Below are 113688 nucleotides of genomic sequence, written 5' to 3'. Positions count from 1 at the left end.
GAAGAGCCGGGGGCCACCTGCTGGGGTCAGATCCAGGTGACTTGGAGGACGTAGCCGCACTCAAACCTGGGGACGATCAGGAAGACGAACATGCCTCCGGGGACATCCACGGTTTCGCTCTTCGGCCCCATGCCTTCGTACCTCGTGCCGTCGAGGTATAGAGCTTCAGCGGCGCGGATCAGCTCGTCGGCTTTCTTCTCGACCTCGGCGATGAAGGTCGGCGGAGCTCCGCCGGCCACGTACTCCTCGCTAGGGTCGTACTCCCATCTCCAGGTCACTCGGACACCGCCTTGTACGCGGCGCGGATGATGTCGCCGGAGATCCGTACGTAACGGCGGCTTTCTTCAAGAGTCTCGGCTGCGTTGGCCATGTACTCGGCACGGCGCAGCTCACGCGCCGCCTCGGGAAACCGCTCGATTTCGATGTTGGCCGCCCACGCGATCATGAAGAGCTGGAGGGGCTTGATGCTGCTCTGCTCGATGGCGGCGGCGACGGCCTTGCGCTGATCGGCGTCCATTTCGGGCAGCCGCTCCGGCGCGATGGCGGCAAGGGCAGCCCGGAGGGCCTCGGGGGTCCGCGCGGGGCGAGGGATCAGCTCTGTGCCGTGGTCGGGCCGTGTGCTCACGATGTCCTCCAAGGGATGCCCCGGCCAGCATATCCAGCCGGGGCACACGCATCAGATGCCGTCGTCCAGCCCCCTCGCGGCGGATCATCCGCCAGGCCGCCGTAGGGGACGAGAGCGGCGCGGTGGAGCGGGCGACGGCGGGGGAGAGCAGAAGGCACCACCGGCCCTGCGGCCGACTTGCCCCTACACCGTCACTCCTTGTCGGCCGCCATGATGCCGACGCATTCTTCGAGCGCGGCGTGCAACGGCGTTACGAAGGCGGCTAGTTCGGCGTCCGAGGCCTTCCCCGCCTCCAGTACGGCGCCGACGACCATCACCAGGACAGCGGCGGCCTTCAGGGCGTGCGCGTCGGCCAGCTCCTCAAGACGGCCGCCGGGATCCGTGACCGCCAGGGCCTCCTTGCCGGTGGCCGGGTCGAGGCCGAGACTGCGCAGACGCGGAGTACTCGTGCTCATGCGGCGACCTCCCACGGAACCGGAACGTAGTCCTGCCCGAGCGTCGCCAGGACCGCCGCCCGGCGCCGCTCGCGCTGAAGGCGGCGCCTGTCATGTTCGTCCCGCTCGCGTTCCCATTCGACGATGTACGGGCGGACCAGGGGCATGCCGTCGGCGGTGATGACGTCCGCCGGGTGCGGACACGTGATCACGGGCGGGGGTTCCGGAGCGGGCGGACAGGAGAGCGGGGGCAGTGGCGGCGGCGCTGCGGCGCGATGGGCACCCCGGGCGGGCAGGAACAGGGCCAGAATCGCGGCCAGTAGGCTGCGCATAGGTCGACTCCTTGTCAGTCGGCTCAGCCCCGGCGTGGAAGCTCTGACCCTTCCTGCCGGGGCGTTTCTTTGGGTCATTGTATCGCCTTGTATCGATTCGTAGCGAGACGTATCTCAAAGAGCGTGCATCAGTCGGCTTGCCTAGCGTCAAGTCCATGAACCCTGATGCTGAGATCGACCATGGCGCCCCGCTGACCCCGTACCGGCAACTGGCCGAGATCCTGCGTGGGCAGATTCAGCGCGGTGACTGGCAGCCCGGGCGGATGCTGCCGAGTGAGGCTCAGCTTGTGCAGCGTTACGGGATCGCGCGTACGACCGTGCGGCGGGGGCTCGGCCTGCTGGCCGAAGAAGGCTGGGTGTACGCCGTACCCCAGCGGGGTTGGTTCGTCGCCGAGCCCCTGCCGCCCTCGCCCGAAACTCCCGCCCCCTCCGCATAGCCAAGCCCGGTCGGGCCTGATGCGGCGCCGCTACTTCACATCTTTGGCCAGGACGGCGACGGCAACCCTGCCCACCACCCTCGTCAGTACGTAGTTGGTCGAGCTACTGAAAGCGACGCCCACGCCGGCCGGAATCGCCTTGGCCATCGCCTTCTGGGTGAAGGTGATGGACACCCTCTTGAACAACTGCTTGATCGTGACCAGGGCGGGCCCTGTGAGGTACTGGTAGACCAGCTTCTGGGCGATCTTCTGCACCGCCGCCTTGCCGCCCTTCGACGCCATCTGTTCCACCGAGCCCGCCAGGGCGAGGGTGAAGGCGAGGTGCTTCTTGTCCTCGGTGCTCAGCTCGGTCTCGAACACCTCGACCAGGCACATGCACATGTCGACCTGGAGCTTGAGCGCCAAGGCGACGTCGGTGGCGCCACCGCCCAGGATCGCGACCGCGGTCCCGACCCCCGGAATCACGCTAGGGGCGGCGGTGACGGCTCCCGCGGCTGCCGACATCTTGGAGTAACGGCCTATGATCTTGGCCGCGATCCGCCGCTTGTCCTCCAGGCTCTCGGGCTTCCGCTCGTTCTTGTCCTCGAAGGTCGCACGGTAACCGTCCACGACCTTGGCGGCCGCTGCCGGTGTCATGACCATCGTCTCGACGGCCTTCTGGAGCCGAGATCCCTCGGGCTCGTCCACCGCGTTGTTCATTTACCCCTCCCCATTTGTTGCACCTCATGGCGAGGGCAACCCGTACTTCCGGCAGTGCTGGTGACCGTTCTCGAAGGACGCCCCGGCCGCCCCCTTGGCCGGGGCGTACGCGTCAGGCGTCGTCGTCCAAACCCTCCTCGCGGCGGATCATCCTCCAGGCCGCCTTGCGGGCGCTGCGGTCCAGGCTGGACTTGAAGCCCTTGTCGGGGCCGAAGTACTGGCGGCCCATGCCCGCGATGGTGTCGATGTGGTCGGCCATCTTGTCCGCGAAGACGTTGTCGAAGACGAGGCCGAAGTTCTCCTCGTCGTTGACGACGGCCGCGGCCCGCACCTTCGGGTCGGCCTTGGCCTCCTCGAACGGGCGGATGACGTCCTGCTCGGTGAACTCGGTGCCGAAGCGTTCGTTGAACTTCTCGATCAACTGCGACAGCAGCGACTTCTCCGCTTCCTTCGGGCCGCCCGAGCCGTCGCCGAAGCCCTTCATCGTCGTCGGTCCCTCGGCGGTGAGAGAGACGTCGTACTCGCCGGTCTTCTCCACTCGCATGTGGCTGAGGTCGACTTCGCCTATGTCCACGCCCCCGTCCGCGCGGCGCGGCAGCCGGTTGAGGAGGTAGCGGCCGTAGAGGTGCAGCCGCTCCAGCTCGGCGTCCCGGTAGGGGACGATCTGCGCGAGGAAGCCGTACTTCCTGACGTAGTCGTTGAGGTCGGCGCGGAAGCCCTCCGCCGTCTCCTGGTCGTCCTCGTCCTCGCTCTCCAGCAGAGGCGTGAAGCGCGCGACGGCCGGGGCGAGTAGCCGGTACAACTCGGCGTGCAGCTTCTCCCACTTGGACTGTGAGCCTGCCGCCTTCTCCTTGGCGGCGAAGTACGCGGCGGCGAACTCGTCCATCTCCTGCCCGGACAGGATGCCCGCCTGCATGACCCGGCTCTGCGCGGTGTAGAGGAGGTTGGGGTCGGAGGGGAGGGTATTCGCCTCCTCGAAGTACGGGCGGAAGGAGTCCTGTATGTCGTTGGCGTCGTTGACGAAGTCCAGGACCGCCAGGTCCGCCTGGGACTTGCGCTCGGCGGTCCGGTTCAGCCGGGACAGCGTCTGGACGGCCGAGATGCCGGTCAGTGGCTTGTTGACGTACATCGTCGTCAGGAGCGGCTGGTCGAACCCGGTCTGGTACTTCTCCGCGACGACCAGGATCTTGTACTCCCGCTGGCCCGTACCCCCCGCTCGGGCGGCTTTGTCGTCGGCGCGCGTGTACGCGAACGCCTTCGGCAGCGCGCTCTCCGACAGCCCGCCGTTCTCCTTCGGCTCGGTGGTCTCCTCACCGTCGACGGTGAGCGAGCCGGAGAAGGCGACGAGGACACCCAGGTCGGGGTACTTGGTGTCGTAGTCCCGGTCCTTGATGTAGCTCTTGATCGCGCGCGCCATGTGTACGGCGGACTCCCGGGAGCGGGTCACCACCATCGACTTGGCCCGCCCACCGAGACGGCCCCGGCTGTGCGCCACGAAATGCTCCACGATCACCTGGGCGTGCTGGGCGACCGTCGAGTCATGAGTGAGCGCGTACCGGGCGAGCAGCGAGTTCGCCTTCGACGGGTCGACCTCCCGCTCGTCGGGGTTCTGGTTCACCAGCTTCCAGTACGTGTTGTACGTGACGTAGTTGCGCAGCGGATCGAGGATGAAGCCCTCCTCGATCGCCTGCCGCATGGAGTACGTGTGGAAGGGCCGGTAGGTCGCCTTGCCGTCGATGTCCTGGAGCGTGCCGAAGAGTTCGAGGGTCTTGGCCTTCGGGGTGGCGGTGAACGCGAAGTAGGAGAGGTTCGCGGCGCGAGAACGCTGCTCGGCCCGCTTCTTGAGCTGCTCGTCGAGGGTGGCGGCCTCGGCCTTGACCGTGGTCGCGCCCGCGTCGTCCGAGTCGGAGTCCAGGCCGAGGTCGCGCAGAGCTGCCCGTACGTCCTTGGCGGCGTCACCGGACTGCGAGGAGTGCGCCTCGTCCACGATGATCGCGAAGTGGCTGCCTCGGATCTCGGTGGGGTTGCGCTCGATGTACGAGATCAGCGCCGGGAACGAGTGCAGGGTGACGGTGACGATCTTCCCGGTGTCGCGGGAGAGGGCCTTGGCGAGCTGCTCGCCCTTCGCCCCGTGCTTCTCGTCGATCTTCACTACGAGGCCCGCGGTCTGCTCGAAGTTGCCGACGGTTTCCCGGAGTTGGGCGTCCAGGTTGCGTCGGTCGGTGATGACGATGACCTTGTCGAAGACCGGCACGCCCGGCTTGAGGCCCTTGGCGACGGCCTCGGGATCGAGTTCGCGCGGGTCGGTGGGGGTGTGCAGGTCACTGAGGCGGTGCGCGAGCCAGCCGATGGTGTTCGACTTGCCCGAGCCGGCCGAGGCCATGACCAGGTAGTCGTGTCCCGCGCCGTGGGTGGCGGCGTGCGCGGTGAGCTTCTTGACCGCGTCCCACTGCTGGAACCGGGGGAAGACCATCGTCTTCGTCGCGCCGCCACCGGGCGTCTTGCTCTTGTGCAGGTGCACGAACCGCTGGAGCAGGTCCAGCCAGTTGTCCGGCTGCCAGACCTGCTCCCAGAGGTAGGAGGTCGCGTACGTGCCGAAGATGCTGGGGGCGGGGTTGCCGGCGCCACCCGGCTGACCGGGCCCGTTGGAGCCGGTGTTGAACGGGAGGAAGCGGGTGTTCTTGCCCTTGAGCTGGGTGGCGACGAAGACCAGGTCCGGGTCGACGGCGAAGTTCGCGACGACACGACGCGTGAAGATCAGCTCGGTGGGGTCGCGGTCGGTGCGGTACTGCTCCTTGGCCTGCTCCACCCCTTGCTTGGTCAGCGGGTTCTTCAACTCGGCCGTGGCGACCGGGATTCCGTTGAGGAACAGGGCGAGGTCCAGCCGGTTACCCCAGTCGGCCTGCTTCGTCGCGTACGGGAGTTCGCGGACCACGGTGAGGCGGTTGGCCCGGTAGCCGTCCAGCACGGAGTCGTGGGCGACGAGGTTCGGCTTGAAGTACGCGACGCGGAGGAGAACGCCCCGGTCCTTGACACCATTACGGAGGACATCGAGGAGCCCGTTGGTGGCGATGGCCTGGTCGAGACGGCCGGCGAACCCACGCTGCGCCTCGTTCGGGTCGCCACCGTAGACGGTGAGCAGCTCGCTCCACTCGTCGGGCTGGGTCGCCCCGATGAAGGTGAACAACTCATTGGTTTCCAGGCCGAGATCGGCCCGGTAGTCCTGCGGGCGCGCCTCGCGCCAGCCGCGCTCGACCATGGCGGCGACGATGGCGTCACCGAAGGCGGACTCGGTGTGGATCGGGCTCATGGTTACGCGTCCACTCCGTCCGTTACGTTGCGTCCGCTGGCGGTGGAGACGTCGAACTGGCCGGTTACGGCGGCGGTGATGAGGGCTTGGCTGCGTTCACTCGCCAACTGGCGAGCCTTCTCCACCTTTGACACCAACGACGAATTCACGTCAGAGAGACGTTCAACTGATTCGGAAATCCTTCGTTGAATTTCGATGGGCGGGATAGGTACCGGCGCGTTGGCCAGCAGTGGCACACTAATGTTCTTCTGTGCGCTACCCCAGCTAACGGTGTCAAAGTACTGACGGCAAACCCGGGAGTTGAGAAATTGACAGAAGTACTCTGCGGAGTTCCCGTCTTTGAGCGTCGTAATGAGCTGAGTGAACGTTTGCGATCGATTGAGATCCTGGGGGATTATCGCGCTAACTCCAGCGTTCCCGGTACGCACAGTCAGGATGTCTCCAGCGAACACGTACTTCGACCGGTTGCGTTCCGCGAACCACGGGGCAATGTAGAGCATATCGCGGGTTTTTAGAGAATTCGCCCTGATGTTCGTGGAGCGAATCAATGGGACCCCATCGCTGACGTATGCATGTGTCGCTGCTTCAGCAATCCCTACGTCCACGCGGGCCGCCACATTCTTGAGGCGGCCAATCGGAAACCTCGATGGGAACGGCGCCGAGTCGGGGTGGCTGGCCTCCGACGGTTGGACATGACCGTGGAGCAGCAAGGATTCGATGGCCGCAGAGCTCTTCTCCTGGAGAACAGAGATTAGTCGCTCATGCAAGTTCACGTAAGAGTCGATCGTGGTGGTCTCGGCGTCGAGGAAGTCGGCGATGCGGCGCTGCTCCTCCAGCGGAGGGTTCGGAATCGACAAGTTGCCGACCTGTTCCGCATTGAGATTGGCTTGTGTATTGCTGCGCGCGATCTCGGAGAGAGTAGGCTTGATGGCATCTAGTGCGTATTTGAGAAAACGCGGGTCATATGAAGGTGAAGCGTAGATACCGAGAATTGCCTGGTTCCAACTGGCTCTCACCGCAAGGAATGCCGTGTGGCCGAGGCTGGCGTACATGCTCAGGATCAGCGTTCCAGGCTCGCCGATCGGTAGCCGTGCCTCGGCGATACCCTCAGCCGTCACTCTTCGATTGGTGGAAGTCACAGAAGAAGAGCCAGACATGTCACTGATCGAAACCCATGCGGTGCCGTCTTCGCCGTCGGCCCAGTTCGAAGGATCGGCTACCGAGGGAGTTCCCCCCGCGATGGTGGTGGCTGCCCACTTCAGTTTTGTTGTCGGCCAGATCACTGCGTCACCTCGCCCAGCAGCGCCTGAATCTCCGCCTCCAGCGACTTCAACTCCGCGTCGATCTCCGCCAGCGGCCTCGGCGGCTTGTACACATAGAAGTGCCGCGTAAACGGGATCTCGTACCCGATCTTCGTCTTCGTGTGGTCGATCCACGCGTCCGGCACGTGCGGCAGCACCTCCCGCTTGAGGTAGTCCTCGACGTCCTCGCCCAGCGGAACGTTCTCGTAGTCCCGCAGGTCCGCGTCCGGCTCCGGCGCGCCCTTGATCTTCTGGACCTCACCCTCCGGGTCCCGGACCCCGATCGTCTCCCGTACCGCCTTCGCGAACGGCGCGCCCGACGGCCAGGTCAGCCCGGCCGCGACCACCGCGTCCTTGAGCGCGATGAAGGCGTCGGACTTGGTCGTCCAGGACGAGCCGAGCAACGTCCGCACCGCCGCGACGAACTCCTCGCTCCGCTCCAGCTTCGCCACCGGCTTGGCCTCCGCGAGCGCCGCCAACGTCTCCTCAGTCACCTCGAAGCGCAGCTTCAACGGCCGCTCCACCGTGATGCGCTGATAGCCGAAGTCCTCGTTGGCGAAGACCTTGACCTTGCCGTGCAGCGGGTGTTCAGCATCGCCCGCGACCTGGACGGCCTCCGCGTACAGCCGGGTGATGTCCCCGATGTGGTCGGGTCGGCCGTTCGTCCCGTCGCCGAGTTCCTTGCGCTTGTCGCCGAGGGACTTGCGCATCTTCTGCCACTGGTCGCGCGCGTCCAGCAGGACGACCTTGCCCTTGTGGTCCTTGTCCTTGCGGTTCGTCAGGATCCAGAAGTACGTAGAGATGCCGGTGTTGTAGAAGAGCTGGTCCGGGAGGGCGACGATCGCCTCCAGCCAGTCGTTCTCCAGGATCCAGCGGCGGATGTTGGACTCGCCCGACTCGGCCGCGCCAGTGAACAGCGGGGAGCCGTTGAAGACGATGGCGATGCGGGAGCCGCCCCCGCCGTTGACGTCCACCGGCTTCATCTTCGAGATCATGTGCTGGAGGAAGAGCAGCGAGCCGTCGTTGATGCGCGGCAGGCCCGCACCGAAGCGACCCGCGTCGCCGAGCGACTTGTGCTCGTACTCGACCTCCTCCTTGACCTTCTTCCACTCCACGCCGAACGGCGGGTTGGCGAGGATGTAGTCGAACGAGCGGCGGGCGTGGCCGTCGTCGGAGAAGGAGTTGCCGAAGCGGATGTTCTCCGGGTCCTGGCCCTTGATCATGAGGTCGGACCGGCAGATCGCCCAGGACTCGGGGTTGAGCTCCTGCCCGAACACCTCGACCGTCGCGTCCGGGTTGAGGGCCTTGATGCGGTCGTCGGCGGCGCTGAGCATGCCGCCCGTGCCGCAGGCCGGGTCCATGACCGTACGGACGACACCGGGCAGGCTGAGAGCATCCGCGTCGGGCGCCACCAGCAGGTTGACCATCAGCTTGATGACCTCGCGCGGGGTGAAGTGCTCACCCGCGGTCTCGTTCGACTGCTCGGCGAAGCGGCGGATCAACTCCTCGAAGATGTAACCCATGTTGTGGTTGGGCACGACGTCGGGGTGCAGGTCGAGGTCGGTGAACCTGCCGATGACCTGGTAGAGGAGGTTCGCGCCGTCGAGCTTCCTGACCTGCTGGTTGAACTCGTACTTGTCGAGGACCTCGCGGGCGTTCTCGGAGAAGGCGCCGACGTAGATCTGCAGGTTCTTCGCCGCGTTCTGCGGGTCGGCCGCGATCTTCCGCAGCGTGAGGTCGCTCTTGTTGTAGAAGGAGTGGCCGGAGGCGCGGCGCAGGAAGTGGCCAGGGTCCATCTCCTGGCCCGCGAACTTGGCGACGGTCTCGACGACCTTCTCGCGCGTCGGTTCCAGGACGCACTCCAGGCGGCGCAGCACGGTGAACGGCAGGATGACCTTGCCGTAGTCGGACTGCTTGTAGTCGCCGCGCAGGAGGTCGGCGACGGACCATGCGTGGTTCGCCAGCTCCGTGTGCTTACTGCTGTTCAAGAGGTCCCGGCTTCCTTCCGAAAAGCACCGTCCAGGCGGAGGACGGCAGGTATCCAGTGTGATCGTGCGCGGTGGGACGTGTTGGGCGTTTCAGGCGGAAAAGCTGTCCGGAGTGTCCGGTGGCAGGAGTGCGCCGGCGGTGAGGCCGATGGTCAGGGCGGCCGCGGTGTCGGCGGCGAGGTCGGCGGTTCGGCGGACGGCCGCGCGCAGCTCGTACACGCGGCGGAAGGCCTCCCCGTAGCGCCGCTGTTCCTCCAGGGGCAGCAGCGGTACGCGCAGCCGGCCCGGTGTGACGTGCACGAGGCTGCTGCCGGTGGAGGCGGAGGCGATGTTGTCCTCGGCGCCGAGGAACCCGGCCAGGAACCACGGGTCGAGGCGGGCCGGGTCGGGGCGCAGGAGGTGGATGTGCTGACCGAGCAGGGCTCCGGCGTCCTGGTCGTCCACGACCCGGGTCATGGCGGACCCGTCGCCGCCGCCCGCGAGGGCGCGCACGAGCACGTCCCCGGTGTGGACGGGTTGCACCGCGTCGGCATGGAGGTCGGCAGCCCCGCCGGACGGGGGGTTTCCAGCAGAGATGTCCTGGGCGGTGACGACCGGCCGGTCCACGGTGGGTGCGGCAGGGCCCTTTGAGCCTCGGGTACCGGGTGTCGCCGCCCGCAGCACGGTCAGGGCCCCGCCGCGCGCCAGGTCGGAGACGGTCGCCGTACGCCAGTCGCGGGCCGAGGCCCCGGACGGCTGCCACCCGCCGAACGCGGAGGCGGCTGCCAAGGCGGCGACCTGCTCTGCCAGTTGCTCGTGCAGTTCATGGACGCGCCGGGTCAGGGCGGCCGGGTCGATGTCGGCCGCGGTCGCCCGGACATGGCGGGCCGGGGTGACGTCGACGACATCGTCCAGCAGGTCGACGAGCGGCACCGCGCGGGCGACGCCGGGCTCGTCGACGTAGGTGTCGGGGGCGGTGGTGAACGCGGCCCACTGGGCGAGGACCCGGTCGGTCAGCCCCGCCCACTCGAAGGAGGAGGCAGCGGCGGAAGAGGTGGAGGCAGAAGTCGAGGAGCCGGCTCGGCGGGGGCGTGAGCCGCCGCGGGTTCCGGCGCCGGCCGTGTCGGTGGCGGACGACGTGCCCGTGGCGCCGTCCCGCTGCTCGCCCTCCCCGTCGACGAACAGCACCGTCGTACGGTCCGTGCCGCCCGGCTCGGGGCGTTGGAGCACCCAGATCTGCAGGCCGATGTGGAGCGGATACGCGGCACGCGCCGGAAGTGAGACGACGGCGCGCAGGGCGCCGCTGCGGATGAGTTCCGCGCGGACGCGGCGGCCGGAGGAGCGGAAAGCCAGCGCGGGCGGCAGCAGCATGACCGCGTGGCCGCCGGGCTCCAGGTGCGCGAGGGCGTGCTGTACCCAGGCCAGTTCGGACTCGAAGCGCGGCGGGAGTCCGTACGCCCACCTCGGGTCGTAGGCCAGTTCGTCATGGCCCCAATCGCGGTCCGCGAAGGGCGGGTTGCACAGGACGGCGTCCACGGTGACGTCGGGGAAGGCGTCGGCGCGCAGGCTGTCTCCGACGCGAATCGCCGTCTCGGCCTCGGGTGCGGCGATCAGCAGCCGGACCGCGGTGCGTTGCCCCTGGACGGGCAGCGAGTCCTGTCCGAACAGCACCTGTGCGCCCTGCCGGGCGGCGGCGGCCAGCAGCGTGCCGCTGCCGCAGGCAGGGTCGAGGACGCGGGACGCGTCGCCGGGCATGAGCCGTGCCATGAGCAGGGCCAGGCCCTCGGGGGTCTGGTAGACGCCGCTGGCGGCACCCTCGTCCAGTTCGCGTTCGGCGAGGACGTCGACAGCGGCCTGTGCTCCCACCTCACGGACGCAGCCCAGCAGCGCGCGGACCGCGCCCGCGTCGTCCGGGCCGTAGCGGACCGGCTCGGCCTCGGGCACGGTGGCCGGGAGCTCGCCCGCGGCCTTCTCCGCTCGGGCGAGCAGCTGGTCGTCGGGTACGGCGGCGAGTTCGGCCAGCTCCTCCGGTGTGCGGCGGGACGCGGCAGCCACCAGCTGGAACAGTCGCGCCGCCACTCCCGAGCCGGGCCCCAGCAGCCGTAGCGCCGTACGAAGTTCCTCGGTCGGCGAGGCGGTGGAGGTGTGCCCGCGTCCTCGCAGCCATGCCTGGACGGCCGGCAGGTCGTAGAGCGGGCTGGATTCCGTGCCTGCGCTGGGTGCCGGGAAGTCGTCGTGGCGGCGGCGCCAGTTGCTGACGGTGGCGCGCGTGACCCCTGCGATGCGGGAGATCTCGGCGGCTGTCACGTGCGCGGAGGGCGCCAGTCGGGCTGGCGGCTGCTGGGGCATGGCGTGGAGTTCCGCACCTCTCGGGCCGGTCAGGTAGGGACGGTTAACACATTACGACGTCCGTCAAATCCGTCAAGCCGTTTGACGATGCTTTCAGCGCTCTACTTATCTGGTCACGCTTCCAAGTGGAAGCATGAGGGCAACTCCGCAAACGTCATCGCGGAGCGCGCTGTCGCCGTAGCGCGCCACGCATCCGATCTCTCCCGCCCCCTTTTCGTCGCACCGCGATACCTCGGGGCCGCCCACCCCGCATCCATTCCGCACCGCAGTCGCCACCCACGCACACACGGGAGGAACCCACATGACCGTGACGGAACAGCCCCGGCAGAACGCACACCGCCCCACCGACCCCGCCCGTCCGGGCCCGGCCGACCAGCCCGTGCCCGTGGCCGGTCCGGTGGGAGCCCGCCTGGCGGAGGCGGCGCTCACAGGTTCGCGCCTGGCGGACGGAAGTCGGCGAGCTGGTCGAGGCGTTGACCACCTGACTGCGGCCCAACGGCCACCTGCACACCGCGCGACTCTGGACCATGTGCTGCGGGAATCGAAGGCGGGCCGGGAGGGTATGCGCTGCCGGCAGCCGGCCGTGGCCCTGCAGATTCTTCACCACAGCAAGATCGCAGTGCCGATGGAGGGCTGTACGGACGTCCCGTCCGAGGCGACCCGGCGCACTGCGCAAGCTCGGCAAGCACCTTGGGAAGCAAGATCGGAAGCAGTTGCTGTACTTCGGTGCTGTACGGCATGCCAAAGCCCCTACCGGGAATCCCCGGCAGGGGCTTTGAGCTGCGTGGACCTGAGGGGATTCGAACCCCTGGCCCCCTCGATGCGAACGAGGTGCGCTACCGGACTGCGCCACAGGCCCTTGCAACGAGTGAAACTCTAGCATCCCGGTCCGAGTGCTTGGAAATCCGTTCCGGGCTGGTCAGGGACGGGCTCTCGCGAGGGTGGATCCCGTCCTGTGCGTCACTCGTTGGCCGCGCGCGGCCGGTCGCCTTCCTCGTACTGGTCGAAGAGCGGGGTACGGCCGCGTTCGCGTGCCCGGCGGGCGGAGGCGGCGCGGCGGGCGTCGGTGCGTCCGTCCGCCGTGGGCTTGTCCTCCGCGTCGGCGGACGGGTCCTCCGATCCCCCGTCCTCCGCGACGGGCTCCTGGCCGGACTGCTCGGGGGCCACGGCGCTGGACCGGGCCGAACTCCACGCGTCCGGCGCGCCGAGGTCCACGTCCGAGGTGGCCCGCGGGGCGACCGGCGCGGTCACGTACGTCGGCAGCGGCACCGGGACCGGGTCCCAGCTGTCCCCGTGTCCCGGTCGGCGCTGCCGTTCGCGCTGCTGGTCGACCCACTCGGCGTGGTCGGTCTGCTCGACGAGGGCGCGTCGGTCGGCGGCGAGCGCGGAGAGCCCGGGATCGGTCTCCGCTCCTCGTCCCTCGTCCGGTTCGTCGGCGTCCGCGCCGGTGCTCACGGACGCGCGCCGGCGCGGCTGGCGGGCCCGCTCGCGCAGGTGCTGGGCGGCGGCCTCGGCCCGGCGCCGGTCCATCTGGTAGGTGAAGCGGCGGCGTTCCTGGGAGCGCAGGTACGCGATGTACGCGCTGAGCATCACCGCGGGGACGCCCGGTGCCCACAGGAAGGCGAGTCCTCCGACGGCGGCGACGATCGCGCCGAGCGTGAAGGCGAGGAAGAGCATCACCGTGGTACGCCGTCGGCGCGCGAGTACCTTCGTGCGCCGGGCGCGCGCCGCGGCCGCTTCCGCTACGGCCGTGCGCCGGGCGGCGGACGCGGGTGTCTGCTTCCGCGTCGGAGCGCCGCCGTGTTCGGGCGCCGGTGCGTTCGTTTTCTCGCGCGCGGGGTCGCCGTGCCCTGCTTCCCGCTCGGCTTCCCGCGCGCGCTCGCGCGTCGCCTCCCGGCGTTCCGAAGCCGGAGGCTGGACCGTCGCCTGGGTCTGCGGACGGGTCGGAGGCATGGCGAAGGCCCGGACGTCCACCGACTCGGTGACGACATCCGGTTCGTCGGCGCCGTGCTCCCCCTCGTCGGTGGAGCGCGCGCGCAGGTCCTTGGCGTACCGACGCTCCATGCCCGCCCTTCCGGAGAGCAACCGGATGGCGGTACTGAAGCGTTCCGTCGGACGGGCCTCGTTCAGCTCGTCCTGCCTACGGAGCCACATCGGCACCAAGTAGGCGGCCCAGGCCCCGACAATGACTGCGTAGATGAGGCCGCTGCTGCTCACGCCTCACACGGTAGAGGGGTTTGCGTGAGGCCATCTGCCAATTGCGCCGGTGTGTCGCACGATCTGGCTGATATTTCGAGCTTTTTTTGTGACCGATCCGATCAGCAGGCCGCCTCAGTCGCGAATTCAATGCCCTGAGACGGTCATGCACCGATCATTTTCGAACACTTATTCAATTTCTGTGTTTCCTGGGGTCTCCGGACCGCTATGCGGGATTGTCGTGCGGCGTACTGCGGGAGCGTGCCCGCTGCCAGCGCCTGAGCAACCCTTCGGGCACCTCTTCCGCGGTGAGCGCGAACACGAGATGGTCCCGCCAGGCCCCGTCGATGTGGAGATAGCGCGGCCGCAGCCCCTCCTCGCGGAATCCGAGTTTCTCCACGACCCGTCGGCTGGGGACGTTCTCGGGGCGAATGCAGACCTCGATGCGGTGCAGACCAACGGTGCGGAAACAGTGGTCCACGACAAGCGCCACGGCGGTCGGCATCACCCCGCGCCCGGCCACCGACTGGTCCACCCAGTAACCGACGTGCCCCGAGCACATCGACCCCCAGGTGATCCCGGCGACCGTCAACTGCCCGACCAGCTGGCCCCGGTACTCGATGACGAACGGCAGCATCCGCCCCGCGTTCGCCTCGGACCTCAGGTGCCGGACCATCTGGCGGTAGGTCGGCCGGTGCGCGATCGGGCCGCTCGGGGTGGGCGGCGGAATGGTCGCCTCCCAGGGGCGCAGCCAGTCCCGGTTGCGCCGGTTCACCTCGCGCCAGACCCTCTGGTCGCGCATCTTTATCGGCCTCAGGACGACATCGCCGTCCGCCAGTACGGCGGGCCAGGACGGGCTGTTCAGCTCGCACCCCCACTGCCGGCGCCGGGTCTTTGGTGGTCGCCGCCGCGGATCTGGTCGACGGCGTGGACCAACAGGGGCTCCAGGACGGCCAGTCCGTCCTTCACCCCGCCACTGGAACCCGGCAGGTTGACGATCAGCGTGTGTCCCGCCACCCCGGCCAGGCCCCGGGAGAGCGCGGCGGTCGGCACCTTCTCCCGTCCGAACGCCCGGATGGCCTCCGCGATGCCCGGCACCTCGTACTCGATCACCTCACGGGTCGCCTCGGGGGTGCGGTCGGTGGGCGAGATGCCGGTGCCGCCGGTGGTGACGACGAGGTCGTAGCCGGCGGCGACGCCCGCACGCAGGGCGTCGCGGACCGGGTCGCCGTCCGGGACGACCTGCGGTCCCTCGACGGTGAAGCCGAAACCGCCCAGCCCCTCGGCGATCAGCGGGCCACCCTTGTCCTCGTAGACCCCGGCGGCGGCCCGGTTGGAGGCGGTGATCACAAGAGCGCGATATGTCATGCCCGGCTCCAGTCGCCCGACTTGCCGCCCGTCTTCTCCTCGACCCGTACGTCCGTGATGACCGCTCCCTTGTCGACCGCCTTGACCATGTCGATCACCGTGAGCGCGGCGACGGAGACCGCGGTGAGGGCTTCCATCTCGACGCCCGTGCGGTCCGTCGTCCTCACGGTGGCCAGGATCTCCACGGCGTCGTCCGCGACCGACAGATCCAGTGTCACACCGGACACCGACAACGGGTGGCACAGCGGAATCAGGTCGGGGGTGCGCTTGGCGCCCATGATGCCCGCGATCCGCGCGGTGGCCAGGGCGTCCCCCTTGGGGACGCCCTCCCCGCGCAGCAGCTCGATCACCCGGGGCGAGACGAGGACGCGTCCACTCGCGCGCGCGGTGCGTGCTGTGACGTCCTTGCCGGAGACATCGACCATGCGGGCGGCCCCCGCTTCGTCGATGTGCGTCAGTCGGTCCTGCGTACTCATGGTTGTGCGGCGCTCCCGGTCCGGCCTGTTGTGCGCGACACGGTACCGCCAACCAGGGGTGCTCAGCCGAGCAGGACCACTTCGACCTCGGTACCGGGCTCGACGGACTCCACGTCCTCCGGTACGACGATCAGCGCGTCCGCCTGCGCGAGGGCGGCCACCAGGTGGGAGCCGGCGCCGCCGACCGGGCTGACCGAGCCGTCGGTGTACGTACCGCGCAGGAACTGCCGGCGGCCCTTGGGCGAGGTCAGCGCCTTCTTCGCGGTCAGGGTGGCCCTGGTCCGCGGCCGGTGGACGTCGTCGAGGCCCATGAGGGTGCGGATCGCGGGGCGGACGAACAGTTCGAAGGAGACGTACGACGACACCGGGGTTGCCGGGCAGAGCAAGGAGCGGGGTGTGGTCGGGGCCGATGGAGCCGAAGCCCTGGGGCTTGCCGGGCTGCATGGCGAGCTTGCGGAAGTCGACGCCGCTGCCGGGCTCGTCCTCGTCGCCGACGGAGGACAGGGCCTCCTTGACGACGTCGTACGCCCCGACGCTCACGCCGCCCGTGGTGACCATGAGGTCGGCGCGGACGAGCTGGTCCTCGATGGTGGAGCGCAGGGTCTCGGCGTCGTCGGCGACGGCGCCCACCCGGTAGGCGATGGCGCCGGCGTCACGGGCGGCCGCGGTGAGGGCGAAGCTGTTGGAGTCGTAGATCTGGCCGGTGCCGAGGCTCTCGTCGGGCTGGACGAGTTCGCTGCCGGTGGACATGACGACCACGCGCGGGCGCGGACGTACGCGTACGGTGCCGCGGCCGATGGCGGCGAGCAGGGCGATCTGCGGCGGGCCGAGGACAGTGCCGGCGTCCAGGGCGCGGTCGCCGGCCCGGACGTCGCTGCCCTGGGCGCGCACGTGCGCGCGTGCCTCGGCGGACCGGTACACGTGCACGTGTCCTTCGGCGCCCTCGGGGGCGAGGCTGCGGGCGCGCATTCCGCTGACCGGGCCCTCGCCGAGGCCTCCGTCGGTCCATTCGACGGGGACGACGGTCTCGGCGCCGGGCGGCAGCGGGGCGCCGGTCATGATGCGGGCGGCCTGCCCGGGGCCGACGTGCAGCAGCTCGGCCTGGCCCGCCGCCACGTCCCCGACGACGTCGAGGACGGCCGGGAACTCCTCGCTCGCGCCCGCCACGTCCGCGACCCGTACCGCGTACCCGTCCATGGAGCTGTTGTCGAACGGGGGCAGGGACACCGGGACCGTGATGTCCTCGACCAGGACGCAGCCCTGGGCGTCGAGCAGTTGCAGCTCGATGGGTTCGAGGGGACGGACGGTCGCGAGGATGTCCTCCAGGTGTTCGTCCACCGACCAGAGGTGGTCCTGGTCGGCGGGGCGGGGCGCGGCGCTGCTCAAGTGCCTACATCTCCTCGGCTACGTAACTGCGAAGCCAGGTCCGGAAGTCCGGGCCCAGGTCTTCACGTTCGCACGCGAGTCTGACAATGGCACGCAGGTAGTCGCCGCGGTCGCCGGTGTCATAGCGGCGGCCCTTGAAGACGACGCCGTGCACCGGGCCGCCGACCTTCTCGTCCTGTGCGAGCTGCTGGAGGGCGTCGGTGAGCTGGATCTCGTTGCCCCGGCCCGGCTCGGTCTTGCGGAGTACGTCGAAGATGCGCGGGTCGAGGACGTAGCGGCCGATGACCGCGTAGTTCGACGGGGCGTCGGCGGCGTCCGGCTTCTCGACGAGGCCGCTGACCCTGACGACGTCGCTGTCCTCGGTCTCCTCGACGACGGCACAGCCGTAGAGGTGGATCTGCTCGGGCGCGACCTCCATGAGCGCGATGACGCTGCCGCCGTGCTGCTCCTGGACCTCGATCATCCGCTTGAGCAGGGGATCGCGGGCGTCGATCAGGTCGTCGCCGAGGAGGACGGCGAAGGGCTCGTGGCCCACGTGGGGGGCCGCGCACAGGACCGCGTGGCCGAGGCCGCGGGGGTCGCCCTGGCGCACGTAGTGCATGGTGGCGAGGTCGCTGGACTCCTGGACCTTGGCGAGCCGACTCGCGTCGCCCTTCTTCTGGAGGGCGGACTCGAGCTCGTAGTTGCGGTCGAAGTGGTCCTCCAGGGGACGCTTGTTGCGTCCCGTGATCATGAGGACGTCGTCGAGGCCCGCCGAGACGGCCTCCTCGACCACGTACTGGATCGCCGGCTTGTCGACCACCGGCAGCATCTCCTTGGGAGTGGCCTTGGTGGCCGGCAGGAAGCGGGTGCCGAGCCCTGCTGCCGGAATGACAGCCTTGCTGATCCGAGGGTGCGACTGAGTCATGTCCGCACCTTATCCGGTGCCTTTGCGGGGAATCTGAGGCTCCGGTTAATAAGCTCTTATATGAGCGTATTGAAAGGGTACGGGTGCAGACTTTGAGTCATGTCGGACGTCCCGCCGAGCCTGACAAGCGAACGTTGCGTCGAGCGTACCTGGCGGTGAGGAACAGGTTGACGGCCGATGACGTGCGGGAAGCCGCTTCCGCGCTGGCCGGCCGGGCCCTTGGGCTGCCCGAGCTGGCGCGTGCGCGCACGGTGGCGGCGTACGTCTCCGTCGGGAGCGAGCCCGGCACGCTCGCGCTCCTGGACGCGCTGCGCGAGCGGGGCGTGCGGGTCCTGCTCCCGGCGCTGTTGCCGGACAACGACCTGGACTGGGGCGCCTACACCGGCGAGGGCTCTCTCGCGCGCGTCCAACACGGCGGAAAGATGTCCCTCTTCGAGCCCTCCGGCGAGCGTCTGGGCCCGGACGCCGTGACCGGCGCCGACGTGGTGCTGCTGCCCGGCCTCGCGGTGGACGGGCGCGGGATGCGCCTGGGGCGCGGCGGAGGGTCGTACGACCGGGTGCTCGCGCGCCTGGAGCGCGCGGGCGCACGACCGGCGCTGGTGGTGCTCCTGTACGACTCCGAGGTCGTCGCGCATGTCCCGGAGGAGGCGCACGACCGCCCGGTGCACGCGGTGGTGACGCCGGCGGGCGTGCGCCGCTTCCAGGACCCGGAATGAGGAAGGGCCCCTCCACGCGCGCGTGGAGGGGCCCTTCCTCGGCCTTACGGCTTCAGCACCAGGCTGTCGGTCGTGCTCTTGTCGACGGCGTCGTCCGAGAAGGACCAGTCCAGCAGCTCGCCCTTGACCCACTTGCCGGTCTGGTCGGTGTAGTGCGCGCTGTAGGCGTGCCCGGAGGCGCCGGTGAGGTTGATCCACTTCGACTTGTCGAGGTCGCCGAGGTTGACCACCATGCGCATCGACGGGACCCAGACGACGCCGTAGCCGCCTGCGGCGTTCCAGCCGGTCGCGTTGACCGTCGCCTCGCCGCCGCTGAGCTTCCAGGGGCCGCGGTTGAGCATGTACTGGAGGAAGCCGGGGCCCTCGATGCCCAGCGTCTGGTTCTTCAGGAACAGGCGGTGCAGCCGGCCCCAGCTCCAGGTGTCGATGTCCTTGCCGAGCTTGGCGGTCAGCTCCCAGCGGGCGTCGATCATGGCGCGCTCGAAGAGCTCGTCGCGGTTGGTGGCCGCGGGGCGGTCACCGACGCCCTTGGGGGTCTTCCACCAGTCGCTGTTCTCGTCGTCCATGAGCTTGCGCACGACCTCGAACCAGCGGTCGCCGCCGTCGGGCTGCGCCTGGTCGGCGTCGCGCTGACCGCACTCGCGGACCTTGTCCGCCTCGTCGGCGGGCCCGACGGTGTTGACCGGGTCCACCCACAGGCACTGGCCCTTGACCCGCAGCTCCTTGGGCAGTTTGTTGCCGAAGGCGAGCTTGAGGATGTTGCGCCACACGGCGTTGAAGTAGGCGGCCGCGGCCGAGTCGGCGTCCTGGGTGTAGTCCCAGCCCTCCAGGAGCTCCTGCGCCTGACGCACGTCCTTGTCCTCGACGTCGATCTTCAGCAGCTTGGGCACCAGCAGCTTGGCGATCTCGCTGCTGTTGTCGAGCTGCATCTGGCGCATGTCGTCGGTGGAGATCTTGCCGCCGCCCTTGATCTTCTGCTCGATCAGGTCGGTGATGCGCTGGCTGCGGGTGCCGTAGCCCCAGTCCGTGGTGAGCGTGTAGGGATACTTGTCCTTGTCGACCACGGCCTGGTTGGCGGTGACGATGTAGCCGCGCTCCGGGTTGTACTCGTAGGGCAGCTCGTCCTGCTCGATGTACTTGCCGGTCCAGGCGTACTTGGGGTCCCAGCCCGGGGCCGGGATGGCGCCGGTGTCGCCCTTGGCGCGGATCGGGATGCGGCCGGGCAGCGTGTAGCCGATGTTCTCGGAGTCGGCGTAGACGAGATTCTGCGAGGGCACGTCGAACAGGGCCGCCGCCTCGCGGAACTCGCTCCAGTTCGACGCCTTGTCCATCGCGAACACGGCGTCCATGGAGGTGCCGGGGTCGAGCGCGGTCCAGCGCAGGGCGACGCCGTAGCCGTCGCCGCGGTCGGGGGCCGCGTTGTCGACGGTGGCCTTCTTGCCGACCTTCACCAGTTCGTTGTAGCGGTCGGAGAGCAGCGGGCCGTTGTTCGTCTCACGGACGACGATCTTCTTGGACGTGCCGCCGGCGACCTTGATGGTCTCCTCGCGCGCGGTGAAGGGCTTGGTCGTGCCGTCGTAGAGGTAGCCGTCGCCGGAGAGCTTCTCCAGGTAGAGGTCGGTGACGTCGACCCCGGAGTTCGTCATGCCCCAGGCGATCTTCGCGTTGTGGCCGATGACCACGCCGGGCATGCCCGCGAAGGTGTAGCCGGAGACGTCGTACCGGCACTTGCTGGAGACGGTCCGGCAGTGCAGGCCCATCTGGTACCAGACGGACGGCAGCGAGGCGGACAGGTGCGGGTCGTTGGCGAGCAGGGGCTTGCCGGTGATGGTGTGCGAGCCCGCGACGACCCAGGAGTTGGAGCCGATGCCCTGGCCGTTGACGCCGACGGCGGTGGGCACGTCGTCCAGGACGTTGTAGAGGCCCGAGAGCTGGCTCTGCAGGGCCGAGGCGGTCGAGGACGAGGTCGAGGCCGACGTGCCCGTCGCGGTGCCGCTCGTGGAGGTGCCGGTGCCGCTCGTGGAGGTGCCGGTGCCGCCGGAGGAGGTTCCGGTGCCGGTGCCGGTGCCGGACAGGCCGTTCTCCTGCGAGCTTCCGTTCTGCTCGAAGGTCCGGGTCAGTTCGTTGTACTGGCCCTCCTGCACTATCGCCTGGTTGCGGCTGTACGGGTACTCCGGGTACAGGTCGGCGATCTGCTTCGGGCCGAGGCGGCTGGTCATCAGGGCGCGGTCGATCTCGTCCTGCATGTTGCCGCGCAGGTCCCAGGCCATCGCCTTCAGCCACGCCACCGAGTCGACCGGGGTCCACTTCTCGGGCTTGTAGTCGTTCTCGAAGCCGAGCGCCGCGTACTCCAGGGAGATGTCCTTGCCGCTCTTGCCCTGGAGGTAGGCGTTGACTCCCTTGGCGTAGGCCTGGAGGTACTTCTTGGTGGAGGCCGACAGCTTGGTGTCGTACTCCTTCTTCGCCACCCGGTCCCAGCCCAGCGTGCGCAGGAACTCGTCGTCGTCCACCTGGCCCTTGCCGAACATCTCCGACAGGCGCCCGGAGGTCATGTGCCGGCGTACGTCCATCTCGTAGAACCGGTCCTGCGCCTGGACGTAGCCCTGTGCCATGAACAGGTCCGCGTCGGAGGAGGCGTAGATCTGCGGGATGCCGTAACTGTCGCGCTTGACGTCCACGGGGCCCGACAGGCCCGCGAGTTCGATCGAGCCCTTGGTCTGCGGGAAGGCGGCGCGGACGGTGCTCACCGACCAGTATCCGCCGTAGGCGACAGCGCCGACGAGGGCCAGGACGAGCACGAGAACGATCAGGCGGGCTCTGCGCCCCTTCTTCCTGCCGGACTTGCCGGGCTGCTGACCCGATGAGGCGGTGGTGGTGGGGGGCATCGCTGTCCTTGCTGTCCTAACGCGAGCGGCAGGGCGGGCTGTGCTTTTGACGGGGAGCCTGTGACGCAGGCTCTGCGCGCTGGAGCAACCATAGGCGCAGGGCTCAGGCGGACTTGACGCGGAGTAGGGAACGAACGCGGACGAGCGTTCGATCTCGCCTCGCGGAGCGTCAAGAAATCGTCAAGAGTTAGGTAAGGTAACGAAGTACTTGGATGTGGAGCCTCACCGCTTCGTGTCCTATGTACGTGACTCACGCGCGCGTGATGCGGGTGAGCCAGGGAAGGGAACGGCCGCTGACTGTCCACCATCTCAACCAGCTCCTGCTCGTCTGCTCGCTCGTCCTGCTCGTCGCCGTGGCCGCGGTCCGGATCTCCTCGCGCAGCGGGCTCCCCAGCCTGCTCGTGTACCTGGGGATCGGCATCGCCATGGGCCAGGACGGCATCGGCGACATCCACTTCGACAACGCCGAGCTGACCCAGGTCATCGGGTACGCGGCCCTGGTCGTGATCCTGGCCGAGGGCGGGCTCGGCACGAAGTGGAAGGAGATCAAGCCGGCCCTGCCGGCCGCCACCGTGCTGGCGCTGGTCGGGGTCGCGGTGAGCGTCGGGGTCACGGCGACGGCCGCGCACTACCTGATCGGGCTGGAATGGCGCCAGGCGCTCATCATCGGCGCGGTCGTCTCCTCGACGGACGCGGCGGCGGTCTTCTCGGTGCTGCGCAAGATCCCCCTGCCCGCGCGCGTGACGGGCACACTGGAGGCCGAGTCGGGCTTCAACGACGCCCCGGTGGTCATCCTGGTGGTCGCCTTCTCCCAGACCGGTCCGGTCGAGCACTGGTACACGCTGATCGCCGAGATAACCCTTGAACTGGCCATCGGCGCCGCCCTGGGCATCGCGGTGGGCTGGCTGGGCTCCTGGGGCCTCAGGCACGTCGCCCTGCCCGCCTCCGGCCTCTATCCCATCGCGGTCATGGCGATCGCCGTCACCGCGTACGCGGCGGGCGCGCTGGCGCACGGCAGTGGGTTCCTCGCCGTCTATCTCGCATCCATGGTGATGGGCAACGCCAAACTGCCGCACTGGCCCGCCACCCGCGGCTTCGCCGACGGGCTCGGCTGGATCGCCCAGATCGGCATGTTCGTCCTGCTCGGCCTGCTGGTCACCCCGCACGAGCTGGGCGACGACGTCCTGCCCGGGCTCGTCATAGGGCTGGTGCTGACCATGGTGGCGCGGCCGCTGAGCGTCTTCCTGTGCCTGACGCCGTTCCGGGTGCCATGGCAGGAGCAGGCGCTTATGTCCTGGGCCGGACTGCGGGGCGCCGTGCCCATCATCCTGGCGACGATCCCCATGGTGAGCGGCGTCGAGGGCAGCCGTCGCGTCTTCAACATCGTCTTCGTCCTGGTCGTCGTCTACACCCTGGTGCAGGGTCCGACGCTGCCCTGGCTGGCGCGCAAGCTGCGCCTGGGCGGGGAGTCCGAGGCCGCCGACCTCGGCATCGAGTCGGCGCCCCTGGAGCGGCTGCGCGGGCACCTGCTGTCCGTCGCGATTCCCGAGGGGTCCCGGATGCACGGCGTCGAGGTCAACGAGCTGCGGCTGCCGGCCGGGGCCGCGGTCACCCTCGTCGTCCGCGATGGAAAATCGTTCGTTCCGCTGCCCACGACCGTGCTGCGGCGCGGGGACGAACTGCTCGTCGTCACCACCGACCCGGTCCGTGACGCCGCCGAGCGGCGGCTGCGCGCGGTGGGCCACGGCGGCAAGCTGGCCGACTGGCTGGGCACGGGCGGCGCCGACGGCGCACGTTAAGGGTGTGTTACGCGCCCCCTGTACGATGGGGGCTGACCCCTGATCGAACCAACTCTGCCTGACGCAGAGCTGGCGCGACCGTATGGCGGCCGAGACATCCCTGAGAGTGGTCTTCGGCATCTACCGCAGTCCGCGCAAGAGGACAGCTCTCGGCGCCCCCGCACAGGCGCGCTACCAGGCGGCAGAAAGGCACGGGCCGTGGCATCCACGGTCACCTCCTCCCGCCCGGGATACGGACAGCTGCTGCGCACCCGCGGCGCCTGGACGTTCCTGCTCCCCGGCTTCGCGGCACGCCAGCCGTTCGCGATGCTCACCCTCTCCCTCGTGCTGCTCGTGCAGCACACCACCGGCTCCTACGGCGCGGCGGGCGCCGTCGCGGCCGTCACCGGTGTCTCCATGGCGGTGTTCGCGCCCTACAGCGGCCGTCTCGCGGACCGCTACGGGCAGCGCGCCGTGCTGATCCCCGGGGTCCTCGCGCACACCCTGGCGGGCCTGTCCCTGACGGCCCTCGCCCTCACGCACGCGCCCCTGTGGGCGCTGTTCGTCGCGGCCGTGCCCACCGGCGCCTCGGTGCCGCAGATCGGGCCCATGGTGCGCGCCCGCTGGGGCGTCAAGCTCCAGGGCTCCCCCCTGCTGACGACGGCGGCCGCCTTCGAGTCCGTCACGGACGAGCTGACCTTCGTCTTCGGCCCGCTGCTGGCCACCGCCCTGTGCACCGCCGTCCACCCCGCCGCGGGACTGCTGACGGAGGCGTCGCTGACGCTGCTGGGCGGTCTGCTGTTCGCCGCGCAGAAGAGCACCCAGCCGACGGTCGCCGCGGCCGACGGGCACGCACGCGTGGAGCACACCTCGGCGCTGCGCGTCCCCGGAGTGCGCGTCCTGATCGTGACCTTCCTGGGCATCGGTTCCGTCTTCGGCGGCATGCAGGTCTCCCTGGCCGCGTTCAGCGAGTCGATCGGCGAGCCCGGCCTGAACGGTGTCCTGTACGGCGTCTTCGCCGCGGGCAACATGCTCTCCGGCCTGGTCTGCGGTGCCATCGCCTGGAAGGTGGCCCCCCAGCGACGCCTGGTCGTCGGCTACGGCGCCCTCGCGCTGACGGCCTCCGGCCTGTGGGCCGCGCACTCGGTGCTCGTCCTGGCCGGCCTCGGCCTGCTGGTCGGCATGTGCATCGCGCCCACCCTGATCACCGGCTACACCCTGGTCGAGAACCTGGTCCCGGCCGGCGCCCGCACCGAGGCCTTCACCTGGCTGACCGGAGCGGTGGCGCTCGGCCAGGCGGCCGCCGTCACGATCGCCGGGCAGCTGGAGGACCGCTTCTGGGGCGGTGCCGGGTTCCTGGTGCCGATGGGCGGCACCCTGCTCGCCCTGGCGACCCTCGTGGCGCTGCGTTCCCGCCTCGCGACGCGGCCTCGCGGCCGGACCGTCGCGCGTGGCGTCGGTCACCGAGTGCCGGTGACAGTGGACTGATTCCCAGGAATACGTCACTATGGACCATCGTTAGCACTCATTGAGTGAGAGTGCCAGGAGGAAGACAGTGCCCACCTATCAGTACCAGTGCACCGAGTGCGGCGAGGGCCTCGAGGCGGTGCAGAAGTTCACCGACGACGCTCTGACCGAGTGCCCCAACTGCCAGGGTCGCCTCAAGAAGGTGTTCTCCGCGGTCGGCATCGTCTTCAAGGGCTCCGGCTTCTACCGGAACGACAGCCGCGGCTCCTCGTCGAGCAGCTCGCCGGCTCCGTCGTCCTCTAAGCCGTCGACGTCCACCTCGTCGTCCGAGTCGAAGTCGTCCACCTCGTCGTCCTCCTCGGACACGAAGTCGTCGAGTTCGGGCACCTCGTCCTCGTCCAGCAGCAGCTCCGCCGCGTAGGCCTCACTTCCGGAACCCTGTCGTCGTAGGACGGCGGGGTTCTCGGTGTTTCCCGGGCCGATCGCGGCGGGTTTTCGGGGCCGGATACTGTGCTGGTCATGGCGAACGCAGAGATCGGCGTAATCGGCGGTTCGGGCCTCTACTCGTTCCTCGAGGACGTGACCGAGGTCCAGGTGGACACCCCCTACGGCCCGCCCAGCGACTCCCTCTTCCTCGGCGAGGTCGCCGGCCGACGGGTCGCGTTCCTGCCCCGGCACGGACGCGGCCACCATCTGCCACCCCACCGGATCAACTACCGGGCCAATCTGTGGGCGCTCCGGTCGGTGGGGGCACGGCAGGTCCTCGGGCCGTGTGCCGTGGGCGGTCTGCGCCCCGAGTACGGCCCGGGCACGCTGCTCGTGCCGGACCAACTGGTCGACCGCACGAAGTCCCGGTCGGGGACCTACTTCGACGGGCTGCCGCTGCCGGACGGCGCCATGCCGAACGTGGTGCACGTGTCCCTGGCCGACCCGTACTGCCCCGTCGGGCGGGCGGCCGCGCTGAAGGCGGCTCGCGGGCAGGACTGGGAGGCGGTGGACGGCGGCACGCTGGTGGTGATCGAGGGGCCGCGCTTCTCGACCCGCGCCGAGTCGGTGTGGCACCAGGCACAGGGCTGGTCGGTGGTGGGCATGACCGGCCACCCCGAGGCGGCCCTCGCCCGTGAACTGGAGCTCTGCTACACGTCGTTGACCCTGGTCACCGACCTCGACGCGGGTGCCGAGACCGGTGAGGGCGTCTCTCACGACGAGGTGCTGCGGGTGTTCGCGGCGAACGTGGACCGGCTGCGGGGTGTCCTGTTCGACGCGGTGGCGGCGCTGCCTTCGGACGGGGAGCGGGACTGTCTGTGCGTGAACGCGCTGGGCGGGATGAATCCGGGGTTCGAACTGCCGTAGCTGGGACGGAAGTTATCGGCGGGTTCTCGGCGGGTTCTCGACGGGTTCTCGACGGAAGCTCTCGTTCGGGTGAGGGAGTTTTCCACAACCGGGCGGTAGTCCACCGGCCTCGGCGGGATGCGGCGCGAAGCCTCATCGTTGGCAGCGCAAGCCGATGTCTCGTCGCCGGTGGTGGTCCTCATGTCCTTCGCTCCGTCCCCCTCTCCCCTCGTTCCGTGCCCGCCCGGCACCGACGCTCCCCCGACCTGCGAGGTCCCGCACTTCGCCCCGGTGCGGGTGCGCGGCGGGCATCAGCTGCGGCGGTTCGTACGGCACCGGAGGCGTGCCGTGGCCCTCGGGCTCGCCGTCACCGCGGCCGCGCTGGTGGCGGCGGGCCCGGGGTGGCGACGACGGAGCGCGGGGGCATCCGGCGACGGAGTCCGTGCGCGAGCACCGGGCCGTGCGGACGGTGTCGGCGCCGGTACGGATCGCCGACGCCGCGACGGTCCGGCTGCTGCGGCCCGGGGACCGGGTCGACGTCATCGCCGCCGAGGAGTCGGCGCTGGGCGGGGACGCCCGGGTGGTCGCGCGCGGGGCGCGGGTGACGAAGGTGCCGGAGCCCCTGGACGGGGCGACCGAGGGCGGGGCGGCAGAGGGCGGGGCGCTGGTCGTGCTCTCGGTGCCGCGGTCGACGGCGGCACGCCTCGCGGGCGCGAGCGCGACGGCCAGGCTGGCGGTGACGCTGTGTTGAGCGGTGCGACCCCTGTGTTGCGGAGGTTTGCGTCAAGTCGCCCTTTCGAGCTACCCAATGGGACAGGGTCACCTCGCGTTGACGTAGGTTGCGGAGCTGTTTGTTCCACAACCTGTGCGTGCGAGAAGAGGCCTCTAGGTGAGCGAGAAGAAGCCGAGCGTCCTGGAGGGCTTCAAGGCCTTCCTGATGCGCGGGAACGTCGTCGATCTGGCAGTCGCGGTGGTCATCGGCGCCGCCTTCACCAACATCGTCAACTCGGTGGTGAAGGGGATCATCAACCCGCTGGTGGGGGCGATCGGCACCAAGAACCTGGACAGCTACAGCTCGTGTCTGAAGCACCCCTGCACCGGAACCGGCGACAGTGCGACGGGGATCCGGATTCTGTGGGGCTCGGTCCTCGGCGCCACGCTCACTTTCGTGATCACCGCGGCCGTCGTCTACTTCCTGATGGTCCTGCCGATGTCGAAGTACCTGGCCCGGATGGAGGCCCGCCGGAAGGCGAAGGAGGGCGCGCACGAGATCATCGAGGTGACCGAGCTGGAGGTCCTCAAGGAGATCCGCGACGCCCTGGTCGCCCAGCGGGGCTCGGGGCACCGCGAACCGTAGCGGCGGCTCAGAGGTGGTGGGGCGGCTTCTCGTCGAGGAAGCGCTTCAGGTCGGCCGCGCTGTCGGTGCGCGGCCGGTCGCCCCAGCCACGGTCGGTGTCGTCCGAGGACTGCTGGTCCAGCGGATCGTCGAAGACCAGCGCGGGCTTCGGCTCGCGGGGCTCGGGGCGGGGGGCGCTACTCATGCACCCAGGGTACGGCCCTGTCGGGTACGCACGGTGGGAGCGGCCACCCACCCCGGTCCCGGTCCGGCCTTCCGGTCCGCCGTCGCCGGTGACCGGTCCGCAAGCGTTTCCGAGCGGTTTCTGCTGTGCTTGGCCCCATGACGTCCAGTCCGACGCGCAGTCCACTGCGCAGACTCACAGCCCGCGGCAGGGACGAGGCCCACAGGGTCGCCTCGCCGTTGGAACTCCTCTTCGACCTGTGCTTCGTCGTGGCCATCGCCCAGGCGGGCGTGGGCCTGGTGCACGCGGTCGCCGAGGGACACGCCGGCGAGGGGATCCTCAACTACGCGATGCTCTTCTTCGCCATCTGGTGGGCGTGGATGAACTTCACGTGGTTCGCCTCGGCGTACGACAACGACGACGCGCTCTACCGGCTCGTCACCCTGATCCAGATCGCCGGTGTCCTGGTGCTGGCGGCCGGGGTGTCCCGGGCGTTCGAGGACCACGAGTACCTGGCCGTGTGGCTGGGCTACGTGATCATGCGGCTGGCGCTGATCGCGCAGTGGCTGCGGGTGGCGCGCTCGACGGAGGGCGCGGAGCGGACGATGGCCCTGCGGTACGTGTTCGGCGTGCTGCTGTGCCAGGTCGGCTGGCTGGGGCTGCTGGTGCTGCCCGAGGGCGGGCGGGCCTGGGTCTTCCTGGTGATGGCGGTGCTGGAGATGTGCGTGCCGCCCTTCGCCGAGAGGGACCATCCGACCTCGTGGCATCCACACCACATCGCGGAGCGGTACGGGCTGTTCACGATCATCGTGCTCGGCGAGACCATCGCCGCCGCGACGGTCGCCGTGAAGACCGGCATCGACGAGCACGACGCGCTGGGCGAGCTGCTGCCGATCGCCGCGGGCGGACTGCTCATCATCTTCGCCGCCTGGTGGATCTACTTCGTGGTCCCCATCCACGGCCATCTGCGCTCCAACAAGCAGGCGTTCCTGTGGGGTTACGGCCACTATCTGGTGTTCGCCCCGGCCGCCGCGATCGGCGCGGGCCTGGAGGTGGCCGTGGAGCAGGCCGTCGGCAAGGCGCACATCTCGACCCTGGCCGCGTCGGCCGCGGTGACCCTGCCGACCGCGCTCTACCTGCTCACGGTCTGGCTCCTGCACTCGCGGTACTTCAAGGTGGGCATCGCCCAGCAACTGGTGCTGCCGGTCACGGCGTTGCTGGTGATCTGCTGCACCTTCCTGGGCGACTGGGCGGTGCTCGCGGCGGGCATCGTGGCGGCGCTGGCCGTGGTGACGGGGACGACGCTGACCTCGCGGACGGTGGCGCGGGAGCGTGGGGGGTCGCTTCGGGCGGGGTGATCGATCGCGTCATCGCATGCCGGGTGACCGTGTGACTTCGGTGGGTCCAGGTGGTGCCTGGACGAAACTGGTCCCATGACAGTTGACGCTCTGACGGATGTCGCCGGGGTGCGCGTGGGACATGCGACGCGCACCGGCGGCGGTTGGCTCACCGGCACCACCGTCGTGCTCGCCCCGGAGGGCGGGGCCGTCGCCGCGGTGGACGTGCGCGGCGGAGGTCCCGGCACCAAGGAGACCGACGCGCTCGACCCGCGCAACCTGGTGCAGAAGGTCGAGGCGATCGTGCTGACCGGGGGCAGCGCGTACGGGCTGGACGCGGCCTCCGGGGTGATGGCCTGGCTGGAGGAGCAGGGGCGGGGGGTGCGGGTCGGGCCGGATCCCTCGCATGTCGTGCCGGTCGTGCCCGCCGCCTGTGTCTTCGATCTCGGTCGGGGCGGCGACTTCCGGGCCCGGCCGGACGCGGCGACGGGGCGGGCCGCCGTCGAGGCCGCCGCGGCGAGTGCGGTGGGTTCGGCGGTGCCGGAAGGGTGTGTGGGGGCCGGGACAGGGGCCGTGGTCGGGGCGATGAAGGGTGGTGTGGGGACGGCGAGTGCCGTGCTGCCTTCGGGGATCACCGTGGCGGCGTTGGTGGTGGCCAACGCGGCGGGGGCGGTGACTGATCCGGAGACGGGGGTTCTGTACGGGGAGTTGTTCCAGGGGCGGGTGCGGTATCCGGAGGAGCGGGTGCATGAGGCCGCGTGCCGGCGGCTCGCCGAGACCGCGGCGATGAACTCTGCGCCTCCGCTGAACACCACGCTCGCGGTGGTGGCCACCGATGCGGAACTGTCGAAGGCCCAGGCCCAGAAGGTCGCGGGGACCGCGCACGACGGCATCGCGCGTGCCGTGCGGCCGGTGCATCTGCTGCACGACGGCGACACGGTGTTCGCTCTGGCCACGGGGGCGCGGGCGCTCGACGCGGGGGATCCGCTGGCGCTCAACTCCCTGCTTGCGGCGGGGGCGGATGTGGTGACTCGGGCGATTGTGCGGGCGGTGTGGGCGGCGGAGTCGGTGGAGGGGGTGGGTGGGGGGTGGCCGGCTTATCGGGAGTTGTACGGGGTGTGATGGGTGCGGGTGCGGGTGCGGGTGCGGGTGCGGGTGCGTGGGGGCGGGCGTTTTGCGCAGTTCCCCGCGCCCCTGGATGCCTGCGGCGGCCTGCGCGGCCTCGGTGGGGGCTTGTGTAGCGCGTGCGGTGTGGTGTGGGGTCGGGGCCGGGGTGGGGGGTGTCCGTCCTCGGTCCGGCGGCTCGGCTGCTTCAGCTGTGCTCGGTAACGGACGCCGGCCGCTGCGGGCGGACACCCCCCACCCCGTCCCCTGCCCGCCGTACGCGGCCAACGGCCCGTGCAGGCACAGGCGACTGCACTCACCCAGGGGCGCGGGGAACTGCGCGACCAGTCCCCACCGGCCCGCACTCGCCAAACAACCGAACCCGGCACCCTCATAGGCACCCCGCCCAAGCCCAGCGCAGCTGCCCGCGGGGAACTGCGCGACCAGCCCCCACCCGCCCGACAACCCGACCCGTCACCCCCCCTAGGCGCCCCGCCCCAACCCCAAACGCATTCGTCTCGCTGTCAGGGAACCCGGGTGGGGACCGGGTCCCTCCTTCTTCACTGAGTGGAGCGGATCGCATATATCGCATGAATATGGAGCAGACAGTGACAACGCCGGACATAGCAGCGCGGCGCGCACTGGGGGCCTGTGCCGTCCTGATGGTCGGTGCTCTCACCCTCACCGCGTGCGGAGGCGACTCCGACAAGGGTGAAGGCAAGGGCGGCAAGGACCCCGCGAAGACGTCCGCGGCGGAGATCGTCTTCTCCGCCAGGAACGGTTCGACGGGCGCGTCGATCAACAGGACCGGCGTGAAGGTCAGCGACGGCACGCTGACCGGCGTGAAGATGACGGTGGCGGGCACGGGGCAGGAAGTGCCGGGGGCGTTGGCCGCGGGCGGCGGGAGCTGGAGGCCCGAGGAGCAGTTGGAGCGGGGGACGAAGTACGAGATAGCGGCGACGGCCAAGGACTCGGACGGCAAGGCCGTGACCGCGAAGTCGGTGTTCACGACCGTCTCGAAGGCGAACAGCTTCATCGGGACGTACACGCCGGACAACGGGACGACGGTCGGTGTGGGGATGCCGGTGTCCTTCACCTTCGACAAGGCCATCAGCGACAAGAAGGCCGTGCAGTCGCACGTCACCGTCAGCTCCAGCAGCGGGCAGCAGGTGGTCGGGCACTGGTTCGGGGCGCAGCGGCTCGACTTCCGGCCCGAGGAGTACTGGAAGGCCGGCTCCAAGGTCACGATGAAGATCGACCTGGACGGCGTCAAGGGCGCCAACGGTGTCACCGGTGTGCAGGAGAGGACCGCCGGCTTCACGGTCGGGCGTTCGCAGGTGTCCACCGTGGACTCCGACACCCAGACCATGAAGGTCGTGCGGGACGGGCAGACCGTGAAGTCGGTGCCGATCTCGACGGGCAGCCCCGAGTTCACCACCCTACAACGGGCAGATGGTGATCTCCGAGAAGTACAAGAAGATCCGCATGGACAGCCGGACGGTCGCGCTGGACAACGCGTACGACATTCCTGATGTCCCGGACGCGATGCGGCTGACGCAGTCGGGGACCTTCATCCACGGCAACTACTGGTACAACCAGGGGAATCCGCCCTTCGGGCGCACCGGCACCAGTCACGGCTGTGTCGGACTGCGGGACGTCAAGGGCGGGAAGGCGGACACCCCGGCCAAGTGGTTCTACGACAACTCGCTGGTCGGGGACGTGGTCGTCGTGAAGAACTCCCCCGACAAGACGGTGGCGCCCGACAACGGGCTGAACGGCTGGAACATGGCGTGGGGCGAGTGGGCCGCGGGGAGCGCCGTAGGTACCTCCTGATCGCTCCAAGCAGCCTCTGACCGGGGGGTTTTGACGTTTCGTCGGGGCGCGCGGGAACATCCTGCGCGGCCCGGGCGTTTTCCGGGCGTACGTTTTCTCGGTTCCCGGACATGATGTCCGACCGAGGGGCTACGGTATGCACCCACAAGGTGACATGCAGCAACGCCGGGAGAAACCTTGAGCGTTCCGTACGAGACGGCAGCGTACGAACCACCCGAGTCGCCCGAGTCTCCGGAGGAGCACCTCGCGCGGCTCCTCGGCCGTGCCCTGAACTCCTTCGAGCTGCCCGACGAGACGATCCGGAGACTGGACTGCGCGCTGGCGTACGACAGTTCGCTGCACTCCGCGCACCACAGCGCGGGGCTGCACCGGGAGACGTACCGGCACACATGGCTGCTCGCCGACGGCTCGGCGCTGACTCTGTGGGAGCTCGTCCACAACACCGCGCGGGACAGCCTTCCGCAGCACGAGGTGTACGTCGACGAGGAGGAGCTGCGTGCGGCGACCGCGCGGCTGCCGTTGCCGCCGGACGCGCCGGACTTCGAGCTGCCGGTGACGGTGCAGCTCTCGCCCGTGCACCTGCCGCGGCACGCCTACGTCCCGGACGACTCGGCGGACCACGCGCGCCGGCTGCTGCGTCGCGCGGAGAACGCGGACCGGCCCGGCCCGAAGACGGCCGCGCTGCTGGCGGAGGCGTTCGCGCACCAGATCACGCAGGCGTTCGGGCGCCCGTGCCGGGCGGGACGCGCCGGGCTGGGCTTCTCGCTCTACGAGCACGCGTTCCTGCTGCGCGACGGGGCGGAGATCTCCCTGTGGGAGGTCGAGCACACGGCGACGCCCGACGGGCGGCACATGTGCGAGGTGTACGTCACCGAGGACGCGGCCCGCGACGCCATGGAGCGGCGCGCGGCCCGGGTTTCCTGAGCGGACCGCCGGTTCCGCTCAGCGCCCGCCGCCGAGCTGTCGTACGAGACCCGCGAACGCGTCCTTCTCCGCCGGGCTCAGTTCGACGGACTCGTGGCCGGGAGCGGCCCGGCGCTGGCGGGGGAAGGCGGGCAGGCCGTGGTCGACGCGCCACGTGACGGCCTCGTGGCGGCCGTGCCGCAGCAGGTAGGCCAATCCAGCCGTCCAGGCGAAGGCCACCAGGACGAGAAGAGTGACACCAAGCAACTGGTAGACGGAGACGTGCTCAGGCATGCGTTCCAGTAGACACCACGGTCCGGGACTTTGGTCCCGGACCGTGACGTATCTCGCAGTTGCCGTGAACAGCTCACCGCCGCCCCAAAGGGGCAGGGTCACGCGGCTATCGGCTGCTTGTGCTCGGCCGCCGGGGCGGTGGTGTCCGGGACTGCGGCGGCCGTCGTTCCCGGTGCCGGCTTGCGCATGCTCTTCAGGACGATCACCAGTGCGGTCGTGACGCACACGCCCGCCGCGATGGCGATCAGGTAGAGGAACGGGCTGCCGATCAACGGGACCACGAAGATGCCGCCGTGCGGGGCGCGCAGGGTGGCGCCGAAGACCATCGACAGGGCGCCGGTGACCGCGCCGCCCGCCATCGAGGCCGGGATGACCCGCAGCGGGTCGGCCGCCGCGAACGGGATCGCGCCCTCGGAGATGAAGGAGGCGCCCAGGACCCAGGCGGCCTTGCCGTTCTCGCGCTCGGTCTGCGTGAAGAGCTTCTTGCGGACGGTGGTGGCCAGAGCCATGCCCAGCGGCGGGACCATGCCCGCGGCCATCACGGCGGCCATGACCTTCATCGCGGAGTCGCTGGGGTCCTGCACGGCGATCCCGGCGGTGGCGAAGGCGTACGCGACCTTGTTGACCGGGCCGCCGAGGTCGAAGCACATCATCAGGCCGAGGAGGACGCCGAGCAGGATCGCGTTGGTGCCGGAGAGGCCGTTGAGCCAGTCCGTCATGCCCTTCTGGGCCTCGGCGATGGGTTTGCCGACCACGACGAACATCAGGAAGCCGACGATCAGCGAGGAGATCAGCGGGATCACGACCACCGGCATGATGCCCCGCAGCACCGGCGGGATCTTGATCCGCTGGATCGAGAGGACCACGGCACCCGCGAGCAGACCGGCGACCAGACCGCCGAGGAAGCCCGCGGCGATGTTGGAGGCGATCATTCCGCCGACGAAGCCGGGGACGAGACCGGGGCGGTCCGCCATGCCGTACGCGATGTATCCGGCCAGGACCGGGATGAGGAAGCCGAAGGCGACCTGGCCGATCTGGAACAGCAGGGCGCCCCAGCTGTCGATCTCGGTCCAGGAGAAGTGCTTCATGACCGAGGGCGCGCTCGCGATCTGCCAGCCGCCGATCGCGAACCCGAGGGCGAGCAGCAGGCCGCCCGCGGCGACGAACGGGACCATGTAGCTCACGCCGGTCATCAGCCACTTGCGGAGCTTGGTGCCGTAGCTGTCGCCGGACTCGCCGGCCCGCTCGACCGGTGTCCCCGCGCCCGCGCCGGCGCCCGCCGTCACCTCGCCGCGCTCGGCCTTGCCGCGGACCTCGGTGATGAGTTCGGCGGCGCGGTTGATGCCCGCCTTCACGCCGACGTCGACGGTGGGCTTGCCCGCGAAGCGGTCCTTGTCGCGTACGGGGACGTCGTGGGCGAAGATCACGCCGTCCGCCGCCGCGATGGCCGCCGGGTCGAGCCGGGTGAAGCCGGCGGAGCCCTGGGTCTCGACGACGAGTTCGACGCCCGCCTCGCGGCCGGCGTTCTCCAGCGACTCGGCCGCCATGTAGGTGTGGGCGATACCGGTCGGGCAGGAGGTGACGGCGACGATCCTGAAGGGGGCCTCGGCAACGTCGGGAGCGGCGTTGGCCGTTGCGGCATCGGCGGAGGCCGCCACCGATGCCGCAACGGAGTCTTCGGTGGCACCCTCGGCCGGCGCCTCGTCGCCGCGGATCAGCGCCGCCGCGCTCTGTGCGCTCCCCGAGGACCGCAGCGCGTCCGTGAACTCGGTGTTCATCAGCTGGCGCGCGAGGGAGGACAGGATCGTCAGGTGGGCGTCGTCCGCGCCGGCCGGCGCGGCGATCAGGAAGATCAGGTCGGCGGGTCCGTCCGGCGCGCCGAAGTCGATCCCGGCGGAGCTGCGTCCGAAGGCGAGCGTCGGCTCGGTGACGTGCTCGCTGCGGCAGTGCGGGATGCCGATGCCGCCGTCGAGGCCGGTCGGCATCTGGGCCTCGCGGGCGGCCACGTCGGCGAGGAAGCCGTCCAGGTCGGTCACCCGGCCCAGGGCGACCATGCGCTCGGCGAGGGCACGGGCCGCCGCTTCCTTGGTGTCGGCGGACAGGTCGAGATCGACCAGGTCCGCGGTGATCATGTCGCTCATCGCGGGCTCCTTCGCACGCGTATCGCCCGGGGAGTGGAGTGGGCGTAAGGGGAGGGGACGGGGGTGCAGCGGTGGGGGGTCGGGGGGAGGCGGGTGGGGTCGGGGAGTAACTGCGCCGGGGCGGCCGTACCGGCGACGGACGGGGAGAGCGCCGGGACCGGGCCGCTCATGACACCGGCTCCGTCAGCACCCGGTCCACCGGCACCTCGGCCGTGACCGTCACCGCGGCCGGGTCCAGGTCGTCCGGCGTCGGCATGACACTGCCGGGCAGCTGGACGGCCGCCGCTCCGTGCGCGACCGCGGAGGCGAGGGCCCCTGGGCCGCTGCCGCCGGCGATCAGGAAGCCGGCCAGCGAGGAGTCGCCGGCGCCGACATTGCTGCGTACGGCCTCCACGCGCGCGCTGGCGAACCAGGTGCCCGAGCCGTCCACGAGCAGCTGCCCGTCGGCACCCAGGCTCGCGAGGACCGCCCGCGCCCCCATCTCCCGCAGTTCCTCGGCCGCCTTCACCGCGTCGCCCACCGTGGACAGGGGGCGCCCGACGGCCTCCGCGAGCTCCTCGGCGTTGGGCTTCACCACGTCGGGCCGTTCGCGCAGCGCCGCCAGGAGCGCGGGCCCCGAGGTGTCCAGCGCGATCCGCGCACCACCGGCGTGCGCCCGCGCGACGACCTCGGCGTACCAGGAGGGCGCGAGCCCCCGGGGCAGGCTGCCGCAGCACGCGATCCACGCGGCGTCACGCGACTGCACGCGGACCGTCTCCAGCAGCAACTCCTGCTCGGCGGCCGACAGTTCGGGACCCGGCGCGTTGATCTTCGTGAGCACCCCGTCCGACTCGGCGAGCGCGATGTTCGACCGGGTGGCCCCGGCGACCGGGACCGGTGCGACCTCGATGCCCTGCGCGTCGAGCAGGTCGGCGACGAGCGCCCCCGGCGCCCCGCCCAGCGGCAGGACCGCGACCGTGCGCTGTCCGGCGGCCGTGACGGCCCGCGAGACGTTGACGCCCTTGCCGCCGGGGTCCATGCGTTCGCCGGTGGCGCGGATGACCTCGCCGCGCTCCAGGGACGGGACCTCGTACGTACGGTCCAGGGACGGGTTCGGGGTGACGGTGAGGATCATGCGCGCACTACTTCCGTGCCGCCACTCTCGATGGCGACGGTGTCTTCGGGGCTCAGCCCGCTGTCGGTGATCAGCAGGTCCACATCGCTCAGGTCACCGAAGCGGGCGAAGTGCTCCTGGCCGTGCTTGGCGGAGTCGGCGAGCAGCACCACGCGGCGGGCGGCGGCGATCGCCGCGCGCTTGACCGCGGCCTCGGCGAGGTCGGGGGTGGTGAGGCCGTGCTCGGCGGAGAAGCCGTTGGCCGCCACGAACAGGACGTCGGCCCGGATCTCGCCGTACGCCCGCAGCGCCCAGGCGTCGACGGCGGCGCGCGTACGGTGCCGTACCCGCCCTCCGACGAGGTGGAGCTGGATGCCGGGGTGGTCCGCGAGGCGGGCCGCGATGGGCAGGCTGTGCGTGACGACGGTGAGCGAGGCCTCCAGCGGGACGGCGGCGGCGAGGCGGGCCACGGTCGTGCCGGCGTCGAGGATCAGGGTGCCCTCGGTCGGCAGTTCGGCGAGGGCCGCCTTGGCGATGTGGTCCTTCTCGTCGGCCGCGGTCGTCTCGCGCTCGGCGAGGTCCGGCTCGAAGTCGAGGCGCCCGGCCGGGATGGCCCCGCCGTGCACCCGGCGCAGCAGCCCCGCGCGGTCGAGGGCCTTCAGGTCGCGCCGGATGGTCTCCGCCGTGACCTGGAACTCCTCGGCCAGCGAGACGACGTCCACCCGGCCGCCGTCGCGGGCGAGCCGGAGGATCTCCTGCTGTCGCTCCGGTGCGTACATGTCCGCTCACCTCCGACTGATGCCCGAACGTGTGGTTTCAGTGGGGAGGCTACGCCCGGATTTCCGGAAAGTAAACAGTTTCGGATCCCATCCGGGCATGAACGGACTTCCGAAGGGGTCCGGGTACGGCAAGGGGCCCGGTACCCCAGCGGGTACCGGGCCCCTCGTCCAGGGCCTCAGGACACGAGCTCCGGCTCCTTCTCCTCCACCGCGGGAAGCCCGGCGGCCCCCTCCCCCTGCAGCACGGGCCGCTTCGGCAGCGCGAACATCAGCAGGAAGATGACGCCCATCACCGCCGCGACCCACCCGAGCGCGTGCTGGAAGGCGTCCACGAAGGCCGGGCCCACCTGCGCCGGCCCCAGGTCGTCGCCGATGACCCCGAAGAAGACCACCGACACCAGCCCGAGCCCCAGCGCGTTGCCCATCTGCTGCACGGTGTTGATCAGCCCCGACGCCGAGCCGGCGTGCTCGCGCGGCACCTCCGACAGCACCGCGTCGGTGAGCGGCGCGACGATCAGCCCCATGCCCACGCCCATCACGACCAGCGGCAGCGCCATCTGCCACGAGCTGATCGACATGCCGTACCGCTCGGCCTCCCAGAGGTAGAGCAGCACGCCCACCGCCATCAGCAGCGCACCGGCCTGGAGCACCCCGCGTCCGAACCGCGGCACGAGCTTCTGCACCGACAGCCCCGCCGCCGTGGAGACCGCGATCGAGAACGGCACCCCGGTCAGCCCCGCCCGCAGCGGGCTCCAGCCGAGGCCGGTCTGCATGTACAGCGTCCACACCAGGAAGAAGATGCCGAGCCCGACGCCGAACACGGTCTGCACCGCGATCCCGGCCGCGAAGCTCTTCACCTTGAACAGCGACAGCTCGACCAGCGGCGACCCGTCCCGCGCGCCCTTGCGCCTCTCGTACTCCACCAGCGCCGCGAACACGAGGGGCGCGCCGGCCATCGACACGTACCCCCACAGCGGCCAGTCCAGCTCCTCGCCGCGGGTCAGCGGGTAGAGCAGCATCAGCAGACCGAGCACGACCATGGCCACGCCCACCAGGTCCAGCTTCAGCGCCCGCGGGGCCTTGGACTCGGTGATGAAACGGCTCCCGAGGACGAGCCCCATGATCCCGACCGGCAGGTTGATGAGGAAGATCGGCCGCCACTCGAGCCCGAAGAGGTTCCACTCGGTCAGCAGCGCCCCGAGCAGCGGACCGGACACGGCCCCCAGGCCGACGACCGCGCCGAACAGCCCGAACACCTTGCCCCGCTCATGCGCGGGGAAGGTCGCGTGCACGATCGACAGGACCTGCGGCACCATCATCGCCGCCATGCCGCCCTGCAGGATCCGGGCCGCGACCAGCATGTCCGGGTTCGCGGCGAAGCCGCACAGCGCCGACGCGAGCGTGAACCCGCCGATGCCGACGAGGAACAGCCGCTTGCGCCCGTGGATGTCACCGAGCCGCCCTCCGGTGATCAGGCCCGCGGCGAAGGCGAGGGCGTAACCGGCGGTGATCCACTGGATGTGGCTGACGGAGGCACCGGAGTCCTGCCGGATGGACGGAATGGCGATGTTGACGATCGTGACGTCGACGAGGTCCATGAAGGCCGCGGTCATCACGATGGCGAGAGCGAACCAGCGACGCCGGTCGCCCGCGGCGGACGGTACGTCGGGGATGCCCGGAAGGGAGGTCTCGGTGGAGGTCATGTCCTGAACCTATGACCCCATTAGGTCAGATCGTGTCCTAGTTCTACGGCATTCTCGAACTCATGACGACGGACACTCCGGCACGGCTCCTGACGCTCCTCTCCCTCCTCCAGACGCCCCGCGAATGGCCCGGCGGCGAGCTCGCCGACCGCCTCGGCGTCTCCCGCCGCACGGTGAGGCGGGACATCGACCGCCTCCGTGAACTGGGCTATCCCGTCGAGGCGTCCAAGGGCTCCGACGGCGGCTACCGGCTCGTCGCGGGCAAGGCCCTGCCCCCGCTCGTCCTCGACGACGAGGAGGCGGTGGCCATCGCGGTCGGACTGCGGGCGGGGGCGGGGCACGCGGTGGAGGGGGTGGACGAGGCGTCCGTACGGGCGCTGGCGAAACTGGAACAGGTCCTGCCCTCCCGGCTGCGGCACCGGGTGTCCACCCTCCAGGCCGCTACGACTCCGCTGACCAGCGGGGACGGGGCGAGCATCCCGACCGAGACCCTGACGGTGATGGCGTCCACGGTGGCCGGCCACGAACGCCTCCGCTTCGGCTACCGCGCGAAGGACGGCGCCGAGTCCCGCCGGGTGGTGGAGCCGTACCGGCTGGTCTCCACCGGGCGCCGCTGGTACCTCGTCGCCTACGACCTCGACCGCGGCGACTGGCGGACCTTCCGGGTCGACCGGGTGAACGACCCCTTCGCCACGGGGGCCCGGTTCGCTCCGCGGGAGCTGCCGACGGGGAGCGCGGCGGAGTACCTGCGGCAGTCGATGTACCGCCGCCAGGAGACGTACGAACTCGTCGTGACGTTCGAGGGCGAGGCGTCCGTGGTGTCGGCCCGGGTGCCGGCCTGGATGGGGGTACCGGAGTCCCTGGGCGAGGGCCGGTGCCGACTGCGGGCCACGGTGGCCGATTCCGTGGACTGGATGGCGGTGCGGCTGGCGATGACCGGGGTCGAGTTCCGGGTGGAGCAGCCGCCGGAACTGGTGGATGCGGTGCGGGAGTTGGGGGGCCGACTGGTTCGGGCGGCGGGGGAGGTCGCCTGAGGGTGGCAGGGCAGCGGGCGCCGGGCTCGGGCCGAACCCGGCAAGCCACCCCATGTGACAGAATCTCCCCTTCGGTGGGTCACCCCGTGGTTCAGGTACGGGGTGACCCGCCGTTCCGCTTTTCCGGGCGCGAAAAAAGCCGGACCCCGGCGCCCGGGGGGGAGGGGCGCCGAAGTCCGGCTCGGGGAGAGTCCCGGCGCCGGGGGGGATAGCGTCGGGACTTGGTTCAGGAGGGTCCGAAGGGTCTGAAGTCCAGGCCTTCGGGGCCCGAACACCTGGACCCTGAAGTCTTGTGCCCAGGGTCCAGCCGGTTAAGCGGCGTAGTACGGCCATGTTTACGCGGTCTTTCGCCACCCGGCGTACGCGGGCACACCCCGCCTACGCCGCCGCGTCGAACCCGGTGGACCGCGCCAGCTTCTTCAGCTCCATCAGGGCGTGCTTCTCGATCTGCCGGATCCTCTCGCGGGTGAGGCCGTGCTCCTTGCCGACCTCGGTCAGCGTGCGCTCGCGCCCGTCCTCGATGCCGTACCGCATCTTGATGATGGACGCGGTGCGCTGGTCGAGGCGGCCGATGAGGTCGTCCAGTTCCTCGCTGCGCAGCAGCGTCAGCACCGACTGCTCCGGCGAGACCGCCGACGTGTCCTCCAGGAGGTCGCCGAATTGGGTGTCGCCGTCGTCGTCCACCGACATGTTCAGCGAGACCGGGTCGCGGGCCCAGTCCAGGACGTCCGTCACGCGCGCCGGGTTGGAGCCGAGCTCGGCGGCGATCTCCGCGGGCTCCGGGTCGCGGCCGTGTTCGCGGTTGAACTCGCGCTGCACACGGCGGATGCGGCCCAGCTCCTCCACCAGGTGCACGGGCAGCCGGATGGTGCGGGACTGGTCGGCGATGGAGCGGGTGATGGCCTGACGGATCCACCAGGTCGCGTACGTCGAGAACTTGAAGCCCTTGCGGTAGTCGAACTTCTCGACCGCGCGCACCAGACCGGCGTTGCCCTCCTGGATCAGGTCGAGCAGGGGCAGCCCGCTGCGGGGGTAGCGGCGGGCCACGGCGACGACCAGGCGCAGGTTGGAGCGGATGAACACGTCCTTGGCGCGCTCACTCTCCTCCACCAACGCCTCCAGCTCTTCGCGGGTGGCGTCCGCCTTGGCCGCCTCGAACCCGTCGAGGACCTGTCGGGCGAACACACCCGCCTCGATGATCTGGGACAGCTCGACTTCCTTGGCGGCGTCGAGCAGCGGCGTACGCGCGATCTCGTCGAGGTACATGCCGACCAGGTCGCGGTCGGCGATCTCGCCGCCATGGACGCGAACACTGCGTGCCGCGTCGGTAGACCCGCCGGTGGCGGACTTACGACGGGCGACGGCACGGGTTGCCATGCGTGCTCCCTTGCGATGTTGGGTCAGCGGGTGGTCCTACGGACGCTGGGTCCCGGCTCCGGTTGCTTCCGGACTCTCCTCGGGTGCCCTGCATCCGATGGAAACAACGACTGGAAACCGGACAGAATTCCCAAGCGGTGCCGCTATTTTTCTGATCTTGCAGTATCCTGCCCGGCCACATGAGGAGGCGCGATGCCGTCGGAGCGTACAGAGGTGCAGGTCAGGCCGGGAGTCGAAAGCGACCTCGGGGCTCTCACCGACCTCTACAACCACTACGTTCGTGAGACGCCGATCACATTCGACACCGCTGCCTTCACCCCGGAGGAGCGCCGCCCCTGGCTGCTCTCCCACCCTGAAGACGGGCCGTACCGTCTGATGGTTGCCACCGACACGGAGTCGACAGGAACCTCACAGCGGATCCTCGGGTACGCCACATCCAGCCCCTTTCGCGCGAAGCCCGCGTACGCGACCTCCGTGGAGGTCACCGTCTACCTCGCTCCGGACGCGGGCGGCCGGGGCGTCGGCACCCTCCTCTACAAGGCCCTCTTCGAGGCCCTGGCCGGCGAGGACGTGCACCGCGCCTACGCGGGCATCGCCCAACCCAACGAAGCGTCCACGCGGCTGCATGAACGCTTCGGGTTCCGCTACGTCGGCACCTACCGGGAGGTGGGCCGGAAGTTCGGCCGCTACTGGGACGTGGCCTGGTACGAGAAGAACCTCTAGGCCCCGCGCGAGGACCTCAGCCGAACTGCACCGACCGCTTGGCCATCCCCATCCAGAACCCGTCGATCACGGACTTCTGCGTGTCCAGCTCGCCGCTCACGTCCGCCGCGCCCATGGTGACGAAGAGGGGCGCGAAGTGCTCGGTGCGCGGATGGGCGTAGCGCCCGGCCGGGGCCTTGTCAAGGAAGTCCAGCAGGGAGTCCACGTCCCGCGCCTCAAGGGCCCGTCGGCCCCAGTCGTCGAACTCCGAGGACCAGGTGGGCACTCCGGGGCCGGTGTGGCGCAGGGCGGCGAGGTTGTGGGTGAAGAAGCCGGATCCGACGATCAGGACGCCCTCGTCGCGCAGCGGGGCGAGCTTGCGGCCGATCTCCATGAGCTTGACCGGGTCGAGGGTCGGCATGGAGACCTGGAGGACGGGGATGTCGGCCTCGGGGAACATCTCGACGAGGGGGACGTATGCGCCGTGGTCCAGTCCGCGGTCCGGGACGTCCTGCACGGGGACGCCGGGGGCGCGCAGCAACTTGCGTACGGAATCGGCGAGTTCGGGGGCGCCGGGGGCGCCGTACGTCACCTTGTAGTAGTGCTCGGGGAAGCCCCAGAAGTCGTAGACGAGCGGGACGGGCCGCACCGCGCCGAGGGCGAGGGGGGCCTCCTCCCAGTGGGCGGAGACCATGAGGATCGCCTTGGGGCGGGGCAGGTCCGCGGACCAGGCGGCGAGCTCGCCGGGCCAGATCGGGTCGTCGGCGAGCGGCGGCGCGCCGTGACTCAGATAGAGGGCGGGCATGCGCTCCAGCGTGTCGGCGGACATGGCGGGGACTCCTCCGGTACTTCCGATGCAGTGGATGTTTCAAATTTAAAGCTTCTAGGACATAACTGTACGCCTCATTTGTTTAAGCTTCAAGGAGAGAGCTCGTAGAGTGGGATACATGAACACGGCATCCGTCCCCGACGAGGAGCCCCAGTGGCTCGACGACGAAGAGCAGCGCATCTGGCGCTCGTACGTGCACGCCACGACCCTGCTCGAGGATCACCTCGACCGCCAGCTCCAGCGGGACGCCGGCATGCCGCACATCTACTACGGACTGCTCGTGGGCCTCGCCGATGCCCCGGACCGGCGGCTGCGGATGACCGAGCTGGCCATGAAGGCGAAGATCACCCGGTCCCGGCTCTCGCACGCGATCGCCCGTCTGGAGCGCAACGGCTGGGTGCGCCGGGAGGACTGCCCGGACGACAAGCGCGGCCAGTTCGCGGTGCTCACGGACCCGGGCCTGGAAATGCTGCGGGGCGCCGCGCCGGGCCATGTGCGGGCCGTGCGCAACGCCGTCTTCGACCGGCTCACCCCGGAACAGCAGAAGTCCCTCGGCGAGATCATGGAGATCGTCGCCGAGGGACTGCAGCCGAACGAGGCGGGCGCGGATCTGCCCTGGCTCCGCTGAGCCGCTCGCTCAGGGAGACCAGGGCAGTTCCTGGGGTCGTACGTACGGGGCGTCCCCATCCCCGTACGTACGAGGTTCTCGAAGGGGTACCGCGGGGCGGTCGCCGTCAGTGGGCGACGACCGGCACCGCGAGCTCCTCCTCGGCGCCCTCTCCGGACCCGGCCACCGCGGCGGTGTCCGTGCGGCCGGCGTTGACGAGGGTCACGACGATGACCGCGGCGAGCACCAGCATGCCGACGGCGAACCAGATCGCGTTGGTGTAGCCGTGCACCTGGCCCTCCAGCGCCACCAGCTGCGCCTGCGACTTGGAGGTCGCGGAGCCGATGTGGTCGGCGATGTAGGAGGTCGTGGCCGAGGCGGCGATCGTGTTCAGCAGGGCCGTACCGATCGCACCGCCGACCTGCTGCGAGGTGTTGACCATCGCGGAGGCGACACCGGCGTCCCGGGGCTCGACGCCCAGGGTGGCCAGGGACATGGCGGGCATGAACGCCGTACCCATGCCGAGGCCGAGCAGCAGCATGGCCGGCAGGATCGTCGAGGCGTACGACGAACCGATCTCCAGCTGGGTCATGAGGAGCATGCCGACCGCGGCGACCAGGAAGCCGGGGCCCATCAGCAGCCGCGCCGGGACGCGGGTCATCAGGCGGGCGCCGATCTGGGTCGAGCCGACCATCATGCCGACGATCATCGGCATGAAGGCGAAGCCGGTCTTGATCGGCGTGAAGCCCTTCACGATCTGCAGGTAGTAGGTCAGGAACAGGAAGGTGCCGAACATCGCGATGATCGCGATGCCGAGCGAGAGGTAGATCCCGCCGCGGTTGCGGTCGGTGATCACGCGCAGCGGCAGCAGCGGGGCCTTGGTCCTGGCCTCGGTGACGACGAAGGCGATCAGCAGGACGGCCGACGCGACGAACATGCCGACGGTCACGGAGTCGCCCCAGCCGTCGGTCTCGGCGCGGGTGAAGCCGTAGACCAGCGCGACCAGGCCCAGGGTGGACAGCAGCACGCCGGGGATGTCGAGGGGGTTGCGGTTGCGGCCGCCCTCGGGCTCACGGATGACGAAGTACGCGCCGAGCGCGGCGACGATCGCGAACGGGATGTTCACGAAGAAGGTCCAGCGCCAGTCCATGTACTCGGTCAGCACACCGCCGAGGATGAAGCCCACGGCGCCGCCGCCACCGGCGATCGCGCCGTAGATGCCGAAGGCCTTGGCGCGCTCCTTGGCGTCCGTGAACATCACGGCGAGCAGGGAGAGCGCGGCGGGCGCGAGCAGTGCGCCGAAGGCGCCCTGCAGGGCACGCGCGCCGAACATCATGCCGCCGGAGGTCGCGGCGCCGCCGAGCGCGGAGGCCGCGGCGAAGCCGATCAGGCCGACGACGAAGGCGCGCTTGCGGCCCCACAGGTCGGCTATGCGGCCACCGAAGAGCAGGAGTCCGCCGAAGGCGAGGGCGTATGCCGTGACGACCCACTGGCGGTTGCCGTCGGTGATGCCCAGGTCGGCCTGGGCGGAGGGCAGGGCGATGTTCACGATGGTCGCGTCCAGGACGACCATCAGCTGGGCGAGCGCGATGAAGACGAGCGCTTTCCAGCGGTTGGCGTCACCGGACACGGCCGGTGCGCCGGAAGCCTTTGCGGCTGTTGCAGACATGGGGGTACCCACTTCGGGACTTCGGAACGGAAAAAGAATGGTGAAAGGGGACGGTCCGTCGTCGGTGACGGCCGGTCGAAAGTCGTTGCAGAGACTGTGCTCGCGCGCTGAACTAATCGGTTCTCGTCGGTCGGATCAGGTCTGGCGGAGGTCCTCCATGGTCAGGGCCGCACCCGGCAGTGCGGAGCGGGCCGGGGCCCGCAGTCCGTCCAGGAACAGCTGAAGGGTGCGGTGCACGAACCCGTCGAGGGTGAGGCAGCCGGTACCGGCCGGGGGCCGGGACAGCTGGGCCACGGCGACCATCAGGTCACCGACGCTCACGTCCGCGCGGAGCTGACCGGCCGCCCTGGCCCGGTCCATGAGCTGCTCGACGAGCTGCTCGATGCGTTCACGTGCGGCCACCAGGTCGGGGTGGTACTGGTCGAAGGTGCCCTGGATCATCGGGCACAGTGCCGTGATCCGCTCGTCGGCGGAGGCGTGCACGAAGCGCTCCAGGGCGCCGAAGGCGTCCCCGGTCTGCGCGAGCGCCAGCTCGGCCGCCTCGGACGTCCGGTCCATCACGGAGCAGACGACCTCGCGGACGAGCGCGTCGCGGTCGGGGAAGTTGCGGTACACCGTGGCGTTGCCGACGCCGGCCCGGCGGGCGATCTCGTCGAGCGGCACGTCGGGGCCGAACTCGGTGAACATCTCGCTGGCGGCGGTGACGATCCGCTCGCGGTTGCGCAGGGCGTCGGCGCGGGGCGCCTTGCGCTGCACGGAGAGAGCGGTCTGCACGGTGGACTCCTCGGGTGGCGGGTGATCCGGGGATTCGTTCCCCGTTTCGCTCGGACACTGGTCTAAACGGGGAGACGCTCCCCGGTTATTTCGGGTTGAGAAGAAATCATGTTGTGACCTGAGTCACAAGTCCGCGATACCCACGTTCGGTCTCCTCCAGCGCGCGTGCGCCCCTCGCCCGACACAGGGTGATCGAAGAGGTGCAGCCTTCCGACCAGCGGCTGCCGCGCTCCGAAGGGTGCTCGCATGCCGTGGACCAGACGTCGCATACGCCCGCGCCGCGCCGTCGCCCTCGCGTCCGTGACCGCGCTGACCCTCGCGGTGAGCACCTCGGCCGGCACCGAACGCCTCGTCCCCGGGACCACGACCGCCGGCCCGACCGCCCTGGCCCGCTCCGGCACCCACGGCGCCTGTCAGATCAGCGGCGGCCCGGCCGTCCAGATGTCCGAGGGCCTGCCCACGCCCGGCGGCTACTCCCGCTCCACCGGCACCGTCCACGCCCTCACCCTGATGGTCGACTTCTCCGACGCCCCCGGCTCCGGCAGCGCCCAGAGCCGCTTCCGCGAGTTCTTCCCGCAGACCCAGAACTGGTTCCGCACCAGTTCCTACGGCCGCCTCGACTACCGCCCCGAAGCCCCGATCACCGACTGGCTGCGCATGCCGAAGTCCTTCCGGGCCTATGGCATAGAGCGCGGCGCCCCCTTCGACCCGGGCTACCGCCGTCTGGTCCAGGACATCGTGACCGCCGCCGATCCCCAGGTGGACTTCCGGGCGTACGACTTCCTGAACATCCTGGTGACCCCGAACGCCGGCCCCTCCGCCCTCGACACGGTCCTGTCGGTGACCTTCGCCGGCAACACCGACGCCCCGGTCGCCGACGGCGTCCCCGTCGCCAACGCCTCCTTCGTGTACTCCCGCCAGGACGACGGCTCGGGCTCCTACCCGCAGACCGGCTACCGGGTCCTGCCCCACGAGAACGGCCATGTCTTCGGCCTGCCCGACCTCTACACCCAGAACGGCGGCGGCGCGGTCGGCCACTGGGACATCATGAGCGAGGACTGGGGCGCCAACAACGACCTGCTCGGCTGGCACAAGTGGAAGCTGGGCTGGCTGGACCCGACGCAGGTCGACTGCGTGACGGCGCCCGGGACCTCGGAGTACACGCTGACCCCGCTGGCCCGGTCCGGCCTCGGCACCAAGCTCCTCTTCGTCCCCCTCGGCGGCCGCACCGGCTACGCGGTCGAACTGCGCACCCGCGAGGGCAACGACGAGACGGTGTGCCGGCCGGGCGTCCTCGTCTACAAGGTCCAGGCGGACGTGGACACCGGCCGGGGCCCGGTGCGCGTGTACGACGCACGGCGCAACAGCGGGGGCTGCTCCCGGAGCCCCAACGTCCACGCGGAACTCTCCGACGCCCCCTTCGCGACCGGCGAGGAGTTCCGGGACCCGGCCAGGGCGATCCGGGTGCGGGTGCTGGGGGTGGACGGGGACGGCAACTACCGGGTGGCGGTGACGCGGGGATAGCGGTGGGCGGCCACCTCCCCCCGGAGGCCGTGGCACGCCGTCGGTGCCACGGCGGATTACCGTAGGCCTGCCGCGACCGCCGTACCGGAGAGCCGATGCCCGCTGAGACGACCACTCCCCCGCCGGTACCGGAGTCCGCCGTGCCGGCCGAGGCGGTCGCACCGCTGATCCGGGGGGTCAGGGTGCTGCGGGAGCTGACCGAGGCGGGCGGGACCCTGAGCCTGAGCGGCCTGGAGCGGGCGACGGGCCTGGCGCGTTCCACGGTCGACCGCATCACGTCGACGCTGGCCCGCATGGGATACGTCCGTCTCGACGGCCGGGACGCGGTGGCGACCCCCCGGCTCATGGAACTCGGCAACGCCTATCTCGCCGCCCTGCGTCTGCCCGCCCTGCTCTCCTCGCGGGCCGACGCCCTCGCCGACGAGCTGGACGAGTCGGTGTCGCTGGCGGTCGCCGACCGCGACGGCGTCCGCTTCATCCACCAGGCCACCCGCCGCCGCGCGATGTCCCTCAGCTTCCGCATCGGCGACCTGCTCCCCGCCGAACGCACCGCGCCCGGACCCCTGTTCGCCTCCGAGTGGACGGACGACGACTGGCGGACGTGGCGCGAACGCCGGGCGGCGGACCCGGAGAACCGCGGCTTCCCGGCCGTACCCCCACGGGAACTCCCCCTCCCGGAGGGCGAGTTCGAGGCGAGGGCGGCGCAAGCGGGCAGGAACGGCTGGGCGCTGGACGACCAGTTGATCGAACCGGGTCTGGTGGCGGTCTCCGTGCCCGTACGGGATCCGCGCACGGGCCGGATCGCCTGCGTGGCGAACGTCGTGAGCCACACCAGCCGCCACACGGCGGCGGACCTGCGCGACACCCTGCTGCCGCGGCTGCGGGCGACGGTGGCCGAGATGGAACGCGAACTGGCCGCCGCCCCGGAGCCGGACCCGGGCCCGCCGCCCTCGGGATCGGCCGCGTGGATCGGCGCGTCCAAGCACGAACTGGGCCGGGAGTTCATCGAGTCCCTCGCGCGCGGCCTGACGGTCCTGACGGCCTTCGGCGAGGGCAGGGCCGCGCTGACCCTGACGGACGTGGCACGGGCGACCGGCCTGGCACGGGCGACCGCCCGCCGGGCCCTGATCACCTACGAACACCTCGGCCTGGTCCGCGGACAGCCGGAGTCCCGCACCTTCGTCCTCACCCCGCGGGTCCTGTCCCTGGGCTTCCCGCCCCTTTCCCGTACGACCCTCCCCCGCATCGCCGCGCCCCACCTGGCGGACCTCTCGGCCCGGGTGGGCGAGTCGACGGCACTGGCGATCCTGGTGCCGCCGGGGCCGGGGCCGGGGCCGGACTCCGGCCCGGAGATCCAGTTCACGGCGAGGGCCGTGGCCCCGCGGATCATGGGAGTGGACATCAGGGTGGGCACCCGGCTGCCGGCCTCGGCGACGTCGCTGGGCCGGGTGCTGCTGGCGGAGAACCAGGCTCACGTCCTGCTGGACGAGGACTGGGAGGACGGTCTGCGCACGATCGCCGTCCCCCTGCACGACCGTACGGGCCGGGTCGTCGCCGCCGTGAACGTGGCCCTGCACGCGGCGGGCCGCACGGCGGCGGAGTGCGTCGATGAGCTCCTCCCCGAACTGCGTCTGACGGCGGCCCGCATCGAGGGGGAGTTGCGCGCGGCCGGGCACTTCACTCGGGTTTCCCTGCTCTGAGGGGCGAGGCGGTGCCGTCATGCGCGCAGGAAGGCGAGGACCGCGAGGACCCGGCGGTGGCCCTCGGTGTCCACCGGCAGGTCCAGCTTGGTGAAGATGTTGCCGATGTGCTTGTTCACGGCGGCCTCGCTGATGAACAGATGCTTGGCGAGACCGGCGTTGGTGCGGCCCTCCGCGATCAGCGCGAGCACCTCGCGCTCCCGTGGGCTCAGCCGCTCCAGCGGATCCCGGCGCAGCCGCACCAGCTGGGTGATCACCTCGGGGTCCACCACAGTCCCGCCGGCGGCCACCCGCTCGATCGCGGAGACGGGCCGTCTGCTGCGGCTGCACGGCATCAGCACCCGGTTCGTCACCGCACAGTCCGGTGTGGAGCGCGGAGTGCTCACCGACACGGAGGTCCGCCGCGTCGACGACCTGCTCGGCCCGTTCGACGTGGGGGGTGCCTCTATGTTTTTGGTCAAGCTCGTGCTGCCGGTTTTGAGGTGGTTCGGCCTGGGTGGGGTCATGCGGCCAGCGTGACGTTCTTCGGCTCGCGGGGTTCGTAGAAGGTGCCGTCGCGGAGCATGGCGAACAGGACGCTGATGCGTTGGCGGGCGAGGCGGAGGAGGGCTTGGGTGTGGGTCTTGCCGCGGGCGCGTTGCTTGTCGTAGGAGGTGCGGGAGGCGGGATCGGCGTTCATGCATGCGAAGGCGGAGAGGAACATGGCGCGTTTGAGCTGCCGGTTCCCGCCTCGGGGTGCGTGTTCGCCATGGATGGAGGTGCCGGACTGCCGGGTGGTGGGGGCGAGGCCCGCGTAGGAGGCGGTGCGCGGCGGTGGGGAAGCTGGTGCCGTCACCGACGGTGGTCAGCAGGACAGCGGCGGTCCTGACGCCGACGCCGGGCATCGATGTCAGGACCGGGGAAAGAGGGTGGGCCACCAGCAGGGCGTTGATCTGGGCTTCCAGGGCCCGGCGCTGTTCGTGGACGGCGGCGAGAGAGCGGGCCAGGGAGGGCACGACGATGTCGAGGGTGCCGGTGCCCGGGACGACGACGGTCTGCTCGTCCAGAGCGTCGAAGACCTCGTCGATCAGCCGCTGGGCCATGCGCGGGGCTTTGGGGCGGATGAGCTCGACGAGCCTGCGGCGGCCGGCCTTTCGCAGTGCGGCCGGGGATCCGTAGCGCTCCAGCAGCCAGGTGACCGCCTGGTGGTCGAGGCGGGGGCCCAGGACGCGTTCCAGCGACGGGTGGAACTGGGTGAGCAGGCCGCGTATGCGGTTGGAGGTGCGGGTGGCCTCGGCTACGAGGTCCTGGTCGAAGCCGATGAGCACGGTCAGCTCGGCGGTGATCTCGTCGGTCAGTTCCAGCGAGCGCAGAGTGTGCGGCATGGTGCGGGCCGCGTCCGCGATGACGGCGGCGTCCTTGGCGTCGGTCTTCGCCTCGCCCGGGTAGAGGTCGGCGATCCGGCGCATCGCCAGGCCGGGCAGGTAGGCGACCTTGCAGCCCGCGTCGCGGGCGACGGTCATTGGCAGGGCGCCGATGGAGGCGGGCTGGTCCACGATCACCAGGACAGTGCCGAACTTCGCGGTCAGCTTGTCGAAGACGGCCCGCAGCTTCGGTTCGCTGTTGGGCAGCTGCTTGTCGAAGACCTTCTTCCCGGCCGGGGTCAGTCCGTGCCCGTGGTGGGTCGTCTTACCGACGTCCAGGCCGAGGAACACGCCCACGTCTTCGGTGTCGAACACCGCATCCCTCCCAGGGAGTTGCTCCGTGCCGGCCTTGGCGTCGGTGTCGTACGCGCGCATCCACGTTATGCAGACCTGCCGCCCGCGAGCTGTCCGGCATTGCGCCGGACCGGGCGGTGGCCGGACCTCTCATCAGCGTCTCCGACGACACCTCCCGGGCCCGGAGGCCAGCGGCCCTCTTGCAGGACCGCGAAGAACATAACGGGGGGAGTTCGCACGCTCCCGACGACGGCTGCCACTGCCGGGTGCCCGAGCCGGGGCTGATCCTCAGGCGGTCGGACGGGTGTGCACGGCCCCGTCGGAGTGCATGGTCGCCAGTGACCTCGGCGCGCACGTCGAAGCCGCCCGCCGGTCCGGGGGCCGACCATGTGGCCCCGGACGTCCTGAACGCAGTACGCGCGGTACTGAACGGCCCTCCCCAGGGCTGCGTCTCGGTCGACGAGCGCCCCGTCGAGGCTGCCTACGACACCGGTCCGCGGCCCCGGTGAGAGCCGTCCGCAGGTGTTACTGGGCGTAGAACGTGGCGTCCGCCCGGTCCGTGGCCGTGCTCGGCGTCTGCACGTACAGCAGGTAGTTGAAGTGGCGGACGTAGCGGCCGGGTGAGCCGTAGGACTCGTAGGAGACGCCTGCCGAGTCGGACAGACCCGCCCGCTTGTGGAAGGTGGCGTCGGACGCGAACTGCGCCGTGCCGTCGTTCTTCTCCAGCCGGACCTCGAAGCTCGCGTTGCTCCGCAGGTAGTAGCCGGGGAAGTTGGCCGACTCCAGCGACACGGTGCCGCTGCCGGTCAGGCCGGTGACCACCCGGAACTGCGAGTCCGCGAGCGGGCTTACGTTGGCGTCGATCCGGCCCCGGTAGTCGAAGTGGCGGATGAAGCGGTCCGCGAAGTTGTACGACGAGAAGCGCTGCGGGGTGACCCCGTCGGCCACCGGGATGCCGAAGTCGGGGGTGCCGTCGGCCTTCCAGTACACCTTCTGGACGCGGGTGCGGCGGTTGGGGTCGTTCAGCGGGTCGCCGGTGATGTCCTTGTAGCTGCGGTCGTGGTAGACGAGGATGTCGGACTTGCCGTCCTCGGAGACGGTGAAGGAGTTGTGGCCCGGCCCGTACTGCGAGGTCGCGTCGCTCGTCTTGAACACCGGCTGCGAACCCTTGGTCCAGGACGCCGGGCTGGTCAGGTCGGCCGTCGCGGAGGCGGTGAGCATGCCGAGGCAGTAGTTGGCGTCGGTCGCGCTGGCCGAGTAGGTCATGAAGACCTTGCCGCCGTGCTCGATCACCGCCGGCCCTTCGTTGACCTTGAAGCCGATCGTCTCCCAGGACAGCGTCGGCTGGGAGATCTCCGCCGGCGTGCCGGTGATCGTCCAGGGGTCGGACATCTTGGCGATGAACAGGCTGGTGTTGTTGTTCTCGGCCGGGTTGCGCTGGGCCCAGGCGAGGTAGCGGACACCGCCCACGACGAAGGTGGTGGCGTCGAGGGAGAAGCTCTCCCACGTCGTCCTGATCTGGCCCTTCTCGGCCCAGGTCGCGGTGAGCGGGTTGGCTCCGGTGCCCTCCAGGACGTACATCCGGATCGCCCACTGGTCGCTGGTGGAGCCGGCGGCGAAGTACACGTACCACTTGCCGCCGATGAAGTGGATCTCCGGCGCCCAGATGTGGGCTCCCATGACACCGCTGGCGTGCTTGGTCCAGATCGTGGTCTCCGGGGCCGTCGACAGGCCCTGGATGGTGGTCGCCCGGCGCAGCACGATGCGGTCGTACTCGGGCACGGTCGCGGTGAAGTAGTAGTAGCCGTCGGTGTGCTTGAAGATGTGCGGGTCGGCGCGCTTCTCGGCGATCGGGTTGGTGTAGGTCACGGCGGGGGAGGCGGGAACGGCCGCGTGGGCGGTGGTGCCGGGCCCGGCGAGACAGCCCACCAGGGCGAAGAGGACTGCCGTGAGCAGCCGTACGGCGTTGCGTCTCAAGGGTTTGCTCCAGATTGCGGATACGGGGATGCGGAGGGAGGTCAGGTCGTGGGGACGAGGCGCCACTGCTGGCAGTTGTTGTTCAGCCATGTCCACAGCCGTACGTTGGATCCGTTCACGGTGCCGCAGTTCTCGACGTCGGCGACCTTGCCGCTGTTCTCGTTCACGATCCGCACGAAGTCACCGGTGGCCGTGTAGACCAGACGGAACTTCTGGCAGTTGTTGTTCAGCCAAGACCACTGCTGGATGTTCGTGCCGTCGGTCGTCGCGCAGCCCTCGGTGTCCGCCACCTTGCCGGTCGCGACGTTGACCAGCCGGTTGGTGTCGTTGCCGAGGTCCTCCACACGCCACTTCTGGTTGGCGCCGCCGTTGCAGCTCCACTGGAAGATGTTGGTGCCGTCCATGGTGTTGCCGCCCTCGACGTCCAGGCACTTGCCGCTGTTGCGGTTCACGAGGGTGTACGCGGTCGGGGTCGTCGCCGTCTCGCCCGCGGGGCCGGGCAGCGTCGTGCCGAGCGCCACCGGGGTGCCGAAGTTCGGCGTGCCGTCCGCGTTCCAGGTGAACTTCTGCGCCCGCGTCGTACGGCCGTTGCCGCAGCCGCCGGTCGCGGAGTCGTTGGCGTGGTAGACGATCCAGTTCTCGGTGCCGTCCGGCGAGCTGAAGAAGCCGTTGTGGCCGGGACCGTAGACACCTGCCGCGTCATCGCGCTGGAAGACCGGCGTGGACTTCTTCGTCCAGGAGGCGGGGTTCAGCGGGTCGGTGCCGGTCAGTTCCAGCCGGCCCAGCTTGTAGTCCGCGGTGGAGCAGTGGCTGGCGGAGAAGGTGAGGAAGGTGCGGCCGTCGTGGTAGAGCGGTTCGGGGCCCTCGTTGACCGCGCCGCCCGAGGTCTCCCAGCTCATGGTGGGGCTGGAGATGATCGTGAAGGTGTTGCTGGCCAGCGTGTAGGGGTTGCTCATCGGCGCGATGACCAGGCTCTGCGTGCTGCCGTTGATGAAGCCGCTGCCGATCAGGTACAGGTTGTTGTTGTTCTGGAGGACGGTGGCGTCGATGAGCCAGCCGCCGGGGGTGAGGTTGGAGCCGCTGAGCTGGTTCTTGTAGGTGTACGGGCCCATCGGGTCGGTGCCCGCGCTCTCCAGGACATGGGTGCGCTGGGAGTCGCAGCAGGAGACACCGCTCTGCCCCGCGGAGTAGTACAGGTACCAGTGGCCGTTGAGGAAGTGGATCTCCGGCGCCCAGATGTTGGTGTTGCGGGTGGAGGTGGTGTCACTCCAGATCTGGACGCTGGCGGCCGTGGAGAGCCCGGCCAGGGTCGGTGCCTTCCGCATGGTCAGCACGCCGGTGAAGGACGTGGTGACCAGGTAGTAGTTGCCGTTGTAGTACTCGAGCCAGGGGTCGGCTCCCTTGGCCGTCTTGACCGGGTTGGTGTACGGGCGGCCCTCGGCGGCGGCGGCCGGGGTCGTCGCCGACACCATGGCGATCAGTACGGCGAGCACGCACAGGATCAGGGATCTGTGGCGTCTGGCGGGGGGCTGCTCTGACATCTTCGGCATGCGAGACCGTCCCTGTCCGTAATTTCGAACCACGTTCGTAAATTCGGTCAGAAGATAAGCGGGGGCAATGACTCCGTCAACGGTTTCGTCACAGGCACTTCACCTGCGTGACTTCATCCCGTGAACCGGACCGAGACGCGGCCCGTCAGCGCTCCGAGGAGGAAGCCGCGACGTTCGACCGGTGGCAGGCCGAGCTGGACGGCGCTGCGCCCGCCGCGGCGCGGTTTCCCGCGGAGACCGACGGCGCCGACGGGTCCGACGGGGCCGCCGCCCATGGGTCCAGTGACGCCAACGGGCCGGACGCTGCGGCTTGGGCCCGGCGCGCGCAGGTGGTCGTCCTGAACTGCGCCATCAAGGCACGCGATGACCGCAGCCGCCACCCGCACCCGGAGTTGTTCGGGGCCCCGTGCGACTTCTTCACCCGCGCCGCGGTCTCCCCCGGCCAGATGGACCCCCACGACGGGCAACGCCACACCAGCGGAACCCGCCGCAGAGTCCGTCAGTGAGCGTCTTCAGCGGTGCCGCTCCAGGGTGAGGACGGCTTTGGCGATTGACGTCATGCGATGTGGGCCGCACCGGGATCTGCGGAGGACGCGGATGCGGATGATCCGGTGGGTGCAGGCGGCGGTCAGGTCGTGCGCCCGGCCCGGCGGTGCGGGTGAGAGCCACAGCAGCCGGCCGCCCGGATCGGTGACCACCTGCACGTTCACCCCGTGCCGGCGGTGCTTGGCCGAGTAGTCGGCCCGCCCGTCGCCGACCCGGGCGCACTTGGCGAGCGTGCCGTCCAGCAGGACGAAGTCCGCCTCGGCCTCGCGCAGGACCTTCAGCAGACCCTGCGCACGTTCGGCGAGCAGGTGGACGACCGCGCTGGTGCAGGCGTGGGCGGTGGACTCGCTGATCCCGAATCCGGCAGCGATCTTTACCAGGGGGGTGTGTTCGCGGAGGTACACCAGTGCCACCATCGCGCGCTGGGACGGGCGGAGCTTGCAGCGGCGGTCGCCCTCACAGGTGACAACGAGCACGGTGACCCACTCCACGAGCGCATGGGGCAGGTCGAGTGCGGCAGGATAGATGGCCAACGAGGCCCCCGAGCAGCGTGGTTGAGACGTCAGACACCTCGTCAACAGGCCGGGGGCCGGTGAGGACCGTCGGAAAAGGCCCTGTTCGGCAGGGATCTCGCAGGCCGCCTACCCAGCGCCACGTCCGGTTCGGTGGAAGGCCACGCGGAAATGGACCTGCCCGAGGAGAGGGCAGGTCCATTTCCGCGTGGCCGACCCGACCACCGTTGTTTTGTCCGGCGGGTTCTCCACCGAGGCGACCTGGCGCACCCTCGTCGACCACCAGGTCACCGACTTCGCCGCCGCCCCGACCGTGTACCGGGGACTGCGCTCCTCGTCGGTGCCGGTGCCGCGGGGGCTGAGCCTGGAGCGGGCGTCCAGCGCGGGGGAGCCACTGACCCCCGAGGTCAACGAGCGGGCCGGGGCCGCGCTGGGCCTGGCGGTGCACGATCACTTCGGCCAGACCGAGGTCGGCATGCCAACTGACACAGGGCGCAGAACGGTCCAACCGCCCTCGACTCCTGCCCTCTCAACGCCCACCACTCATTCGCTGCAAGCCACAGAAACAGCAGGTCAGAGGCGTTCAAGCTCGCCGCGCCGCTATCCTGCCCCTATACAGGGGACCCTCGCTGGCGCGCATCCGCTACGCTGTCCCTGGTCGGCCATTGGTACGTGGCGTTGTCTGCTCAGGTGACCCGGCGGAGAGCGTTGCACCACGTCTGACCAGCGGGCTTGTACTCCGCGTCGAAGATCCACGCCCTGGATTTTCGACAAGGTTTTCTACAAGCCCCGGCCTTCGTAGCTCAGGGGATAGAGCACCGCTCTCCTAAAGCGGGTGTCGCAGGTTCGAATCCTGCCGGGGGCACCAGGCGAAAGGCCCCGGACCGATCATGGTCCGGGGCCTTTGACATCCACTTTTGACATCAACGAGGGCGATCACTCACGACCGGGCCGCCTCTTGAGCAGCCGATCCATGTGACTGATGGCCTCCCGCTGGGTGTCCTGCACGACGTGCGTGTACACGTCCATGGTGATGCTGATCTGACTGTGCCCGAGGATCTCCATCACGACGCGGGGAGCCACCCCGGCAGCGGTGAGCAGCGTGGCGCACCCGTGCCGGGCATCGTGCAGCCGGATCACGCGGAGGCCGGCGGACTGGGCGACGCGAGTGAAGGAGCGGTACACGTTGCGCGGCTCGACCGGGCGGCCGTTCCGGGTGGCGAACACGTAGCCACCGTCATCCCACGACTCCCCCGCGCGCTGCCTGGCAACCACCTGCCGCATCCGGTGCCAGCGCAGCGGGGCGACGCACATGGCCGGGAGCGGAAGGGCACGGTTGCGGCGGTTCTTGGTGTCGTCGTCGTAGAGGACCCCGCGCCGCCGCTGAGTCTGCTGGCGGATGTACAAGACGCGCTTGTCCAGGTCCACGTCGGTCCAGCGCAACCCGACGAGTTCGCCGCGCCGCAGTCCCATGGCGATGGCGAGCACGAAGGCCGCGTACAGCGGGTCCTTCCGGGAGGCGGCGAGGAAGTCCAAGGTCTCGTCGAGCGTCCAGGGACTCAGCTCGCGCGACGACGCCCGGGGCGGCTCGACGAGGCCCGCCACATTCCGCGCGATCAGCTCTTCCCGACAGGCAGCGGACAGGGCTGAACGCAGCACCCGGTGCGATTCCTTGGCCGTGGCCGCTGTCGTCCTGTTCTCCAGCTGGGTCAGGAAGCGCCGGATGTCGGCTACGCCGAGGGATTCGAGCCGCTTGGAGCCGAGCATGGGCACGAGGTAGAGCCTGACGTGCGTCTCGTACTTGTCGTAGGTGCTGAGCTTCCGGCGGGGCTTGACGATGTTGTCCAGCCAGTAGGGCAGCCAGTCAGAGAGCTTCGCCGAGCGGGTGGGAACGGGTACGCCCTGGTCGACCTTGGCCAGCAACTCACGACGCTTGGTGTCGCACTCCTGCCAGGTCTTGCCGTACGCGAACTTGCGGGCACGGGTGCCGTCCGGCTGGAGGACGTAGACCGCGCACTGATAGCGGCCGTCCTTGCGCTTGGTGATGGTGCCGGCACCGTTGGGGTTCCGCTTGCGTTGCTGGGCCATCATGCCGCCGCCTCCAGTTCGTTGGTGATGTACTCGCGGACAGCCCGCGCCGGAATGCGACGGCACCGGCCGATGGTGATCGAGGGCAGGCGACGGGAGCGGATCAGGTCGTAGACCGTGGACCGCCCGAGCTTGAGGCGCGCCATAACGTCGGGCACGGTCAACAGCTCGTCCTCACGCATGGGTTGGCTCTCCTTCTGTGCCAGGGGCGGGTTCGAGGGATGCGGACAGCCAGGCTTCGGTGTCCGAGAGGCCGGTTCCTGCGAAGACCCAGTGGGCGAGGACGTACGTCGTGCCTGGCTGAGGGTTGGCGGCTTCTGAGGCTTGGGCGCGGCGATATTCGGCGCGGGCGTTGCGGAGGGCGCCGAGGGTGGTGGAGTAGCGGCGGGATTTGGTGGAGAAGTGGCCGCGGAAGCCGAGCATGTGGGCCCAGGCGCGCAGGCGGAGGTGTTCGAGGTCCTTGTGTGCGCCGAGGGCCCAGGCGGTTCGGATGAGTTGGCGGGCGTGGTCGCTGATGTCGAGTTGGGCGAGTTCGGCGACGAACTTGAGCGGGCGGTCGAGAGCTCCCGTCGCTGTTTCGGCGCCCTTGGTGGCGTACTTGGCGATGTAGGCGGCAACAGCTCGTTCGGTCAACTCCTGGCCGCCGTCGAAGTCGGCGGAGCGGATGGTGCGGACGTCGAGTTGGCGGCCGAAGGCGAAGGTGTGGGTGCGGCCGTTGATGGCCGGGCCATCGATGCGGACCTTGGAGACGGCGGCTTCTATGGCGTCGGTGAGGAGTTCGGCTGTCGCCCATGCGGGCGGTGGCGTGTTGCCGCCTCCAGGGCCGTCGAGGCGGATGACCGAGTGGAAGTGGACGGCTCCGCGCTTTTGGTACTCGGCAACCTTGGCGAATGACACGCGCGCATGGTCCCGGAGTCGGCGTTGTGAGAGGCCCGCGCGCTTGGCGACCTCCCGGCGAAGGTAGATCGAGAAGCGGCGCCAGAGAGCCCCCGCGTGGGCGTTCCAAAGCACGGCGGCTTCGTAGTCGTAGGTGTCGGGGTTGAGCGGGGTGCCGAGACTGTCGTCGTCCTGGTCGTGGTGGTGGCCGCAGCGACAGGGGCGGCCGTCGGTGCGGCGGTTGTGGACCGGGCCGAAGCCGGGGGCGGTGAAGGTGGCGAACACGCGGGGGTGGGTGCCGACCTGTTCCGGGGTGCCTTTGCCGCCGCGAAGTCCGGCGGTGATGAGGTGGAAGGTGTCGCGGCGGTAGACCTCGGCGCAGGCCGGGCAGCGGGTGGTGCGGCGGTTGTTGCAGCGGACGAGGAGTTGGCCGGCGGGGAGGCTGGTCGAGTCGAGGCGCTGGAGGATGCGGCCGATCTCGCCGGTGGTGGTGTTGAGGTCGTATTCGGTGCGGTGGCCGTCGAGGCGGATGGGGTGGGTGCAGCCGCCGAGACCGGAGAGCTGGCGGAGGATACCGGGGAGGGTGCCCTGGGCGGCCAGGTTCGCGAGTTCCGGCACGGGGGCCGGGGTGGTGCGGGTGAAGATGGCGTTTCCCTTCTGACTGGCTCGGTCGGGAGGAAGGCCCCGGGGCGGCGTAATGCTTGGTCGTGTGCCGTCGCCCCGGAGGCCGGGCGGGGATCTAGCGGCGGTGCTGGTCGCGGAGCAGGGAGCGCAGGACGACGGCGGCCACGGCGACGGAGATGGCCGTGACGGCGACGGCGGCCAGGAGCGTGGTGAGGACGACTCCGCCGACGACCAGGGCGGCGACCGTCTTCTGATCGATGGACACCGAGGGCAGCGCGCGGCGGTCGGGGGCCGGTTCGGTCGTTGCGGTGTGGGTGTGTGCGGGCGGCGGCGGGGTGGGGTTGTCGGGGTACTTGGGCAGGAACACGGAGGAGACTCCTTATCTACTCGCCTAGATGTGTTAGCCGTTTATGACGGTCACGCCGGAGCGCGTGCCGGATTCGATGGCGGGGGCGAGGAAGGTGTGCGAGAGCCAGAAGCCGAAGAGGGCGATCAGGACGACGATCCAGGTGCGGACGCCGAGGAACTTGACCGCTCCCCAGGCGAAGAAGCCGAGGACGACGACGAGGGGCAGGCTGACGGTCACGGGGTGCGGGTCCTTTCAGCGGACAGGGCAGCGGTGGGTGCGGGCGGCCAGTTCGGCGGCGGCGCGGCTGTCGTAGTCGGCGGAGAAGTTGCAGCGCGGGGCGGTGCAGGCGGCGGTGTGCTTCTCTCGGCCCCTGCCGTCGTATGAGCTGGCGACCTGGACAGGGCCGATGCGGGTGACGTTGCGGAAGCGGCGGTTCGCGGTCATGTGGGGTTCTCCCTTCAGAGTTGGGCGGCGATGGCTTCGGCGAGTGGCGCCGGGACACCGAGGCGAGCGCGAAGAGTTGGGGTGTCGATTGGTGCTCCGGTGCGGGTGCGGTGTTCGGCGGCGACCTTGCGGGCGTGGTTGACCAGGGCGGTCGGCACCGGAACGGGCGGGGTGGACAGGGTTGGCTCGATGGCGGCGGGTTGGGCGGGCGTTTCGGGGGTGGTTTCGGGCTCGTCCTCCTGGTCCTCGATGGGGTCCATGACGTTCTCGTCGGTGGCCGTTTTCGGCGCCGTATGGGCGAGGAGGGTTCCGCCGAGGAAGGCGACCGCGGGCCAGCCCGCGACGAGGATGCTCAGCCAGGCCGGCACGTCGGTCATGTCGAGGAGTCCGGCGGTGGCGACGTTGGCGCCGAGGGACGCGGTGAGGGCGATGACGAACCAGCACCAGGCCGCCGCTTTGGCCGTACCGGAGCGGAGTCGACGCCATGCGGCAACGAGCAGCAGGTCAACGCTGATCGGGTAGGCCCACGCCTTCCATCCGTCCTGTCCGGCTGCCATGGCGATGTCGTGGATGTGGGCGAAGGACAGTGCGGCGGCGATGAGCGCCTGGACCAACACCGCGTCGACACGGGCCAGATGGGCGCGCACGGTCCGGCTCCCTTCTGTTTCGGGGATGGCAGGGGTAGGGACGTGGCGCGAGGCGGTCACGCCGACCGGATTGAGGGGTGCGTCAGTCGGTCACCGGGTGAGGCAGAACTGCCGGGGCCGGGGTTTCGACGGGGCGTACGGGGACGTCGGGCCGGAAGGGCTTGAGTGCGGGCAGGTCGGGCACCAGGTGTGCCGATTCCCGGCAGATCTCGGCGGCGTCGCCGAGGGAGAGGTAGGGGGTGCGGATGCGGGACCAGCCGCCGGAGGTTTCGCCCGCGACGGCCAGGCCGGGCAGTTCGGGGGCGATGGCGCAGGCTGCGGAGACTGCTTCCGGGGCGATGTCGCCGAGGGCCATCTTTGCAGAGGCTTCGTCGTTGACGCGGTGGCAGACGCGGCCGGTGAGCTGGGCGCGGAGCATGGTGGCGCCCTTGCCGAGTTCGGCGCCGAAGCGTTGCCCGCACACCTCCAGGTAGATGCCGGCCGCGCGGCCGAGCTGGGCGAGGCGGATGAGCTGGGTGACCATCTCGTCGCGGCGTTCCTCGTCCTTGCGGGTGGCGGTGAGGAAGAGTTCGGCCACCTCGTCGACGAACAGGACGACGGGGGTGGGCCGTTCGCTCTCTGGCAGGCCCCAGATGTCGGAGGTGATCTCCTCGTCCGGGGTGTCGGGCGCGATGCCCTGCCTGGCCTTGATCAGGTCGTATCGGTCCTCCATTTCCTTGACCAGGACGGGCAGCAGGTCGGCGGCTTCGTCTGGGTCGGTGGCGAGGGCGGAGAGACGGGCGGCGAAGGGCGCGAGTTCGACGCCGCGTTTGCAGTCGATGCCGACGAGGGCGACGGGCTGCCGGGCCAGTCCGGCGATGAGGTGGCGCAGGTACATGGACTTGCCGGAGAGGGTCGCGCCGAGGGTGAGTTGGTGAGGAACGGTCCGGTAGTCCCGTACGAAGGGAGTGGCGTCTTCCCGCAGGGCGACCGGCACCATGAGGAACCCGGATTCGGTCTTGCGGGGCATGCGGACTCGCCGTAGGACGTCGTAGCCGACGAGCCGCAGTTCGACGACACCGGGCTTGATCGTGGTGACGTAGACGGCGTGAACTCCCCATGCGTGCCGCAGCCGTTCGGCCGAGGCAGCGACGTCGGCGGGTTCCTGTCCGGGTGCGAGCCGCAGCCGGATGCGCAGCCCGGTCGAGGTGGGCCTGATGATGCCCCGGCGGGGCGGGACCGGCCGGACCTCCCGCCGGGTGGTGGCCTTGACGGCGAGGACCCGCAGCCGGGAAGGAGCGACGGTCAGGCCGCACGCTTCCATGACGGAGCTGTACGAGCTGAGCAGGCGGGCGGTGGATATCGGGCCGCCGATGGCGGACCAGTAGACGGCCGGGTACTTGGCCCGGGTGTAGGCGGTCCCGCCGCCGAGCGCGGCGAGGGGACCACCCACCTCCAGGAGTGTCGTCAGGTCGGTCATCAGGCGGTGGCCCCCATGGCGGCCGGGAACGCGGCCGGGGTGACGGCGGCGGCCCGGAAGGCGATGCCGTGACGCTGCTGCCCGTTGAACACCGACTCCCACGGCCGGGCGATGAGCCCCGGCAGCGAGACCGGAGCACCGAGGTTCAAGCCCTCGGAGACACCGCCCTCCGGCACGGTGACCTTGATCAGCGAGGACTCTCCGTCCTCGATGTAGACGACACCGATGGTCATCAGCGCCTCACCGCTGACGGCGTCCTTGGCGATCTCGCCGGTCTGACGGTCGCGGACCTTGGGCTCAGGAGCCTCGGTGAGGAGGATCGTGGCGGCGGAGGTCTCAACACGGATGGTGCGCAAGACAGTTTCCCTATCTACTCGTCTATACATGTAGCGATCTGCGAACCCGATCTCCCGGGCTCACGACGATCACCATGCCACACAACTTGCCCACTCGTCTATACGAGTATGCATGCTGGGGTGTACGAGTTCCGGAGAGCGCCCCCGCGCACCGATCCTTCAGCGGGGTCATCCGAAGGAGCCATCCTCCCGGACAGCGAACGAGTCGCAGCCGTCGTGCTCGAAACGGGCCCGCCCGTCGAACGCCGAGCCGGGGTGGGTGCAAAGTCCCCAGTCCCGTCCCAACTCGCCGCTCAACGCGACCCAGAAACGACAGCCGCCGCACTGCTCGTCAAACCACTCATCCCGATAATCGGGCTGGTCAGTGCGCCTGTTCCGAAGCTGCAACCAGCGCTCGTGGCACTCGTCGTTGTGCTCACGATCATCCCCCGTCCAAGCTTTGTCAGGCACCGGGCGCCCCACGCTCACGTCGCCGGAAGCTGGTAGGACAGCACGTACGCGTCCGCCGCCATGACCGTGTCGCAGACCTCGACGGCCCGCCCCTCGGTGTCGAAGGCAGTGCGGATCAGGTGGATGACGGGCACGCCGGAGGCCAGCCGGAGCGTCTTGACCTCGTCCGGGGAAGGCATCCGGGCCCGGATCTCCTCCTCGAAGTGGTCCAGGCGGTGACCGAGTTCTTCGAGGCGGGCGTAGATGCCGCCGGGCCCGGGGTTGGGTTCGGCGATCTGCGTACCGCGGGCGATGTCGAGGGGGAGGTAGGAGGTGGCGAACTCGACCGGCCGGCCGTCGAGGAGATACCGCCGCCGCCGGGCGAGGACCCGCCGCACCGAGCCGAGTCGGGTGGAGATGTCCTGACTGGCCTTCTCTTCCTTGACCTCAAGGCTGTCGACCTGGGGGTGGCTGCCGACCGTGTCCGCCTCGACGATGAACGCGGACTTGCCCTGCTCGCGATGCCGGCGGGCGAACCGGTCGGAGGCGAGTCGCCGTACGGGGGGCCGGGGCCGGACGAACACGCCCTTGCCGTGCTCGGCGTGGACGAGTCCTTCCCCCTGGAGGATGGAGAAGGAGTTGCGGACGGTCATCCGGGATACCCCGTAGTGGTCCACAAGCTCCGCCTCGGAGGGCAGCTTCTCGCCCTCTCGAAATCGCCCGCGGTCGATGGCCTCGCGCAGCTGGTCGGCGATCTGCCGGAAGACCGCACGATCGCTCGTGGGGTCGAGATCACCGAGCTGGCCGGAGGGAAGGGCAGGGGTCACGAGTGCACTCCTTTAGGTATCTAGACGTGTGGGCGAGTGTTGTTGCTACGGTGGAGAGCCTAGCCATCCGAGAGGGCCGAGGAACGTGAGCACAGAACGCCCGCACTCCGTAAGCGTGGCCGGAGTCGTCATCGACGACCGCGGCCGAGCCCTCCTGATCCAGCGCCGCGACAACGGCAAGTGGGAACCCCCGGGCGGCGTCCTCGAACGCGAGGAGACCATCCCCGAGGCCCTACAACGCGAAGTCCTCGAAGAAACCGGCATCAAGGTCACCCTTCCGGCGACCCTCACCGGCGTCTACAAGAACATGACGGGCCTGATCGTCTCCCTGGTCTTCCGCTGCCAGGCCGCCGACGGCACGCCCACCACCGGCGACGAGACCCGCGCCCTGCGCTGGGCCACCCGCGAAGAAGTCTCCGAGCTTGCCGACGAGGCATACGCCATCCGCGTCCTGGACGCGATGGACGCGGCGTCTCCACCTGCCATCCGCGCCCACGACGGCGTGAAACTCGTCTAGCCCGAACCCGCTGCACATGGCGGCCTACCAGCACGAAGGAACTTGTATGCACGAGTATACGAGTACAGCTCGGGTCTGGGGACTTACTTGCCCAGGTTTCCCGGAAGAGGTCAGCCGGGCCCGCCGATGGACCCGCGACATCCTGCGCGAATCGCCATGGGCCGAGGACGCCGAACTCATCGTGAGCGAGCTGAGCGCGAACGCGATCCTCCACACGGCCAGCGGCCAGGACTCGGGCAGCTTCCATCTGGCCCTAGCGGTATCGGCCCAGGCCATCGCGCTGTCGGTCACGGACGACGGAGGCGCCGGCAGCGCCCCAAAGGTCGAGCGCCAGGACCAGGACGCCGAGCACGGCCGGGGCCTGGGCATGGTCAACGTGATCGCCCACCGGGTCGTGGTGCACAAGAGCGACGGCGGCCACACGGTCACCGCGGAGCTCTACACGGACCCGCCCGCGGGAGGTCACCCGTGCTGATGGACAAGCCGCAGCGAGGCTACTGGTGCGAGTGCTGGACCGAAGACCTCACCGCCGAGACACTGCCGACCCTCCGGGCATCCTTCGACGCGTACTCGGCACCACAGGCCGACAGATGGGTGGCGGTTGCACTGCGCACGATCTCACCGGCACTGGATCCCGACGCCTCCCAGGACGCGTGGGAGTGGCTGTACGACGGCCGCATCACTACGCGGAGAGCACTCCTACGCGCCGAGCCCAGCACGGTGACTCTCACCCAGGCCTGCACACGCCTCACATGGACGATCCGGCCAGTGATCTTCCTCCCGCTGGCACACCGCCAAGGGGCCGAACTTCCTTCCTGCGCTCACGACTTCAAACCGCACACGGAGCCTTGCACTCCCCAGCGGACCGACTGAGTTACAACTTTCTTTACTGGTTCAAGGCCCGCGCACGGCGCGGGCGCGCGCCGCCTCTGCGGCGCGGCCTGCCTCCTGTCTGCGCCCCGGCTGGCCGCGCCCGGCGGCGCGCTCGGCGGCTGCGGGCAGAAGGTAGGAGGCACCCTCTGTGGCTGGGGCGGTCGGCTCCAGGATTTTCCACGACTTAAGTTTACTAATCAGCTAGCTCGATTCGGCGAACCCTTTCCGTGATGGCCTGGATTCTCGCGATAGCCTCGGCTAGATAGCCGGAGGGGGGTACATCTCTTCCGTGCACAACATTGTTCCGCACTCGTCGTAGCAAGTCGATTTCGTGGCGGGTCTCCGGGTCTATCACATGCAGATTGTCGAGCAAGCGGGCCGTCGGCATTGCGATCCGCTCGCCGTTCACCTTTGAAGCGAGGTTCCTCAGAATTTCTTCTAGCACTACCCAGCTCGTCAGGAACCGGCCCATTTGCTCATGCATTTCTGCGCTCTCGGAACCCGGGGCGCCGAAAGATTCCATAGAGTCAACGTATAGGGAGTTGAACTTCTCGTATCGCGAAGAATCTTCGGCCAGAAGGGAGTCGATCACCTGCTCTGCGAGAGGGCGCTTTTCAACGTTGCCGTGCAGAGATTCCAAATATGGCGCTAGGTCGCTCGGTGTCTCCTTCCTCAAATGCGTCATGAAGTCGAACAATAGATCGACTTGCCCTAGGCCCGAGTCGCCGACCGGCTCGCCCAGTATCTGGCCAGCTTGGTTGAGTAGATGGGCGGCCAGTTCATAGTGGTTGAGAAATTTTCCGTTGCTAGCAACCCGGTCATCGCCTGCCTTCTGGAGCATTCTCAGTGACAGTTCACCAGCGATAACCAATCCGTTGAGTTGGTCTAGGATTGATAGTTCGACTTGGGACAAGCTACCCGCTAGGGGCTTGTAGATGAGGTCGTGTTCGACCTCTGACCAGGCGTGCATTAGCACCGAGGCTACCTGTACTTCAATTCGCGCCTGAGAGTATCGCTTGTCCAGATCGCTTAGGCTGCGCTCATTTAGTCGAACGCGGTAGTGGTGTGCTGAGTATCCTGAAAACTTTTTCTCGGGTTCCTGCTTTTTGTCTGGCTCGGGGAATTCCTTCTTTTTCTGTACTTCAAATAGGCGATACACAGCCTTTTCTGCCTGGTCCTGTTCGCCTGGGAAGTAAAGGGCGACGCGTACGCCAGCGAGGTCGACGATGTCCTCATAGATGTCTTCAATCGTCTTATACTTCTCCCTCGGTGCGCGCTGGCGGCATTTTTCTTCCAAGCGCGTTATGTCTTTTGCGCGATGGGTGACTATGCAGCGGACACCTGAACTCCTCAAGTCTCTTTCCAAGGTTTGAGCAACTAGACGCGCAGCCTGGCTGTAGAAGTCATATTCCTTCGAATAGCGTGCGACGAATTGGTCGATCAATTTCATGGCCCCGCCTAGTGCTGTGAGATGATCGGACTTGGTCTGAGCGTAGGATGCCGCAATCACGGCTTGTCGACGCGGGAAACGAGCCGCTCGGTGCGTCACAGATCGGTACAGGAGCGCTCCCGTAGCGCCCGCGACGAACTGCTCGACAGCGCTGGGCGATGACTGCCCGCGAGCTCGGCCTGGGCAAGCGCGAGTGCTGTTGTGCGGCCTCTGAGTGATCACACGCGGGCCGTCCCTGGGCCGTCCGACGCCCCCCGAGGCCACTCGACGACGACCGACGGTGACAGTCGATCTACAGGCGCCGACGACGAACCCCCAGGTCACAGCCCCCCGACCGAACGGGTTACCACCCAAGGGTGGACCTCAGGCAAGATGGGGTGTTTCTTGCCGTCAGGGGTGAAAACGCTCCTTCTTAGATCTCGACGGGATCGTACGTGCCGTCATGGAACTTGAAGGTCTTTACCTCGACGTCGTACTCGTCGCGTATGTAGCCGCCGTAGCCCCGGCGCGCGACGTGAGGAGCGATCAGCTGTAGCAGTGCGTCGAGATAGAGCGTGAGGTCATCGACCCAGTAGATGCGCACGAACAGTTCCCACTCGTACCGCTTGCCCGATGACGTGAACTCCTGCACCGTTCGGCGTAGAGACACGAGGTCGCCGCCAGGAAGCCGGCCCTGGCCCGAGAGAAGCAATGGGTACGGATGATCGTCTGGGTCCAGGTCGTCCGGACCTTCGTCGTCAATGCCCATATGCCAGCGCAGGGCCGCCAGAACCGGGGCCGGGGTGTCATCGCGGAGGAAGCAGGAGAAGACAACTTCGTAGTGATCACTCATGGCGCGCATTGTGTCCGACCACACTGACATCACCATGTGGTCGGTGACAGGACGCGTGCCAGGTCGTGCGGGGAACCACGGGGAATGGCGGGGACCAGGTTGCCGACCGGTCAACTTCCGTAGCCTCTCCGCCGCAGGTCAGCCGAGCAGCCGCCCATAGAAGACCCAAGCTTCCCAAGCTGATGTCCCACAGGGCCCCGCTCCTGCAGTGACGCCGGCTGAGGTCATGGACGATGACCGCATGCGCTACTTCAATGGCACAGGCTGGCTCGCGATATTCACCGGCACCGAGACGATGATCGGCCGGACCGTACACGTGGACGCCTGGGACGAGACGACAGGTGTTGCCCTCGTGGTCGACCCCAAGCGCGGTACCCGCCGCCCAGTCACGGACTACCCGGACTTCTCCCACCTTGAGCAGGCCGACCAGGTGGTTGCTGCCGTCCCCGGAGGAGGCTGGCGCGCGTACTGGAAGGACGAAGGCCCCAACAACGGGCCATTGACGGAGCAGATACTGGCGTGGCTCATCACGTCCAAGGGGCGAGCAACACCGATCACTGTCGACGCCCACGGAGACGTGGACGATGCCGAGGGCGCCGATCGCCTCATCCCACCTGGGGAAGAGTGAAGCTCCCCCACCGCCCACACCGTCTCAGATTCCGTCTCATTCACCCCCGTTCCCGGCCGTTCAGAGGGGACCACTGGTCAGGCTCCCCGCACGAGCCAACCGCCCATGAACGCAGATGAACGCCCCCGTACGACCACCACCCCACCCCCACAGTTGGAAATCGCGCGCCCTGCGTCACCCCTCTGACTGGGGAGTCCTGAGCCGATGGAGCAGCGCGATAGCATCCCGGATGCCCATTCCATGGAGATCCAGCGCGGACGCGTTCGCGCGGATCTTGACACAGCGTGGCGTCGAGCCCAATGCCGTAGACGACGTCGACGCCGCTTGGGGTGCCTTCGGCGACTTTCTCCAGGTCGAGGTCGAAGGGATCGAGGGACCCGAGAACGACGGCGACGGCTTCATCGCCGAATGGGGCAGGTGGGACTGGAACGACAGCCAGCCATCGATGTCCTTCGGGCGGCTGCTGGCGGTCAACGACGCCGACGACCGCGATGGCCCCGACTGGCAGCCCGAGTACTGGAAAGTGGAGTTGCAACTCATCTTCGCCGAGGACCCGGAATGGGCAGATCTCGACAGCCTCGGGCATCAAGACACCGGGTTCGGCTTCGACGAGATCGGCGCACCCAGGGTCGCAGCGCTGAGTGAGATGCGCCGGTTGATCGAGTCTTATCCCCAACTGGCAGCCATGTGGCGAGCCAAGCCCATGCGCAGTGCCTTGACGCTTGAACCAGCCGGGTAGAGGGCGCTCCCCGTACAGCACGGAAGTACCGCAACCCCAGCAACCGCCACCGTCCAACAGCCACCATGCAGGACTGGGCAGCAACCACAATGACCGTCTCTGACCGACCCACATTGAGCTACGGATCAGAAGGCTTCTGACATCCACGGCTGACATCAACGACGCCGGACGGGGGCGTACACCAGCGTCTCTGTCCGGCCGTCGGACCAGTCGACGGCCACAGCTAGAGCGGGATTGGATCTCCTAAAGCGGGTGTCGCAGGTTCGAATCCTGCCGGGGGCACAGAGAAACACCTGGTCAGAGGCCCTTCCGTCCAACGGGCGGGAGGGCCTTCGTACTCGCAGCACACATATGGCACACATGCGGCTGCGGGCGGAGGTGGGGAGCTGTGCGAGATGCCCGCGAAGGACGAGCTGGCCCGGCGCCGGTACGAGAGGCTGGTCGACCAGCTTGAGTCGATGATGCGGGCCGCGCTGAAGCCGGAGTACGAGGGGTACTACGGGCAGCTGATCCTTGGCGCTGACGATCTTGCGGAGATGGGCGAGCTCAAGGACGTCCGGCGTGCCGCCAGGGGGGCGGGACGGCGTCTCGGCTGGAAGACGACCACCCGTCTCGTCGGTGACCGGCTCTTCGTCCTCGACGAGCGGAAGGCTCCCGAGGAGGTCGAGCGGCTGGCCGGAGATGCAGCCGCTGCCGCGATCGACCGGGCCCGGCAGGAAAGCCACCGACCGCGCGGCTGACCTGATCCGAGGGAGCCGCAAGGCGCCGCCCCACCGCATCAGCGCGGTGGGGCGGCGCCCTCGGTTACAGCTACCCGGCACGGATCAGGCACACATCACGCGGCATCGTCCTCCAGGGTGGCCACTGCCTCGGCGGCCTCACGGGCCTTCCGCTCCGCCTTCTCCAGCTTGGCCTTCGCCTTGGCGAGTTGCTTGGAGCGGCGCTTGTGCATCTTCTTCGAGACCTCGTCCAGACGGTCAGGGAAGAGGTGCCCGTACGTGTCCAGGGTCAGCGTCGCGGACTTGTGGCCCAGCATCGTCTGTACGACGTTGACGTCCGCGCCACTGGCGATGGCGAGCGAGGCTGCCGTGTGCCGCAACTTGTGCGGGGTGACCTTGAGGTGCCCCAGCCCGGCCTTCGCGACCGCCGGCGCGAAGAACCGCTGGCGGAAGTTACGGGCCCGCAGTGGCCCGCCCTGCGGGGCGGTGAAGAGCAGTTCCTCATCTCCCCGCCCTTGGACGTGAGGCTTCAACTCCTCGACCAGGAACCGCGGGATCGGTACCGATCGGCGCTCGTGGTTCTTGGGGGTGTCGAGGTAGAGCTTGCCGTTGTCCTCGGCGTACGCCTCGACGATGTGCGCCCGGCAGGCGTCCAGGTCAACGCGGCCCACCTTCAGCGCGGACGCCTCGCCCCAGCGCAGGCCGGTGTAGGCCAGCAGCAGGATGAACACCCGGTAGGCGCCTGACGCGTTGGCCAGCGCGTCGACCTGCATGTCGTCGAGGTACACGTGGTCAGCCGGCATCGCCTTGGGCAAGGGCACGCCGACAGCCGGGTTGACCGCCAGACGACGGGCCTTGACCGCGTAGCCGAGGACGCGACTGAGGACGACGTACGCCTTGCGGACCGACCGCGGGCTGAGCTTCCTGCCGCCGGTCGCCTCGCCGGACAGCAGATCCGCGAGCCACTCCGCGATGTCCTCGAAGTGGATGCGGTCCAGCGGGGTCGTGCCCCACTTGGGAATCACGTGGACGTCGAGAACGCCGCGGTAGCGAGCCCGGGTTGAGCGCTTGAGGTGGAGCTGCGCCGCCAGCCAGGACTCCGCCACCTCTGCGAACTTCACACGGGCGGCGGCCGGATCACGGTAGGAGCCGTCGTTGAGACGAGACTCCATCCTCGTCCGCTCGGCCTCGGCGTCGACCTTGCGGGTGAAGGTCTTCATCTTCGGCTTACCGTCGGGGTCGTACCAGCGCACGCGGTAGTAGCGCATGCAGCAGAAAGGGCGGCTCCACTGCGACGGTCCGGGTGGTCTCCAGATACGTCGCCGCGTTCTTTCCGTCAATGCCCTCGCCGGTGCGGACGAGCTCCTGTCGGCGCTCCTCCCAGGCTGGCCAGTGGCGATCGAGGTAGGTCTCCAGAGTGTCCTCGAAGACGGTGTAACGTCCGGTCGAGTCGTCGGCGGGCTGCGGAGTCGGTGTCGCTCCCAGGTACTGCAGAAGATTCGAGTTCTTGGTCCGGTTCGCCCGCGCCTGGCGCTCGAACTCCTTCTCCTTCTCCTGACGCTGCTCAGGGATGAGGAGGCGCACTGACTCCCGTTTCCGGTCTTCCATGCCGAGGTCTCCGTCGAAGACGACGTAGCACGGTACGCCCAAGGCGCTGAAAAGCGCGTCGGAGATCATGAGGTTGTCCTTGCCGTGGACCTCGATGACGCTGATGCCGTCCGCACCCAGGTTGATCCCCGACCGCTCGGCGCAACCGGTGATCACTCCCGCGTCCCCGCGCCCTTCGACCAGAACCACAGCGTGGGCGAAGAATCCCTCCGCCATGGCGCCGCCCAGCGTCCCCTCGGTCCGGCTCCTGATCACCTGCTTGTCGACAAGCCCGTCGAGGGCCGTGAACAGGCCCTCCTCCGTAGCCTGCCATACCTCGGTGGCGGGGTGGTCTTCGCCGGCCGCGCGGCAGAGGCGGCGGATCTGGTGGTAGCCCTTCGGGTCGATGAAGACGGGATTGTGGGTGGCGTACATGACCTGGGTACGGCCCTGCGGCGACGTGGCGACCAGCTCGCGCAGCACCTTGGCGAAGGTCCGAGCCTGAGGCGGATGTTGGAACAGCTCAGGCTCCTCGGTGGCTAGGCACAACGTCCGCATCCCGTCGGCCGGGCGCCGACGGTCGGCCAGGTACTTCAGCGCTGCGATGATCAGGGCACGCTGGAAGCCATGCCCTTGCCGGTGCACCGAGGTGTGGGCAGCACCGTCCCGGATGCTCACCCGGAAGGTGGTCCGGGCGGGCCTCGGCGCCTGCACTGTGGGGGTCACGACCACCTCACGTCCGGTGGTGAACTTGGCGACCTCCGCGGAGAGCGCAGCCGACACCTCATCCAGCACAGGGCCGTAGACCTTCGTGTGCACCTCCTGCCGGGCCAGATGGGCGCTCTCCTCGATCTCGCCGAGCTGCTCGTTCGCCTCCGAGCGGTCCACAGCGTGGTCGAGGATGCGGCCGAGTGCCGTCGCCTTCTGGTCGTCGGCCTCCTCGTAGGCCCGCAGGTCGGCAGAGACGAACACAAAGTCGATCAGCTGGGCCAGCCTGCTCTGTCCGGCGAAGCCGAAGAAATGCGTGTCCTCGACCTCGGCCTCCGTGAGGCGGTCACGGTTGGCCAGCTCCCAGGTACGCATCGCCTCCAGGACCTTCTCCTTGGTCCCGGCGGCCGACAGCCCCAGGCTCGGATCGCTCTCCCGCAACTGGTCATAAGCCCGACGCAGATCCATGGCCTTGTCGTTCTTCCGCACCTCCTCAAAGGGCCCGTACGCAAGCGCCTTTCCCGTGATCTTGTCCTCGCCGTCCTGCCAGGTTCGCCAGATACTCACGCTCGCAGCGCCGTCAGGTGCGTATCGCCCGAGAGTCTGCCGGTCATGCTCGGTCAGCCCGTCGAACTCCACCTCCACGGAGATGCGGCCTCCCTCCACCGCCGAGTGGACATCGTCATCGCTGAGCGCGACGCCCTTCTCGCCGTTGAAGAACCAGTCGAGCGCACGCAGCACGGTTGACTTGCCCGCCCCGGTCGGTCCGATGAATGAGGTGATGTCCTCGAAGGAGACGTCCACCATGTGCAGGCAGCAGAAGTTCTCGATGCGAACGCGCTTGATCTTCACGGTCGTCCTGAGCGTTTGGTACGGACGGGGCATTTGACTCCCCGTGTAGCGTTTGTGGACGCTAGCAGCGACCCTGACGCCCAATCAGCTGAATTCCCGAGATGAGTGATTCCTCGGCCTCGGAGGCCACACCAAGCTGCTCCCGGCGGAGATGGTAGTCAGCATCACCGCTGAGGCTCTTTCTGATCTTCAAGGCGCGGGCTCAGAAGGGGCTGGGTGATCCATCTGCACACCGTGCCGCATACTCCCAGGTTGGAAGCTGTCCGCCCCTCTGAACCCCGTCGCTTGCCAAGCGAGAGCGCGAGTTCGCTGCTCGTCACGCGCTCCACATGGCCGCGGACAGGCGCCGAGTGTGCGGGCATTCATCGCTTCCGATGCCCAACACCCCCTTCACGGAACACCTGTTCGAAGTGAAGGATAGGGGGTGATCGCGTGTCAGTTCGGCACGTCGCTCGTTAGGCAGCGCAGTCGAAGCGCCGGGTGGGAAAGCGCTGATGACCAGTGTCCACCCGCTACGGGAGGGGACCCATGGGCGATCGCAGCACAATCGAGTGGACTGAGGCGACCTGGAATCCCACCACGGGATGCGACCGGATCTCCCCCGGGTGTGACAACTGCTACGCATTGACGTTATCCAGGCGCCTCAAGGCCATGGGCGTTGCCAAGTACCAGACTGACGGAGATCCGAGGACATCAGGCCCGGGCTTCGGCCTCACCCCTCACCCAGACGCATTGACCATTCCCCGTCAGTGGAAGGCCCCACGGATGGTCTTCGTCAACTCCATGAGCGACCTCTTCCACGCCAAGGTCTCCCTTGACTTCGTCCGGCAGGTCTTCCAGGTGATTGCCGAGACTCCCCAGCACACGTATCAGCTACTGACCAAGAGAGCCCGCAGGCTGCGGCGTGTGGCCGGCGACCTCGACTGGCCTTCCAACCTGTGGATGGGCGTGTCCGTCGAAGATGCTGATCATCTGGATCGTGTCGACGACCTTCGCCAAGTTCCCGCTGCCGTGCGCTTCCTGTCCTGTGAGCCGCTGCTCGGTCCCCTTACCGGTCTGCACCTGGACGGCATCGGCTGGGTTATTGCCGGCGGGGAGTCCGGGCCCCACCATCGGCCCGTGGCGGAGGAGTGGCTGGTGGACATCCGCGACGCCTGCAACGACGCCGAAGTGCCCTTCTTCTTCAAGCAATGGGGTGGCCGCAGCCCGAAGTCAGGGGGCCGCGAACTCGACGGAGCGACCTGGGACGAGATGCCGCCCCGACTGCCTGTAGCAGCCCATTAACGGCCAAACTCCAGCAGACGCCGTACGCACTCTGGTGGCATATGGCAACGGTGTGTGACCCTCTCCCCAGCGGGGCCGACGGGAGTAGGGGGACCGATCGTGGCCGTACCGAAGGATGCCGTGTGGGAACGCGATCCGCACACGGCGGCCAAACATGACTTACTGAAGCGGTACTTGGAAGCCTGGGCGCCGATTCTGCTGTCACGGCTCGACGTGATCAGTTACGCCGAAGGCTTCGCGGGTGCCGGCGTCTACAAACAGGGCGAGCCCGGCTCCCCGGTTATCGCTTACGAAGTCTTCGCCGAGGCTCTGCGCAGGTTCCCGAAACGCATGCGCGTGATCCTCATGGAGGAGGACGCCCGGCGCGTCGAGGAGTTACAGCGCCAGATGGAGCTCGTCCGTTCCCGGCAGACGGACGACATCACCAAACGAATAGCGGTGGACATCCGTCACGGAGATTTCCACCCGGCCCTCCTGCAGAAGCTGCGTGGCATCGGAGCACTGGGGAAACCCCTCTTCGTCCTGCTGGACAGCTTCGGCGGACCTGACATCCCCTTCTCGCTCCTCCAGGAGCTGGGGTGCCATCCCCGCACCGAAGTGATGGTGACCTTCGAACCCAGCTTCCTCACCCGATTCGCCGAGAAGCACGATGGCCACCGCCAACTCGGCGACGAAGCGTTCGGAAGCCAGGAGTGGCAGGGCGTCTTCCAGCAGCCGCCCTCAGGCAAGTTCACCTTCCTGCGCGAGCAATATCGGAACACGCTGCGCCAGGCAGGGTTCACGCACACGCTGTACTTCGAGATGGTCGACGAGGGCGGCAGGATGCTCTACCTGATCTTCGGCACCCGGCACGAACTGGGGCTGGAGAAGATGAAGGACGCCATGTGGAAGGTGGACCCTTCCTATGGCGTCCGCTACCGCGACCCGAGGGACACCCAACAGCAGATGCTTGAGCTCGTATTCGAACCGGATACGGCTCCGCTGCGACGGATCCTGCACGACTTCATCTCCGAAACGCCCGACGGGCGAACCATCCCAGAGCTCAAGCGATACGCCCTCTTGGAAACCGTCTACCGGCCCGCCCAAGTGATCGAGGCTGTCCGGCAGCTGCGTGAGGCGGGAGCCGTGACGACGGAACCTCGTGCGATCAACGCCAAGACACGAGTGAGCCTGGCGACGGCGCCGCCCACTACCTGTCCGTCTGCCGAGCAAGGCGCTCTCTGGTGAGAGGCCGCGAGGGCACATCCAGGGCACATGAGCCTGGGAAACGGCGTTGACCCGTGAGAGCTACCAAGAGGAGTTTCCCCAGGTCAGCGCACATCCCCCTGCGAAACCCCAGGTCAGCCCCCTCCCGCCCCCAATCGCTGCACGAGTGAGAGATAAGAACGTGCCAGGCGCCGCTGACCCGCACGGACAACACCACCGGACACGAACCAACGCCAGCGGTCACTGCTGCACAGCAGCTACTACGCCTGTAGGGGCTGATGGTCGGCCGTATCCGTATCCGAGCGTGTCAGGTTATGGCGGTGATCACCCGCGGGTCAGGCCCATCTCTCCGACGCGTAGTCCGGCCTGGAAACGGGAGCCCGCGTTGAGGGCGACGAGCAGTTCGGCGACCCGGCGGCGGTAGGTGCGCAGCGACATGCCGAGTTCCCGTGCGGCGGTCTCGTCGGTGGCGCCGGAGGCCAGGGCGCGCAAGACCCTTGCGCTTTGGGCGTCGATCCGGGGCCATTCCGCGCTCAGAGAGGCCGCGAGGTCGGTGGCGCTCTCCCACGCGGCTTCGAACAGTGCGTAGGCCCCGTCGACCAGGGCTGGTGTGGCACTCACGGTGTAGGTGCGGTGTCCAGGGGCGGCCGGTGCGGATGTCATGGGGCTGGTGAGGATCATGGTTCGCCGGTCGATGAAGAAGGTTCCCCGGGACAACGGGGTGGCGGTGATCCGGATCTGCATGCCGTGGGCGGCCATCTCGCGCAGGGCTTCCCGGTCGCGCTCGTCGGCGAGCACTGCGGGGCTGTACAGCTTGCGGGCCCGGACCGCCCCGTCACGACGCATCGTCAGGCGGGCGGCCTCACGGGCGCCGGGCCAGGTGTCGAGGTCGCGGGCGACGTTGACCCATTCCGTGTCGTCCGACTCCGCCAAGGGTCTGATGCGCGCCCAGAGCTCAAGATCACTGCGAAGCATCACGACCTGTGTCATGCATCCATTGTGCCGGTGGCAGCAAAGTGCCACGGGCTCGTCGGCTGATGCCGCGCCTTGCAGGCTGGAGGCCATGAGCAACAGATTCCGCCTCGGCGGCGACCTTGACGTCAACCGGCTCGGCTTCGGCGCCATGCGGCTGCCCTCCAAGGAGGGGATGGGCGGTCCCGCCCGCGACCCGGAGGCCGGCCGTGCCGTGCTGCGGCGCGCCGTCGAACTCGGGGTCGACCACATCGACACCGCCGACTTCTACGTCAGCCACGGCGGTGCGGTGCGTGCGAACACCCTGATCCGCGAGGCCCTGTACCCCTACCCGTCCAACCTGGTCATCGCCACCAAGGTCGGGCCCGTCATCCGCCCCGACGGCCTCCACCACGGCACCCCGGCCGACATGCGTGGCTTTGTCGAAGCCAACCTCGACGGCCTGGGCGTGGACCGACTCGATCTCGTCTACCTGCGCATCGGGGCGATGGCACCCCCGCACGGCGAGTCGCTCGCCGAGCGCTTCGAGGCACTCGCCGCGCTGCGCGAGGAGGGCCTGATCCGGCACCTCGGCCTCAGCAACGTCGACACCGGCCATCTCGCGGAGGCTCGTGCCATCGCGCCCGTCGCCGCCGTACAGAACCACGCCGGCCAGCGTGACGAAGCGGACTTCCTGGCCGCCTGCCAGGAGTCCGGCATCGCCTTCGTGCCCTTCTTCCCTGTGGGTGGCGGCCGGGAACTCGACGACGAGCGTCTTGCCAAGGTGGCGGCCCGGCACCGTGCCACCGTCCCGCAGATCGGCCTCGCCTGGCTGCTGGCCTCCTCCCCGATGGCCCTGGCCATCCCGGGCACGGGGTCCCTCTCCCACCTGGAGGACAACATGGCCGCCGCCGCGATCACCCTCACCGACGACGACCTCGCCGACCTCTCCTGACGTCGCACACGAAAGAAGCCCCTGCCATGAAACTGCTGATCCTCGGTGCGACCGGTCCCACCGGTCGTCATGTGGTCGATCTGGCCGTGCGATCCGGCGACTCGGTCACGGCCTTCGTGCGTAACCCGGGGGCCCTGGGTGACCTGGCCGAGCGGGTCACGCCGGTCACCGGCGACGCCACCTCACACCGCGACCTCGCCGCCGCGGCGGCCGGGCACGACGCGATCGTCTCCGCGCTCGGCAGGGGCAACTCGGTGCGCGCCGACGGCCTCTTCACACGCGCCTCGGTGGCCGTGATCGGCGCGGCCCGGGAAGTGGGTGTCTCCCGCCTGGTGTGGCTGTCGTCGTTCGGTGTCGGCGACACCTTCGGCTGGTCGAGCAGCGCGCAGAAGCTGATCTACGGCACGCTGCTGCGGTCGATCTACGCCGACAAGGCGATCGCGGACGAGAGCATCCGCTCCAGCGGGCTGGACTGGACCGTGGTCTACCCGACCAGGCTGACCCACGGCCCGGCCAGGGGTACGTACCGCGCGGACGACCGGCTGCCGATGAAGGGCAACCCGACGATCAGCCGCGCGGACGTCGCCGCCTTCATGCACCGGGCAGCACATGGCAGGGAGTGGATCAACCGCACCGCCGTGATCTCGGACTGAGCGTCCACACTCCGAGTATGACAGTCGTTATAGAAGCGTGTAGCCTGGTTCTATAACGTCTGTCATAGGAGGATGTCGTGACGATCATTACCGTGAACGCCCCCAAGGGACGCCTCGACCTCGGCCAGCGCCGCGAGCTGGCCGAGACGCTGACGGACGCGGTGCTGGTGCCCGAGGTGGGACAGCCCGCTCCGGCCGCCCGCGTCGGGTTCCAGGTGCACTTCGTCGAGCGCGAGCGGGACATGATGGCGATCGGCGGGCGGCTGCTTTCGGACGCCGGTCAGGAACTCGACGTGATGGTGATCGACATCGCGGTCATGGACGCCGCCTGGCAGCCGGACGTACGAGGCCAGGTCATCGAGCGTGTCCTGGCGGCGCTGGCGGAGTCCTGCGGACTGGAGAAGCCGTCACCGACGTGGTGGGTCAACTTCCGCGTGATCGACGAGGGCAGCTGGGGCTCGTCCGGGGGCGCGCTGTCCGTCCTCCCACTCCTTGAGAGCGGCGTGTTCACGGAGGAGAGGGCCAAAGCCGTCCGTGCCGCGCTGGGCGCCTGAAGTCGACAGCGACGGGCCTCCAGGCATGCACGGAGCCCTGCCCCCGCCCGGTCAGCCCTTGATCGCGGCGAGGACGAGCGCCTGCAACTGCTCCGCGGTGCGGTCCAGGGGCTGAGTGCTGCGCTTGGCACGGCACATCGCCACGGTCCCCTCGACGGCCGCGACGACGAGGGTGGCGAGCTGGGCCGCCTGCTCACGCCCGGCGCCGTGCTCGCACAGCGAGTCGGCCAGCAGGCTTTCCCAGGCGCCGAAGACGTCAGCTGCCGCTACCAGGGCGGCCGGCGTCTCGTCAGTGGGTGGCTCCTCGATGGAGACGGCGAGAACCGGGCAGCCCGCCCGGAAGTCACTGTCGACGACGATCTTGCGCCACAGGTCGAGAAACGCCCGCAGCCCGGCGACCGGTCCCGCCTCCAACTCCCTGCGCAGCCTGCGGGCGACCCACTCGCCCGTGTAGCGGACGGCCTCGGTGGCCAACTGCTGCTTGCCTTCGGGGAAGTAGTGGTACGTCGAGCCGAGCGGCGCCCTGGCGTGCTTGGCCGTCTCGCGGATGCTCGTCGCGTTCAGACCGCGTCGACTGATCATGTCGGCCGCGCCGGCCACGATCCGCTCGCGCGCCGCCGGACTTGACTTGGCCACGTACCCGATCCCTTCGACCCCACTGGCTATAACAGCCGTCATAGTCTAGCGTGTCCGTCGTTTATAACGACCGTCATAAACCTGGTCGTCGAACGAAACGAAGACGAACGCAACGAAGAGAGGTATGCCCATGCCGATGATCCGGCTCACAGCCCCCGCCGGCGCCCTGACCGAACAGGGCCGTCTGAGCATCCAGCGCGACCTCGCCGCCGTACTGCTGCGCTGGGAGGGCGCACCCGACACGGCGTTCTTCCGCGCCCAGGCATGGAGCTACCTCGTAGAACTGCCGGAAGACGCCCAGATCACCGCCGAGGACGACGCGCCGCGCTTCCTGGTAGAGGTCACCGTCCCGCACGGAGCCCTGTCCGAGCGCCGCAAGGCGGGCCTGGTCGAGGAGGCGACGAAGACCGTCCTGGCCGCCGCCGGCCTCGGCCCGGACGACGCCCTGCGAGTGTGGGTGCTCGTCCACGAACAGCCCGACGGCACCTGGGGCGCGGGCGGCTCCGTCATCCGCTACGCCGACCTGGTGGCACTGGCGAAGGGACAGCGCACCGATGCGTGAACTGACCTACGTCGCCCGGCGCACCGTCGAGTGGCGCGAGGCGCCCGACCCGGAACTCCAGGCTGACGGGGAGGCGATCGTCGCGCCGGTGGCCGCCACCTCCTGCGACGTGGACTCCTCCATCCTGGCCGGCCACGGCTTCATCGACCCGCCCTTCGCCCTCGGCCACGAGTGCGTCGCCCGGGTCGTCGAGACCGGCGACGCCGTCACCGCCGTAGCCCCCGGTGACCTGGTCGTCGTCCCCTGGTCCATCAACTGCGGCACCTGCGAGCGCTGCCGGGCCGGGCTGACCGCGCACTGCACCGCCGTGCCCTACATGGCGATGTACGGCGCACCGATCGGCGGCAGTTGGGGCGGTCTCTTCTCCGACCTGGTCCGCGTGCCCTACGCCGACGCCATGCTCGTCCCGCTGCCGGCCGGCCTCGACCCCGTCGCCATGGCCTCCGCCAGCGACAACTGGTCCCTGGCCTGGCGCCTGGTCGCCCCCCACCTCAAGGCCCGGCCCGGAGCACGCGTCCTGGTCGTCGCCCGCGGCAGCATCGGCCTGTACGTGTGCGACATCGCCCGCGCCCTCGGCGCCTCCGAAGTGCTCTACGTCGACCCCGACCCCGAACACCGCACCCTGGCCCGCGCCTTCGGCGCCGCCACCGCCGAAGTCCTGGAACCGATCCCCCAGGGCTACGACATCGCCGTCGAGGCCACCGGACGCGTCGACCAGCTCGCCCTGGCCGTCAAATCCCTTACTCCGGAGGGGATGTGCGAGTCGGCGGGCAACCATTTCCGTCCCGGTGAACTGCCACTGCTCGACATGTACCTCAACGGCGTCACCCTGCGCATCGCCCGCGACAACGTGCGCGCCCACATCCCCGACGCCCTCGAACTCGCCGCCTCCGGCAGGGTCGCCCCCGAAAAGGTGGTCTCCCACGTCATCGATTGGGAGGACCTGCCGACCGCGCTGCCGGAGAAGCATCTGAAGCCGGTCTTCGTCCGGGCCGATGACTGACCGCGCCCGGCCCGCACCCCACCGTCCCACCCCACCGAGAAACCCGATGCACACTTCCCTCACCGACCCGCCGCCCCCTGGCACTGCCACCGACCCCACGCGAGCGACAGCCGAGGAAGAGGAACTGGAAGACCAGAAGGCGGCCATCACCCGCCTCGGCCACGAACTGCGTGCCCTGGTGGAAGCCACCGTCCGCACCGCCGCCTCCCCGGACACCCTCCACCGTGTGGCGGACGGCGTCCGCGCCATCACCAGCCAGCTGACGGGCCGACGGCGGTCGCGGGCGGAGATCCCCGAGGTGGACGAGTTCCCCACAGGGACACGTATCTACAGCCCTGTGACCGGGGCCGGGAGCCCGCTGGCCCCGCCCGTACAGGTGACGCCCACCGCCGACGGCCTGGTGGGTCACTGCACGCTCGGCATCGCCCACGAAGGGCCGCCCGGCTACGGCCACGGCGGCATGAGCGCCATGCTGTTGGACGAACTCATGGGCCGCGCCTGCGCAGCAGCCGGAACGCCCGGCCTGACCGTCTCCCTTCAGATGCGCTACCACCGCCCGGTCCCACTGGAAACACCCCTGCGGATCCTCGCCCGCGTCACCGGCAGGGACGACCGCAAGATCTTCGTGAGCGGGTCGATCGCCACCCGGACAGCCCCCGACACGAGCCTCGTCACTTCCGACGGGGTCTTCATCGCTCCCGACCCCCACCGCGCTCGCACCCTGTTCCCGGGGCTGCAAGCCGAACGGTGACCAGCCGGGCATACGGCGTATCCCCCGCCAGAAGCTGCCGGCAGAACGGATCCAGCACACATGAGGCCGGGAAACCCCGTGAACAGGCGAGAACTACGGAGGGGTGTTTTCCCAGGCCAGGCGCCCCGCAGTCGACGTTTCCGCAGGTCACAGCCCCGCCCAAGGAAAACTCCTAAAGCGGGTGTCGCAGGTTCGAATCCTGCCGGGGCACAGACAGAAGGGCCAGCTCAGGAGGGGTTTCCTCCAAGGCTGGCCCTTGGCCGTTTCAGGCGCCGTGCCACATCCATGCCGCTACGAGCCCGCCCGATCCTTTTCAGAGGGCTCGGGGGTGGCCACTCCCCCGCTGCCCCGGATCATGGCCCCAAGCCGGTCGGCGATGGCCCGGGCCCGGTCGCTGGTCATGTGCTGGTAGCGCGGCTCGGGAGCTGCTGTGGCCCATGCGCGTCATCGGCTCCCAGGTGCCGGCTCCCGCCGTCGAGGCGAGCGTGTCGCCCGTGTGCCGAAGGTCGTGGAAGGGCAACTCGGCCGTGACACCCGCGGCCTTCCGGGCCTTCACCCAGTCGTCCCTCCGCCGCAGTTGCCCGCCTCTGCGGATCGACGAAGACGCGTGTCTCGGTCGGCAGCGGCGCGTCGAGGAGTGTCCGGACCACGTCAGGTCAGGAGGTACGCCTTCAGGATCGTCACCGCGTAGGTGTTGCCGGTGGTGTCGGTCAGGGTGGATTTGAGGGAGACCGAGCGGGCGTTTTCCGGGTGGGTCAGGGTGAGGGTCCTTTTGCCGTGGGTGGTGGTCACCGGGGCGGGGGACCAGGTCTTGCCGGCGTCGTAGGAGACCTTCACCGTCAGGGATTTCAGGTGGGTGGCCGCCGGGCCCTGGAGGGAGAGGGGGATCGTGGTGCGGCGGCCCGCGGGGGCCGTGCCGGTCGGGGTCAGCTTCGGGTGGAAGCGGACCGTGGAGAGGGGCAGCGAGCCGGAGTCGGACGGGCTGGACGTGAAGGTCCAGGCCGCTGTCAGGCGGCTCGTGGTCGTGGCCACGCCTGGCGGGCGGGTCAGGTTCGTTCGGATCGTGTAGCGGGCCGGGACGGACGGGAGCTTCTCCACGGTCTGGCAGAGGTCGCCGTCGTTGTCGAGCAGGGTGCTGCCGTCCGCGGTGACCGTGGTGTGGCGTTTCGCTGTGGAGAAGGCGGGGTGTCCGCTCCCGTCGGCGAGGTCGGGGACGCACAGGTCCAGGGTGTCGCCGTCGCGCTGTGCGCCGTACGGGCCGCCGGTGATCGGGCTGAAGACACCGACGTTGTACGTGGCCGCGTAGGTCCGGCCCGCCTGGTACGACCTCGCGCGCTCCGTGCCGTAGAAGACGTCATCGTCGTCTCCGGAGGTGTTTCGCTGGCCCAGGTTGGCCGTCCACTTGAAGCCCTTGGGCGTGGTGACGTAGATCTTCGCGGTCGTCGGCAGCGGGAAGGGGTCGCTCACCGTACCCAGCGACAGGGTGGGGCCGCTCCACAGGACGTTGACGATGCCCTTGCGGTGCGCGACGGACGAGCCGAAGTTCCGTTTCAGCAGGGCCAGTTCGTTCATGCGCGTGGTGTGCCGATAGCCGGTGGGGAAGCGGTCGGGCAGGTTGTGGAGCAGGTGGTAGGTGGGTGCTGCCCTTCTGCCACAGGCCGCCGAGCTGCGTGCTGAGCCTCCCGGCCGGGGCGGCCGGTCCCAGGGTTGCTGTGCGCAGGTTCTTGAACGTGCCCCAGAACAGAGTGCTGTTGTGCGCTCCGCTCCCGGTGTCCCCGGTGCCCACGGCGAGGTTGAGCTGGCCGTCGGACATCTTCGCGCCCTGCGGGGCGGTGATCCGGACCGGCTTCGCCTTGCGCGCGTCGAGGACGACCGTGGTGTCCCCGGTCAGCGAGAGCCGCGGCCGGACCAGCGCGGAGGTGCCGTGGGCGTCGTCCAGCACTGTGTCCACGACGTAGTCGCCGCGCGGGACCCGCACCCGGTACACGCCCTTGGAGATCTGCTCGGAGTCCTTGAGGTTCGTGGTCCAGTACGTGCCCGAGTACCCGAGGATCTCGGTCAGCGGAGCGCTCACGGGCCGGCCGTCGCGGTCGAGGAACTTCAGGGTGAGGTCGTGTGCCTCGGCCTCGCGTACGACGCCGAAGGCGGTCCGTACGGCAGCGGGGTCGGCGGCCGCGGGGTCGGCGCCGTTGCGCGCGGTGGCGACCAGCGTGCCCGAGTAGGCGCCGTCCGCCGCCTCGACGCGGGTGTCCGCAGTGAGGTCGACGTCGGCGGTGCCGCCCGCCGGGACGGTGAGCTGTGCGGTGCTCAGCGTGAACATGCCTTCGGGGGCCGTGCTGCCTCCGGGGCCGGTCGCGGTGGCCGTCAGGTCCAGGGTGACCGGGTGGTCGCCGTCGTTGCGGTAGGTCATGTGCTGGGTGACCGGCCGGTCGTCGGTGTGGGGCCACAGCTGCTTGCCGAAGGACACGGAGGTCTGTTCGCTCGCCACCGCCCCCTCCAGTGCCCGGGACACGTCGAGCCGGCCCGTCCCCTGCTGGTAGCCGGTCACGCCGGTGGTCGGGGTGGTGGACGCGGTGAGCGCCTGCTTGATCCGTGCGCCGGTCCAGTCGGGGTGCCGCTGGGCGAGGATCGCGGCCGCCCCCGCGGCATGCGGCGTCGCCATCGACGTACCGGACATGGAGACATAGCCGTCGGCAGCCGGGTCGCCCATGTGGCCGTGCGCCGCCCTCGCCGAGACGATGTCCACGCCCGGCGCCGTGAGGTCCGGTTTCAGCGCGCTGTCGGCGGTCGGGCCGGTGCTGGAGAAGTCGGCGAGCCGGTCCTCGCCGTCGACGGCGCCCACGGTGAGCGCCGACTCCGCGGCCCCCGGCGAGTCGATGGTTCCCACGTCCGGGCCCTCGTTGCCGGCCGCGGCGACGGTGAGCATGCCGGTGCTCTTCGAGAGGGCGTTCACCGCGGCCTCGACCGGGTCCTCCCCCGGGGTGTCCTCCTGGCCCAGGCTGAGGTTGGCCACCTTGGCGCCCTGCCCGGCGGCCCACTCCAGGCCGGCGATGACGCCGGAGTCGCTGCCCTCGCCGCTGTCGTCCAGCACCTTGGCGTTGAGGATCCCGGCACCCGGCGCGACGCCCGTGTACCGGCCGCCGGACCGTGCGCCGGAGCCCGCCAGCGTCGCGGCCACATGGGTGCCGTGGCCGGCCATGTCGTCGGTGCTGTTGGTGCCGGTGAAGTCCTTCGAGGCCTTCACCGCCGAGGCGAGGTCCGGGTGTGTGGTGTCGATGCCGGTGTCCAGGACGGCGACCTTGACGCCCTTGCCGTCGTATCCGGCCGCCCAGGCGGCCGGGGCGCCGATCTGCGCGACGCCGCCGCCCGCCTCCCCGGCCGCCTCCCCGGCCTTCGCGCCGTCTTGGTCCGCCGGCGCCTTGAAGCGGCCGTCCAGCCAGACCCGCGCGACTCCCTGCTCCTCGGTGAGGGCCTGCCACATGTCGTCGGCCCCGGCCTTGGGCACGGTGATCGCGGCGCCCGCCACGCTGGGCAGCTCCCGGCGCACGGTGGCGTCCGCGTCCGCGACCAGTGACTTCTGGGTGCTCCTGCGCTGGGCGGACTTGCCCTCGTACGACACGATCAGCGGGAGCGTGCCGCGCCGGGTGTCGTCGTAGCCGGCGCGTATCAGGCCGCTGACATCGAACAGCCGCATGTCCAGGACGCCTTGGCCGATCAGGGCGGCGGCGTCGGCGGGAACGACGTACTGATCGCCCCCGACGCCGCGCACGGACACCGGGACGTGCTCACGGCCCGGTGCCCGCCGTACGCCCGTCACCCGGCCCCGGGCGTCCAACCGGACCCGGTCGCCGGTGAGGAGGGTGACGTACCGGCCGGTCGCGGAGGCGGAGCCGGCGGTCCGCGCGCTGAGGGCGGAGCCGCCGGGCGCCGCGACGGTGGCGGTGTCCTGCGTCCGTACCCCGAGGCCGGAGCCCGTGGCCGCCACCGAGACGCCCGTCATCAGCCCCGCCACCAGCAGGGCGGCCAGCGAGGCGCTCGTGGTTCTGTCGCGCATTCAGCCCACCTGCCCGGGGACCTGCTTGGCGGCGTCGACGACCGCGCGCTCGGTGATCGCGCTGGTGTGCGTGACGGTACCGACCTTGAGGGAACTGTCCGCCGTGGCCTTGACCACCACGATGCGCTCGCCGAGGAACCGCAGCGTCTTCTTGTCGAAGATCCACTCGGTGCGCTCGCCGTCGGTGTCGTTCTGCCGTGCGATCGCGACCCCGTGCCGGCCCGTGGCGTCGACCGCGTCATCCACCGAGACGACTCCGGGGATCTTGGCCGCGGCCTTGTAGAGGGCGGCGCCGACCTCGGCGGGCGGGTAGCTCTCGAACAGCAGATCGCCTATCGCGACGAAGGCCGCCTGGTCGCGCGGGACTTCGGGGTCCCGGACGGCGTCCGACGCACGGTAGATCCGCTGGAGCAGCGCGTCGGGGTCGGTCGGCAGCTCGGCCAGGGCGTTGTAGGCGCCGCTGAACGGGGTGTCGCTCTTCAGGGTGATGCCCTTGTCGCTCGTCTTGCCGGCCTCGATCAGCCAGCCGTCCCTGCCGTCGAGGGAGTTCCAGACCTGGCGGGAGTGCAGCTCGTCGCTGACCACCTCGCGCTTGTCGCCGTCGGTCTTGATGTAGCTGTCGGCCACCTTCGAGGCGATGTAGATGTACTGGCCCTTGTGCGGGGTGGGCGCGGAGGTGTCGGCGGCGGCCAGGGAGATGCGTTCGAGGAGCTGGGGGGCGCCCTTGGCGTCGGCGACGCCGATGCTGGTGGTCAGTGCGGGGCCGGTGGCCAGGGCGGTCCTGTCGTCCTGGGTTCCGCCGCCGGTGAGGGCGAGGCCGCCCACGACCGCGCCGGCCAGGGCGAAGGCCGCGGCGGGCAGGAGGATCGTACGGCGCAGGAACGGGTTCGAGCGCTTCACGGGCGCGACCGGAGAGGTGGCGGGCGTACGGGAGGAGGTGCGGAGGTCTTCGTGGATCCGGGCCATCATCTGCTCCTTGTGGAACTGGTGGCGGCCCGCCGGCAGATCCCGCTCGGCGGAGGGCAGCAGACCCTGCGTCTCCGTCCACTCGGCCGGGTGGGGCCGGTGGGAGGGGCTGGCGTTCATCGGTTTCCTTCCTGTGCGGACCGGACCGCGTATCCGCGATCACCTGTTATCTGCCGGTTCGTGGGGGTGGGTTCCCGTTTTTCTCCGAGCAGTTGTGCGTCGGCGAGCTTGCGCAGCCTGGCGCGGGCGCGGGAGAGGCGGGAGCGGACGGTGCCGACCGGGATGCCGAGGGCGCGGGCCGCCTCGACGTACTCCATCCCCTCCCACAGGCACAGCGTCAGGACCTCACGCTCGGGACGCTTGAGCAGGCTGAGGGCGGCGAGCGTGGCGTTGATACGGCGCCGGTCGTCCAGGCGTCCGGCGGTCTCCTCGGCGTGGTCCTCGATCCGTTCCTCGGCGGCGTGCGCGGCCGCCGCGGCGCTCGCCGCGTTGCGGTAGCGGCGGTTGCTGCGGTGGTGGGAGCGGGCGACGTTGGTGGCGATGCCCAGCAGCCACGGCCGCAGCGAGCCGCCTTCGGCCTCGACCGAGGCCCGGCGCCGCCACGCCTCCATGAAGGTCGTCGACATCACGTCCTCGGCCAGCGACCAGTCGGCGGTCAGCCGGAAGGCGTGGTTGTACACCGCGCGGGCGCACTCGTCGAAGAGTTCCGCGAAGGCGTCCGGATCTCCGTTTCGCACCCGGGTTCGCATATCTGTGGTCACGTCTTGAACTGACGTACGGTGAGGGCGAGTTCCGGTGAGACACGTCACAGCCGTCGTACAGGTCACCGGGGCGGTGACCGCACGAGGACTCGGTGGACAGGGCAGCCGCTCAGCCGCGTACCACTCAGGCTGCGAGGCCCGAAAGCAAGGCGCCCGATCTGATGCGGGACCCGGTCCGGGGGTGCGCAGGCTGGTCGAGAAGCTGTTGGAGGTGTCGAGGCCGAACGCGGGCGCGGAACAGGCTGATCCGGCAACGCCCACCGGCGGGGGCGGGCTCTGGTCTCACCGACGGTGAACGGCGCCGTCGTCGTCGTACGCAAACCAGGGCCCGGGCTTCGGCAGAGCTGCGCGCCCACGGGCCGCAACACTTGCCGACCGGAGCGGCCGAGAACCGACGGGGCCAGGGCCGGGCTGACGATCGCGCCGGTCCAGGCACAAGCCATCCAGGCGCGCCCGGAACAGATCTCCCTTGCCCGACGATGCTCCGCCCTGTCCCGAGTGCAGCAGCCCTGTTGTCGCGCGGCCTGGTGCTCGCCGGGCAGGGCGACGACGGCCGACGGAGCTGCCGGACTTCGTGGCGGTGCACATGTAGTGGCAGTAGGCGGACCGACCAGGCGATCCGTTGGAGGTCTGCCCAGCATCGGAGCTGTTTCGCTGACCTCCAACTCTGACATCAACAGGGCCGGACGGCGGCATACAGCGACATCTTCGGACGACCGTCGGACTGTCAAAGGCCCCGGACCATGATCGGATGTGGATGTTGTCCTCCCGCCCGTACCGGAGCCCGCCCGTGGGGCTTCGACCCGGACTCGTCCAGGCAGGTCCACCAGGGCCGGACGGCTCGACCTGTCAGGCCGAGGCAGTCGCTCAGGGCTGCGGCTACCGTCGCGCGGAGAGCAGATTGCCACCGGAGGAGGAACGACGATGGCCGGCACCGAAACGCTCGACCGCAGCACCTGGGAGACCGCCCTCAATCAGGTGACCGAGGAACACCAGGGGGAGTTCGTAACCATCGAGGTACTGGACCCCGAAGTCGGGCACCAGTACGAAGCCAACCGGCTGCCCTTCGCCACCATCGTGTACGACGCGAAGGACGACGTAGTGGCCGTCTCCGTCGGCGGACGGTCGCCGCGCCACCCTGTCGTCCTGCGGCACCTGGTGGGGCACCCCAGGGAGATCGACGTCGCCACGCAGGACATTCCCGAGCCGGCGGTCCGGACAGTCGACAAGGACGGCACCGCCACGCTGATCACCTTTTTCTCCCAGGAGTCCGGCACGGAGTCCTGACCCCTGAGGCGCGCCCGCCGCCGGCAGCCGTCACGGCACCTCGTATGACCAACCCATTGGTGATCACTAGATGGGTGACGGGCCGACTTGGGAATCCAGTGATCGTTTCAGGATCCTTGTGGTGGGGTGTGGGGTGGCTCTGAGCTGGAGTTTCTACGGAGCGCCGTGCAGCCCGCCGTTCGCCATCACCGGGCTCACGCTCCACCTGCTGGTGCCCGCCGTCGCACTGGTCCCGGAGGTGATCCAGCGGCTGTGACCAGCCGTCAGCCCCTCGCGTCGCCACTCGTCAGGATCACCAGCCGCTGCGTCGCCCTGGTCATCGCCACGTACCGGTCCACCGCTCCCTCGACGCCCTCGCCGAAGTTCTGCGGGTCCACGAGGATCACCAGGTCGAACTCGAGGCCCTTGGAGAGGGCCGGGGTCAGGGAGCGGACCCGGGGAGTCGGTGCGAAGTCGGGGGCTCCGATGACGCAGGCGATGCCTTGCGGGTGGTGCTCGAGCCACGTGTCCAGCACCGACGGCAGGTCCGTCACCGGGCCGTACATCACCGGGGTGCCGGTGCTGCGGATCGACGTGGGGACGTTGGCGTCCGGGAGGGCCGCGCGGATGACCGGCTCGGCCTCCTTCATGATCTCTTCCGGGGTGCGGTAGTTGATGCTGAGGGAGGCCATCTCCACGCGGTCGAGGCCCACCCGCCGCAGCCTCTCCTGCCAGGACTCCGTGAAGCCGTGCCTCGCCTGGGCACGGTCGCCGACGATGGTGAAGCTGCGGGACGGGCAGCGCAGCAGCAGCGTCTGCCACTCCGCGTCGGTCAGTTCCTGTGCCTCGTCGACGACGACGTGGGCGAACGGGCCGGCGAGCAGGTCCGGGTCGGCGACGTGCAGGGCGGACTCGTCGACCAGGGCGTGGTGGAAGTCCTCGCCGCGGAGCATCGTCACCAGGCCCATGCCGTACTCGTCGTCGGCGACCGCGCTCAGGTTCTCCACGACCGTGGTCATGCGTTCGCGTTCGGCGGCGACGGTGGCCTCGTTACGGCGTCTGCGGCGCGAGATCTCGGGGTCGCCGAGCCGCTGCCGTGCCGCGTCCAGGAGCGGCAGGTCGGACACCGTCCAGGCCTGGCCGTCGGCGCGCTGCAGAGCCCGTACCTCGTCGCGGTCCAGCCAGGGGGCGCACATCCGCAGATAGGCCGGGACCGTCCACAGGTCCGAGACCAGGTCGGCCGCCTCCAGCAGCGGCCACGCCCGGTTGAAGGCGGTGAGCAGTTCACGGTTCTGGCGCAGCGACTTGCGCAGCAGCGCCTCCGGGGCGTCGCCCTCGTGCCGGTCGACCAGGATCGTGAGCAGCTCGTTCCAGACCTGGTCGCGCGCGTCGTTGTGCGGGGCGCCCTCCGCCGCGTCGAAGGCCTCGGCCCAGTCGGCGGCGGTCAGCGGGATGTCGGACCAGTGGGTGGTGACGGTCATGCCCTCGGTGGGCGGCTCCTCGTAGAACCGGACGGCCCGCTCGATCGCCTTCACCAGGTCCGCCGACGACTTCAGGCGGGCCACCACCGGATCGGTCTCGACCCCCGCCGTGGCTCCCTCGGCCACGAGGTCCCTGAGGACGCAGGTCTGCACGCCCTCCTCGCCGAGGCTGGGCAGGACGTCGGAGACGTAGGCCAGGTAGGGCCGGTGCGGGCCGACGAACAGCACGCCGCCGCGGCGGTGCCCGAGGCGCGGGTCGGAGTGCAGGAGGTAGGCGGAGCGGTGCAGGGCGACGACGGTCTTGCCGGTGCCGGGACCGCCGTCGACGACGAGCGCGCCGCGTGATCCGGCGCGGATGATGGCGTCCTGGTCGGCCTGGATGGTGCCGAGGACGTCCCGCATCCGTTCCGAGCGGTCGCTGCCGAGGCTGGCGATGAAGGCGGACTGGTCGTCGAGCGAGGCGCGGTGCCCGGCGAGGTCGTCGGCGGCGAACACCTCGTCCCAGTAGTCACTGATCCGGCCGTTCGTCCAGCGGTACCTGCGGCGGCTGGCCAGGCCCATCGGGTTGGCGTGGGTGGCCCCGAAGAACGGCTCGGCCGCGGGGGAACGCCAGTCGACGAGCAGCCTGCGGCCCTCGCTGTCGGTGAGACCGAGCCGTCCGACGTGCACGGGCTCGGTGTCGTCCGTGCCCACCATGTGCCCGAGGCACAGGTCCAGGCCGAAGCGGCGCAGGGTGCGCAGCCGGGCGCCGAGGCGGTGGACCTCCGTGTCCCGGTCCATGGCTTCCTGGCCGATGCCTCCGGGCGCCCGGAGGGTGGCGGCGAGGGTGTCGGACAGGTCGGCGATCGTCTCTTCCAGGCACCGCGCGATGGCCGCGAAGTGTTCCTCGTCGGCGGCGATCAGCGTCGGGGCGGCCTTGGCGGCAAGGCGCTCGGGAAGGTCGAACACGCGGGTGGGCAGGGAATTCAAGTCAGCAGCTCCGATGAGAGGTCATTTTCTACGACCACGAGGGACGAACGGTCCGGGCCGGTAAGTGTGCGCCCGCACCGGGGCCTTGCCGCAAGCCCCCCGGTGCGCTATACGTTGAAAGTGGCAAGGAGTGGAATCACCTCCTTGCCTTTGCTGTGTCCCCCTCCGAATCGGACCGCGCCGGGCACCGCAGCCCGCCTCCGCCGGACACGTCATCCTTCCTCAGTATGGACCACTGGCATCGCACACCCTCCGGAAAGCCTTCGAAACATTCGAAAAATGAAGGGGATTTACGATCTTCCACCTCCGCGATCTTCCGAAAGATTTCGGCGATTTCCTCAGGTGAGAGGGATCTCGAAGCATTCGAAACATCTGCCGAAAGTGTTGACGCTTGACAGGGTCAGACCAAAACTGTGGGGCATGACTGACACACCCGCACACCCGACGCGCCGCAGTGTCTGCGGCCTCCTGCTCGCCACCGGGGCCACCCTGGCCCTGCCCGGTACCGCCGAGGCGGCCACGGTCATCACCACGAACCAGACCGGGACCAACAACGGCTACTACTACTCGTTCTGGACGGACGCCCAGGGCACGGTCTCCATGACCCTGAACTCCGGCGGGAACTACAGCACTTCCTGGCGCAACACCGGCAACTTCGTCGCCGGCAAGGGCTGGAGCAACGGCTCCCGCAGGACCGTGAGCTATTCCGGCAGCTTCAACCCGTCCGGCAACGCCTACCTGGCCCTCTACGGCTGGACCTCGAACCCGCTCGTCGAGTACTACATCGTCGACAACTGGGGCACCTACCGGCCCACCGGAACGTACAAGGGCACCGTCACCAGCGACGGCGGGACGTACGACATCTACCAGACCACCCGGTACAACGCCCCGTCCGTGGAGGGCAACAAGACCTTCAACCAGTACTGGAGCGTGCGGCAGTCGAGGCGGACCGGCGGTGCCATCACCACCGGCAACCACTTCGACGCGTGGGGCCGGGCCGGCATGCCGATGGGCAGCTTCAAGTACTACATGATCCTCGCGACGGAGGGTTACCAGAGCAGCGGCAGCTCCAACATCACGGTGGCGTGATGAGGGCCCGGGCGTACCTGCCGTTACTGGCCGCCGCCTCGCTCGCCGCGGCCGGCACCCTCACCGTCCCGGCCGCCGCTGCCCCCGCGCAGGCCGCCGCCTGCTCCGGATACGTCGGCCTCACCTTCGACGACGGCCCGGGCAGCGGCACCACCACCCTGCTCAACTCCCTGAAGCAGTACGGCCTCAGGGCCACCATGTTCAACGAGGGCCAGTACGCCGCCGCCAACCCGGCGCTCGTCAGGGCCCAGGTCAGCGCCGGGATGTGGGTCGGCAACCACAGTTACACGCACCCGCATCTGACCCAGCAGAGCCAGGCGACCGTCGACTCGGAGACCTCCCGCACCCAGCAGGCGATCGCGAACGCCGGCGGTGGCACACCGAGGCTGTTCCGGCCGCCGTACGGCGAGACCAACGCGACGGTGAAGGCCGTGGAGGCCAAGTACGGGCTCACCGAGGTCCTGTGGCAGGTCGACTCGCAGGACTGGAACAACGCCGGCACCGACGCGATCGTCGCGGCGGTCGGCCGGCTCACCAACGGCCAGGTCATCCTCATGCACGACTGGCCGGCCAACACCCGCGCGGCGATCCCGCGCATCGCACAGACACTGGCCGCCAAGGGGCTGTGCCCCGGCATGATCTCGACCCAGACCGGCCGCGCGGTGGCGCCGGGCTGAGCCACAGCCATGACAGTACGGCCGCAGCAGTACGGCCACAGCAGTCCGGCCACGGCATTCCAGCCGCGGTGAACCGGTCTCGGCGCGGCGGTCTTTCCCCCTTGGACCGCCGCGCCGAACCCGGGTCACCGGAACCCTGTGCGGCACGGCGGAACTCCTGTGGGCGAAGGCCGGTGACTCCGTTCGGCTGTGAATGCCGCGATTTTCCCGTGGGGGCCCGGCATTGGCGCAATCATGTGCGGCAGGTGGGGCGAGCACGTCCCACCGAACGCCATTCGCGTGTCAACTCACACGATCCGCCGAGTACTTGACGCGCCATCGCCGCACGTCATCCGGAGGGATACCGCAGCCATGGCCACTCCCCTGTCCGCCGCGAAGATGCTCGCCGCACTGAAGGCCGAGGGCCTCACCGTGCACGAACACGCCGGCTGGAAGACCCACAACCGCGACGCCGCGTCCGGCAGGGCCTTCGGCCCCGTCATCGGGGTCCTGATCCACCACACCGGCGGTCTCGACGACAAGGAACTCTGCTTCAAGGGCAGATCCGATCTGCCCGGGCCGCTGTGCCATGCCTGGCTCGGCAAGACCTCCGGACTGTGGATGATCGGCAACGGCCGTACCAACCATGCCGGTTACGCCGACATCGATGTCCTGAACGCGATCCGTGCGGAGAAGCCGCTCCCGCACGACGACGTGGCGACGGCGGACGGCAACGACTGTCTGTACGGCCTGGAGATCGAGAACCGCGGCAAGGGCGGGGACCCCTACCCGGCGGCGCAGTACCGGCAGGCCGTGCTGTGGGCGGCGGCGATCTGCCGGGCGCACGGCTGGAGCGAGAAGTCCGTTGCCGGGCACAAGGAGTGCCAGCCGGGGAAGATCGACCCGAGCTTCGACATGGACGACTTCCGGGCCGCCGTGAAGAAGCAGCTGGCGGCCGGGGCCGGCAAGCCGCAGCCGTCGAAGCCCGCGGGCAAGCCCCGCGTGGACCTGTCCCGGCTGGTGACGGCCGCGAAGACCGACCCGGAGCCGAGCAGGGCCACGTCAGCTACATGGCCGGCACCAACCTCACCGAGGCCGCCCTCGTCGAGCTCGGCTACCTCTCCCGCGCCTACGCGGGCGACGGCTCCTTCGGCACCACCACCATCGCCGCCTACGCCAAGTGGCAGAAGCACCTGGGCTACACGGGCGCCGACGCCAACGGCATCCCCGGCAAGGTCTCGCTGTCCCGGCTGGGCGAGCGGACGGGGCTCTTCACGGTCGTGGCCTGAGCGGTCCCGGCCTGCCCCACCCCGGCCCGGCCCGCCACCGGGTTGCGGGCCGGGCCGGTCCCTGCGGTACTGGCTGTATCTCCCGAACCGTCGCGGAGTCCTGTCTACAGGACCTACAGGACCTACAGGACCTCGGGCAGAGGAGGCACGGCATGGCCAGACATCTGGTGGTCTGCTGCGACGGGACCTGGAATCGCGCCGATCAGTCGCACAAGACCAATGTGGCCAAGGTGGCCCTGGCCGTACGGCGACGCACCGCCGTCGGCACCGAACAGCGGGTGTACTACCACAGCGGGGTCGGTGCCCAGCGGCCGGAACGGCTGCGGGGCGGCGCGTTCGGCCTGGGCCTGTCGAGGAACGTGCTCGACGCCTACCGCTTCCTCATCCAGACCTACCAACCCGGCGACAGCCTGTACCTGTTCGGGTTCAGCCGGGGCGCGTTCACCGCGCGCAGCCTGGCGGGGCTGGTGCGCAACTGCGGCATCCTGCGCCGGGAGCAGGCCGACCGGATCGGCGAGGCGTGGGCGCTGTACCGCAGCCGCACCAAGCAGCCGACCAGCGTGGCGGCCACCCTGTTCCGCCAGGCCTACGCCCACGAGACGGAGATCCGCTTCGTCGGCGTCTGGGACACGGTCGGCTCCCTCGGCATCCCGGTCCCGGCCCAGTTCCTGCGCCCGCTCGTCAGCCGCTTCAACAAGCACTGGGCCTTCCACGACACCGACCTGAGCACATGGGTCAACGGTGCCTTCCACGCCCTGGCCATCGACGAGCAGCGCTCCGCCTTCCCGCCGACGCTCTGGCACCAGCAGAAGGGCGCCGCCGAGCAGGGCCAGGAACTGCGGCAGGTCTGGTTCGCCGGGGTGCACACCGACGTCGGAGGCGGCGAGGCGGACTCGGGGCTGTCCGACCTCACTCTGCTGTGGATGGCCGGGCACGCCACCCGGTACGGCCTCGAGTTCGACACCCGGGTCCTCAGCGAGAAGGGGCCGGACGAGATGAAGCCGGACAGGAGCGCCGACTTCGCCGTACGCCCGGACCCGTTGGGCGCGCGGCACTGTTCGCGGGTGAAGTTCTACAAGGTGTTCCGGGTGCTGGACCGGCCCATCGGTCAGGCGGAGGAACCGAGGGACCCGAAGAAGCCGAGGGCGCCCGAGGACCACGTCCTCGACGGGTGCGAGTACCTGTCCGACTCCGTCCTCGCGCGGTACGAGCTCAAGAGCGACTACCGCCCTCCGGAGCTCGACGAGTACTTCGCAATCTTCGGGGAGGCCCGGCGCATCGAGCACGCACCGCTCCGGGTGGCCGAGCCCGCCCCGTACAGTGCCCCCGTGCCGACCGTGGAACCCTGCCCCGTCTGCGACGGGCCGTTGACGTCCGGCGGCATGCTCCTGGTCCGCCGCGAGGACGACGGCCTGCGCGCCTGCCGCACGCTGTGGCGCTGCGCCGAGGGGCACCTGTGGTGGCGGTGGGCCGACCGCCCCGGAAAGCCGCTGGAGGAGTGTCCGTATCCGAAGGTGTTCCGGGGCATGTTCCAGGGCTGAGGAACCCGTACAGATTTCCTGTACGGGTGACAACGGGTGAACGTACGTCCCGTAATGGGGAGTTCACCGGCATGAGCAACAAGAGCCTCAGTACGCGGCGCCGGAAGAACGCGACCGCCGTGAAGATGGTCGGGTCTCTCGTCGGCACCTTCCGGCGGGCGGCCGGTCTCACTCAGCGGGCCCTCGCCGACGAGGTCGCCGTGGACGAGGAGACCATCGCCTCCGTCGAACAGGGCAGGCGCACGCTGAAACCGGACCTCGCGGCCCAGCTCGACGAACTCCTCGACACCAAGGGGGCGTTGTCGGTCGCGCTGGAGAACATGCCGGAGATCGACCTCTTCCCGCGCTGGGCGGAGGAGTACATCGATCTGGAACGGGAGGCGCCGGCCCTGTCCTGGTACGACAACCAGGTCCTGCCGGGCCTCCTCCAGGGGCGGGCGGTGCTGTATCTGCGGACGGCGGCCGGAGAGGGACTGGTGGCGGCTTCGGGGGCCGGAGCCGGGGATTCACCGAGCGGGGTTAGCATCCGCTCATGACGACTACAGATGGTTCCTCCCCCCTCGGCGTCGAGATCGGGGCCCTCACGGGCGGCTCCGCCGACCTCGCCCAGTACGCCGGCAAGGCCGTCCTCATCGTGAACGTGGCCTCCAAGTGCGGGCTCACCCCGCAGTACAACGGGCTGGAGAAGCTGCAGGAGCGGTACGCGGAGCGCGGCTTCACCGTGCTCGGCGTGCCCTGCAACCAGTTCCTCGGACAGGAGCCCGGCAGCGCCGAGGAGATCGCGGAGTTCTGCTCGGCGACGTACGGCGTGACCTTCCCGCTGACCGAGAAGGTCGAGGTGAACGGTGAGGGGCGGCACGCGCTGTACGAGCGGCTGGTGGGCTTCGCCGACGCGGAGGGGCACAGCGGGGACATCCGCTGGAACTTCGAGAAGTTCCTGATCGGGCGGGACGGGGAGGTTGTGGCGCGGTTCTCGCCGCAGACGGAGCCGGAGTCGGACGAGGTCGTCACCGCCGTGGAGGGTGCGCTGGCGTAGCGGCTGCGCGACCGGCCCCCACCGGCCGGCACCCGACACAACCCCACGGCCAAAGCGCCGCAGGCCCCCTCGGCAAGGACGGCGATCTGGTCGAGAGGGCTCTGTGGTGGTGCTTGTGCAGTTGTAGTGGTGTGGCGTGGTGTCACACCTTGACCGAGGCCACGAAGGCACTCCACGCCTCGGCGGGGAAGGCCAGCTTCGGCCCCTCGGGGATCTTCGTGTCGCCGAGTTCGAGTGCTTCCTCCTCGGTCGACCTCACCATCAGGCACGCCCCGTTGGCGTTGGTGTAGGTGGAGGTCGTCCATGTGTCCAGGGTCCCCAGACGAATTGCCATATTCGCTCCGTAGCCAGATGCGCAGTGTTCGGATTACGCCAACCTTTACTGATCGTTGGCGTGATCGACGCTACTCGCCGGCCCCCTCTTTCGGAGCAGCCATTCACTCTTACGGCGGCATATTCCAAGGGACTCTTCCAGAGGGACGAGGCCGGGGTGTACTATCCGGCCCGCCCTGTCCGGAAGCGCCTCAGAAGCGCCTCAGAAGCGCCTCAGAAGCGCTTCACCGCGCATACTCCCGGGCGTACTCCTTGGCGATGTCCTCGATCAGCTGACGCGACTGGTCGACGTTGAGCGCCTGCGCCCTCAAGTGCTCGTACATCACGGTGTACTTCTGCACGTCGTGCGCCTTCTCCAGGTACAGGTCGCTGGTGACGCCCTCGATGTACACGACGCTGGAGTCCGCCGCGTCCGAGAACTCCAGGATGGAGTACTGCCCGCTGAGCCCGGGATGGGCCCCGACGTCGAACGGCAGCACCTGCACGGTGATATGGGGCTGCTGGGACATCTCCACGAGGTACTCCAGCTGCTCGCGCATCACCTGCCGGCTGCCGACGACCCGGCGCAGGGCCGCCTCGTCCAGAACGACCCACAGCCGCAGGGGATCCCGCTCGGCCGCGACCCGGCTCTGCCTGCGCAGCCGTACCTCGACGCGCTTGTCGTTCTCCGTCTCCGTCGCCTCCGGCGCGCCGCCGCGCACGATGGCCTCGGCGTACGGCCGGGTCTGCAACAGGCCGGTGATGATCTGGGGTTCGTACACGCGCAGCGACTCGGCGTCGGTCTCCAGACCGATGTAGACGCTGTACGGGATGTCCCCGAACGCGTGCCACCAGCCCTGCTGCCGCGAGTCCTTGGCCATCTGCATCAGGGACTCGACGACCCGCTGGTCCTCGACCTCGTACACCCCGCACAGGTCGCGGACGTCGCGCTGGCTGATGCTGCGCCGGCCGTTCTCCAGCCGGCTGATCTTCGACTGCGACACGAGCAGCCGCTCCGCCACCTCTTCGGCCGTCATGCCCTTGAGCTCACGGAGCCTGCGCAGCTCCTGGCCCAGCCGGCGCCGCCTGACGGTGGGATTGACATTGGACGCCACGGGACGTGCACCTCCGGCTGCGTGCCTCGTTCTTGACTTTGCGTATCTGCTGTTGAGCAGACTGCCACCAAGGTGCTCATTACCGCTGGGAAACGGTGTATATGCGCTGCGTACACGTCAGTCCGGGACCATTTGGTGCCGTGGAGTGCGGGCGGACCCGAACATGCGGCCGCGCGGGGCGGCGGAACCCGGCGACGCCCGGTGTACGGACGTACGGTTCCGTCGCCCCGCGCGGACCAGCGGCTCCCGAACCGGGTCTTTGGGGACTGACGGTGCGGCGGCTGAGCGGTACGTGGTGCGGGTCGTGCGTGGTGCGGATCGTGCTGCCGGCGGTGCGTGCCGTGGGACTGCGGCTCAGTGAGCCACGGCGCGCGCCATCGGTCCTCGGCGCGGTTGCATCGGAACGCCACGAGCGGGTTCCGGCGCGGGCCTGGCTCCGGGGGCGGCCTGACGGCCGGCCGGTGCCGGGCTACGACGTGGCTGTGCGGCCACGCCGTTCTGGACGTCCATCACGGCGTGCGCGACGAGTCCGCCCATCGGGTCGTGCCTGATCAGGTCCCGCAGCCGGGAGCGCGAGGAACGTCCCTCGTTGCCCGGATACAGGTGCTTGCCGAGGCCGACCGCGTGTGCCAGGGCGGCGAGCGCCGCGGTCCGCGGGTCCGGCGGTACGCCGGTGCGGATCGCCGAGTCCAGTCGGGACTTGATCTCCCGGCTGATCTCGTTGTCCGTCGCCTGGTAGCGGGTCGTCGGCAACACCCCGCACATCTGACCCGCCACGGCATGCACCATGCCGCACCGCTCCAGATGCGAGAGGTAGGTCTGGCGGAGCCCAAGGCGCGGCCCGCCTATCCAGTTCACTGCCCGCACGGGAGCGCCACGCCTTCGCAGCAACTCCAACGCGCAGTCCAAAGTCGGATCTCCTGTCGGCCGTGGGGCTACCACGGCGATACGATCCCCGTCTGGGGCTATCCGTCCGGCCAGCGCCAGCTCCACTAGCTGCGCTCCGGCCAGACCGAGGTCGAGCGACTGCGGCTGTGCGGTGGTACCCGTGGTCGGGTCCAACGCCAGCAGCAGAAGCTCCTCCGGAAGTGTTCTGCGGCTCCTGCCCATCCATGCCTCCCCGCGTGGATGAAAGACAGGGTGACCCCTCTCACATTGGTCTGTCGAGGGTGCGTGACCTGTTTGTAGTGGAACCGGTAGGTATGTCGTTCTCGTCTACCGCTTGAGGCAGGGCCACACACAGGACACTGGTACATGGTTCGGACAGCGTGGTGTGGCGGCTGCCCGGGCGGCGATTCAACGGATCGGCAGGCGCAGGGTGACGGATACCGATCACCTGCGGCACATGGAGGAGGCATCGGTGGCGGGCGAGTCCCCCGACAGGTCGAAGCAGCGCGAGTCGTCGGCAGAACCGACGTCGGGGAGCGCGAGTCCGGTTCCCGAGGCGAGGAGTTCCGCACCCGATCCCCGGCTCGCGGTGGCACGGGAGTCGATCTCCCTCGGAGGCGTCGACACGGCCACGAGGGTCTTCTCGGTACGTGATCTCCCGAAGACCGCCGAGAACCCCGAGAACACCGACGAGAGCCCCGCAGAGGCTGGAACGGACGGTCCCGGCACCGGGGAGCCCGAGGACGCCCCTTCGGCCGCGGAGGAGCATCCAGAGGCCCCCGAGGACGCCTCACCGGCGGACGACGACACGACGACGGCGGACGGCCCGAAGGACGGGGGCACGGCGGAGGGGCCGAAGGACTCCGGTGCGGCCGAGGACTCGGGCTCCGGTGCGGCCGAGGACTCGGACGGCTCCGGTACGGCCGAGGGCTCCGGTGCGGCGGAGACCCCGGAGGACGCGGGCACGGCGGAGGGGGCTGAGGACTCCGGTGCGGCCGAGACTCCGGACGACCCCGACGACGGGCCCGGTGACTCCGGTACCGCCGAGGGTTCCGGCGACTCCGGCACTGCCGAGCGCTCTCATGACGCGGGCACGGCCGAGGGGTCCGAGGACTCCAGTGCGGCCGAAGGCTCGGACGACACAGGCGCGGCGAAGACCCCGGAGGACACGGACCCGGCAAAGGCCCCTGACGAGCCCGGTACGACCGAGGACTCGCACGACACAGGCACGACCGAGGGGTCCGAGGACTCCAGTGCGGCCGAAGGCTCGGACGGCACAGGCGCGGCGAAGACCCCGGAGGACACGGACCCGGCAAAGGCCCCTGACGAGCCCGGTACGACCGAGGACTCGCACGACACAGGCACGACCGAGGGGTCCGAGGACTCCAGTGCGGCCGAAGGCTCGGACGACACAGGCGCGGCGAAGACCCCGGAGGACACGGACCCGGCAAAGGCCCCTGACGAGCCCGGTACGACCGAGGACTCGCACGACACAGGCACGACCGAGGGGCCCGAGGACTCCGGCACGGCCGAGACCCCGGACGGCCCCGACACGACCGACGGCCCTGACGACCCCGCCGACGGGTCCCGTGACTCCGGGAGCGCGGCCGGTGAGCGGGACGAGCCGACCGGGGTCGGTGACGCGCGGCTGCGGGACGCGGTGGCGGCGTGGGTGGCCACGGCGGACGGGGAGGGTTCCGGCAAGACCGGGGCCGCGGAGAAGCCCGAGGGCAAGGGCGCCGAGGACGCGTCCGCCACCGGCACCGGGGCGGAGACGGCCACCGAGACGGCCGTAGCCGGGGAAACCCCTGCCGACGCCGACGAGCCGGCCCCCTCAGGGGCGCGGGGAGCTGCGCGACCCGCCCCCACCGACCCGCGGACCGACGACGAGCCCGGCCGGGCCGACGTGACCGACAAGGCGCCGACGGACGACGAGCCGGAAGACACGCCCCCCGTCGACCAGCCCACCGCCGTCTTCAAGGCTCCCCGGCCCGCCGTGGACCAGCCCACCACCATGCTGAAGCTCGGCAAGGCCCCCGAGGCCGAGCCGGAGCCCAAACCGGAGCCCAAGCCGGAGGCCAAGCCGACGCCCAAGCCGGAGGCCGACGCCGAGCGGACGAGCAGGTTCGTCGCGCTGAAGGCCCTCGACGAGCCCCGGCCGAAGCCCGACGTGACCGCCGCCGTCCCCCAGGTCGGCCCGGAGCGCACCACGCAGCAGCCCCTGCCGCCGAAGCCGCCCCTCGACCTGCTCGCCGAGCTCACCAACACTCCGCCGCCCCCGCCCAGCCCCCTGCGCACCCTCGGCCGCCGGGTCAAGATCTGGACGCCGATCCTGATCCTGCTGGTCGTGGTGTTTGCGATCGCGCAGTCCGTACGCCCGCTGCCGAACCCCACCCTCAGCCTCACCGCCGAGGACTCCTACACCTTCGACGGCAGCAAGGCGACTCTCCCCTGGCCCACCCAGGGCCAGGGCTGGATGGACGTCAACGGCATCGGCACGATGGGCGACTTCGGCAAGCAGACGCCCGTCGCGATCGGCTCCGTGGCCAAGGCCATGACCGCCTACATCGTCCTGAAGGACCACCCCCTCAAGTCCGGCGAGGAGGGCGCGAAGATCACCGTCGACGCGCTCGCCGAGAAGGAGGGCGGCTACAACAAGGACGGCGAGTCCACCCTCAACACCGTCAAGAAGGACGACGTCCTCACCCAGAGGCAGGCGATCGCGGCGATCATGATCCCGTCCGCCAACAACATCGCCCGACTGCTCGCCCGCTGGGACTCCGGTTCCGAGGCGGCGTTCATCAAGAAGATGAACGACACCGCCAAGGCACTCGGCATGAAGAACACGACGTACACCGACGCCTCGGGCCTTAAGGAGTCCACCGTCTCCACCGCCGAGGACCAGGTGAAGCTCGGCAACGAGCTGGTGAAGATCCCGGCGCTGATGGAGATCACGTCCATGGGGCAGTGGATCGATCCGTCCGGACAGAAGTGGTACAACTACAACTATCTGGTCCCTTACAACGGTGCCATCGGCATCAAGACCGGCACCACCAGCGCCGCCGGCGGCAATCTCCTCTTCGCCGCCCGCAAGGAGGTCGGCGGGGAGACCGTCACCGTCGTCGGCGCGATCCTCGGCCAGCACAAGTCGCCGATCATCACGACCGTCAACGACGTCAGCAGGGTCGCGATGCTCGCCGCCCGGGACGAGCTGACCTCGGCGAAGATCCTCAAGAAGGGCGACGTCGTCGGCTATGTGGACGACGGTCTCGGCGGTCACACCCCCGTCGTGCTGACCAAGGACGTCACCGCCGTCGGCTGGGCCGGCTTCAAGGTGAAGCTGTCCTTCGCCGCCGACGAGGTGCCGCACACCGCGAAGGCCGGCACCAAGGTCGGCACCCTCACCGTCGGTGACGGCGAGGGCGGCGCGGTCAAGGTCCCCGTCACCCTGCAGAAGGACCTGACCGAACCGGGATTCACCGACAAGCTGACCCGCGTCGGCTGATCTGCTGAACGGGACGGACGCCGCACGCGGCCCGCAGGCCGGACCCCGCCGGGGTCCCGGACGGCGGGCCGCGTGCTAGCGTCACGAACCGGGGCAGGTCGACGCTGGGGCGCGGCCGAGAAATGAAGACGGGACACCACGGGGAGTGCCTTCAGGTGGCCACTGCGGAGCCGACACGCGCCGACGACACCGACCCGGGCCCGGGTACCGGCCCGCGAATACGCGTGCCCGCAGACCCTGAGACCGGGCACGGCAGCCCTCCCGAGGGCATGCGGGGCAGGGTCCGGGCCGCTCTCCTCGCGCTGCGCGAGCGGCTGCTGCGCCACCCCGTCCTCTCCATGACCGCGCTCTCCGGCGTCCTCCACATCGTCTGGTTCTTCACGTTCGCGAACAGTGGCGGGGACCTCGCGGCGCAGGACGCGTGGGCCGAGTTCGTCGGCCGGCACCCGGACTCCGCGTACAACCTGGCCTGGTACGGCGGCATGCACCCGGTGTCGTACAGCATCGTCTCGCCGTACCTGATGTCGGTCCTCGGCGTCCGTACGACGATGATGCTGGCCGGGACCGTCTCGGCCGGTCTGCTGACGCTGGTGCTGATCCGCAGCCGGTCGGTGAAGAACCCGCTGTGGGCCTCGCTGGCGGGCGTGTACGCCTTTCTGTGCAACGCGGCCTCGGGCCGGGTGACCTTCGGGCTCGGCACGATGTTCGCGCTCGGCGCGGTCGCCGTCGTCTTCTGCTGGCCGCACCGCTGGCGCTACAAACGCTGGGCCAAGGCCCTGTGCGCGGCCCCGCTCGCCGCGCTCGCGACCATGGCCTCACCCGTCGCCGGCCTGTTCGTGGGCCTGGTGGCGGTCGCCCTCTTCCTGCAGAAACGGCGTCCGGGCGCCTGGGCTCTGGGCCTCGCCCCCACGGCCGTCGTCGCGCTGTCCGCCTGGCTCTTCCCGTTCGCCGGCACCCAGCCCATGAAGATCGCCTCGGTGCTGCTGCCGCTGGCGTACGGCGTCCTGGTCTTCCTCCTCGTCCCGCGCGAGTGGACGACCGTCCGGATCACCGCCGGGGTGTACAGCCTCTCGGTCGTCCTGGTCTGGCTGGTGAGCTCCCAGATCGGCTCCAACATCTCGCGCCTGTCGATGCTGTTCGCGGGGGTGGCCCTGGCGGCCGCGCTGCCGTTCACGGTGCCGCGCTCCCGCAAGTGGTACGCCACCGTCATCGCCTTCGCCGGCTTCACCACCTGGATCGGCTTCAAGTCCGTCGACGACGTCGTCCACACCACCCCCACGGCGTCCTGGGCACGGGAGCTCGCCCCCCTCGTCAACGAGCTCCAGGAGGTCGGCGCCGAGAAGGGCCGCGTCGAGGTCGTACCGGCCGCCTCCCACCGCGAGGCGTCCGCGCTCGCGCCGTACGTCAACCTCGCCCGGGGCTGGAACCGGCAGGCCGACATGGAGCGCAACCCGCTCTTCTACGACGACACCCTGAACTCCGCGAACTACCACGAGTGGCTCCAGCGCTGGGCCGTGCACTTCGTGGTCGTGCCCAAGGACGAGCCCGACGGGGACGGGGGCGAGCGGGAGCGGGAGCTGGTCCAGCGCGGGATGCCGTATCTGAAGCAGATCTGGGGCGACGCGAACTGGCAGCTGTTCCAGGTGACCGACCCGGCGCCGCTGGCCTCCCCGAACACGGTCGTCGACCGGGCCGCGCAGGGTGAGATGACCATGCGGGTGAAGAGGGCCGGGCGGATTCTGATCCGGATCCCGTACTCGCCGTGGCTGTCGATCGTCGACGCGGAGGGCAAGAAGCTGAAGGCTCCGCAGGAGACGGAGGCGTCGAAGAACCGGGAAGACGGGGAACCGAAGGTCTTCGACAACGTCAACGGGTGTCTGATGGAGACGCCGGAGGACGCGGACGGGGACAAGTGGACGATGTTGCTGGCGCCGAAGGCGGGGACGTATCGGTTGGCGGCGCCGTACACCGTGCCGCGCGGGACGCCTTGTCCGGATGAGTTGAAGTAGTTTCGCGGCTGCGGGCCGGTGGGGGCTTGTCGCGCCCACGCGGCGGAGCCGCATATCGACACAGCCCCGCGCCCCTTAAGGGGCTTACCGCAGCTGGTCCACGTATGTGTCCGTGCCCGGGACTGTCGGGATGAAAGGCGCCAACAGCTCGCGGCGGCCCGTCGCCGGCTCTTCCAAGTCGGTGAAATGGGGGTCCCAGCACTCGCGCGGATCCCTTTCCAGGAACCACAGCAGTGTCACGCGGGTGTCCACGCCCTCCACCTGCTTCACGTACGTCATGCGGTCGCCCGGCAAGGGGGTCGGGCGGAACACGGTCACCATCGCCGCCGGTGAGCCCGCCACGCGCTTCGGCAGGTGGCGGGAGACCAGCCACTCCAGCAACTCGCCGCGCCGCTCGGGGGATTCGGCGTCGATGACCTCCAGCACCAGCCCGGCGTACGGGTGGTCCAGGGCGTGGAAGTCCCTCGGGCCCGCCGCTCCGTCGCGGTAGACCGTGGCCTCGTGGTCCTGGAACGCCGTGAAGACGTGGGTGCGGTCGCGGTAGACGCGGGCGTCGCGGTTGAGGCGTTTGTTGATGGCCACCGTCCACTTCATGTGGTCGTCGTAGCGGCCGTCGGTGACCCAGTAGGTGGAGAGATAGCAGCCGGCCGTCACCGGCTGGGCCACCGCCGACTTCTCCGGGACGCGAAGGAGTTGCAGGTCCCGGGTGGCCACCCAGCGGCGGCCGGCGAACATCCAGGGCATCGCCATCGCGCCGGCGTAGTAGTGGTCGTCCTCGTACCAGCGGTTGTAGGCGTACTCGTGGCCGGGATGCGGTTCGACCATGGTGATCAGCGCGTGCCCGGGGCGGACTCCGTAGGGTCCTGTGGCGGCCAGTTCGGCGTACGTCTCGCTGCGGGTCTCTTCTGACATCGGACCTTCCCTCCTCCAGCGCTCGCCCATACTCTGACGCCCCGTCAGATAATGCGCCAGAGCCAGGAACCAGGCAGGAATCAGGGAGGCCGCCGGTATGTCACTTCTCTCCGGGAAGACCGTCGTCGTGTCGGGAGTCGGCGCGGGGCTGGGTCACCAGGTCGCGGCGGCCGTCGTACGGGACGGCGGGAACGCCGTGCTGGGGGCGCGGACCGAGGCGAACCTCGCGAAGAGCGCCGCGGAGATCGATCCGGACGGGGCGCACACCGCGTACCGGTCGACGGACATCACCGACGAGCAACAGTGCGCCGCACTCGCCGAGTTGGCGGTGGAGCGGTTCGGGCGGCTGGACGCGGTGGTGCAGGTGGCCGCGTGGGACAGCTACTTCGGCGGGCTGGAGGACGCGGACTTCGCGAGCTGGCAGTCGGTCATCGACGTGAATCTGCTGGGGTCGCTGCGGATGACCAGGGCGTGCCTCGCAGGGCTGCGGGCGGCGGGCGGCGGGTCGGTGGTGTTCGTCGGGACGCAGTCGGCCGTGGCCGCCCCCTCGCAGGTGCGGCAGGCCGCGTACGCCGCCTCGAAGGGGGCGCTGACCAGCGCGATGTACTCGCTGGCGCGGGAGCTCGGACCGGACCGGATCCGGGTCAACACCGTGCTGCCGGGCTGGATGTGGGGGCCGCCGGTGCAGGCGTACGTGCAGTTCACGGCCCATACGGAGAAGGTGCCGGAGGCGGACGTGCTGAAGCGGCTCACCGACCGGATGGCGCTGCCCGAGCTCGCGACCGACGGGGACGTGGCGGACGCGACGGTGTTCCTGGCCTCGGACCGGGCGCGGGCGATCACCGGACAGTCGTTGCTGGTCAACGCCGGGGAGCTGATGCGGTGAGTTCATGTAGGTGAACGCAGGCCATCATCTCGAATACTTTTACCTCCCCTTGACCCTACACCAGCTTGTCGTGTCCACGCGGTGGCGCCCACGATGAGCGCCGGGCTGAACCCTGGGAGGGCGCATATGAACGGTCTCGACTGGGCCGTGCTCATCGGCTATTTCGGCGTGATGGTCGCGATCGGCGTCTGGTCGCACAAACGCGTGGACGACGTCAGCGACTTCTTCACCGCCGGCGGCAAGATGCCCTGGTGGCTGTCCGGCATCTCGCACCACATGTCGGGCTACAGCGCGGTGATGTTCACCGGGTACGCGGGCATCGCCTACACCTACGGCGTCACCTCCTTCGTCACCTGGTCCTTCCCCATCGCCCTCGGCATCGCGATCGGCTCGAAGCTGTTCGCGCCGCGCATCAACCGGCTGCGCTCACGACTCCATGTGGCGTCCCCGCTCGAATACCTCAAGAACCGCTACGACCTGAAGACCCAACAGGCGCTGGCCTGGTCCGGCATGCTGCTGAAGATCGTGGACGTCGGCGCCAAGTGGGCCGCCATCGCGACCCTGTTGTCGGTCTTCACCGGGATCTCGCTCAACCAGGGCATCCTGATCACCGGCGCCATCACGGCCGTCTACTGCACGATCGGCGGCCTGTGGGCCGACGCGCTCACCGAGTTGGGCCAGTTCGTCATCCAACTCCTCGCCGGTGTCGCGATGTTCGTCGCCGTCGTCCTCAAACTCAACGACAAGGGCATCGGCTTCTTCGGCGCCTGGGACGAGCCGGAGCTCCAGGGTCACGGAGAGCCGCTGGTGGGGCCGTACGGAACGGTCTTCCTGCTCGCCTTCCTCTTCATCAAGCTCTTCGAGTACAACGGCGGCATGCTCAACCAGGCCCAGCGCTACATGGCCACGGCCAACGCGCACCAGGCCGAGCGCTCGGCGCGCCTGTCGGCGATCCTGTGGCTGGTGTGGCCGGTCGTCCTCTTCTTCCCCATGTGGATGTCACCGCTCCTTGTCCACTCGCAGAAGCCCGACGGCTCCGACTCCTACGGCCTGATGACCGAACAGCTCCTGCCGCACGGCCTGTTGGGCCTGGTCATCGTCGGCTTCTTCTCGCACACCATGGCCATGTGCTCCTCCGACGCCAACGCGATCGCGGCCGTCTTCACCCGGGACTGCGCACCGGTGGTGTGGCGCAGGGCGCGCAGCTGGAACCAGGGGCAGGGCCTCAGGGTCGCCCGCATCACGACCGTCGTCTTCCTCGGCCTGTCGATGGCGGCGGCGACCCAGGTCAACTCCCCCGCGTTCAAGGACATCATCACCGTCGTGATCAAGTGGGTGGCCGGACTCATGGGCCCGATGGCCATCCCGATGATGCTCGGCCTGCTCCGCCCGTTCCGCCGCTCCGGACCCACCGCCGCGCTCACCAGCTGGTCGATGGGTCTGCTCGCCTTCTGGCTGGTCAACTACCCGATCAACTGGAACGTCGACGGCGGTGTCCCGCTCCAGTACCAGGTCTCGATCCCGCTGGCCGTCTCCCTGGTCCTCTACATCCTCATCGGCTTCATCAAACCCGAGGACACCCCGGAGCGTCTCGCGATCATCGAGAAGATCAACACCGACGGGGACGGCGACGGGGCGGCCGCCGCGGCGATCCCCACTCCGGCGGGCGGTGTGCAGGACGTGATCGGTGCGAAGGTGAAGGACTAGCACTTCCTACTGGACTGACTACTGGACTGGTCTACGCCCGCGGATAGCGGGCAAGCCACCCCGGCGACGCACCCCCGGGCCCGTGCAGCGCGGGCCCCTGGGTCATCTCCATCGCGAAGTCGTCGGCGAGTTCCAGCAGAGTGGGACGGCCCTCCAGCTCGGCCAGCCAGGCCGGCGGGAGGGCCGTCTCGCCGTGCAGGGCGCCGAGCAGGCCGCCGGTGAGGGCGCCGGCCGCGGCGGAGGGTCCGTCGTGGTTCACGGCGAGGCACAGACCGTGCCGTACGTCCTCCCCGACCAGCGCGCAGTACACGGCGGCCGACAGCAGCCCGTCCGCCGAACCGTCGGCGGCGAGCTCCTCCACCCGCGCCGGCGTGGGCATCCCCTGCCGTACGGCACCCAGCGCGTGCTGGAGCGCGTCCGACACCGGCTCGTGCCCGGGCCGCGCCGCCAGCAGCGCGAGCGCCCGCTGCACGGCCCCGTCCAGGCTGTCGCCGAGGGCCAGCGCGTGCACGATCACGGCGTACGCGCCCGCCGACAGGTAGGCGACGGGATGCCCGTGGGTCTGCGCGGCGCACTCCACGGCCAGCTGTACGACGAGCTGCGGCTCCCATCCGACGAGCAGCCCGAAGGGCGCGGAACGGGCCGTGGCCTCGGGCCCGAGCTCGTTCGGGTTCTTGGGCGACTCCAGCGTGCCCATGGTGTCGTCGCCGAACCCGACGAGCAGGGAGCGGGTCGGGTCGCGGCGGGCGTACAGCCACTCCTCCCGGGCCAGCCAGCCGTCCTCCTTGCGCCGCTCGTCGGGCCCCCAGTCGCGCTGGGTGGCCGCCCAGCGCAGATACGCCCGGTGCAGGTCGGTGGGCGGGTGCCAGGCACCGGTGTCCCGGCGCACCTGGGCCCGGATGAGCCCGTCCACGGTGAACAGGTTGAGCTGGGTGAGATGAGTGACGGCGCCGCGCCGGCCGTACCCGAACGCCAGGTCCACGAGCCCCTCGGCGCCGTACGCCTCCCGGATCTCGTCCAGTCCGAGCCCGTCGACCGGCGCACCCAGCGCGTCGCCCACGGCCACCCCGAGGAGCGTCCCGCGCACCCGGCTCCGGAAGTCCTGCTGCTCGGCACGCCCCCAGACGACGGCCCCGGCTGTCGCACCCACCAAGACCTCCCGTGGCGACCGTCCGTATGTACGACGCTCAGCACTGTAATCGAAGGGAGGTCCGGGGTTCAGGGGGCGTGTGGGTATGCGCCCCTATTACCGAAAGGCGGAGACGTGGCCGGCCGCCCAGTCCGCGTAGGCACGGGCCGGGCGGCCGAGGACCCGCTCGATGTCGGGGCTGACGCGGCGCAGCCCCTGCGACGGGTCGCCGAGGATGTCGAGGGTGGCGTCCGCGATCGGCTCCGGCATGAACCGGACCATCCCGGCCCTGGCCTCGGCCCGGGTCTGCTCGACGAACCGCACGGGTTCGCCCAGCGCGTCCGCGAGGGCGGCGGCCTGCTGCCGAGGCGATATCGGGGCGGGGCCGGTCAACTCGTGGACGTGCCCCGCATGTTCGGGATCCCGCAGCGCGACGGCGGCGACCTCGGCGATGTCGTCCGGGTCGACGGTCGGCAGCGCGACGTCCCCGAAGGGCGCCGCCACGGTCCGCTCGGCGCGCACCGCACCGGCCCACTGGAGGGTGTTGGAGTGGAACCCGGCGGGCCGCAGCATGGTCCAGCCGAGCCCCGACCGCCGTACGGCCTCCTCGAGTGCGGCGGGATGGTCGCCGGTGCTGACGCCCTGCGAGGACAGCAGCACGACCCGCCGGACCCCACCGGCCCGGACGACTTCCAGAACGTCGTCGAGGTTGCCGCCCTGCGCCACGAAGTCGCCGGAGGTCAGGAGGAAGAGGGACTCCGCGCCGTCGAGGGCGGGCTTGAGGGTCCGGGGTGCGGCGAGGTCGGCCCGATGATGCCGTACCCCTGGCGGAAGTTCGTCCGGACTCCGCCGGGAGACGGCCGTCACCCGCTCCCCCGCCGCGAGAAGCGCCCTCACCAGCGGCCGCCCGACGTTCCCCGTAGCACCGGTCACCACGATCATGTTGCTCCCCAATCCGGAGGCTTCTGTGGACACCGGCGAAGCTACTATCAGGAGGCCAGTAGGTACCTAGAGGAAAGTAATGGACGGAAGGCATTGATGTGACGGAGACCACACCCCAGAACGCCTGCCCCATCGCTCCCGTCGTCGACATCGTCTTCAGCCGCTGGACCACGCCGATCCTCTGGGCCCTGCACGAGTACGGCCGTCAGCGCTTCGTGGAAGTGGAACGCCGGATCGCCACGATCACCCCGAAGGTCCTGACGCAACGGCTGCGCCAACTCGAACGCGACGGCCTGGTCCACCGCACGTACCACGCGGAGGTCCCGCCGCGCGTCGAGTACGAGATCACCGAACTCGGCCGCAGCCTGGCCCCGTTGTTCGCGACGCTGGCCGAGTGGTCACCGAACCTGGAGAAGGTGGAGGCGGCACGGCGGGCCTATGACGCCAAGGACGGGAGCGGCGTCCGCCAGGCGTGACCCCCCGTCCTCAGCTCCTCGCCGACCACTGGGCCTGGATCGCGTCCCTCGCCTCGCTCACCGCCGCACGGCAGGTCGCCGTGCGGGAGGACCGGTCCTCCGTCCCCGGGGCGGTGAGGAGCTCGGTGAGGATGTCGGCCAGGGTGGCCAGGTCGTCCAATTCCGGGGCGAGGGCGAGGAGTTCGGACAGGCCCCGGTCCGCCGCCGGGGCGTCGGCCAGTGCGCAGCCCAGGAAGCAGTGGGCCTGGGCTCGTGTCACAGGCTCGATGGCCGGGTCCTCGACCAGTCGGGCGAGGTCGCGCCAGAGGGGTTCGGCTGCCTCGGGGCCTTCTGAGCAGTGGACCGTCATGGCCAGTTGGAAGGTGCCGGAGACCGGATCCCGCTCACGCAGGCGTTCGGCGAGGGCGCGGGCCTGCGCCCACCGGCCGTGGTGACGGTGGAGTTCGACGCGGGTGTCGTCCAGGTCTGCGAGGGGGGTCGCCGCCAGCCGCTGCTCCGCCTCCTCCCGGCGCCCGCTCGTCCACAGCAGTTCGATCACCGCTCCCCGCTCCCACGTCATCCCGGGATCCAGTGCCACGCACTGCTCCAGGTCGGACAGGGCCTGCTCGGTGCGGCCGATCGCCAGACACACCCGGCCCCGGCGGCCGTAGGCCCAGGCGTACTCGGGGTCGGCGGCCACCGCACGGTCCAGGTGGTGCAGGGCCTCCTCGTAGGACTTGCGGTCGTGGTGAATCGCTCCCAGACCCGCCAAGGCGGTCTCGTGGTCCGGGTCCCGCGCCAGGAGGGCGCGCAGGACGGCCGTCGCCTCGTCGTGCCGGCCCGCCAGCCAGTAGGCCCAGCCCAGCTCGGACTGGATCCAGTGGGCGTCCGGCTCCGCGTCGACGGCCCGCCGCAGGTCCTCGAACACGCCCTCCTGGTCGTCCAGTCGGCCTCTGGTCCGGGATCTCATCACCAGGGCCCAGGCGTAGTCGGGGATCAGCCCGACGGCCCCGTCGAAGGCGGCCAACGCCTCGTCGTACCGGCCGAGTTCGTACAGTGCCTGGCCGCGGCTGGCCAGTGCCGACGCGTAGCCCGGCTCCAGGGACACCGCGCGCCCCAGCTCCGTCACCGCGTCCTCGTACCGCCCCGCGATCCGGTACGCGTCCCCGCGTTCCGACGCGATCCAGGCCAGGTCGGGCGCCAGCTCGTACGCCCGGTCCAGGTCGGCGAACGCCTTGTCCAGGTCGCCCCGCGTGCGGTGCAGCCGGGCCCTGCGCACCAGCGCCCACAGGTGCTCCGGATCGATGCTCAGCGCACGGTTGAAGTCGGCCAGCGACTCGTCGAGCATGCCCAGGCCGTGCCGGCACACCGCCCGCCCGGCCAGGGCGACGTCGTCGGTCGGGTCGAGGGCGACGGCACGGGTGTAGTCGACGACGGCTTGCTCCAGGTGGGACGCGAGGCGGTGGGTCTCGGCCCGTTCGGCGATGATCCACCCGTTGCCCGGAGCCAGTTCGACGGCCCGGTCGAGGGCGGCCAGTGCCGCCGGGTAGTCCTCCATGAGCTGGTGGGTGAGGCCCCGGCCGTAGTGGGCCAGCGGCTGCAGCGGATCCAGTTCGACCGCGCGGTCGTACTCCTCCAGGGCCTGCGGGTACTCCTGGCGCCTGCGCAGTTCCCGGGCGCGCAGCACGTGCGCCTCCGCCCGGCCGGCCGGGTCGAGACCGGGGCGGGCCAGGAGCAGGTCCGCCGCTCCGGTCATCCCGCTCTCCTCGTCCGCGAGCGCCGCACCCAACGACCTTCCCCACTCGCGCAGTACGGCGTGCTCCGCCGCGTCGCCCGCCTCCTCCAGCATCCGCGCCCAGCGGCGGGCGACGACCTCGTCCTGGCGGCAGGCCACGACGAAGCCGCGCAGGGCCTCGGCGAGCGCCGCGGGCGGGCGGGCAGAGAGCAGGTGGTAGACCTCCTCCAGGCGCAGTTCGCACCACTCCTCGTCGGACCACAGCTCCGCGTCGCGCCGGCCGCACTCGGCGTCCTCGCGCCACTCGGCGAACGCCTCCGCCAGCCGCCGGTGCCGGGTCGTCCACTCGGTGCGGGACCGGCGCCGCTCCATGCGGAGCATCTGGGCCCGTACGACGTCGTGGTACTGGAGACGCTCGCCGCGCTGGGTGACGAACGGCAGCCCGGTCAACCACGCGTACTGGGCGTCCAGTTCGTCCTCCGCGGCGGCGACGAGCACCCGGAAGACGTCCGCGTCCAGCCGTCTCGGGAGCGCGCAGGCCCGGGCGACCTTCCGCAGGGGCTCCGGTTCCGGCCTCAGGAAGCGTTGCACCGCGGTCGAGCTCGGGTCGAGCACGTCGTCGGGGCCGTCGGGGCGTTTGGCCGCGAGGGTCGACACCAGGACCGGAAGGCCGCCCGTCAGGCGCAGCACCTCCTCGACGACCGGTTCGGCCACCACGCCCCGCGCGGCGAGCAGGCGGCGCGCCTCGGCCTCGGTGAAGGGGGCGAGCGGCAGCTCCGCCACCGAGTCCAGGCCGCCCCAGTGGGCGGTGTCCAGGGGGCGCTGGCCCGCGGTGACCACCACCACGGCGGCGGGCAGCCGGCCGTGCTCACGCGGCTTGGTCAGGACGTCGTACAGCCACGGGTCGAGGAAGGGGCCGGTCCGCTCGTAGGTGTCGAAGAACAGGACGATCCACGGTACGGCGGAGGCGGCGGCCCTCAGTTCGGCGAGCAGCACCGGGGTGAGGACCCGCTCCGGGGTGAGCACCAGGTCGACGTCGTCGAGGTTGCGGAAGCGGGCGCCGAGGCCGGCCCGCAGCCGGTCGGCCCCCTGGGCGAGCCGGTCGGCGGGAAGGGCGCGGGTGACGAGTCCGGCGCCCGGCAGGGCTGTTTCCAGGGCGGTCAGGCCGAGGTCCACGGCGATCCTGCTTCCGGCCGAGGCCGTCTGGGGCGTGGACTCCGGGGCGAGGGCGGCGAGGGCGGCCTCCGCCTCGCGCCGCCGGTCCCGCCAGGTGGCGAGGCGCCGTTCCAGATCCTTCAACCTCCTTCCCTGGTCGACGAATTCGTGGCACAGCGTCTCCATGGCCTCCGGGACGCTGCCGATGCCGTCGTCGACGTAGGCCGTGAGCGCCCCGCGTTCGCGGGCGAGCTGCGCCAACTCCTGGACCAGGGAGGTCTTTCCGATGCCCGCACTGCCGTGGACGTGGAAGCGGAAGCGGTGCCGGGGGTCTCCGGGCGGGATGTCGAAGTTCTGGAGGAACGCGGTCCGTTCGGCCTCGCGGCCCACGAAACCGGCCCGGGTGCGACGCTGGATCAGCTCCTGCGCCGACGGCTGCGCCTGCGTCATCCGTTCGTCCCCTCGTCGCGGCCGGTCCGCCTCTCATTCTGGCGCAACCGATGTGGATCACGCCGTCCCGCACAGGGAAGGATGGCCTCCATGGCATCGACACCCCCACGCACCACACGAAGCGCACTCCACCTCTCCGCCACTCTCCTCACCGCGAGCGTTGCGCTGTACATAGCGCTCGTCGCGTTCGGGAACATCACGGACTTCGGGACGAACCAGGCGTTCGTGCAGCACGTTCTCGCCATGGATACGACGTTCAAGGACGACGATCTGATGTGGAGAGCCGTCACCAGCAAGGGACTTCAGAACACGGCGTATGTCGCGATCATCGTCTGGGAGACGCTCGCTGCGCTCGTGCTGATCTACGGCACATGGCTGTGGGTGCGCCGGGACGACCAGGCGGCCCGGCGGTTCTCCACCTACGGTCTGCTCATGCTCATGCTGCTGTTCGGCGCCGGGTTCATCGCGATCGGCGGCGAGTGGTTCTCCATGTGGCAGTCGGACACCTGGAACGGGCTGGACGCCGCCCTGCGGGTGTTCGTCTTCAGCGGGATCGTCCTGCTGGTGGTCAACCTGCCGGACCGCAGCGCTAGTTGACGACGACGACCTTCGTGCCCGTCTCGCCGAACGTCCACAAGGCCGAGCCGTCCG

General features: G+C 69.6%; 103 protein-coding genes, 3 tRNA genes and 6 pseudogenes (1 of these 112 cut by a window edge). 50 read left to right on the top strand and 62 right to left on the bottom strand.

The window, feature by feature from the left end; genetic code table 11:
- Positions 1–26: 26 nt before the first annotated feature.
- The 4 genes from RKD20_RS25655 to RKD20_RS25640 form a co-directional block, all read right to left on the bottom strand.
- Positions 27–278 (bottom strand): hypothetical protein, encoded by a 252-nt coding sequence (locus RKD20_RS25655; RefSeq protein WP_424879764.1) that lies wholly within the window; start codon positions 276–278, stop codon positions 27–29.
- Complete coding sequence (locus RKD20_RS25650; RefSeq protein WP_424879763.1) at positions 275–625, bottom strand: hypothetical protein; 351 nt, start codon at positions 623–625, stop codon at positions 275–277. Before RKD20_RS25650 ends, RKD20_RS25655 begins: the two co-directional genes overlap by 4 nt.
- A gap of 191 nt (positions 626–816) precedes the next feature.
- Positions 817–1080 (bottom strand): hypothetical protein, encoded by a 264-nt coding sequence (locus RKD20_RS25645; protein WP_424879762.1) that lies wholly within the window; start codon positions 1078–1080, stop codon positions 817–819.
- Positions 1077–1391, bottom strand: coding sequence for a hypothetical protein (locus RKD20_RS25640; RefSeq protein WP_424879761.1), 315 nt, complete (start codon positions 1389–1391; stop codon positions 1077–1079). Before RKD20_RS25640 ends, RKD20_RS25645 begins: the two co-directional genes overlap by 4 nt.
- 155 nt (positions 1392–1546) lie before the next feature.
- Between RKD20_RS25640 and RKD20_RS25635 the strand changes: the two genes are divergently transcribed.
- The gene (locus tag RKD20_RS25635; RefSeq protein WP_114527915.1) at positions 1547–1828 is read left to right on the top strand and encodes a GntR family transcriptional regulator; all 282 of its coding nucleotides are present in this window, start codon (positions 1547–1549) and stop codon (positions 1826–1828) included.
- 30 nt (positions 1829–1858) lie between these two features.
- Here the strand turns inward: RKD20_RS25635 and RKD20_RS25630 are convergent, their stop codons facing one another.
- The 12 genes and pseudogenes from RKD20_RS25630 to galU all read right to left on the bottom strand — a co-directional run bounded on the left by RKD20_RS25630 (position 1859) and on the right by galU (position 17787).
- A complete protein-coding gene (locus tag RKD20_RS25630; protein ID WP_424879760.1) occupies positions 1859–2527 on the bottom strand; it encodes a hypothetical protein in 669 nt (222 codons plus the stop codon).
- Between the two features lie 112 nt (positions 2528–2639).
- Positions 2640–5837: a type I restriction endonuclease subunit R gene (locus RKD20_RS25625; protein WP_424879759.1), complete on the bottom strand. Its 3198-nt coding sequence runs from the start codon at positions 5835–5837 to the stop codon at positions 2640–2642.
- Between the two features lie 2 nt (positions 5838–5839).
- Complete coding sequence (locus RKD20_RS25620; RefSeq protein ID WP_424879758.1) at positions 5840–7120, bottom strand: restriction endonuclease subunit S; 1281 nt, start codon at positions 7118–7120, stop codon at positions 5840–5842.
- Positions 7117–9126, bottom strand: coding sequence for a type I restriction-modification system subunit M (locus tag RKD20_RS25615; protein ID WP_424879757.1), 2010 nt, complete (start codon positions 9124–9126; stop codon positions 7117–7119). Before RKD20_RS25615 ends, RKD20_RS25620 begins: the two co-directional genes overlap by 4 nt.
- Positions 9127–9216: 90 nt before the next feature.
- Entirely contained in the window at positions 9217–11412 is a 2196-nt protein-coding gene (locus RKD20_RS25610) for an N-6 DNA methylase (RefSeq protein ID WP_424883320.1), read from the bottom strand.
- Positions 11413–12239: 827 nt separating this feature from the next.
- Positions 12240–12313, bottom strand: a tRNA-Ala gene (locus RKD20_RS25605).
- A 101-nt stretch (positions 12314–12414) separates the two neighbouring features.
- Positions 12415–13671 (bottom strand): gephyrin-like molybdotransferase receptor GlpR, encoded by a 1257-nt coding sequence (glpR, locus tag RKD20_RS25600; RefSeq protein ID WP_424879756.1) that lies wholly within the window; start codon positions 13669–13671, stop codon positions 12415–12417.
- 205 nt (positions 13672–13876) lie between these two features.
- Complete coding sequence (locus RKD20_RS25595; RefSeq protein ID WP_020120918.1) at positions 13877–14452, bottom strand: GNAT family N-acetyltransferase; 576 nt, start codon at positions 14450–14452, stop codon at positions 13877–13879.
- A 59-nt stretch (positions 14453–14511) separates the two neighbouring features.
- Positions 14512–15018, bottom strand: coding sequence for a MogA/MoaB family molybdenum cofactor biosynthesis protein (locus RKD20_RS25590; RefSeq protein ID WP_424879755.1), 507 nt, complete (start codon positions 15016–15018; stop codon positions 14512–14514).
- Positions 15015–15443 carry a cyclic pyranopterin monophosphate synthase MoaC gene (gene moaC / locus RKD20_RS25585; protein ID WP_424883319.1) on the bottom strand — a complete coding sequence of 143 codons (429 nt, stop codon included), beginning with the start codon at positions 15441–15443 and terminating at the stop codon, positions 15015–15017. Before moaC ends, RKD20_RS25590 begins: the two co-directional genes overlap by 4 nt.
- 113 nt (positions 15444–15556) lie before the next feature.
- Positions 15557–16880: pseudogene (gene glp, locus RKD20_RS25580) on the bottom strand (gephyrin-like molybdotransferase Glp).
- Positions 16881–16884: 4 nt separating this feature from the next.
- A complete protein-coding gene (galU, locus tag RKD20_RS25575; protein WP_424879754.1) occupies positions 16885–17787 on the bottom strand; it encodes a UTP--glucose-1-phosphate uridylyltransferase GalU in 903 nt (300 codons plus the stop codon).
- 92 nt (positions 17788–17879) lie between these two features.
- On the opposite strand from galU, the gene RKD20_RS25570 reads away from it, so the two are divergent.
- Complete coding sequence (locus tag RKD20_RS25570; RefSeq protein WP_424879753.1) at positions 17880–18503, top strand: 5-formyltetrahydrofolate cyclo-ligase; 624 nt, start codon at positions 17880–17882, stop codon at positions 18501–18503.
- 44 nt (positions 18504–18547) lie between these two features.
- Here the strand turns inward: RKD20_RS25570 and RKD20_RS25565 are convergent, their stop codons facing one another.
- Positions 18548–21388 (bottom strand): penicillin acylase family protein, encoded by a 2841-nt coding sequence (locus tag RKD20_RS25565; RefSeq protein ID WP_424879752.1) that lies wholly within the window; start codon positions 21386–21388, stop codon positions 18548–18550.
- Between the two features lie 263 nt (positions 21389–21651).
- On the opposite strand from RKD20_RS25565, the gene RKD20_RS25560 reads away from it, so the two are divergent.
- From RKD20_RS25560 to mscL, 6 genes and pseudogenes are all read left to right on the top strand, one after another.
- Positions 21652–23187, top strand: a complete 1536-nt coding sequence (locus tag RKD20_RS25560) for a potassium/proton antiporter (protein WP_424883318.1) — start codon at positions 21652–21654, stop codon at positions 23185–23187.
- Between the two features lie 198 nt (positions 23188–23385).
- Complete coding sequence (locus RKD20_RS25555) at positions 23386–24654, top strand: MFS transporter (protein ID WP_424879751.1); 1269 nt, start codon at positions 23386–23388, stop codon at positions 24652–24654.
- A gap of 67 nt (positions 24655–24721) precedes the next feature.
- On the top strand, positions 24722–25054 hold the full coding sequence (locus RKD20_RS25550; RefSeq protein ID WP_424879750.1) for an FmdB family zinc ribbon protein: 333 nt from the start codon (positions 24722–24724) through the stop codon (positions 25052–25054).
- 98 nt (positions 25055–25152) lie between these two features.
- Entirely contained in the window at positions 25153–25986 is an 834-nt protein-coding gene (locus RKD20_RS25545; protein ID WP_424879749.1) for an S-methyl-5'-thioadenosine phosphorylase, read from the top strand.
- Positions 25987–26166: 180 nt separating this feature from the next.
- Positions 26167–26716: pseudogene (locus tag RKD20_RS25540) on the top strand (RcpC/CpaB family pilus assembly protein).
- Positions 26717–26854: 138 nt separating this feature from the next.
- A complete protein-coding gene (gene mscL, locus RKD20_RS25535) occupies positions 26855–27322 on the top strand; it encodes a large conductance mechanosensitive channel protein MscL (RefSeq protein WP_424879748.1) in 468 nt (155 codons plus the stop codon).
- Positions 27323–27329: 7 nt separating this feature from the next.
- Here the strand turns inward: mscL and RKD20_RS25530 are convergent, their stop codons facing one another.
- Complete coding sequence (locus RKD20_RS25530; protein WP_424879747.1) at positions 27330–27506, bottom strand: hypothetical protein; 177 nt, start codon at positions 27504–27506, stop codon at positions 27330–27332.
- A 137-nt stretch (positions 27507–27643) separates the two neighbouring features.
- On the opposite strand from RKD20_RS25530, the gene RKD20_RS25525 reads away from it, so the two are divergent.
- The 4 genes and pseudogenes from RKD20_RS25525 (at position 27644) to RKD20_RS25510 (ending at position 32683) form a co-directional block, all read left to right on the top strand.
- A complete protein-coding gene (locus tag RKD20_RS25525; RefSeq protein ID WP_424879746.1) occupies positions 27644–28843 on the top strand; it encodes a low temperature requirement protein A in 1200 nt (399 codons plus the stop codon).
- Positions 28844–28918: 75 nt separating this feature from the next.
- On the top strand, positions 28919–29944 hold the full coding sequence (locus RKD20_RS25520; protein WP_424879745.1) for a P1 family peptidase: 1026 nt from the start codon (positions 28919–28921) through the stop codon (positions 29942–29944).
- A gap of 644 nt (positions 29945–30588) precedes the next feature.
- A pseudogene (locus RKD20_RS25515) lies at positions 30589–31759 on the top strand (L,D-transpeptidase).
- Positions 31760–31936: 177 nt separating this feature from the next.
- Positions 31937–32683, top strand: a complete 747-nt coding sequence (locus RKD20_RS25510) for a DUF6227 family protein (protein ID WP_020121648.1) — start codon at positions 31937–31939, stop codon at positions 32681–32683.
- 18 nt (positions 32684–32701) lie between these two features.
- Here the strand turns inward: RKD20_RS25510 and RKD20_RS25505 are convergent, their stop codons facing one another.
- The 5 genes from RKD20_RS25505 to RKD20_RS25485 all read right to left on the bottom strand — a co-directional run bounded on the left by RKD20_RS25505 (position 32702) and on the right by RKD20_RS25485 (position 38672).
- The gene (locus RKD20_RS25505) at positions 32702–32956 is read right to left on the bottom strand and encodes a hypothetical protein (protein ID WP_424879744.1); all 255 of its coding nucleotides are present in this window, start codon (positions 32954–32956) and stop codon (positions 32702–32704) included.
- A 98-nt stretch (positions 32957–33054) separates the two neighbouring features.
- A complete protein-coding gene (locus RKD20_RS25500; protein ID WP_424879743.1) occupies positions 33055–35097 on the bottom strand; it encodes a PTS fructose transporter subunit IIABC in 2043 nt (680 codons plus the stop codon).
- A gap of 166 nt (positions 35098–35263) precedes the next feature.
- The gene (gene pfkB, locus RKD20_RS25495; RefSeq protein WP_424879742.1) at positions 35264–36211 is read right to left on the bottom strand and encodes a 1-phosphofructokinase; all 948 of its coding nucleotides are present in this window, start codon (positions 36209–36211) and stop codon (positions 35264–35266) included.
- The gene (locus RKD20_RS25490) at positions 36208–36969 is read right to left on the bottom strand and encodes a DeoR/GlpR family DNA-binding transcription regulator (RefSeq protein WP_020121652.1); all 762 of its coding nucleotides are present in this window, start codon (positions 36967–36969) and stop codon (positions 36208–36210) included. Before RKD20_RS25490 ends, pfkB begins: the two co-directional genes overlap by 4 nt.
- 176 nt (positions 36970–37145) lie before the next feature.
- The gene (locus RKD20_RS25485) at positions 37146–38672 is read right to left on the bottom strand and encodes an MFS transporter (protein ID WP_424879741.1); all 1527 of its coding nucleotides are present in this window, start codon (positions 38670–38672) and stop codon (positions 37146–37148) included.
- 62 nt (positions 38673–38734) lie between these two features.
- Here RKD20_RS25485 and RKD20_RS25480 point away from each other — a divergent pair, with 62 nt between their 5' ends.
- Positions 38735–39706, top strand: coding sequence for a helix-turn-helix transcriptional regulator (locus RKD20_RS25480; protein ID WP_424879740.1), 972 nt, complete (start codon positions 38735–38737; stop codon positions 39704–39706).
- A gap of 378 nt (positions 39707–40084) precedes the next feature.
- On the opposite strand, the gene RKD20_RS25475 is transcribed toward RKD20_RS25480, so the two are convergent.
- Positions 40085–41083, bottom strand: a complete 999-nt coding sequence (locus RKD20_RS25475; RefSeq protein WP_424879739.1) for a sigma-70 family RNA polymerase sigma factor — start codon at positions 41081–41083, stop codon at positions 40085–40087.
- Positions 41084–41275: 192 nt separating this feature from the next.
- Between RKD20_RS25475 and RKD20_RS25470 the strand changes: the two genes are divergently transcribed.
- Positions 41276–41806: an N-acetyltransferase family protein gene (locus tag RKD20_RS25470; RefSeq protein WP_424879738.1), complete on the top strand. Its 531-nt coding sequence runs from the start codon at positions 41276–41278 to the stop codon at positions 41804–41806.
- A 16-nt stretch (positions 41807–41822) separates the two neighbouring features.
- On the opposite strand, the gene RKD20_RS25465 is transcribed toward RKD20_RS25470, so the two are convergent.
- Positions 41823–42614 (bottom strand): dioxygenase, encoded by a 792-nt coding sequence (locus RKD20_RS25465; RefSeq protein ID WP_424879737.1) that lies wholly within the window; start codon positions 42612–42614, stop codon positions 41823–41825.
- Between the two features lie 118 nt (positions 42615–42732).
- Here RKD20_RS25465 and RKD20_RS25460 point away from each other — a divergent pair, with 118 nt between their 5' ends.
- On the top strand, positions 42733–43242 hold the full coding sequence (locus tag RKD20_RS25460) for a MarR family winged helix-turn-helix transcriptional regulator (protein ID WP_424879736.1): 510 nt from the start codon (positions 42733–42735) through the stop codon (positions 43240–43242).
- 106 nt (positions 43243–43348) lie between these two features.
- Here RKD20_RS25460 and RKD20_RS25455 read toward each other — a convergent pair whose 3' ends face one another.
- Together RKD20_RS25455 and RKD20_RS25450 are read right to left on the bottom strand one after the other, a co-directional pair.
- Positions 43349–44890 (bottom strand): MFS transporter, encoded by a 1542-nt coding sequence (locus tag RKD20_RS25455; RefSeq protein ID WP_424879735.1) that lies wholly within the window; start codon positions 44888–44890, stop codon positions 43349–43351.
- Positions 44891–45025: 135 nt separating this feature from the next.
- Entirely contained in the window at positions 45026–45664 is a 639-nt protein-coding gene (locus tag RKD20_RS25450; RefSeq protein WP_424879734.1) for a TetR/AcrR family transcriptional regulator, read from the bottom strand.
- 246 nt (positions 45665–45910) lie between these two features.
- Here RKD20_RS25450 and RKD20_RS25445 point away from each other — a divergent pair, with 246 nt between their 5' ends.
- Positions 45911–47188: a M6 family metalloprotease domain-containing protein gene (locus tag RKD20_RS25445; protein ID WP_424879733.1), complete on the top strand. Its 1278-nt coding sequence runs from the start codon at positions 45911–45913 to the stop codon at positions 47186–47188.
- 95 nt (positions 47189–47283) lie between these two features.
- A complete protein-coding gene (locus tag RKD20_RS25440; protein WP_424879732.1) occupies positions 47284–48888 on the top strand; it encodes an IclR family transcriptional regulator domain-containing protein in 1605 nt (534 codons plus the stop codon).
- Between the two features lie 17 nt (positions 48889–48905).
- On the opposite strand, the pseudogene RKD20_RS25435 reads toward RKD20_RS25440, so the two are convergent.
- From RKD20_RS25435 to RKD20_RS25420, 4 genes and pseudogenes are all read right to left on the bottom strand, one after another.
- Positions 48906–49196 (bottom strand): annotated as a pseudogene (locus tag RKD20_RS25435) (helix-turn-helix domain-containing protein); the annotation flags it as partial.
- 194 nt (positions 49197–49390) lie between these two features.
- Positions 49391–50606, bottom strand: a pseudogene (locus RKD20_RS25430) (IS110 family transposase).
- 504 nt (positions 50607–51110) lie between these two features.
- Complete coding sequence (locus RKD20_RS25425) at positions 51111–52562, bottom strand: family 43 glycosylhydrolase (RefSeq protein WP_424879731.1); 1452 nt, start codon at positions 52560–52562, stop codon at positions 51111–51113.
- Positions 52563–52603: 41 nt separating this feature from the next.
- Complete coding sequence (locus RKD20_RS25420; RefSeq protein WP_424883317.1) at positions 52604–54034, bottom strand: family 43 glycosylhydrolase; 1431 nt, start codon at positions 54032–54034, stop codon at positions 52604–52606.
- A 185-nt stretch (positions 54035–54219) separates the two neighbouring features.
- Between RKD20_RS25420 and RKD20_RS25415 the strand changes: the two genes are divergently transcribed.
- Positions 54220–54618, top strand: coding sequence for a hypothetical protein (locus RKD20_RS25415; protein WP_424879730.1), 399 nt, complete (start codon positions 54220–54222; stop codon positions 54616–54618).
- 6 nt (positions 54619–54624) lie between these two features.
- On the opposite strand, the gene RKD20_RS25410 is transcribed toward RKD20_RS25415, so the two are convergent.
- Positions 54625–55191, bottom strand: a complete 567-nt coding sequence (locus RKD20_RS25410; protein WP_424879729.1) for a transposase family protein — start codon at positions 55189–55191, stop codon at positions 54625–54627.
- A 187-nt stretch (positions 55192–55378) separates the two neighbouring features.
- Here RKD20_RS25410 and RKD20_RS25405 point away from each other — a divergent pair, with 187 nt between their 5' ends.
- Both RKD20_RS25405 and RKD20_RS25400 read left to right on the top strand, forming a co-directional pair.
- Entirely contained in the window at positions 55379–55864 is a 486-nt protein-coding gene (locus RKD20_RS25405) for an AMP-binding protein (RefSeq protein ID WP_424879728.1), read from the top strand.
- A gap of 98 nt (positions 55865–55962) precedes the next feature.
- Positions 55963–56038 (top strand) — tRNA-Arg (locus tag RKD20_RS25400).
- Positions 56039–56106: 68 nt separating this feature from the next.
- Here the strand turns inward: RKD20_RS25400 and RKD20_RS25395 are convergent.
- The 10 genes from RKD20_RS25395 to RKD20_RS25350 form a co-directional block, all read right to left on the bottom strand.
- Entirely contained in the window at positions 56107–57258 is a 1152-nt protein-coding gene (locus tag RKD20_RS25395) for a tyrosine-type recombinase/integrase (RefSeq protein ID WP_424883316.1), read from the bottom strand.
- Entirely contained in the window at positions 57258–57440 is a 183-nt protein-coding gene (locus tag RKD20_RS25390) for a helix-turn-helix domain-containing protein (RefSeq protein ID WP_356593378.1), read from the bottom strand. Before RKD20_RS25390 ends, RKD20_RS25395 begins: the two co-directional genes overlap by 1 nt.
- Positions 57433–58752 (bottom strand): replication initiator, encoded by a 1320-nt coding sequence (locus tag RKD20_RS25385; RefSeq protein ID WP_424879727.1) that lies wholly within the window; start codon positions 58750–58752, stop codon positions 57433–57435. The genes RKD20_RS25390 and RKD20_RS25385 overlap by 8 nt, the downstream gene beginning before the upstream one ends.
- Before the next feature lie 121 nt (positions 58753–58873).
- The gene (locus tag RKD20_RS25380; protein WP_424879726.1) at positions 58874–59125 is read right to left on the bottom strand and encodes a SpdD protein; all 252 of its coding nucleotides are present in this window, start codon (positions 59123–59125) and stop codon (positions 58874–58876) included.
- Between the two features lie 33 nt (positions 59126–59158).
- Entirely contained in the window at positions 59159–59344 is a 186-nt protein-coding gene (locus RKD20_RS25375) for a hypothetical protein (RefSeq protein WP_062025415.1), read from the bottom strand.
- Positions 59345–59359: 15 nt separating this feature from the next.
- Positions 59360–59551 (bottom strand): mobile element transfer protein, encoded by a 192-nt coding sequence (locus tag RKD20_RS25370; protein WP_330325825.1) that lies wholly within the window; start codon positions 59549–59551, stop codon positions 59360–59362.
- Positions 59552–59565: 14 nt separating this feature from the next.
- Positions 59566–60198, bottom strand: a complete 633-nt coding sequence (locus RKD20_RS25365; RefSeq protein ID WP_424879725.1) for a DUF2637 domain-containing protein — start codon at positions 60196–60198, stop codon at positions 59566–59568.
- Positions 60199–60280: 82 nt separating this feature from the next.
- A complete protein-coding gene (locus RKD20_RS25360) occupies positions 60281–61657 on the bottom strand; it encodes an FtsK/SpoIIIE domain-containing protein (protein WP_424879724.1) in 1377 nt (458 codons plus the stop codon).
- Positions 61657–62013, bottom strand: a complete 357-nt coding sequence (locus tag RKD20_RS25355; RefSeq protein ID WP_424879723.1) for a hypothetical protein — start codon at positions 62011–62013, stop codon at positions 61657–61659. Before RKD20_RS25355 ends, RKD20_RS25360 begins: the two co-directional genes overlap by 1 nt.
- Before the next feature lie 464 nt (positions 62014–62477).
- The gene (locus RKD20_RS25350; RefSeq protein WP_062025424.1) at positions 62478–63269 is read right to left on the bottom strand and encodes a GntR family transcriptional regulator; all 792 of its coding nucleotides are present in this window, start codon (positions 63267–63269) and stop codon (positions 62478–62480) included.
- Positions 63270–63354: 85 nt separating this feature from the next.
- Here RKD20_RS25350 and RKD20_RS25345 point away from each other — a divergent pair, with 85 nt between their 5' ends.
- From RKD20_RS25345 to RKD20_RS25335, 3 genes are read left to right on the top strand one after another with little or no spacing between them, the layout of a single operon-like run.
- A complete protein-coding gene (locus RKD20_RS25345; protein ID WP_424879722.1) occupies positions 63355–63786 on the top strand; it encodes an NUDIX hydrolase in 432 nt (143 codons plus the stop codon).
- Between the two features lie 46 nt (positions 63787–63832).
- On the top strand, positions 63833–64261 hold the full coding sequence (locus RKD20_RS25340; RefSeq protein WP_424879721.1) for an ATP-binding protein: 429 nt from the start codon (positions 63833–63835) through the stop codon (positions 64259–64261).
- Positions 64261–64659, top strand: coding sequence for a hypothetical protein (locus RKD20_RS25335; protein WP_424883315.1), 399 nt, complete (start codon positions 64261–64263; stop codon positions 64657–64659). Before RKD20_RS25340 ends, RKD20_RS25335 begins: the two co-directional genes overlap by 1 nt.
- Before the next feature lie 193 nt (positions 64660–64852).
- Here RKD20_RS25335 and RKD20_RS25330 read toward each other — a convergent pair whose 3' ends face one another.
- A complete protein-coding gene (locus RKD20_RS25330) occupies positions 64853–66109 on the bottom strand; it encodes a hypothetical protein (RefSeq protein WP_424879720.1) in 1257 nt (418 codons plus the stop codon).
- Positions 66110–66521: 412 nt separating this feature from the next.
- Entirely contained in the window at positions 66522–66941 is a 420-nt protein-coding gene (locus RKD20_RS25325; RefSeq protein ID WP_424879719.1) for a hypothetical protein, read from the bottom strand.
- A gap of 241 nt (positions 66942–67182) precedes the next feature.
- Here RKD20_RS25325 and RKD20_RS25320 point away from each other — a divergent pair, with 241 nt between their 5' ends.
- From RKD20_RS25320 to RKD20_RS25310, 3 genes are all read left to right on the top strand, one after another.
- Positions 67183–67569 carry a hypothetical protein gene (locus tag RKD20_RS25320; RefSeq protein WP_424879718.1) on the top strand — a complete coding sequence of 129 codons (387 nt, stop codon included), beginning with the start codon at positions 67183–67185 and terminating at the stop codon, positions 67567–67569.
- Between the two features lie 274 nt (positions 67570–67843).
- On the top strand, positions 67844–68308 hold the full coding sequence (locus RKD20_RS25315; protein ID WP_424879717.1) for a hypothetical protein: 465 nt from the start codon (positions 67844–67846) through the stop codon (positions 68306–68308).
- 395 nt (positions 68309–68703) lie between these two features.
- Positions 68704–69048, top strand: a complete 345-nt coding sequence (locus tag RKD20_RS25310) for a hypothetical protein (RefSeq protein WP_424879716.1) — start codon at positions 68704–68706, stop codon at positions 69046–69048.
- A gap of 95 nt (positions 69049–69143) precedes the next feature.
- Here the strand turns inward: RKD20_RS25310 and RKD20_RS25305 are convergent, their stop codons facing one another.
- Entirely contained in the window at positions 69144–70295 is a 1152-nt protein-coding gene (locus tag RKD20_RS25305; protein WP_424879715.1) for a tyrosine-type recombinase/integrase, read from the bottom strand.
- Positions 70255–72207 carry an ATP-dependent nuclease gene (locus RKD20_RS25300; RefSeq protein WP_424879714.1) on the bottom strand — a complete coding sequence of 651 codons (1953 nt, stop codon included), beginning with the start codon at positions 72205–72207 and terminating at the stop codon, positions 70255–70257. Before RKD20_RS25300 ends, RKD20_RS25305 begins: the two co-directional genes overlap by 41 nt.
- A 495-nt stretch (positions 72208–72702) precedes the next feature.
- Here RKD20_RS25300 and RKD20_RS25295 point away from each other — a divergent pair, with 495 nt between their 5' ends.
- Positions 72703–73458, top strand: a complete 756-nt coding sequence (locus RKD20_RS25295) for a DUF5131 family protein (protein WP_424879713.1) — start codon at positions 72703–72705, stop codon at positions 73456–73458.
- A 99-nt stretch (positions 73459–73557) separates the two neighbouring features.
- A complete protein-coding gene (locus RKD20_RS25290; RefSeq protein WP_424879712.1) occupies positions 73558–74685 on the top strand; it encodes a three-Cys-motif partner protein TcmP in 1128 nt (375 codons plus the stop codon).
- Positions 74686–74988: 303 nt separating this feature from the next.
- Here RKD20_RS25290 and RKD20_RS25285 read toward each other — a convergent pair whose 3' ends face one another.
- The gene (locus RKD20_RS25285; RefSeq protein WP_424879711.1) at positions 74989–75654 is read right to left on the bottom strand and encodes a DNA-binding response regulator; all 666 of its coding nucleotides are present in this window, start codon (positions 75652–75654) and stop codon (positions 74989–74991) included.
- Positions 75655–75727: 73 nt separating this feature from the next.
- On the opposite strand from RKD20_RS25285, the gene RKD20_RS25280 reads away from it, so the two are divergent.
- From RKD20_RS25280 to RKD20_RS25270, 3 genes are all read left to right on the top strand, one after another.
- Positions 75728–76570 carry an aldo/keto reductase gene (locus tag RKD20_RS25280; RefSeq protein ID WP_424879710.1) on the top strand — a complete coding sequence of 281 codons (843 nt, stop codon included), beginning with the start codon at positions 75728–75730 and terminating at the stop codon, positions 76568–76570.
- A gap of 26 nt (positions 76571–76596) precedes the next feature.
- On the top strand, positions 76597–77223 hold the full coding sequence (locus RKD20_RS25275; RefSeq protein WP_424879709.1) for an NAD(P)-dependent oxidoreductase: 627 nt from the start codon (positions 76597–76599) through the stop codon (positions 77221–77223).
- A gap of 77 nt (positions 77224–77300) precedes the next feature.
- The gene (locus tag RKD20_RS25270) at positions 77301–77777 is read left to right on the top strand and encodes a tautomerase family protein (RefSeq protein ID WP_424879708.1); all 477 of its coding nucleotides are present in this window, start codon (positions 77301–77303) and stop codon (positions 77775–77777) included.
- Between the two features lie 51 nt (positions 77778–77828).
- Here the strand turns inward: RKD20_RS25270 and RKD20_RS25265 are convergent, their stop codons facing one another.
- Positions 77829–78413: a TetR/AcrR family transcriptional regulator gene (locus RKD20_RS25265; RefSeq protein WP_424879707.1), complete on the bottom strand. Its 585-nt coding sequence runs from the start codon at positions 78411–78413 to the stop codon at positions 77829–77831.
- A gap of 130 nt (positions 78414–78543) precedes the next feature.
- Here RKD20_RS25265 and RKD20_RS25260 point away from each other — a divergent pair, with 130 nt between their 5' ends.
- The 4 genes from RKD20_RS25260 to RKD20_RS25245 all read left to right on the top strand — a co-directional run bounded on the left by RKD20_RS25260 (position 78544) and on the right by RKD20_RS25245 (position 80939).
- The gene (locus RKD20_RS25260) at positions 78544–78975 is read left to right on the top strand and encodes a tautomerase family protein (protein ID WP_424879706.1); all 432 of its coding nucleotides are present in this window, start codon (positions 78544–78546) and stop codon (positions 78973–78975) included.
- Positions 78968–79978 carry a zinc-dependent alcohol dehydrogenase gene (locus RKD20_RS25255; RefSeq protein WP_424879705.1) on the top strand — a complete coding sequence of 337 codons (1011 nt, stop codon included), beginning with the start codon at positions 78968–78970 and terminating at the stop codon, positions 79976–79978. Before RKD20_RS25260 ends, RKD20_RS25255 begins: the two co-directional genes overlap by 8 nt.
- A 46-nt stretch (positions 79979–80024) precedes the next feature.
- Positions 80025–80729: a PaaI family thioesterase gene (locus tag RKD20_RS25250; protein WP_424879704.1), complete on the top strand. Its 705-nt coding sequence runs from the start codon at positions 80025–80027 to the stop codon at positions 80727–80729.
- Positions 80730–80851: 122 nt separating this feature from the next.
- Positions 80852–80939 (top strand) — tRNA-OTHER (locus tag RKD20_RS25245).
- 441 nt (positions 80940–81380) lie between these two features.
- Here RKD20_RS25245 and RKD20_RS25240 read toward each other — a convergent pair.
- Genes RKD20_RS25240 through RKD20_RS25225 form a run of 4 tightly spaced genes read right to left on the bottom strand, consistent with a single transcriptional unit; the run spans position 81381 to position 86510 of the window.
- Positions 81381–82196 carry a hypothetical protein gene (locus RKD20_RS25240; protein WP_424879703.1) on the bottom strand — a complete coding sequence of 272 codons (816 nt, stop codon included), beginning with the start codon at positions 82194–82196 and terminating at the stop codon, positions 81381–81383.
- Positions 82084–84783 (bottom strand): S8 family peptidase, encoded by a 2700-nt coding sequence (locus RKD20_RS25235; RefSeq protein ID WP_424879702.1) that lies wholly within the window; start codon positions 84781–84783, stop codon positions 82084–82086. Before RKD20_RS25235 ends, RKD20_RS25240 begins: the two co-directional genes overlap by 113 nt.
- Positions 84784–85869 (bottom strand): CU044_5270 family protein, encoded by a 1086-nt coding sequence (locus tag RKD20_RS25230; protein WP_424879701.1) that lies wholly within the window; start codon positions 85867–85869, stop codon positions 84784–84786.
- The gene (locus RKD20_RS25225) at positions 85866–86510 is read right to left on the bottom strand and encodes an RNA polymerase sigma factor (protein ID WP_424879700.1); all 645 of its coding nucleotides are present in this window, start codon (positions 86508–86510) and stop codon (positions 85866–85868) included. The genes RKD20_RS25230 and RKD20_RS25225 overlap by 4 nt, the downstream gene beginning before the upstream one ends.
- 924 nt (positions 86511–87434) lie before the next feature.
- Here RKD20_RS25225 and RKD20_RS25220 point away from each other — a divergent pair.
- The gene (locus RKD20_RS25220; RefSeq protein WP_424879699.1) at positions 87435–87797 is read left to right on the top strand and encodes a DUF5335 family protein; all 363 of its coding nucleotides are present in this window, start codon (positions 87435–87437) and stop codon (positions 87795–87797) included.
- A 133-nt stretch (positions 87798–87930) separates the two neighbouring features.
- A complete protein-coding gene (locus tag RKD20_RS25215) occupies positions 87931–88053 on the top strand; it encodes a hypothetical protein (protein ID WP_424879698.1) in 123 nt (40 codons plus the stop codon).
- Positions 88054–88060: 7 nt separating this feature from the next.
- Here RKD20_RS25215 and helR read toward each other — a convergent pair whose 3' ends face one another.
- The gene (gene helR, locus RKD20_RS25210) at positions 88061–90226 is read right to left on the bottom strand and encodes an RNA polymerase recycling motor ATPase HelR (RefSeq protein WP_424879697.1); all 2166 of its coding nucleotides are present in this window, start codon (positions 90224–90226) and stop codon (positions 88061–88063) included.
- 420 nt (positions 90227–90646) lie between these two features.
- Between helR and RKD20_RS25205 the strand changes: the two genes are divergently transcribed.
- From RKD20_RS25205 to RKD20_RS25195, 3 genes and pseudogenes are all read left to right on the top strand, one after another.
- Complete coding sequence (locus RKD20_RS25205; RefSeq protein WP_359433240.1) at positions 90647–91315, top strand: glycoside hydrolase family 11 protein; 669 nt, start codon at positions 90647–90649, stop codon at positions 91313–91315.
- Positions 91315–91992 carry a polysaccharide deacetylase family protein gene (locus RKD20_RS25200; RefSeq protein ID WP_424879696.1) on the top strand — a complete coding sequence of 226 codons (678 nt, stop codon included), beginning with the start codon at positions 91315–91317 and terminating at the stop codon, positions 91990–91992. Before RKD20_RS25205 ends, RKD20_RS25200 begins: the two co-directional genes overlap by 1 nt.
- 234 nt (positions 91993–92226) lie before the next feature.
- Positions 92227–92817 (top strand): annotated as a pseudogene (locus RKD20_RS25195) (peptidoglycan recognition protein family protein); the annotation flags it as partial.
- Here the strand turns inward: RKD20_RS25195 and RKD20_RS25190 are convergent.
- Complete coding sequence (locus RKD20_RS25190) at positions 92757–93032, bottom strand: hypothetical protein (RefSeq protein ID WP_424879695.1); 276 nt, start codon at positions 93030–93032, stop codon at positions 92757–92759. The pseudogene RKD20_RS25195 and the gene RKD20_RS25190 overlap by 61 nt on opposite strands.
- Before the next feature lie 9 nt (positions 93033–93041).
- Between RKD20_RS25190 and RKD20_RS25185 the strand changes: the two genes are divergently transcribed.
- The 4 genes from RKD20_RS25185 (at position 93042) to RKD20_RS25170 (ending at position 95837) form a co-directional block, all read left to right on the top strand.
- Complete coding sequence (locus RKD20_RS25185) at positions 93042–93260, top strand: hypothetical protein (RefSeq protein WP_424879694.1); 219 nt, start codon at positions 93042–93044, stop codon at positions 93258–93260.
- 152 nt (positions 93261–93412) lie between these two features.
- On the top strand, positions 93413–94801 hold the full coding sequence (locus RKD20_RS25180) for a DUF2235 domain-containing protein (protein WP_424879693.1): 1389 nt from the start codon (positions 93413–93415) through the stop codon (positions 94799–94801).
- 71 nt (positions 94802–94872) lie between these two features.
- Positions 94873–95337, top strand: coding sequence for a helix-turn-helix domain-containing protein (locus tag RKD20_RS25175; RefSeq protein WP_424883314.1), 465 nt, complete (start codon positions 94873–94875; stop codon positions 95335–95337).
- A complete protein-coding gene (locus tag RKD20_RS25170) occupies positions 95334–95837 on the top strand; it encodes a glutathione peroxidase (RefSeq protein ID WP_359433251.1) in 504 nt (167 codons plus the stop codon). The genes RKD20_RS25175 and RKD20_RS25170 overlap by 4 nt, the downstream gene beginning before the upstream one ends.
- Positions 95838–95979: 142 nt before the next feature.
- Here RKD20_RS25170 and RKD20_RS25165 read toward each other — a convergent pair whose 3' ends face one another.
- The 3 genes from RKD20_RS25165 to RKD20_RS25155 form a co-directional block, all read right to left on the bottom strand.
- Positions 95980–96171 carry a DUF397 domain-containing protein gene (locus RKD20_RS25165; protein ID WP_007382715.1) on the bottom strand — a complete coding sequence of 64 codons (192 nt, stop codon included), beginning with the start codon at positions 96169–96171 and terminating at the stop codon, positions 95980–95982.
- 223 nt (positions 96172–96394) lie between these two features.
- A complete protein-coding gene (locus tag RKD20_RS25160) occupies positions 96395–97264 on the bottom strand; it encodes a helix-turn-helix domain-containing protein (protein ID WP_020121688.1) in 870 nt (289 codons plus the stop codon).
- Between the two features lie 354 nt (positions 97265–97618).
- A complete protein-coding gene (locus RKD20_RS25155; protein WP_057608460.1) occupies positions 97619–98374 on the bottom strand; it encodes a GOLPH3/VPS74 family protein in 756 nt (251 codons plus the stop codon).
- Positions 98375–98609: 235 nt separating this feature from the next.
- On the opposite strand from RKD20_RS25155, the gene RKD20_RS25150 reads away from it, so the two are divergent.
- The gene (locus tag RKD20_RS25150) at positions 98610–101657 is read left to right on the top strand and encodes a D-alanyl-D-alanine carboxypeptidase (protein ID WP_424879692.1); all 3048 of its coding nucleotides are present in this window, start codon (positions 98610–98612) and stop codon (positions 101655–101657) included.
- 155 nt (positions 101658–101812) lie between these two features.
- The gene (locus RKD20_RS25145) at positions 101813–103666 is read left to right on the top strand and encodes an MFS transporter (RefSeq protein WP_424879691.1); all 1854 of its coding nucleotides are present in this window, start codon (positions 101813–101815) and stop codon (positions 103664–103666) included.
- Between the two features lie 84 nt (positions 103667–103750).
- On the opposite strand, the gene RKD20_RS25140 is transcribed toward RKD20_RS25145, so the two are convergent.
- Positions 103751–104578, bottom strand: coding sequence for a hypothetical protein (locus RKD20_RS25140; protein WP_424879690.1), 828 nt, complete (start codon positions 104576–104578; stop codon positions 103751–103753).
- A 97-nt stretch (positions 104579–104675) separates the two neighbouring features.
- On the opposite strand from RKD20_RS25140, the gene RKD20_RS25135 reads away from it, so the two are divergent.
- Positions 104676–105464, top strand: coding sequence for an SDR family oxidoreductase (locus RKD20_RS25135; protein WP_020121693.1), 789 nt, complete (start codon positions 104676–104678; stop codon positions 105462–105464).
- A 126-nt stretch (positions 105465–105590) separates the two neighbouring features.
- A complete protein-coding gene (locus RKD20_RS25130; protein WP_424879689.1) occupies positions 105591–107171 on the top strand; it encodes a sodium:solute symporter family protein in 1581 nt (526 codons plus the stop codon).
- A gap of 31 nt (positions 107172–107202) precedes the next feature.
- On the opposite strand, the gene RKD20_RS25125 is transcribed toward RKD20_RS25130, so the two are convergent.
- Positions 107203–108321: an ADP-ribosylglycohydrolase family protein gene (locus tag RKD20_RS25125; protein ID WP_424879688.1), complete on the bottom strand. Its 1119-nt coding sequence runs from the start codon at positions 108319–108321 to the stop codon at positions 107203–107205.
- Between the two features lie 96 nt (positions 108322–108417).
- Positions 108418–109242, bottom strand: a complete 825-nt coding sequence (locus tag RKD20_RS25120; RefSeq protein WP_424879687.1) for an NAD(P)H-binding protein — start codon at positions 109240–109242, stop codon at positions 108418–108420.
- A gap of 92 nt (positions 109243–109334) precedes the next feature.
- Here RKD20_RS25120 and RKD20_RS25115 point away from each other — a divergent pair, with 92 nt between their 5' ends.
- A complete protein-coding gene (locus RKD20_RS25115; RefSeq protein WP_424883313.1) occupies positions 109335–109718 on the top strand; it encodes a winged helix-turn-helix transcriptional regulator in 384 nt (127 codons plus the stop codon).
- A gap of 10 nt (positions 109719–109728) precedes the next feature.
- Here the strand turns inward: RKD20_RS25115 and RKD20_RS25110 are convergent, their stop codons facing one another.
- A complete protein-coding gene (locus tag RKD20_RS25110; RefSeq protein ID WP_424879686.1) occupies positions 109729–113037 on the bottom strand; it encodes a tetratricopeptide repeat protein in 3309 nt (1102 codons plus the stop codon).
- A gap of 90 nt (positions 113038–113127) precedes the next feature.
- Here RKD20_RS25110 and RKD20_RS25105 point away from each other — a divergent pair, with 90 nt between their 5' ends.
- The gene (locus RKD20_RS25105) at positions 113128–113634 is read left to right on the top strand and encodes a DUF2165 domain-containing protein (RefSeq protein ID WP_424879685.1); all 507 of its coding nucleotides are present in this window, start codon (positions 113128–113130) and stop codon (positions 113632–113634) included.
- Here RKD20_RS25105 and RKD20_RS25100 read toward each other — a convergent pair.
- Positions 113627–113688: the 3' portion of a hypothetical protein gene (locus RKD20_RS25100; RefSeq protein WP_424879684.1), read on the bottom strand. It continues 499 nt past the right edge of the window; 62 of the gene's 561 nt are visible here — the last part of the coding sequence; its start codon lies beyond the right edge, outside the window; the stop codon is at positions 113627–113629. The two genes, RKD20_RS25105 and RKD20_RS25100, sit on opposite strands and share 8 nt — an antisense overlap.

It is taken from the genome of Streptomyces sp. SLBN-8D4 (assembly GCF_049739545.1).
GTDB lineage: Bacteria > Actinomycetota > Actinomycetes > Streptomycetales > Streptomycetaceae > Streptomyces > Streptomyces canus_C.
Note: the sequence above shows the minus strand (reverse complement) of the source record. Positions and strands in the feature narration are given on the sequence as shown.

What these genes read in the sequence shown, in the direction of transcription:
- RKD20_RS25470 (WP_424879738.1), top strand. Translation starts at nt 41,276, where the DNA reads ATGCCGTCGGAGCGTACAGAGGTGCAGGTCAGGCCGGGAGTCGAAAGC.
- RKD20_RS25205 (WP_359433240.1), top strand. Translation starts at nt 90,647, where the DNA reads ATGACTGACACACCCGCACACCCGACGCGCCGCAGTGTCTGCGGCCTC.
- RKD20_RS25485 (WP_424879741.1), bottom strand. Translation starts at nt 38,672, where the DNA reads ATGACCTCCACCGAGACCTCCCTTCCGGGCATCCCCGACGTACCGTCC.
- RKD20_RS25370 (WP_330325825.1), bottom strand. Translation starts at nt 59,551, where the DNA reads ATGACCGCGAACCGCCGCTTCCGCAACGTCACCCGCATCGGCCCTGTC.
- RKD20_RS25340 (WP_424879721.1), top strand. Translation starts at nt 63,833, where the DNA reads ATGCACGAGTATACGAGTACAGCTCGGGTCTGGGGACTTACTTGCCCA.
- galU (WP_424879754.1), bottom strand. Translation starts at nt 17,787, where the DNA reads ATGACTCAGTCGCACCCTCGGATCAGCAAGGCTGTCATTCCGGCAGCA.
- RKD20_RS25135 (WP_020121693.1), top strand. Translation starts at nt 104,676, where the DNA reads ATGTCACTTCTCTCCGGGAAGACCGTCGTCGTGTCGGGAGTCGGCGCG.
- RKD20_RS25110 (WP_424879686.1), bottom strand. Translation starts at nt 113,037, where the DNA reads ATGACGCAGGCGCAGCCGTCGGCGCAGGAGCTGATCCAGCGTCGCACC.
- RKD20_RS25170 (WP_359433251.1), top strand. Translation starts at nt 95,334, where the DNA reads ATGACGACTACAGATGGTTCCTCCCCCCTCGGCGTCGAGATCGGGGCC.
- RKD20_RS25260 (WP_424879706.1), top strand. Translation starts at nt 78,544, where the DNA reads ATGCCGATGATCCGGCTCACAGCCCCCGCCGGCGCCCTGACCGAACAG.
- RKD20_RS25530 (WP_424879747.1), bottom strand. Translation starts at nt 27,506, where the DNA reads ATGAGTAGCGCCCCCCGCCCCGAGCCCCGCGAGCCGAAGCCCGCGCTG.
- RKD20_RS25105 (WP_424879685.1), top strand. Translation starts at nt 113,128, where the DNA reads ATGGCATCGACACCCCCACGCACCACACGAAGCGCACTCCACCTCTCC.
- RKD20_RS25230 (WP_424879701.1), bottom strand. Translation starts at nt 85,869, where the DNA reads ATGAACGCCAGCCCCTCCCACCGGCCCCACCCGGCCGAGTGGACGGAG.
- moaC (WP_424883319.1), bottom strand. Translation starts at nt 15,443, where the DNA reads ATGGTCGATGTCTCCGGCAAGGACGTCACAGCACGCACCGCGCGCGCG.
- RKD20_RS25235 (WP_424879702.1), bottom strand. Translation starts at nt 84,783, where the DNA reads ATGCGCGACAGAACCACGAGCGCCTCGCTGGCCGCCCTGCTGGTGGCG.
- RKD20_RS25560 (WP_424883318.1), top strand. Translation starts at nt 21,652, where the DNA reads ATGCGGGTGAGCCAGGGAAGGGAACGGCCGCTGACTGTCCACCATCTC.
- RKD20_RS25120 (WP_424879687.1), bottom strand. Translation starts at nt 109,242, where the DNA reads ATGATCGTGGTGACCGGTGCTACGGGGAACGTCGGGCGGCCGCTGGTG.
- pfkB (WP_424879742.1), bottom strand. Translation starts at nt 36,211, where the DNA reads ATGATCCTCACCGTCACCCCGAACCCGTCCCTGGACCGTACGTACGAG.
- RKD20_RS25460 (WP_424879736.1), top strand. Translation starts at nt 42,733, where the DNA reads ATGAACACGGCATCCGTCCCCGACGAGGAGCCCCAGTGGCTCGACGAC.
- RKD20_RS25360 (WP_424879724.1), bottom strand. Translation starts at nt 61,657, where the DNA reads ATGACCGACCTGACGACACTCCTGGAGGTGGGTGGTCCCCTCGCCGCG.
- RKD20_RS25200 (WP_424879696.1), top strand. Translation starts at nt 91,315, where the DNA reads ATGAGGGCCCGGGCGTACCTGCCGTTACTGGCCGCCGCCTCGCTCGCC.
- RKD20_RS25185 (WP_424879694.1), top strand. Translation starts at nt 93,042, where the DNA reads ATGGCCGGCACCAACCTCACCGAGGCCGCCCTCGTCGAGCTCGGCTAC.
- RKD20_RS25590 (WP_424879755.1), bottom strand. Translation starts at nt 15,018, where the DNA reads ATGACATATCGCGCTCTTGTGATCACCGCCTCCAACCGGGCCGCCGCC.
- RKD20_RS25445 (WP_424879733.1), top strand. Translation starts at nt 45,911, where the DNA reads ATGCCGTGGACCAGACGTCGCATACGCCCGCGCCGCGCCGTCGCCCTC.
- RKD20_RS25395 (WP_424883316.1), bottom strand. Translation starts at nt 57,258, where the DNA reads ATGGCCCAGCAACGCAAGCGGAACCCCAACGGTGCCGGCACCATCACC.
- RKD20_RS25565 (WP_424879752.1), bottom strand. Translation starts at nt 21,388, where the DNA reads ATGCCCCCCACCACCACCGCCTCATCGGGTCAGCAGCCCGGCAAGTCC.
- RKD20_RS25335 (WP_424883315.1), top strand. Translation starts at nt 64,261, where the DNA reads ATGGACAAGCCGCAGCGAGGCTACTGGTGCGAGTGCTGGACCGAAGAC.
- RKD20_RS25250 (WP_424879704.1), top strand. Translation starts at nt 80,025, where the DNA reads ATGCACACTTCCCTCACCGACCCGCCGCCCCCTGGCACTGCCACCGAC.
- RKD20_RS25295 (WP_424879713.1), top strand. Translation starts at nt 72,703, where the DNA reads ATGGGCGATCGCAGCACAATCGAGTGGACTGAGGCGACCTGGAATCCC.
- RKD20_RS25175 (WP_424883314.1), top strand. Translation starts at nt 94,873, where the DNA reads ATGAGCAACAAGAGCCTCAGTACGCGGCGCCGGAAGAACGCGACCGCC.
- RKD20_RS25545 (WP_424879749.1), top strand. Translation starts at nt 25,153, where the DNA reads ATGGCGAACGCAGAGATCGGCGTAATCGGCGGTTCGGGCCTCTACTCG.
- RKD20_RS25595 (WP_020120918.1), bottom strand. Translation starts at nt 14,452, where the DNA reads ATGCGCGACCAGAGGGTCTGGCGCGAGGTGAACCGGCGCAACCGGGAC.
- RKD20_RS25390 (WP_356593378.1), bottom strand. Translation starts at nt 57,440, where the DNA reads ATGCGTGAGGACGAGCTGTTGACCGTGCCCGACGTTATGGCGCGCCTC.
- RKD20_RS25320 (WP_424879718.1), top strand. Translation starts at nt 67,183, where the DNA reads ATGCGCTACTTCAATGGCACAGGCTGGCTCGCGATATTCACCGGCACC.
- RKD20_RS25480 (WP_424879740.1), top strand. Translation starts at nt 38,735, where the DNA reads ATGACGACGGACACTCCGGCACGGCTCCTGACGCTCCTCTCCCTCCTC.
- RKD20_RS25150 (WP_424879692.1), top strand. Translation starts at nt 98,610, where the DNA reads ATGGAGGAGGCATCGGTGGCGGGCGAGTCCCCCGACAGGTCGAAGCAG.
- RKD20_RS25255 (WP_424879705.1), top strand. Translation starts at nt 78,968, where the DNA reads ATGCGTGAACTGACCTACGTCGCCCGGCGCACCGTCGAGTGGCGCGAG.
- RKD20_RS25220 (WP_424879699.1), top strand. Translation starts at nt 87,435, where the DNA reads ATGGCCGGCACCGAAACGCTCGACCGCAGCACCTGGGAGACCGCCCTC.
- RKD20_RS25645 (WP_424879762.1), bottom strand. Translation starts at nt 1,080, where the DNA reads ATGAGCACGAGTACTCCGCGTCTGCGCAGTCTCGGCCTCGACCCGGCC.
- RKD20_RS25490 (WP_020121652.1), bottom strand. Translation starts at nt 36,969, where the DNA reads ATGTACGCACCGGAGCGACAGCAGGAGATCCTCCGGCTCGCCCGCGAC.
- RKD20_RS25640 (WP_424879761.1), bottom strand. Translation starts at nt 1,391, where the DNA reads ATGCGCAGCCTACTGGCCGCGATTCTGGCCCTGTTCCTGCCCGCCCGG.
- RKD20_RS25285 (WP_424879711.1), bottom strand. Translation starts at nt 75,654, where the DNA reads ATGACACAGGTCGTGATGCTTCGCAGTGATCTTGAGCTCTGGGCGCGC.
- RKD20_RS25500 (WP_424879743.1), bottom strand. Translation starts at nt 35,097, where the DNA reads ATGAGCGACATGATCACCGCGGACCTGGTCGATCTCGACCTGTCCGCC.
- RKD20_RS25155 (WP_057608460.1), bottom strand. Translation starts at nt 98,374, where the DNA reads ATGGGCAGGAGCCGCAGAACACTTCCGGAGGAGCTTCTGCTGCTGGCG.
- RKD20_RS25130 (WP_424879689.1), top strand. Translation starts at nt 105,591, where the DNA reads ATGAACGGTCTCGACTGGGCCGTGCTCATCGGCTATTTCGGCGTGATG.
- RKD20_RS25520 (WP_424879745.1), top strand. Translation starts at nt 28,919, where the DNA reads ATGACAGTTGACGCTCTGACGGATGTCGCCGGGGTGCGCGTGGGACAT.
- RKD20_RS25325 (WP_424879719.1), bottom strand. Translation starts at nt 66,941, where the DNA reads ATGAGTGATCACTACGAAGTTGTCTTCTCCTGCTTCCTCCGCGATGAC.
- RKD20_RS25440 (WP_424879732.1), top strand. Translation starts at nt 47,284, where the DNA reads ATGCCCGCTGAGACGACCACTCCCCCGCCGGTACCGGAGTCCGCCGTG.
- RKD20_RS25525 (WP_424879746.1), top strand. Translation starts at nt 27,644, where the DNA reads ATGACGTCCAGTCCGACGCGCAGTCCACTGCGCAGACTCACAGCCCGC.
- RKD20_RS25635 (WP_114527915.1), top strand. Translation starts at nt 1,547, where the DNA reads ATGAACCCTGATGCTGAGATCGACCATGGCGCCCCGCTGACCCCGTAC.
- RKD20_RS25305 (WP_424879715.1), bottom strand. Translation starts at nt 70,295, where the DNA reads ATGCGCTACTACCGCGTGCGCTGGTACGACCCCGACGGTAAGCCGAAG.
- RKD20_RS25280 (WP_424879710.1), top strand. Translation starts at nt 75,728, where the DNA reads ATGAGCAACAGATTCCGCCTCGGCGGCGACCTTGACGTCAACCGGCTC.
- RKD20_RS25310 (WP_424879716.1), top strand. Translation starts at nt 68,704, where the DNA reads ATGCCCGCGAAGGACGAGCTGGCCCGGCGCCGGTACGAGAGGCTGGTC.
- RKD20_RS25420 (WP_424883317.1), bottom strand. Translation starts at nt 54,034, where the DNA reads ATGGTGTCGGCGACGACCCCGGCCGCCGCCGCCGAGGGCCGCCCGTAC.
- RKD20_RS25505 (WP_424879744.1), bottom strand. Translation starts at nt 32,956, where the DNA reads ATGCCTGAGCACGTCTCCGTCTACCAGTTGCTTGGTGTCACTCTTCTC.
- RKD20_RS25475 (WP_424879739.1), bottom strand. Translation starts at nt 41,083, where the DNA reads ATGGCAACCCGTGCCGTCGCCCGTCGTAAGTCCGCCACCGGCGGGTCT.
- RKD20_RS25165 (WP_007382715.1), bottom strand. Translation starts at nt 96,171, where the DNA reads ATGGCAATTCGTCTGGGGACCCTGGACACATGGACGACCTCCACCTAC.
- RKD20_RS25330 (WP_424879720.1), bottom strand. Translation starts at nt 66,109, where the DNA reads ATGAAATTGATCGACCAATTCGTCGCACGCTATTCGAAGGAATATGAC.
- RKD20_RS25630 (WP_424879760.1), bottom strand. Translation starts at nt 2,527, where the DNA reads ATGAACAACGCGGTGGACGAGCCCGAGGGATCTCGGCTCCAGAAGGCC.
- RKD20_RS25300 (WP_424879714.1), bottom strand. Translation starts at nt 72,207, where the DNA reads ATGCCCCGTCCGTACCAAACGCTCAGGACGACCGTGAAGATCAAGCGC.
- RKD20_RS25180 (WP_424879693.1), top strand. Translation starts at nt 93,413, where the DNA reads ATGGCCAGACATCTGGTGGTCTGCTGCGACGGGACCTGGAATCGCGCC.
- RKD20_RS25275 (WP_424879709.1), top strand. Translation starts at nt 76,597, where the DNA reads ATGAAACTGCTGATCCTCGGTGCGACCGGTCCCACCGGTCGTCATGTG.
- RKD20_RS25455 (WP_424879735.1), bottom strand. Translation starts at nt 44,890, where the DNA reads ATGTCTGCAACAGCCGCAAAGGCTTCCGGCGCACCGGCCGTGTCCGGT.
- RKD20_RS25465 (WP_424879737.1), bottom strand. Translation starts at nt 42,614, where the DNA reads ATGTCCGCCGACACGCTGGAGCGCATGCCCGCCCTCTATCTGAGTCAC.
- RKD20_RS25625 (WP_424879759.1), bottom strand. Translation starts at nt 5,837, where the DNA reads ATGAGCCCGATCCACACCGAGTCCGCCTTCGGTGACGCCATCGTCGCC.
- RKD20_RS25140 (WP_424879690.1), bottom strand. Translation starts at nt 104,578, where the DNA reads ATGTCAGAAGAGACCCGCAGCGAGACGTACGCCGAACTGGCCGCCACA.